The sequence below is a fragment of the Novosphingobium acidiphilum DSM 19966 genome, from assembly GCF_000429005.1.
GTDB classification, from domain to species: Bacteria; Pseudomonadota; Alphaproteobacteria; order Sphingomonadales; family Sphingomonadaceae; genus Novosphingobium; species Novosphingobium acidiphilum.
Map to the genome: position 1 here is coordinate 1 of NZ_AUBA01000013.1, position 113,081 is coordinate 113,081.

Below are 113,081 nucleotides of genomic sequence, written 5' to 3' on the forward strand. Positions count from 1 at the left end.
GATCAAAACTGCCAGCGCGGTCGCGCGGCACATCGATCTCGATCTTGCCAGTGGCCGTCGACACCGTTTTGCGCCCGTAGCCATTGCGGGTGTTGTCCGCCTCAGCTTCGTCGCCCAAGTGAAAATCCATCTCGGCGTTTAACGCCCGCTCGGCCAAGGCCTTCTTGAGCGCATTGACCAATTCGCCAGAATTCAGTGCGACTGCCGCATCGCCGCCGGCCAGCAATTGGTCCAGCAGGTCATCGGGAATCGCAGGGGCTTTGCGTCGTGCCATAAAGGGTCTCCTTTTTACCCATTATGCCACCCCGCACACGAAATTCCTGACACTGCCAAAGTCGCCGGTGCAGGATGCAGCAGCGCTGCCAGCACCCGGTTTAGCGGGGCTGGCGGCGGGGCAAATCACTCCTGGGTCTTTTTGGCTTTGGCGGGCGTCCTGGCCGTTTTTGCTCTGGCCGACTTTGCCCCGGCCGTCTTTGCCCCGGCCGTCTTTGGTTTGACCGGTGCTTTGGCTGCCGCCGCCTTTTTCGCTGGCGCTTTCTTGCGTCCCTTGGCGGGTGCCGCAGCGGCGCGGGCATCGATCAGCGCGATCGCCTCTTCCACGGTCAGGCTGTCGCCGGGCTTGTCCTTGGGCAGCGTGGCATTGGTGCTGCCATCGGTGACATAGGCACCATACCGCCCTGCCATCAGCCGGATCTCGCCTCCCGAAACCGGGTGCGGCCCCAGCACTTTCAACGGCTCGGCCGCCTGCCGCGCGCCGCGCCCGCCAGCGCCCGCCGCCGCCTCGGCCAGTTTGACCACGGCGGCGTTCATCCCGGTTTCGAACACGTCGGCCGTGCTGCGCAACCGGCCGTATTTGCCGTCATGCGCCAGATAGGGCCCATAGCGGCCGATCGATGCGGTGATCGGTTTGCCGGTTTCGGGATGCATGCCGATTTCGCGCGGCAAGGACAGCAGTTTCAGCGCCCATTCCAGATCGAGTTCGGCAATATCCTTGGGAATCGAGGCACGCTTGGCCTCCTTGCCGTCGCCCAGTTGCACATAGGGCCCGAACCGCCCGGTGCGGCGCGTGATCTCCAGCCCCGATGCGGGATCCACACCCAGCACCGCATCGTCGCTGCCAGCGCCGTCATCGCCATCCTGCCCCTGGGCGAATTTGCGCGTATATTTGCATTCGGGATAGTTCGAGCACGCCACAAACGCGCCGTAACGGCCGCCGCGCAGGCTCAAGCGCCCGGCGCCGCATTTCGGGCAGATGCGTGGATCGGTGCCGTCGGCGCGCGGGGGGAACAGATAATCGGCCAGGAACGTGTCCAGCTCGGCGGTCACTTCGCTGGGCTTGCGTTCCATCACTTCGTCGGATTTGGGTTTGAAATCGCGCCAGAATGCAGCCAGCACGTCTTTCCACACGGCGCGCCCGCCGGACACGTCATCAAGTTCCTCTTCCATGCCGGCGGTGAACTCGTACGCCACATAGCGGTCGAAAAAGCGTTCAAGAAACGCTGTCAACAAACGCCCGGATTCTTCTGCAAAGAAACGGTTTTTTTCAACCCGCACGTAATTGCGGTCCTTGATCACCTGGATCGTCGCGGCATATGTCGAAGGGCGCCCGATCCCGAGTTCCTCAAGCCGTTTGACCAGCGAGGCTTCGGCATAGCGTGGCGGCGGCTGGGTGAAGTGCTGCGTGGCATCGACCCCGCGCTTGGCCGGCAGATCGCCGCTGCGCATCGCGGGCAGCAACGCGCCGTCTTCGTCGTCGGCGTCGGCCTTCTGATCGCGACCTTCTTCATAGACCGCCAGGAAGCCTGGAAAGCGCACAACCTGGCCGGTGGCGCGCAATTCGTGTTTGCCGGTGCCTTCGCGCAAGGTGACAGTGGTGCGTTCCAGGCTGGCCGAGGCCATCTGGCTGGCCAGCGCGCGTTTCCAGATCAGCTCGTAAAGCCGCGCCTCGTCGCCCGAACCGTGGTTGCTGCGCGAAAAATCAGTGGGCCGGATTGCTTCATGCGCTTCCTGAGCATTCTTGGCCTTGGTCTCGTAAACACGTGGTTTTTCGGGCAAGTAATGCCCGTCATAGCGGTCGGTGATGACCCGGCGCGCATCCGAAATGGCCGAAGGGTCCATCTGCACCCCGTCGGTGCGCATATAGGTGATCGCGCCTGCTTCATACAGCGTCTGGGCGACGCGCATGGTGTGGCTGGTGGAAAAGCCCAGCTTGCGCGCGGCTTCCTGTTGCAGGGTTGACGTCGTGAACGGCGGTTGCGGGTTGCGCCGGGTGGGCCGGGTTTCGACCTCTTCCACGCGAAATGTTGCCGCCTCGACCGTCGCCTTGGCGCGCATCGCGATGCCTTCTTCGCCCAGCGACAGGCGATCGAGCTTGTCCCCGTCAAACCGCACCAGCCGTGCGGTAAACGGCGTGCCGCCGTGTTCCAGCCGCGCCACCACCGACCAGTATTCCTGTGCCCGGAATGCCTCGATCTCGCGCTCGCGCTCGACAATCAGGCGCAGCGCCACCGATTGTACGCGTCCGGCCGATTTGGCGCCGGGCAGCTTGCGCCACAGCACCGGCGACAGCGTAAAGCCGAACAGATAGTCAAGCGCGCGCCGCGCCATATAGGCATCGATCAGATCCTGGTCGAGCGCGCGCGGCGCCGCCATCGCGGCCAGCACGGTCGGCTTGGTGATCGCGTTGAACGTAACGCGCTGCACATCCTTGGGCAGCACGCGGCGCTTGGCCAGCAATTCGCGCACGTGCCACGAAATCGCCTCGCCCTCGCGGTCGGGGTCGGTCGCCAGGATCAGACGGTCGGCACCCTTGGCCGCATCGGTGATCGCCTTGATCCGCGCCGCCTTGTCGCCATACGTCTCCCAATCCATGGCAAAGTCTTCGTCGGGGCGCACCGATCCGTCCTTGACCGGCAGATCGCGCACATGGCCGTACGAGGCCAGCACCTTGAAGCCCGGGCCCAGATACTTCTCGATGGTCTTGGCCTTGGCCGGAGATTCTACGATGACAAGTTGCATGGACTTACCAGATTTCCTTGGTGTGAAAGCGGCTTGCGCGACTTTCTCTCGTGTACACGCGCGAGGGTGGGCAATCCGATGCCCTGTCGTCAAGCGTTTGAGTTCAGGCTGACCCGTCCGCCTGCGTGGCGCAGCAGACGTCCGGCCAGTTCCAGATCGAGCAACGCATCCTGCACCGGGCCGGGCGCACCGCCGCTTTGCCGGATCAGTTCATCCACGCCAACCGGCGCCGTCCCCAGAAGCGTGGCGACAATCGCGACAAGATCGGTGGCAGCAGCAGCATCGTCGGTAACGGCCGCATAGTCAGGCACGCCGGTTTCACGAAACGTCGATCGCGCGGTGCCGGCAAAAGTATCGACCAGTTCGGCGATGTCATCGGCGCTTTGCACCAGGATCGCGCCATCGCGGATCAGGCTGTTGCAGCCGTGCGCACGCGCATCGAGCGGCGATCCGGGCACCGCCATCACCTCGCGCCCGAATTCGCCTGCCAGCCGCGCGGTGATCAGTGATCCTGATTTTGGCGCTGCCTCGACCACCACGGTGCCGGCGGCCAAGCCGGCGATAATCCGGTTGCGCGTGGGGAAATGACGGGCTTGCGGCTCGGTTCCAGGCGGCATCTCGGCAACCAGCAGGCCTTCATGCGCGATGCGTTCCTGCAATTCGGCGTGTTCGGGCGGATAGACCACATCGATCCCGCCCGCGATCACGCCGATGGTGCCGCCATCGGGATGCTGTGCGCTCAGCGCGCCGATATGCGCTGCCGCATCGATCCCGCGGGCCAGGCCCGAGATCACCGCAAAACCGCGCGCAGCCAGGCCCGCACCAAAATCGCGCGCCAGGCGCACCGCGCCTGCCGAAGCATTGCGCGCACCCACCAGCGCCACGCCGGGCTGATCAAACAGCGCCAGATTGCCGCGCACGGTGATCACCGGCGGGGGCTGGTCGATTGCCAGCAGCGCCAACGGATAATCGGCTTCATCGTGGAACACATGGCGCGCGCCGGACCGCGCGGCGCCTGCAAATTCGGCCTCGATCGCTTCGGCCGGCGCCATGCGATAGGCGGCACCCCCACGCGCCGCAAGCTCGGGCAAAGCCGGCAGCGCAGCCCGTGCGCTGCCAAACCGGGTGATAAGGCGATGGAACGTGGCCGGCCCGACATGGGGCGAACGCAACAGGCGCAGCCGTGCAAATCGTTCTGCATCGTCCATCGCCACGGTCATTTGCGCCGGCCGACGCGGGGCTCGGTTCCCGCGCGCAACCGGGCAATATTGGCCTTGTGCAGCCACACCACCAGCAATGCCAGCGGCGCCAGCACCTGGGCATAGGCGGTATCGCCCAATGCCAGCGCCGCAATCGGCGCCGCAACCGCCGCACCCATGCCCCCGACCGACGAAATGCGCGTGGCAAAGAACAGCACAAGCCACGTACCGGCGCAGCACAGCCCGATCGGCCAGGCCAGGCCCAGCGACACGCCGAGCATCGTGGCCACGCCCTTGCCGCCGCGAAACCGCAACCACACCGGATAACAATGGCCGATTACCGCGCCCGCCGCCGCCGCCGTTTCCGAACCGGGCCACAAAAGCCGCGCCAGGCACACCGCTGCTGCACCTTTGCCCAGGTCACACAGCAACGTTGCCGCGGCCAGCCCCTTGCGCCCGGTGCGCAGCACATTGGTTGCGCCGATATTGCCCGAGCCCACGCTGCGCAGATCCCCCGCACCGCCGATCCGCGCCAGGATCAGACCGAACGGGACTGAGCCCAACAGATAGCCAAGGGCAGCGGCAGACAATGCCAGACGCAACGCGACGCCAATCATGCAAAGGGGGCCTTTCAGAACAAACGCGACGCGGCTCTAGATGTTTTTGGCGCAAGCCGCCATAGCGTGACCCGCATGACCGACGATCCAACCGCACCCATTTTGATGTTTGATTCAGGCGTGGGCGGCCTGTCGGTGCTCAACGCGATGCGCCATGTGCTGCCACAGGCGCCGGTGATCTATGTCGCCGACAACGCCGGCCTGCCCTATGGCCAGAAAACCGAAGCGGAAATTGCCGCGCGGGTTTCGGGCCTGTTGGGACGGTTGACCGAACGGCTGCACCCGCGCCTGGTCTGCATTGCCTGCAACACCGCCTCGACCATCGCGCTGACGGCCGTGCGCGACGTTCTCGAGGTGCCGATCGTGGGCACGGTGCCCGCAATCAAGCCGGCTGCGGCGATGACGCAGACCGGGGTGATCGGCCTGCTTGGCACCGAAGCGACGATCCGCCAGGGCTATGTCGACCGGCTGGAGGTGCAATTTGCCACCGGCAAAATCCTGTTGCGCCACGGCGCCCCCGAACTGGTGGCCGCGGCAGAGGCTCAACTGCGCGGGGAAGCGGTCGATCCCGCGGTGTTTGCGCGCGCCGCGCTGGCGCTGCGCAGCATGCCCGGTGGCGACAGGATCGATACGGTGGTGCTGGCCTGCACCCATTTCCCGTTGATCGCCGGGCAGTTGGGCGCCGCATTCGGCCCTGGGGTGCGTTTTATCGACGGAGCCGACGGGATTGCCCGGCGCATCGTGCACCTGACGCAAGGGCAGGCATTCGACCGGCGCGAAGCCGATCTGGCGCTGTTTACGCGCAACGATCCGGGGCTGGCCGAACTTTATCCTGCGCTGCGTGCATCCGGACTGGCGCGTTTCAACGTATTTTGATCCAGGTCAGTCCTGTGCAGATGCCAATCGCCTATGCCCCAAATCCAGTTGGCAAATGGTCATGATCGGGATTAAGGCGCATGCACAGCCTGCAGGGCAAGGTCGATTGCTGGGCAAAACGGACCGCCGGGGGCATGCAATGCCTCCCGAAGGAAAAGGAGCGGCGGGTGAATTACGAGCAGGTATTCGATTCTGCGATTGATCGGCTTCATTCCGAAGGCCGCTATCGCGTGTTCATCGACATCCTGCGCAACAAGGGCGCTTATCCCAACGCGCGCTGCTTTGCCGGGCACAACGGGCCCAAGCCGATCACGGTGTGGTGTTCGAACGATTATCTGGCAATGGGTCAGCACCCCAAGGTGATCGCCGCGATGGAAGAGGCGCTGCACGATGTCGGCGCCGGTTCGGGCGGCACACGCAACATCGGCGGCAACACGCATTACCACATCGATCTTGAAACCGAACTGGCCGATCTGCACGACAAGGAAGCGGCGCTGCTGTTTACCTCGGGCTATGTGTCCAACGATGCGACGCTGTCGACGCTGGCCAAAGTCCTGCCGGGCTGCGTGATCTTTTCCGATGAACTGAACCATGCCTCGATGATCGCCGGCATCCGCAATTCGGGCGCCGAAAAGCGGGTGTTCCGTCACAATGATGTCGACCACCTGGAACAGCTGCTGGCCGAAACCGATCCTGCGTGCCCAAAACTGATCGCGTTTGAAAGCGTCTATTCGATGGATGCCGACATCGCACCGATCCATGCGATCTGTGACCTGGCGGAAAAGTACAATGCGCTGACCTATATCGACGAGGTGCACGCGGTCGGCATGTATGGCGCGCGCGGTGGCGGCATTTCCGAACGCGATGACGCTGCGCACCGCATCGACATCATCGAAGGCACGCTGGGCAAGGCCTTTGGCGTGATGGGCGGCTATATCGCGGCCGATCGCCGGATCATCGATGTGATCCGGTCCTATGCTCCGGGCTTCATCTTCACCACGTCCCTGTCGCCGGTGCTGGTGGCAGGCGTGCTGGCAGCGGTGCGCCATCTCAAGGCATCGAGCATTGAGCGCGAGGCACAAGGCCAGGCCGCAGCCCTGCTCAAGACGCTGTTTGCCGATGCGGGGCTGCCGGTGATGCCGTCGACCACGCATATTGTCCCGTTGATGGTGGGCGATCCGGTGCGCGCCAAGAAAGTCAGCGACATCCTGCTGGCCGAATATGGCGTCTATGTGCAACCGATCAATTTTCCGACCGTGCCGCGCGGCACCGAACGGCTGCGTTTTACCCCCGGGCCGCAGCATACTCCCGCGATGATGACCGAACTGACCGGCGCGCTTGTCGAAATCTGGCAGCGGCTCGACCTGGAGCGCCGCAAGGCCGCCTGATTATCCTTACCGCCGGATACGCAACGCGCGTCGGATCATGCTGATTCGGCCCGCGTTTTTGCGTGGGCGTGGCGAACGGCAGATAAGGGAAACTACGTGATATAAATGCAACATTTGCGACAAATTTGCGCATTTGCAAACGATTTACAGGATCAACACTCACGGTTTTCCGCGACCTCGTGCCCGCATGGGCAATTTGGTTACAAACTTAACCATTGCGTGATCGCGTAATCCCATGATTTGTAGCGCCAAGGCCAAGAATCGGACCACCGCGACACTCATGGGGAAATCAAAAATGCGTTCAAAGTCTGCCCTGCGCCGGACTGCGTGCCTCACGTCCACCGCGCTTGCCATTACACTATTCAGTGCCGGGACCGCCTTTGCGCAAGCAACGCCCGATGTTACGACGCCGACCAAGCAGGCCAAGGATGACGTAATCATCATTACTGGTACGCGTACGTCTACAAAAGTGGCAGATCAGCCCGTGCAGACGATCAGCGGCGAAACCATCAACGACTTGGGCTATACCAACGTCGGGCAGGCTCTGACGTCGTTGCCGGTGTTCGGTATTCCCGCAAACAGTCCGATCGGCGGGCAAGGGTCGTTTGGCGCCGGTCAGACATTTCTTAACCTTTACAACCTTGGTTCGCAGCGCACGCTGACGCTCGTCAACGGCAACCGGTTTGTCGGCGGCGCCACCTCGTCGCTGTTCGGTGCGTCGGTCGGATCGCCGGTGGACGTCAGCGCAATCTCGCCCAGCCTGCTTCAGGGCGTCGATATCGTGTCGGTCGGCGGCGCGCCGATCTATGGTGCCGATGCGATCGCGGGCACCGTCAACTTCATTCTGAAGCGCAATTATGATGGCATCGAATTGCGCGGCTCCGACGGCATTTCCGAACAGGGCGATGCGCGCGACTACAACGTGTCGTTGTTGGTCGGGCACAATTTCGCCGGTGGGCGCGGCAACATCACGCTGAACATCTATTACGACCACCAGGACGGTCTGACCACCGCGCAACGCTATGCGACCGGCAGCAACACACCGTTCTATGACCTGCCGACCGGGGCGTCGCCCTATCAAAACGTGGCCTATACCCAGGGTGGCCTGCGTTATGACGGGTTCCCCAACACGGGCATCCCCATGGTTGCCGATTCCACCCCCTACTACGGCGGGCCGACCGGCGCGGGTGTCACCAATGCCGGCGGACAGGGATTGTATTTCAACCCGCAAGGGCACCTGGTGCCTTTCGTCAACGGCACATTCACCGGCACGGGCTTTACCGAAGCCGGCGGCAGCGGTTTCCCGATCGGCAACTTTGGCAACCTGCTGGCGCAGAGCAACCGCATCCAGGGCACCTTGCTTGGCCATTACGATGTCAGCGATCACTTGCGCGTGCACGGCGAATTGTGGTGGGGCCGCGATACTGCCACCAACCTGGCCGCGCAGCCTTATTACAGCACGGGCCTGTTCGGTCCGGCAGGAACCCCCAACGGCAACCTGATCCTGAACACCGCCAACCCGTTTCTCAGTGCCGCAGACCGCGCCACGCTGCAATCGGCGCTTGGCACCCCCGGCGTCGACGGAACGTTCTATCTGGCGCGCGCGAACACCGACCTTTACACCGGGGCCTTCACCTCGACCGGGTATCTGGTGCGCGGCGTCGGCGGGATCGATGGCGACTTCATGATCGGCACCCACTCGCTGAAATGGGATGCCACCATCAACTATGGCCAGTCAAACACGCTGACCAGCCAACCCAATCTGGTCACGCAGAATTTCTTCAATGCGCTCAACGCCGTCGCCGGGCCCAACGGGCCCCAGTGCGCGCCGGGCTATACCAATGCCGCGATCGCCACGGGCAGCAGCACATGCGCCCCGCTCAACATTTTCGGCATCAACAATGAAAGCGCGGCTGCGCTGGCGTATGTGACAGCCAATGCGCAGACGCACCAGTCCAACTCGCAGCTTGATTTTGTCGCATCGCTGCATGGCGATATCGTTCACCTGCCCGCCGGCGACGTCAAATTCGCACTGGGTGGAGAAGTGCGGCGCGAAAGCGAAAAGTTTGATCCGGGCGCGTTCTACCTGGGACAGCTGCAACCCGATGGCACGTATGCGCAGTACGGCAATTCGATCCCGATCACGCCGGTGAACGGATCATATCACACGCATGAAGGGTTTGGCGAACTGACCGTGCCGCTGCTGGGACCCGACCAGCATATTCCACTGGTTCATGATCTGACATTCCACGGCGCCGGACGCTATACCGACAACAACCTCAATGGTGGTTTCTGGTCCTATACGGCCGGTGGCACCTATTCGCCGGTGTCAGGCCTGACCATCCGTGGCAACCTGACCCGATCGTTCCGTGAACCCGCGGTAACCGAGGCCTTTGCGCCCAAGGGATCGGTGTTTGAAACCGGCTCTGACCCGTGCGACAAGCGCAACGTGGGCAGTGGCCCGAACCCGGCAGTGCGCGCCGCCAACTGCGCCGCGGCGGGGATCGACACAACGACATTTGTGTCGAACATTGACGCCTTCACGATCGAAGGCAGCTCGAGCGGCAACCAGCACCTGCAGAACGAATATGCAAAAAGCTGGACCGTCGGTGCACAGGCGACACCAGGTTTCATTCCGGGCCTGAGACTTACCGCCGACTATGTCAGCATCTCGATCTCCAACGAGATCAGCCAGCCCGGCATTACGGCTGAAATGAATGGTTGCTACGATTCCAGCAATTATCCCAACAGCCCCTATTGCAGCACGTTTACGCGCAGTGCTTCGGGCCAGATCAACAATTTCACTGACAACTATACCAATATCAACGTGGAATCATTTCGCGCCCTGCAGGCGGGTCTGGATTACAATCTGCCGCTCAGCCGCGTGGGCCTGCCTTCGTCAGCGGGCGCAGTGTTGATCAACGCAACCTATCTGCACACGTATCGGCATTACACCAGCCTTGGCCTGGTGCTGGGTGACGTCGGCGATCCGGTCGACTCGGCCAATGCCAACCTGCACTGGCTGACCAAGAACTTCGACTGGTTGTGGAGCTTTATCTATTACGGCCCCACGCTGATCAACCCGGCGTCGCCGGCCGGGACCTATGAATATCCGCGGATCAGCCCATACCTGATGGTCAACAGCTCGGTGGGGATCAAGGTCAACGAACACTTCGACTTGCGCCTGAACGTCAACAACGTGTTCAATCGTACGGTCACTTATGCCGGACCTGTGCCGGAATTCAGCACCAACCGTGAATTCGACGCCATTCTCGGCCGCTATTATCGCCTGACCGCCAAGGTCAAGTTCTAAGCGGGACACACACGGGCCCTTGCCCAACGCCTGAAACTGTTTAATCGTTCGATTGAAAAACGATTGGATGGGAGTTCGGGGGTTGGTGCAAGGGCCTTTTTTTGATGACGTCGTGCTGGGTCGCCGCAGCATTCGCGGTTTTCTGGACAAGCCGGTGCCGCGTTCGCTGATCGAAGAGGTGCTGGCGCTGGCCATGCGCGCACCGTCCTCGCTCAACACCCAGCCATGGAATTTCAGTGTCGTAACGGGCGAGCCGCTGGCGCGCATTCGCCAGGGCAACACCGAACGCATGCTGGCAGGCGTGCCCGAATCGCGCGAATTCCGCAAATTCGAAGTTTATGAAGGCGCGCATCGCGAGCGCCAGGTGGAAATCGCCAAGCAATTGTTCGCGGTGATGGATATCGCGCGCGAGGACAAGGCCAAGCGGCAGGACTGGGTCTTGCGCGGATTTCGCCAGTTCGATGCGCCGGTGTCGGTCGTGGTTACGTACGATCGCGCGCTGCTGGGTGGCGACATTGCACCGTTCGATTGCGGGGCCGTTACCACCGCGCTGGTCAATGCGGCATGGTCGCGCGGGCTGGGTTGCGTGATCAACAGTCAGGGCATCATGCAAAGCCCGGTGGTGCGCGAACACGCCCAGATCGCCGATGACCAGGTGATCATGATCTGCGTGGCGATGGGGTGGCCCGACGAGACATTTCCCGCCAACAGCGTGGTGTCACGCCGCAAATCGGTGGCAGAGGCCGCGCGATTTGTCGGATTTGACGACTAGCCGGGTCAAACACCCTCCCCCATATCAAGGGGGAGGGTATTTGCGTCAGCGCAACGACACAACGTTGTCGCTGATACGCGGGTCCTTGCGATCGCCGCGATACTGGCTCGACATCGGCTCGTCCGACACGTCGAACATTTCGGTCGCGCCAAAGCCGTTGAACGCGGTCTTCATCGCGGCGCCATAGGCGCCCAGCATGCCGATTTCGATATAGTCGCCCGCACGAATGTCCGCCGGCAGCTCGAACGGGCCCGCCATGTGGTCCATATCGTCGCAGGTCGGTCCGTAAAAGCTGAACGGCACCAGATCGCCATGGCTGTCGCCTTCGCGCAGCACACGCACCGGAAAGCGCCAGCCGACATGCGCGGCATCGAACAGCGCGCCATAGGCGCCGTCGTTGATATACAGTTCGTCATCGCGGCGGCGTTCGACGCGCACGATGATCGAATTGTATTCCGCCGACAGCGCACGGCCCGGTTCGCACCACAGTTCGGCCGAATAGGACACGGGCAACGATTCATAGGTGCGATCGATCAGTGCAAAGAAATCTTCGAGCGGGGGCGGTTCCATCCCCGGATAGATCGAAGGAAACCCACCGCCGACATCGATGATATCGACCGTGACCGAGGCATCGACAATCGCCGCGCGCACCTTTTCCAATGCGGTGACATAGGCAAACGGCGTCATCGCCTGGCTGCCCACGTGGAAACAGATGCCCAGGCAATCGGCCAGCTGGCGGGTCGCCTGCAGCAATTCGCGCGCATCGGCCAGTTCGCACCCGAATTTGGACGCCAGGCTCAGCTCGGAATATTCCGAAGACACGCGCAAGCGTACGCACAGCGTCAGATCGGTGGGCTCGACCCCGCCGTTTGCCTCGGTCGTGGCGGCGCGGATCTTGTCAAGCTCCTCGATCGAATCGAGGCTGAACGTGCGCACGCCATGGTCGCGATAGGCTTCGACAATGGCGGTGGACGCCTTGACCGGGTGCATGAAGCACAACACGGCCTGGGGCAGGATGCCGCGCACCAGCCGGGTTTCGGCGATCGAGGCAACATCGTAATGGGTGACCCCCGCATCCCACAGCACCTGAATCAGGTCGGGAGACGGGTTGGCCTTGACCGCATAGAGCGTCTTGCCCGGAAACTTCTCGACAAAGAAGCGGGCAGCGCGCGCAGCGGCGTGCGGGCGATTGAGAATGGCAGGCTCGTCCGGCGCGGTGGCGCGGACTACGGCCAAAGCATCAAGATAATGGTGCAACTCAAGGGACCCCCAACGACATTGTTGAACAAAGCTGCCTTGCGGTCTGGAAGTCCCCATGGGGCAGCGAGGGGCGTAAATAGCCCCTCCCCCCCCCAATTCAAGCGTTATTTTCGGGCCATCTTGCGGTTGTCACAACTGTGAAACATAAACCGGCCTCATCCGCGCACATAGCGTCCGATGGCCTGCCACATCGGGATGGAAATTGGATCGTTTCCGGCATTGCCCGCCACCGGATGCGACCCGAAACGTGCGATCACCAGATCGGCCGCCGGTGCGATCCACAAGGCCTGTCCATGGATGCCGCGCGCTGAAAAACCGCCATCCTGGCCATGACTGTGCCACCACTGGCTGCCATAGCTCCACCCCGGCAGCGATGGATAATGGGGCGTGTCGAACTGGTCGGGACGCCCGCCCCGGCGGATTGCGGCGATTGCCCTTTCGGGCACGATGCCCTGACCGTTCTGGCGGATCATTTCGCCAAATTTGGCGAGGTCTTCCAGCCGCAGGCACAGGCCGCCACCGGCAAACGGCGTGCCGATCGAATCGACCATCACATCGGCGTCGTGCAGCCCCAGCGGCACCCATAACCGTTCGCACAGATTGCCGGCAAAGCTTTGGCCGGTAATCCGCGTGATGATCCAGTTGAGCACGTCGGTGTTGCACGTGCGATAGGTGAACGCCTGCCCATGGGTGCCATTGGCGGCAATGCCGGTCAGAAACGACCACATGTCGCGCGGCCCGTCATAATCGGGCGCAGCCGGTACAAAGCCCACCGCAGCGCTGTAGGCCCCGATGCCCGAGCGCGGATTGGTGTATTCCTCGCTGAAATCGACCGCGGTGGTCATATCCATGACCTGTTGCACCGTGGCATTGCCAAACCCGCTGTGCGCCAGTTCGGGCACATAGACCGACACGGGTGCTGCGGGATCAAGCCGCCCTTCGGCAACCAGGCTGGCAGCGATCGTGCCGACAAAACTCTTGGTCACGGAAAAGGCGATGTGGCGCGTTTCCGGTCCGGTCACGCCATACCACCGTTCCAGGATCACCCGGCCCTTGTGCACCACCAGCAGGCCATCGGCATATGTGCCCAGCAGCCCTTGTTCCACCGTGATCGGCGTGTCGCTGTGCAACGGCGTAAATCTCAGCTGCGCCAGATCCTCGTCGATCGCGCGCGGCAATGCCGCACCGTGTCCGCCCGCAACCCTGATCGTCGGGATCAATTCGCGATAATGCGAAAATGCCCAGCGTGTCTTGGGAAAGCGCCAGTGATCGGTGTTGCGCCACAGCACCTGCTTGTCGGGCGGCGGAGGAAACCCCTGCATCCAGCCCAGTTTGGCCGGATCGCTGGCGATTGCATCGGGTACCGGGTCGGTCATCGGGTCTCTCCACGCGGACGCACTGTCTGATCACAGTGTGCACGCGTGGCCGATCAAATCCAGCTTTTCACGAAAGGCGGTCGCGAAAATCCTCGTAGGCAAAGCTGCGCACGCGCTCAAGCGCATCGGTCTCGCTGTCCCACAGCCAGATCGAGGGCAGCGGCACGCCGTTGAAGGTGGTGGTCTTGACCATCGAATAATGCGCCTGATCCAGGAATGCGAACCGCGTGCCGGGATGACAGCCATCCGGCATCCGGTAATCACCGATCACGTCGCCCGCCAGGCACGACGGCCCGCCCAGACGCACCGCATCATCGCCATCTTCCCGTTCGCCCAGCATCGCCGGGCGATAGGGCGCCTCGATCACGTCGGGCATGTGGCAAGTTGCGGAAATGTCGGTGATCGCCACCGGCATGCCGTTGTCCTGCACATCAAGCACCGTGCCGACCAGAATGCCCGCATCAAGCGCGACGGCTTCGCCCGGCTCGAGGTATATCTCGCAACCCGTTTCGGCGCGCACCGATTGCAGGAACGCCACCAGTTCGTCGCGCTGATAATCGGCGCGGGTGATATGATGCCCCCCGCCAAAATTGAGCCATTCCAGCCGTTCGAAATAAGGCTGCAAATGGGGCCGCAGGGCATCCCACGTGCGTTGCAACGGCTCGAAATCCTGTTCGCACAGCGTGTGGAAATGGATGCCCGACACACCTTCCAGATGCCCCGGCGCCAGCTGATCGATCGGAAAGCCCAGCCGCGAATGCGGCGCGCACGGGTCATACCGCGGCACTTCACCGGTGGCGTGCAACGGATTGATGCGCAGGCCCACATCGAACCGTTCGCCCCGCACGCGCGCCGCCGCCAGAACATCGCCAAACCGCGCAATCTGCCCCGGCGAATTGAAGATCACATGGTCCGACACGCGGCAGATTTCGGGCAGGTCTTCGGCTTTGTACCCGGCGCAATAGGTCGCAATTTCGCCGCTGTAGTGTTCATCGGCCAGGCGTGCTTCCCACAGGCCCGACGTGCACACGCCGTCAAGATATTGCCCGATCAGCGGCGCCACACGCCACATGCTGAACGCCTTCATCGCGGCCAGCAGGCGAATGCCCGACCGATCGCGCACATCGGCCAGCACCGCCAGATTGCGCCGCAATGCCGCTGCATCGACGACAAACGCGGGGCTGTCGACGCGGTTCAGATCAAACCGGGCGAACGCCCCCGGATCGCCGGCGCGCGTTTCCATCAGAACGCCAGCGGACCGTCGAGTTCCTTCACCTGCCACGGCAGGCCCTGGCTGTTGAGCATGTCCATGAACGGATCGGGATCGAACTGTTCCATGTTGAACACGCCCGCACCGCCCCACACGCCCTGCACCAGCAGCGCCGCACCGATCATCGCCGGCACCCCGGTGGTATAGCTGACCGCCTGGTTGCCGGTTTCGGCATAGGCATCTTCGTGGTCACAGATGTTGTAGATATAGAACGTCTTTTCGACGCCGTCCTTCGAACCGGTGGCAATATCGCCGATATTGGTCTTGCCGCGGGTTGTGGCACCCAGCGACGCCGGTTCGGGCAGCACGGCCTTGAGGAACTGCAGCGGAATGATTTCCTTGCCCTCATAGGTCACCGGATCGATCCGCGTCATGCCGACATTCTGCAGCACGGTCAGGTGGGTGATATAGGCCTCGCCAAAGGTCATCCAGAAACGCGCGCGCTCCATCTCGGGGATGAACCGGGCCAGGCTTTCCAGTTCCTCGTGGTACATCATGTACATCGTCTTGGGGCCGACCGCCTCGAAGTCGAAGGTCTGCTTGGTGCTCATCGCCGGGGTTTCGACGAAATCGCCGTTTTCCCAGTGGCGCGCGGGCGCGGTCACTTCGCGGATGTTGATTTCGGGGTTGAAATTGGTGGCAAAGTGCTGGCCGTGATCGCCGCCGTTGCAATCAAGAATGTCGAGCGTGCGGATCGTATCGAGCTTGTGCTTTTTCAGCCACATCGCAAACACGCTGGTGACGCCCGGGTCAAAGCCCGACCCGAGCAGCGCGGTCAGCCCCGCAGCAGCGAATTTTTCCTGATAGGCCCACTGCCAGTGGTATTCGAATTTCGCCACATCGCGCGGTTCGTAATTGGCGGTGTCCATATAGTTCACGCCTGCAGCCAGGCATGCGTCCATGATCGCCAGATCCTGATAGGGCAGCGCCAGATTGACCACCAGCACGGGCTTGACCGTGTTGAGCAGCGCGGTGGTTGCGGCCACATCGTCGGCATCGATCTGGTAGGTTGCGACATTGATCCCGGTGCGCTGCTTGACCGAGGCGGCAATCGCTTCGCACTTTGACACGGTGCGGCTGGCCAGCGCGATCTCGGTAAAGATGCCCGGATTCATCGCCATCTTGTGAACGGCAACAGAGCCGACGCCGCCAGCGCCGATGACAAGAACCTTGGCCATTGGGGTTTCTCCCGAAACACAGAAATTATGCAGGTGCGCGCGAAATGCGCGCGACAGGTGAATTGCGGCGCGTTTAGAATATCGCGATGACAAACCCAAGCCCCGATTCAACCCCGTCATATTCTCGCGCGCCAGACCGCGCCGGCGTGCTGCGCGCCGCTGCCAAAATCGCCGCACTGCTGCCGCCGACCCCGCTGCTGCCGCTGTCTTTGCCAAGCGGCGAGACCGTGTGGGCCAAAGCGGAGAGCCTGCAACCGGTGGGCGCGTTCAAGATCCGCGGCGCCTGGCACCGCCTGACCGACCTGACCGAAGCAGAGCGCGCGCGCGGCATCGTGGCTGTTTCGAGCGGCAACCACGCGCAAGGCGTAGCCTGGGCCGCGGCCCGCCTTGGCATCGGCGCGCGCATCGTGATGCCGGCCGACGCGCCGCAGGTCAAACTTTCGGCGACGCGTGCGCTGGGCGCCGAGGTCATCCTCTACGACCGGCGCGGCGGAGAATCGCGCGATGCCGTTGCCGCAGCGCTGATCGCGCAATCGGGCGCGATCCTGGTGCACGCGTATGGGGATCCCTGGGTGATCGAGGGCCAGGGCAGCGCCGGGGTGGAAATGGCCGAACAGATGGAGGCCCGCGCCGGTGGCCCGCCCACCCGGATCGTCACGCCGTGCGGCGGCGGCGGCCTGACCGCCGGTCTGATCCTGGCCTGTCCCGAGGCAACCGTGGTGCCGGTCGAACCCGAACATTGGGACGATATCACGCGCAGCCTGGCAAGCGGGCACATCGAAAGCGTGGCACACGATGCGCCTGTCACCGCCTGCGATGCGCTGCAGACCCCGGCGACCTATCCGATCAACTTTGACGTGTTGCGCGCCGCCGGCGTGCAAGGAGTGGCCGTAACCGAAGCCGAAGTGCGCGCCGCGCAACGCTGGGCATTTGATCGCCTGCATCTGGTGATCGAACCGGGCGGCGCGGTCGGCCTTGCCGCGCTGATCGCGGGCAAAGTGCCTGCATGCGGTCGCACGGCGGTGATCCTTTCGGGCGGCAATGTCGATCGCGCCGCCTTTGCCAAAGTGCTGGCCGGGGCCGATTGACGCTGTCATGCGCGCCGATATCAACTGCGGATCATCGCACTGACCCTGATTTGACTTTCGCCGGCGCACTGCGCACAGCGGGCGCAACGATAAAACACAAGGGGTGTGCGATGCGTGGCGATATTCTTGCACCGGCCGCGGTGCTGGTCATCTGGACGCTGGTGATGCTGGTCTGGCTCGCAGCGGTGCGGGTGCCGGCCATTGGCGGTGCCAAGGGGCTGGAAAACGCCAGGCGCGGCGCGCGCGGGCAGGATCTGGAAAACGTTCTGCCGCCCAAAGCCAACTGGCCTGCGCACAATTACACCCATCTGACCGAGCAGCCGACGCTGTTCTATGCCACGATCATGATCCTGGCGCTGACCGGCGCGGGCCGGACCGATATCTTTCTGGCGTGGGGCTATGTGGGGATCCGCGTGGTTCATTCGCTGTGGCAGGTACTGGTCAACGTTATCGCAGTGCGGTTTGCGCTGTTTTTTGCGTCGAGCGCGTGCCTGATGGCACTGGCCATCAGGGCCGCTATCGGCTGTTTTGCGCATTAAGGGGGGATATATGAACCATACTGTTGGAATGCAGATTCTGGGGCCGGTCATCGCGCTGGCCGCATGGACGATGGTGATGTGGTTGTGGATGTATGCCACGCGCATCCCCGCGATCAATCGCCTGCCGCAGCCAGGCACACCCGGGGCCGATCAGGGCTGGACCGCGGCCATGCTCGAAGACATGCTGCCGCGCGAAATCCAGTGGAAGGCGCACAATTACAACCATCTGCACGAAGCGCCGACGGTGTTTTATGCTGTCGCGCTGGTGCTGGCCATGGTGGGCGCAGGCGACGGGCTGAACGCCACATTGGCGTGGAGCTATGTAGCGCTGCGCGTGATCCATTCGATCTGGCAGGCCACTGTCAACAAGGTGATGCCGCGCTTTGCGCTGTTCACGCTGTCAACGCTGGTGCTGATCGCGCTGATCGTGCGCGCGGCGCTGGTGCTTATCTGACGAACAGACTGGCCAGTTCCACATGGGTTGACCAACGGAACTGGCCCACCGCGCGCAGCGCCTCAAGACGATAGCCGCCCGCGATCAGCGTGGCGGCATCGCGCGCCCAGCTGGCCGGGTTGCAACTGACATAGACCACCTGCGGCACGTGCGATGCGGCGATCTGTTCGACCTGTTCGCGCGCACCGGCGCGGGGCGGATCGAGCAGGACCGCGGCGAAACGATCGAGCTCTTCGGTGCGCAGCGGGTTGCGGAACAGATCGCGATGCAGCGTGTGGACCGTACGGCCATGCATGCGCGCTGCGGCCTGGGCCGCCATATGCGCATCGCGCGCGGCCTCAACCGACAGCACTTTGGCGCCCTGTGCCGCCAGCGCAAAGGCAAAGGTGCCCAGCCCTGAAAACAGGTCGGCCACCGTGGCCGCGCCTGCCAGCCAGGCGCGCGCAGCAGCGATCAGCGCCGCTTCGCCATCGGCAGTCGCCTGCAAAAACGCGCCCGGCGGCAGCGAGACCGGGGTGCCGCCCAGCGTCACCGTCAACGGTTCGGGTTCCCACACGGTTTCGGGGCCATAGCCGCTGTCAAGCGTCAGCCGTGCCAGCGCATTGTCGCGCGCGAAATCGAGCAGCGCCTCGGTCGCGGCCAGGCCTTCGGCGGTAAAACCGGTTAGCCCCAGCGCGACACCCTGATCGGCCTGCACCAGGTCGATCTCGACCGACAGCTTGCGATCGGCGCGCGACGCAAGCAGCACGCGCAACGGCGCCACCAGCGCGAACAGCGCGGGCGCCAGCACCGCGCATTCCTTCAGATCGACGATCTTGTGCGAGCCCTGTTCGCGAAACCCGATCACCACCCGCCGTCCGATGGCCTGCGCGTGCAGCGTGGCGCGGCGGCGGCTGTGCGGCGGCGAGACATGCGCGGATGGCATGTCACCCGGTTCGATCCCCTGCCCGCGCGCGCCACCGGCAACCCGGTCGTTGACGAATGCGGCCAGCGCGCGTTCGGACAGGTGCTGCAACTGGCACGACCCGCAGGCGGGAAAATGCCGACACGGTGGCTCGACATGGTCGGGGCCAAAGCTCAGCGTGCCATCGGCCTCAAGCGTGTCGCCGGGGGCGGCAAGCGGCACGTGGCGGCCATCGGCGGTGGCGCCATCGCCCTTTGCAGCGACGCGCACGATCAATCCTGGTGTGTTCACAATGCGGCCCGTAGCGCCGAACGCACCGCGTCTGCAAGGTCGGAAGCGGCAAAGGCCGGACCGGTGCATTCGGCCGCGCGGCCGTGCAGCCACACCCCTTCGCACGCAGCGCGCAGCGGATCGCGTGTCACGGCAAGCCGGCTCGCCACAATCCCGGCCAGCACATCGCCGGTGCCCGCCACCGACAGCCATGGTGACGCGCGCGGGGCAACGATCACCTGCGCTTGCGGTGTGGCAATCACGGTATCGGGCCCCTTGGCCACGACCACGGCACCTGTCGCTTGCGCCAGACGCACCGCCCGGTCGCGTTTGCACCCTGCACCATCCAGCCCGAAGCCGCGTTCCAGCGCGGCCAGTTCGCCCGCGTGCGGCGTCAGCACGCGCGGACATTCGCCTGCCTGCCCCGGGCGCAACAGCATCAATGCATCGGCATCGATCACCAGCGGATGCCCGGCGGCCAGCGCCGCATTCAGCCGTTCGCGCGCCACCGCATCGCGGCCCAGCCCCGGCCCCACGAGCACCGCGGCAATCCGCGCATCGCCCAGCGCGTGCGCAGGATCATCGCGCAGCACCACCAGATCGGGCGGCACCGCGCCGGGATCGGTTTGTGCGATCAACCGCACATAGCCGGCACCCGCATGACGCGCGGCCAGCGCCGACAGCAGGGCCGCGCCGGGCATGGCGCCGCCCACGATCGCCAGCAAGCCACGAAGATACTTGTGTGCATTGGCGGCGGGCGGCGCCACATCCGCCATCGGCAGCACCGTCGCCGCGCCGGATATGGCCGCAGCCCCGATATCGACCAGCCGCAGCGCCCCGCTCAGCGCCGCCGCCGGCATCGCAAAGTGCGCATGTTTCCACGCACCCAGCGCGATCGTAAGATCAAAGCCGGGCAGGCCGGGATTGAGCACCGCACCGCTGTCGCTGTCGACCCCGCTGGGCAGATCGATTGCAACGCGGCGCTGGTGCACCGCCATCAGCCCGGTCAAAAGCGCAAACCAGTCGTCGGCAACCGCGCGGGTCAGCCCACTGCCGAACAGCGCATCGACCAGCACCTCGCCATCGGGCAGCGTGGCGGGAACGCCGTCAAGCACCACGCCTGCAAACGACGCGCGCGCATGGATCGCGGCCGGCGTGCGCGGGCCAATCGGGGCGATCACCGTGACCGGCACCCCACGTTCCAGCAGATGCCGCGCGATCACATACCCGTCACCGCCGTTGTTGCCGGGCCCGCACAGCACGGTCACCTTGCGTCCGGCGCACATCCGGTGGACCAGTGCGCCTGCGCCATGGCCCGCCTGTTCCATCAGGCTTTCGACCGATGCACCTGCATCGATCAGCCCCTGTTCGGCCGCGCGCATCGCCGCAACCGTCAGGACCTGCGACAGATTGCGATCACTGGATCGGGCCATTGGTGCGCCTCATGTTCGCAGGAAAGCGATAGCGGTCATGCCCCAGCGCAACCTGCAACCGCCCGTCGGCGATCCGGCTGGTCAGGGCCGGGGCCGCACCATCGTCGGCAATCAGAACACGTTGGTCGTCGACCAGGCGCAATCGGCGAAATCCGCCATCGGGCCGATGCACCACCACCAGATCACCGGCCTGTTCAACCCGGCATCGCGCAACAAATACACCTGTCCCGTCCAGCGCACAATCGATCGGGTGCATGGCCGGCTCGGGATCGCCCGCCTGGCGACCACACCCCGCCAGCAGCAGCGCGATCAGCATCAGGGATTTGCGCATCGGCCAATCCTCCGGCGCATTGGCCGGCAGGTCGGGCATCAGCGTGGTTTCAGCTGCGTTACATCGCGTACGGCGCCGCGCGCGGCGCTGGTGGTCATCGCGGCATAGGCTTGCAGCGCCACCGACACTTTGCGCGGGCGTGGCTTGGTCGGGGCCCAGGCCTGGGCGCCTTTGGCCTCCATCGCCGCGCGGCGCGCGGCCAGCACATGGTCGGCGACATCGAGGTGGATCGCGCGACTGTGAATATCGATCGTGATCCTGTCGCCGTTTTCAACCAGGCCGATCGTACCGCCTTCGGCGGCTTCGGGCGAGACATGGCCGATCGACAGACCCGAGGTGCCTCCCGAAAAGCGCCCGTCGGTGATCAGCGCACAGACTTTGCCAAGGCCTTTCGACTTGATATAGCTGGTGGGGTACAGCATTTCCTGCATGCCCGGCCCGCCGCGCGGCCCTTCATAGCGGATCACCACGACGTCACCTGCGGCGACCTGCCCGGTCAGAATGCCGGTCACCGCGGCATCCTGGCTTTCGAACACGACCGCCGGGCCGGCGAAGGTCAGGATGCTTTCATCGACGCCGGCGGTTTTGACGATGCAGCCATCGGCGGCGATATTGCCGCTGAGCACGGCCAGCCCGCCATCCTTGGAAAAGGCGTGCTCAACGCTGCGGATCACGCCGTGTTCGCGATCGAGATCGAGTTCGGCCCAACGCCGGTTCTGGCTGAAAGCGACCTGTGTGGGAACACCACCGGGTGCGGCCCGGAAAAATTCCTGCACCGCCGGCGACGTGGTGCGCCCGATATCCCATTGCGCCAGTGCATCGGCCATGGTGCGGCTGTGTACGGTGGGCAGATCGGTGCGGATCAGCCCGCCGCGTTCAAGTTCGCCCAGGATCGCCATGATGCCGCCTGCACGGTGGACATCTTCCATATGCACGTCGGACTTGGCCGGAGCGACCTTGGCCAGACAGGGCACGCGGCGCGACAGGCGGTCGATATCGGTCATGGTGAAATCGACCCCGGCTTCGTGCGCAGCCGCCAGCAGATGCAGCACCGTGTTGGTCGATCCGCCCATCGCGATATCCAGGCTCATCGCGTTTTCAAATGCGGCAAAGCCTGCGATCGTGCGCGGCAGGGCATCGGCATCGTCCTGTTCGTACCAGCGCCGCGCCAGATCGACGATCACGTGGCCGGCCTGGCGGAACAGGCGTTCGCGATCGGCATGGGTGGCCAGCACCGAACCATTGCCCGGCAGGCTGAGCCCCAGCGCCTCGGTCAGGCAATTCATCGAATTGGCGGTAAACATGCCGCTGCATGAACCGCACGTCGGGCAGGCCGAACGTTCGATCGATTGCACTTCCTCGTCGGTATAGCTGTCGTCGGCGGCGGCCACCATCGCATCGACCAGATCGAGCGCGGTTTCCTTGCCGCGCAGCACGACTTTTCCGGCCTCCATCGGGCCGCCCGATACGAACACCACCGGAATGTTGATACGCAACGCCGCCATCAGCATGCCTGGCGTGATCTTGTCACAGTTGGAAATGCACACCATCGCGTCGGCGCAATGGGCATTGACCATATATTCCACGCTGTCGGCGATCAGATCGCGGCTGGGCAGCGAATACAGCATGCCATCATGGCCCATGGCGATGCCGTCATCGACCGCGATCGTGTTGAATTCCTTGGCCACGCCGCCCGCCGCCTCGATCTCGCGCGCGACCAGCTGCCCCAGATCCTTCAGATGCACATGGCCGGGCACGAACTGGGTAAAGGAATTGACCACTGCGATGATCGGCTTGCCAAAATCGCTGTCCTTCATTCCCGTCGCCCGCCACAGGCCGCGCGCGCCTGCCATATTGCGGCCGTGGGTGGTGGTGCGTGAACGATAGGGGGGCATTGGGGCAACTCCGAAACGCTTTGATCGCGCCTCCTAGCCGAGCCGCGCTGCAAAATCGAAAGTATAATTTGCGACGATCACCCCAGCCGATCCGCCACCGCACGCACCATGCGCTCCAGCCGGTCGGCCCATTGCGCCTGGCCCGCGGCATCGCCGATCAGATCCTGGCGCACTTCGACCCCGACATAGGCAATGCCGCGTGCCTCGGCATGGCGGTCCATCGTCGCGTTCAGCAGCGCGCCCGAATAGGGCTGCTGATCACCCACGACCAGCCCGGGTTCATGCCGCAACCAGTCGAGCGCCAGTGCTGCGCCGCGGCGATCCTGGTTGTACAAAATGCCGATATGCCACGGACGTTGCTCGTCCGGACGGCTCGCCAGACGCGGGGTAAAACTGTGCAGCGACAGGATCAACGCAGGCTGCATCCGGTCGATCAGATCGGTCAGCGCGGCGTGGTAAGGGCGATGAAACCGGTCAAGCCGCGCCTGACGCCCCGCATGGTCGAGCGCATTGCCGGCAATGGCGTGGCCATCGCTGGCGACAGGCGCCACGCCCGGTTCCTGTTCCTCGCGGTTGAAATCGCACACCAGGCGGCTGACATTGCCGAGAAACGCGGCAAACCCGGGGCGCTGTACCAGCAATTCGGCAATGCCAGCCACGCCGATGTCGATCGCGATATGCGCGTGGAGCAACGCCGGATCGATCCCCAGATCGATATCGGCGGGCACCCGGGCAGAGGCATGGTCGGCCTCGATCAGAATGCCGCCGGGCGCGATATCGCCGATGATCCGGAACGCTTCGTTCATCGCAGGGCTCCGCTCATGGTCCACCACTGCGGATGGTCCGCAGCAATCGCCCGGGCCGCGCGGTCGCGCGCCGGGGCGTGATCGTAAAGCGCAAAGCAGGTCGCGCCCGATCCCGACATGCGGGTCAGGCGCGCGCCGGTCTGGCGCAACGCCGCCAGCACCTCACCAATCGCGGGCACCAGCGCGATCGCCGGTGGCTCAAGATCGTTGCGCGCATCGCCCCACTGCGCCGGATCGAGCGGCCCCCGGTCGATGCCGTCCCACTGCCGGAACACCGGGCCTGTCGGGCAGGCAACCAGGGGATTGACCAGCAGGACCGGCGCGCCGACCAGGCCCGGGATATCGCAATCGACCAGCCGATCACCCACCCCGCTGCCAAACCGGGTGCGCGATACGCAACACGCCGGCACATCCGCGCCCAGATCCGCGCAATAGTCGAACATCCGCACCGTGACCCGGTCGGGCCCCCAGATGCGATCGGCAAGCCGCAGCGCTGCCGCCGCATCGGCCGATCCGCCACCGATGCCCGATGCAATCGGCAGATGCTTGTCGAGCGTAAACGCCAGGCCGGTGGTGATACCGTTGTGCCGGGCCATCAGGCGCGCGGCACGCAGCACCAGATTGTCGGGCTCGTTGGCCAGATCGCCTGCGAACGGGCCGGTTACGGTGAGCGAAAACGTGTCGGCCTCGCGCGCGGTCAGCGTGTCGCCGGCGTCGACAAAGGCAAACAGCGTTTCGAGATCGTGATAGCCATCGGCGCGCCGCCCGCGCACATGCAGCGCAAGGTTGATCTTGGCATAGGCGGTTTCAAGATCCTGCCCGCCCCGCAGAGGGGGATCACCGGAAGGGTGGAGGGGGTTTGCCGCTGGGCGCATCCTTGGGTCCATGTCGCCTGTCTCAGTCGCCCCGGGCTATCCGCCTTGACGATAGTACCCGGGGCACCGCCCCTCTACCATGCAGCGCATGGTCCCCCTCCCCGTTTCGGTGAGGATCTGAATGGTCACATATTGGGATAATTCGGCCCGCCGCCGCCCTCGGGCGTGACCCAGGTGATGTTCTGGGTCTTGTCCTTGATATCGCAGGTCTTGCAGTGCACGCAGTTCTGCGCGTTGATCTGCAGGCGCGGGTCACCGTTTTCGGCGGTCACGAATTCATAGACCCCGGCCGGGCAGAAGCGCGCTTCGGGCCCGGCATAAAGCTTCAGGTTCACCTCCACCGGCACCGCGGGATCGGCCAGCACCAAATGGCACGGCTGGTCTTCCTCGTGATTGGTATAGGAATAGGCGACATTGGTCAGCCGGTCGAAGCTGATGACGCCGTCGGGCTTGGGATAGTCGATCGGGCGATAGAGATCGGCACGCATCGTTGCCTCGGCATCGGTGTGATGCACCATCGGCTTGAACGGGTTGATCCGCAGCACCCGCGCCCACATGTCGGCGCCCGCCAGCACGGTGCCCAGCGACCCGCCGAATTTGGCGACCAGCGGCTGCGCGTTCTGGACCATCTTGAGCTCTTTGGCGATCCAGCTTTCGCGCACTGCGCTGTCGTATTCCATCAGCGCATCGTGTTCACGCCCCCCGGCGATCGCGGCCGCGATCGCTTCGGCGGCGAGCATCCCCGATTTCATCGCGGTGTGGCTGCCCTTGATCCGCGGCACATTGACGAAGCCCGCCGAACACCCGATCAGCGCGCCGCCCGGAAACGCCAGCTGCGGCACCGACTGCCAGCCGCCCTCGTTGATTGCGCGCGCGCCATACGATACGCGGCGCCCGCCTTCGAGAATGGCGCGTATTTCCGGGTGCTGTTTCCAGCGCTGGAACTCTTCGTACGGATAGACGTAGGGGTTGGCATAATCGAGCGCGGTCACAAACCCCAGCGCAACCTGGTTGTTGGCCTGGTGATACAGGAACCCGCCGCCCCACGACTGCGATTCCGACAGCGGCCAGCCCTGGGTGTGCAGCACCCGGCCCGGCACATGTTTGGCCGGATCGATGTCCCACAGTTCCTTGATACCGATGCCATAAACCTGCGGCTGGCAATCGCGTTCAAGGTCGAAATGCGCCTTCAACTGCTTGGTCAGGCTGCCGCGCGCGCCTTCGGCAAACAGCGTGTATTTCGCGTGCAGCTCCATACCCGGCTGATAATCGGACTTTTTCGAGCCATCCTTGGCAATGCCCATGTCGCCGGTGGCCACGCCCATCACCGCGCCTTTGTCATCATACAGCACTTCGGCTGCGGCAAAGCCGGGGAACACTTCGACACCCAGTTCGCCCGCCTGTTCGGCCAGCCAGCGGCACAGATTGCCAAGGCTGCCGGTATACGTGCCATGGTTCGACATGAACGGCGGCATCGGCCAGTGCGGGATCGCATATTTGCCGGTTTTGGTCAGCACCCAGTGCCAGTTGTCGGTAACCGGGGTGTCGGCCAGCGAACAGCCCATGGTGCGCCATTCGGGCAGCAATTCATCGAGCGCGCGCGGATCGACCACCGCGCCTGACAGGATATGCGCGCCGATTTCCGACCCTTTTTCAAGCACGCAGACGCTGAGTTCAGGATTGACCTGTTTCAGCCGGATCGCTGCCCCCAGCCCCGCCGGTCCACCACCGACGATGACAACGTCATAGGGCATTGATTCGCGTTCGCTCATTATGCGCTCCGTCTTCGTGCAACGCGCCCACCTGCCCCGGCGACAAGCTTAACCGCGTGATTGATTTGCGCGTCAGCCTTGAAAGCTGTCTCGACCAAGGTCAATAGCAGTTGCATGGTTCCATCCAATTCACAATTTCCCGCCGGTGCAGACGGCCTGCCCGGTGTGCCGCTGGCGCAGGCCTTAGACGCCGCGCTGGGCTGGTGGCGCGAGGCCGGGGTGGATGGCGATTGGCTGGACACGCCGCAGGACTGGCTGGCCAAGACCAAGCCTGTCGCAAAGACGAACGCAGCACCCGCGCCCGAGCCCGAGGCGAAAGTCCTGATCGGCGGGGGGCATGCCGCATGGCCGCGCGATCTGCCGGCGTTTTGCGCCTGGTGGATGGAACACCCCGATCTTGCCCCCGATGGCGCGTTGCGCGTGCCGCCTGCGGGCCCGCATGCCCCCGCGTTGATGATCGTGGTGCCGATGCCCGAGGCCGAAGACAACGAAACCCTGCTGTCGGCCAAGGGCGGGCGGCTGCTCGACGGGTTCCTTGGCGCGGCAGGCCTGTCGCGCGCGCAGGTCTATTGCGCGGCGGCACTGCCTGCGCGAATCAGCGCGCCCGACTGGTCTGCACTGGCCGAAGCGGGTCTGGGTGAACTGTTGGCGCACCATATCGCGCTGGTCCGTCCGCAACGCCTGATGCTGTTTGGCCAGAACGGCATTTCAACGCTTCTGGGCAACGCTTTGACGAATAATTCCACGCATTTACAACCGATCAACCATGATGATCCCATGATCCCCGCGCTACCTGCCTATGATCTTGAAGCGATCGTGGCACGGCCGGCGCTCAAGGCCGGGCTATGGAGCCGGTGGCTGGACTGGATGCCCGCGTGACCGATCAGGGAAACAGGAATTGCAGTGCCAGTGATCGCAAGCATGGCGCCAGACGTGACCGGGGCATCGGCATGACCCGCACCAGGGTTTTGCGTGCGCCGGTGCTGGCGCTGGGTGCGCTGCTGGCGCTGGGCCAGGCATTGCCGGCGCGCGCGAGTTCGGCCGCTGCCGACTATTTCCGCAGCCGCGCCGATCGCACCGCGGTGCCCACGCTGCTGACCCAGGATGATCGCGACTATTACCGACAGGTTTTTTCCGCGCTGTCAAAACAGGACTGGACGACCACGCGCCAGTTGCTCGACAAGCGGCCCGACGGCCTGTTGCACCCGGTGGCGCGCGCGCAATTTTACCTGGCCGCCGGATCACCGCATGCCGAACTGGCCGACCTGACCGACCTGATTGCCAAGGCGCCCGATCTGCCGTGGTCCGACGCATTGGCGCGGCTGGCGATCAAGCGCGGGGCCACCGTGCTTCCCTCTGCCCTGCCCGATGCGCAGCAGCTGTTTGCGCAGCCCGCCATGGCACGGCGCGCCAAACCGCACCGCACTGCCGATGGCACGATGCCCGATGCCATCGCCAACGGGATCGATCTGCGGATCAAGGCCAACGATCCGGCCGGCGCGCGGCTGCTGCTCGATGGTGTCGATGCCACGTTGTCGAGCGACGCCCGCGCCGAATGGCGACAGAAGATCGCCTGGGCATTTTATATCAACAATGATGATGCCACTGCGCGCACCATCGCCCAGTCCGCCTTTGACGGCGGTAGCGGCCCCTGGGTGGCCGAGGCGATGTGGACCGCCGGCCTCGCCGCATGGCGGCTGAACGATTATCCTGCGGCCGCCGAAACCTTTGCGCGCGCCGCCGGAATGACCCAAAACCCCGAATTGGGATCGGCGGCAAATTACTGGGCATCGCGCGCCTGGCTGCGCGCGCGCCAGCCCGAACGCGTGACCGCGTCACTGCGCGCCGCTGCGGCACAGCATGACACGCTGTATGGCATGCTGGCCGCCGAAGCGCTGGGTTTGCGCGAAACAGCGGCAACCGCAGCACCCGATTTCAGCAACGATGACTGGCAGAAACTGCGCAATATCGCCAACGTCCGACTGGCGGTGCAACTGGCAGAGATCGGCGCCGACGGCCTGGCCGACCAGGTGCTGCGCCATCAGGCGCGGATCGGTGATCCAGCGCTATATGCCCCTTTGTCGCGGCTGGCCCGCGATCTGGGTCTGCCCGCGACGCAGCTGTGGATGGCCAACAATGCGCCGGCCGGCGCGCACGCCGATGATGCGGCACGGTTCCCCGCACCCAAATGGGTGCCGGCCAATGGCTGGAAGGTGGACCCGGCGCTGTTGTTTGCGCATGCGCTGCAGGAATCAAATTTCCGCACCGAAGTCACCAGCCCGGCGGGCGCGCGCGGCTTGATGCAGGTGCTGCCGGGCACCGCACGGCTGTTGACCCGGGTCGATCCGGCGATGGAAGGCCGCGACCGGCAGCTTGAACTGCCCGATGTCAATCTGGCCTTCGGGCAGACATATCTGACCGTGCTGCGCGACAAGCCCGCGACGCAGGGCCTGCTGCCCAAAGTCATCGCCGCCTACAACGCCGGGCCGATGCCGATCGACCGGTGGAACACCCAGATCCGCGATCATGGCGATCCGCTGCTGTGGATGGAATCGATTCCCTATTGGGAAACACGCGGCTATGTCGCCGCGGTGATGCGCAATTACTGGATGTATGAACGCCAGGCCGGTGGCCCTTCGGAAAGCCGGATGGGTCTGGTCCAGGTGATGTGGCCGCGGTTTCCGGGGCTTGGCGGCGCGTCGAGCATAAGGCTGGCTGCGCGTGGCGATTGATCCGACCCGCGAATTCAAACCGATCCAGATCGCGCTTCTGACTGTATCGGACACGCGCGGCCCCGACGAGGACAGCTCGGGCGATATCCTGGCTGAACGGATCAAGGCCAAGGGCCATCACCTGGTCACGCGCGCCATCGAAAAGGACGATGCCGGGCGTATTGCATCGCGCCTCAACAACTGGATCGACGATCGCGGGATCGATGCGGTAGTCATCACCGGCGGCACCGGGCTGACCGGCCGCGATGTCACGCCCGAAGCGCTTGACCGGGTCAAAACGCGCGACATTCCGGGTTTTGGCGAACTGTTCCGCTGGATCAGCTATCAAACCATCGGCACGTCGACGATCCAGTCGCGGGCATGCGCGGTGGTGGCGCGGGGCACCTATATCTTTGCGCTGCCCGGATCGAACGGCGCGGTCAGGGATGGCTGGGACCGCATTCTCGACGAACAGCTCGACAGCCGCAACCGCCCCTGCAATTTCGTCGAACTGATGCCGCGCCTGCTGGAAAAATAACGTCCGCACAGGACCCTTTTCCTTGCAGGCCGCTTGTCACCGTGCGACAGGCACGTCAGCGCTTGGCGCCCGTGCACGCAAGTGCCGTCCTGAAATTGCCAAGACCGCGCGCTATTTTCGCTTTGGCGATCCCCCTTCCCCCTCAAACGCCCGAGGCACCCATGTCCGAACCCGAAGAAAAATCCCTGCTCGAAGAAAATGCCAAGTTCCTCAAGGAATTTGCCGAAGATGGCCTTGACCTGACCCAGGTCCGCTCGGTCGAATTCGCGCATGTCTTCGAAAATGCCGAAGACGCCGACGTGTTTGCCGAAGCCGCTGTCAGCGAAGAAGCCAGCGTCGACATTCTCGAGCCCGAAGAAGACGGCGATCCATGGGAAGTGGCCGTGACCATCGACCTGGTGCCCACCGCCGAAGCGATCAGCGCGCATGAAGAACGCCTTGATGCGCTGGCGCAAAAGCACAACGGCGAATCCGATGGCTGGGGCATCTACGACGACGAGTGACGCCACCGTCGATACCCTGTCAGGGGTGACGTATCAAAACGGCGCGGCCCCCGAGGGTCGCGCCGTTTTTCGTGTGTGCAGATGCGCGGCGCGACCGCCATGCCGCGTCGAGCATGTCGCAGCATGGCAAGCCGCGCGGTTCAGAAGCGCAGACGTGCGCCGATCGTGCCGTTGGCCGTATCGCGGCGCGCGCTGATCGTGCCGCCAAGATCGCCGAAGAATTCGATTCCGTGGCTGGTGCGTGACACAAATCCCAGCTTGCTGACCAGCGCGGTGCGCGATGGATCGATCGCAGCCGCGGTGAAATCGGTGCCCGACACGGTGGCCAGATTGCCCACCACCGCGCGATCGAGCTGGCCAAATCGTTCATCCAGGCCGATTTCCAGATGCGGCGTAAACCGCACAGTGGCCGAGACGTAGTCCTTTTGGTACCGCGCGCCCAAAACCGCATGACCGTCGCTTCGCGATTGCTGGGCAATCGCGAAATCGACCGCACCCAGCCCGCTTTCGAGCGCCGCGTTACGGGTCTGGTGAGTCCAGCGCAGTTCACCAAACGCAGTGACCGTGGTGTTTGCCAGCGGCGCGGACAGGCGCAATGCCGTGCCAAACCCGCGCCCGTTGAAGCGCGCCGTCGCGGTGCCGGCACCTTGTGAATCGCGGCTGACATGGTTTGTCGTCGAGCTTGAGAAACCGTCGGCATCCAGCGACAACGAACCCAGCCGCACGTTGGTGTAGACGCCAAAATCGTACTGATCGAGTTTGGCGCTGGCCGTATAACCCGATGAGCTGGTCGAATTGTGCACCCAGCCCAACGATATGCCGGCGGTAACACCATCGGCAATGATCCGGTCCAGGCCCGCAACCAGGCCGCCGCGTGTATCGCTGAAACCGCCGGTTGCCGCATTGCTCGACGTATGACCGGCGCTGCCCAGTGCTTTCATCCAGACGCCATCAGAGGTGCACACCGCAGCGCTGCCTGCATCCGACATGCCGGCGCAGTCGGCACGATGGCTCAGCACGGCCTGCGCATAGCCGTCCGCAACATCGAGCATCGACGACATGGCATCGCCATAGACCGAAGCGGTCAGCGTCGATGCCAGCACCAGATCCACCTCGGTGGCCGCAGGCGTGTAGGACAGTCCATAAACCATGCCTGCCGGCGCGGTTCCGCTGAAGGTCAGGTCGCCAAAGCTGCCCGTGACCGACGCTGCGGTCAGGATCGGGAACACATGCGTGGTGTAGGAACCCTGATCCAGCGTCACCACGACATGTCCCGCCAGCGCGGCGGTGCCGGTTACCTGCAGCAGCGACGCCTGCGTGGGCGAGATCTCGATGGCCAGCGTCGAACTGGCGCTCTGGTAATACGATCCGACGACAAGCGTGCCGATCGAACCGCCCGGGCGAACGGTGCCGCCCGCCGCATTGACCACCGCGCCAAGGATCGTCCCATGGCCCGACAAGGTGCCCGATGCGCCAACCGATACCCCGCCCGACGATGCATTGAGCACCGCACCCGGCGTCGCCGCATCGCCAACGATCAGATTGCCCGCGGTGATCGTTACACGACCGGTCAGCGTGTCGTTGCCCAGCAACACCACGGTGCCGCCGCCAAGCTGGGTCAACCCGCCGCTGCCCGCGATAGTGCCGCTGATCGTTACCGTATCGCTGCGGTTGAACACCAGCGTCCCGCTGTCGGCAAAGTTGCCCGCCACCGAACCCGATGTGCTGCCATTGCCGATCTGCAAGGTCCCCGCAGGCGCAATCGTGGTCAGCCCGGCATAGGTGTTGGTGCCGGTCAGGACTTGCGTGCCGCCCGTGATCGTCAGGCCACCCGCGCCTGCAATCACGCCGCTGAAGCTGCCGCTGCCCGACACCGACAACGTCTTGCCGCCCAGCGCAACACTGCCCGAACCATTGAGGCCGGCCACGCTTGCCCCGCCGCCGCTGGTATTGGAAATGTCGAAAATGCCATTGTCGGTCACCACCGAATGGGCGATCGATCCCGCGCCGGTCAGCGCCAGCGTACCACCAACGATCTGGGTTGCGCCTGTGTAGGTGTTGGCACCCGACAGCGTCGTGACGCCCGCGTTCTGCTGCACCGCGCCCGCTCCTGCCAGCACCGCCGAAACCGTGCTGCCGTTCAGGCTGAACACACCGCTGCTGATCAGTGTGCCGTTCTGCAGCGTGCCACCAATCATCGTCAGGCCGCCATTTTGCGTCTGGCTGGTCTGGCCAAGATCGAGCACCGCGCCGGTCGCAATCGCGGTAACACCCGTAGTGGCGCCCAGCGTGCCGCCGGGTGCAATCTGGAGTGTACCAGCGTTGACCTGCGTTCCACCAGCATAGGTATTGGGCCCCGACAGCGTGGTCACGCCGGCGGTCTGCACCACCGAGCCCGACCCCGCCAGCACCGCCGAAACCGAACCGCCGCCCAGATTGAACACACCGCTGCTGATCAGTGTGCCGTTCTGCAGCGTGCCCCCGGTCAGGTTCAATCCGCCATCCTGCGTCTGGCTGACGCCGCCAAGATCCACCACATCGGCAACCACCAGCGCGGATTGGGCATGGGCAGTGGCCGAAACAGCCAGCATGCCGGCAAAAGCGGTACACGCGACAAGGCGCGACTTGAACGACGGTGACATGGACAACCCCAGCAAACAGAATTTTGGAATGATAAAATGTATTACTGGGCGCGTGGTAATATCCCGGTTGAATAGGTGCAACAAGTTTGCACACATTACCCGTATACGTAATTTACCTTATTTAACAAATTGCGACTGCCGCAAAAAATCGATCGTCCACCCAAAACCATTCTAATGGTTAAATTGTGGTTATTTCCAGAATTTCGGGTTTACCAATTCAAATATTCAGTAATAGTGATTTTCGTAGCGGCGAGAATTTTGTTATTTTGACTACTTCGGTTCGGCCCTTAACGGGTTTGAGAGGGGTCGGTTCGAGATGTCGCCTGGAAAGGACATGCGCGCCAGAACGTTTCCCGGCGCCGATTTTACCAATGGCACGCCGCCTATGCTCCCGCTATGTTCTAGTGATGAAACCAGTCAGGGGCAGAGGCGCAGTCACCAACCGCGACAGCGGGCGTTTCGGCCTGCCCGCACGATCGGCCGATGGCGACTGGCTGGATTCGGTGGTGGCGATCGACGGGCCCGCACCGCGTCTGCGCACCCAGGTCCAGACTATCGCCGCGCGCACGATCCTGTCGCGCAACGCATCGCCCGACATTCCGTTCGACCGATCGATCAACGCCTATGCCGGGTGCGAACACGGCTGCATCTATTGCTACGCGCGGCCCACCCACGCCTTTCACGATCTGTCGCCGGGGATCGATTTCGAAACCCGGCTGTTTGCCAAGCCCGATGCCGCCAAATTGCTGCGACGCGAACTGGCGGCAAAAACCTATGCCCCAGCGCCGATTGCCATGGGCACCAACACCGACCCGTACCAACCGATCGAGCGCACCTACCGCCTGACCCGGCAGATTCTCGAGGTCTGTGCCGAGCTGCGCCATCCGGTAACGATCACCACCAAATCGGCGCGCGTGCTCGATGATATCGACCTGCTGGCCGACATGGCGCGCGACAATCTGGTGGCCGTGGCGATTTCGGTCACCACTCTGGATGCGCGTCTGTCGGCCACACTGGAACCGCGCGCCTCGACGCCGGAAAACCGTCTGGCCGCAATCGCGCGCCTGGCCGAAGCGGGGGTGCATGTCGGCGTCAACGTGTCACCGATCATCCCGGCGATCACCGACGAATGGATCGAGGCAATCCTGGCGCGTGCCGGGGCGGCGGGTGCGCAATCAGCCAGCTGGATCGCGGTCCGCCTGCCGCACGAAGTGGCGCCACTGTTTCGCGAATGGCTTCAGGCCCATTTCCCCGACCGCGCCGACAAGGTCATGGCAACAATCCGGTCGTTGCGCGGCGGCCGCGACAACGATCCGGCATTCTTTACGCGCATGAAGCCGCAGGGCGTCTGGGCCGATCTGATCCGAACCCGGTTTCGCATCGCCCGCAAACGCGCCGGCATTCCACAGCTGCGCCCCAATCTGGATTGCAGCCGGTTCCGCCGGCCCGCGCCTGACGGGCAATTGACGCTGTTCTAGGGTTCGGACCCTAGCTCCACGGGTGGAATGCAGGATCAGATCATGCGCGCCAGCGGTAATCGCGAAACCTGTCGCGCAGGTCCTTTTTGCTGATCTTGCCGGTGCCGGTGTGGGGCAATTCGTCAACGAAAACGACTTCGTCGGGCACCCACCACTTCGCCACGTGAAGCCCGAGATATTCGCGCAAGTCCGCCTCGGCCACTTCGCAGTCGGGCTTGCGCACAACCACCAGCAATGGGCGTTCGTCCCACTTGGGGTGATGGATGCCGATTGCCGCGGCCTCTGCCACGCCGAAATGCCCGACCGCGGCGTTTTCCAGTTCGACCGAACTGATCCATTCGCCGCCCGACTTGATCACGTCCTTGGTCCGGTCGGTCAGTTGCAGCGTGCCATCGGGATGGATCACCGCAACATCGCCGGTGTCGAACCAGCCTTCGGCATCAACCGCATCGCTGTGCGCCTTGAAATAGCGCTTGACCACCCATGGCCCCCGCACCTGCAACGCGCCCGACGTCGTGCCATCGCGCGGCAGCACCACGGTCGGATCGCCCAGATCGACACAGCGCAGTTCAACGCCAAACGGCGGGCGGCCCTGCATCGCCTTGACCGTCACCTGTTCGTCGAACGACAATTCGTCCCAATTCCAGGTTTCTGCGCCGGTCGTGCCGATTGGCGATGTTTCGGTCATGCCCCAGGCATGCGCAACGCGAATGCCCTGTTTCATGAAGCGTTCGACCATCGATCGCGGCATCGCCGATCCGCCGCAGACCACTTGCGTCAGGCTGGCGGGAATGGGTGAACCGGCCGCCTCCAGATGTTGCAACATGCCCAGCCATACCGTCGGCACACCGGCCGCCGCGGTCACCTTTTCGCGCTCGAACAGATCGCACAGCACCGCCGGGTCGTTGACCGCCGAATAGACGAATTTGGCCCCTGCGGCGGCGCCTGCCCAGGGCGTGCCCCAGCTGGCGGCGTGGAACATCGGCACAATCGGCATCATCACCGTGCGCGCGTCGAGCGAAAACACCGGCACGGTTAGCCCGCACAGCGCGTGCAGCACGGTCGAACGGTGTTCATACAGCACACCTTTGGGGTTGCCGGTGGTGCCACTGGTATAGCACAGCATGCACGGATCGCGTTCGTCGCCGTCGGCCCACTGCGTCACGCCGTCGTGCGCGCCGATCCAGTCTTCGAAATGGATCGCCGGTTCGGCGCTGTCGAAACAGATGTAATGTTCAATCGTCGGCCAGCGGTCCTTCATCCGCGCGACGATCGGCGCCCATTGCCGGTCAAACAGCAGCACCCGGTCTTCGGCGTGGTTGACAATGTAGTCCAGCTGATCGTCAAACAGACGCGGGTTGATCGTGTGGAGAATGCCGCCCACGCCCACCGCGCCGTACCAGCTGACCAGATGGCGGTGGTGGTTCATCGCCAGCGTGGCGATGCGATCGCCCGGTTTCACCCCGATCGCACGCAGCGCCTGCGTCATGCGCAGCGCATCATGCCGTACCCCGGCCCAGTTGGTGCGGCTTTCGCTGCCATCGGCCCAGCGCGACACGATTTCGCGCGTGGCGTGTTCGCGCCCGGCGTGGTCGATCAGCGCGGTCACGCGCAACGCCCAGTCCTGCATCCCGCCCAGCAGCATCATCCCATTTCCCTGTTATCGTTATTCGACGAGCCGCAGATGTCGGTCGGGCCGCGCCGTCAGAACCACATTGGCAAGACCCTCGATCGGAATCAACCGCTCGATCACTTCGCTGTCGAGCCGGAAATTCTGCCCCAAAAGCGCCCAGGGCTCGCGCCCGCGCCCGGTGCGCAGATGCACCCGCACTTCGCCCTTGGCCTCGGGCGCACGCGGCAACAGCATGGCAAGGTCGGCCACCGCGCCTGCCTGCAACACTTCGCATTCGAGCACCATCCGCGCCGCGCTGGTGACCGAGGCCAGCGGGCGCGCGCCGCGCACTGTCACCCGCGGCGCTTCGTCCGCCGAAGGCCGATCCAGTTCCACTGTCAGCAGCACGCACGTGCCCTCGCGCGCCCACTGCACGAATTGATCGACCAGCGCTTCTTCAAAACACGATGCGGAAAACAGCCCGCTGGTGTCGGAAAAGTCGGCCATGACAAAGTCCTTGCCGCGTTTGGTCTTGCGCTTCTGCACGCCCTCGACCATCGCCGCCATCACCGCGCCGGTACGCCCCACCGACGTGCCACCTGCGGCCATCAGCCCGGAATAGCTGCGCGCCCCGTTGGCGCTGGCAATGGCGCGGTATTCCTCGACCGGATGCGCAGCGAAATAGAAGCCGAAGTTTTCGCGTTCCGCGGCCATCTGTTCGGCGCGGGTCCAGGGCTTGGTCTCGGTCAGGCGGATCGCCTGGGTGTCATGTTCATCGCCGCCGAACAACCCGCCCTGCCCCGATGTGCGCGCGCGCGCCGCCTCATCGGCCACCGCCATCAGCAGTTCGGCATTGGCGATCAGCTTGGCCCGATTGGGGTCCAGCCCGTCAAGCGCACCGCCGGCGGCCAGCGCCTCGAGCTGGCGCCGGTTCATCGCCCCTGCGGGCACGCGGCGAAACAGGTCGTCCAGCGACGCAAACGCGCCGTTTGCCTCTCGCTCGGCGACGATTGCATCCATCGCCTTTTCGCCGACATTGCGCAGCCCCGCCAATGCATAGCGTACGGCATAGGATTCCTCGGTGCGCTCCACCGAAAATTCGGCTTCGGACCGGTTGATGTCGGGCCCGGCCAGCGCCACCCCGTTGCGCCGCATATCGTCGACATAAACGTTCAGCTTTTCCGACTGATGCATGTCGAAGCACATCGATGCGGCATAGAATTCGTGCGGATAATGCGTTTTGAGCCACGCGGTCTGATAGGCAAGCAGCGCATAGGCCGCCGCGTGGCTTTTGTTGAAGCCATAGCCGGCAAATTTGTCGATCAAGTCGAACAGTTCGTTGGCCTTGGCCGCGTCGATCGCCGAATTTTCGGCGCACCCGGCAATGAACCGCGCGCGCTGCTGGTCCATTTCGCGCTGGTCTTTCTTGCCCATCGCGCGGCGCAGCAAGTCGGCATCGCCCAGCGAATAGCCTGCCAGGATCTGCGCGGCCTGCATCACCTGTTCCTGATAGACGAAGATGCCATAGGTTTCCGACAGGATACCCGCCAGTTTGGCATGCGGATATTCGATCGCTTCCAGCCCGTTCTTGCGGCGCCCGAACAGCGGAATATTGTCCATCGGGCCCGGGCGATACAGCGAAACGAGCGCGATGATGTCGCCAAACCCGGTCGGCTTGACCGCCGCCAGCGTGCGCCGCATGCCTTCGGATTCAAGCTGGAACACGCCAACCGTGTCGCCCGATTGCAGCAGGCGATAGACATCGTCGTCATCCCACGCCAGCGTCGACAGATCGATGCTGATCCCGCGCCGCGCCAGCAGGTCGATCGCCTTGCGCAGCACCGACAGCGTCTTGAGACCCAGAAAGTCGAATTTGACCAGCCCGGCATCCTCGACATGCTTCATGTCGAACTGAGTCACCGGCATGTCGGATCGCGGATCGCGGTACAGCGGCACCAGCTGTGCCAGCGGCCGGTCGCCGATCACCACGCCGGCGGCGTGGGTCGAACTGTTGCGCGGCAGGCCTTCGAGCTGCATCGCCAGGTCGATCAACCGGCGCACTTCGGGATCGCGGTCGTATTCGCGTTTCAGTTCGGCCACGCCGTTCAACGCGCGCGGCAGCGGCCACGGGTCGGTCGGATGGTTGGGCACCATCTTGCACAGCCGGTCGACCTGGCCATAGCTCATCTGCAGGATGCGCCCGGTATCGCGCAACACCGCGCGCGCCTTCAATTTGCCGAAGGTGATGATCTGCGCCACATGGTCATCGCCATATTTGGCCTGGACATAGCGGATCACTTCGCCGCGCCGGGTTTCGCAGAAGTCGATGTCAAAGTCGGGCATCGACACGCGTTCGGGGTTCAAAAACCGTTCGAACAGCAGGCCCAGCCGGATCGGATCGAGATCGGTGATGGTCAGCGCCCACGCCACCAGCGACCCGGCGCCCGAGCCACGCCCCGGACCCACCGGAATGCCCTGGTCCTTGGCCCACTTGATGAAATCGGCCACGATCAGGAAGTAGCCGCCAAACCCCATGCGGTTGATGATGCCGACTTCGAATTCCAGCCGCGCGCGGTATTCGCACACTTCGTTCCACACGCCCGCCGCTGCCAACGCCGGATAGTCATCGGCCGCGGGCTGCGCATCCGGCCCAAGCGTCAGAACGCGCGCCAGTTCGTCGTGCGTTTCGGCCGGATAATAGGGTTGCATCCGCCGCACCAGGCCCGTGCGGCTGTCGGTGCCGCACATCCGAGCCTCGCCCTCCTGATCGCCTGCAAGGCTGGGCAGGATCGGTTTGCGCCGCGGCGGCATCACCGCACAGCGCTGCGCCACGACCAGCGTGTTGGCCAGCGCCTCGGGCAGGTCCTTGAACAGCTCTTCCATGATCGCCGCCGGCTTGATCCACCATTCCTTTGACGAACGCGGACGGTCGGTGCTGTCGACATGGGTGGAACTGGCGATGCACAACATCGCATCGTGCGCGGGATAAAACGTACGCTCGGCAAAGCTGGCCGGATTGGTTGCCACCAGCGGCCAGTCGCGCGCATAGGCCAGGTCGATCAACGCGGGTTCGGCGCGTTCCTCGGCCGCATCGCCACGGCGGCACAATTCGATATAGAACCGGTCGGGGAACAGCCCGGCCAGTGTCCCGGCATAGCTTTCGCCCGCGTCGTGCTGCGCATCGGCCAGCAGGCGGGTCAGGGCCCCTTCCCCGCCACCCGACAGACAGATCAGCCCGTCGCTGTGCCCGACCAGATCGTCGATTTTCACATGCGCGGCAAATTCCAGCGGCCGGTCGAGATGCGCGCGACTGACCAGGTGACACAGATTGTCATAGCCCACTGTGTCCTGCGCATAGAGCCCCAGCCAATCGATTGTCGGGGCCTGTTGCCCCGGTTGCGCGGCACCGCCCCGTTCGGGCCGCGCCACCGCCAGCATCGTGCCGATCACCGGCTGCACGCCCAGATCCTTGCACGCCCTGGCAAAGGCGATTGATCCATACAGCCCGTTGCGGTCGGTGATCGCCACGGCCGGAAACCCGCGCTCGGCCGCGGTCTTGGCAATCGCCTTGGGGTCAACCGCGCCGTCGAGCATGGTATAGGATGAAAACACGCGCAGCGGCACAAACGGGGCATGGGGCATGCGCGGCACTCTAACGTCGCAGCCGGATTTGGCGAACGGGCGCGGTCCAGTTATCAACCATTGCAGACGGGTTGCGGTGTCACAGCAACGCTTCGATATCCCTGGCGATGCTGGCCGGCTTGTCCATCGAGCCATAGCGGCGAACCACTTTGCCATCGCGGCCGATCAGGAACTTGGTAAAGTTCCATTTGATGGCTTTGGTGCCGACAACCCCCGGAGCTTCGCTTTTCAACCACTGGTACAGCGGCGTGGCGTCGTCGCCATTGACGTCGATCTTGGCAAACAGCGGAAAGCTCAGTCCAAAATTGACCTTGCAAAAGCTTTCGATCTCGTCCGCGCTGCCGGGTTCCTGCCCGCCGAACTGGTTGCAGGGAAACGCCAGCACTTCAAAACCACGGCTGCCATATTCGCGCCACAGCGATTCAAGCCCGTCGTATTGCGGTGTAAACCCGCATTTCGACGCGGTGTTGACCACCAGCAGCACTTTGCCCAGCTTGTCAGCCAGCGAGACATCCTCGCCATTGGGCAGCCGGGCGGTGAAATCGGCGATGGTCTGCGGTGTGGTCATGGAAAATCTCCCGTACTCCTCTCCGATATGGAGAGGGGGGCGTTTAAATGTGCAATTAAACGCCCCTGCTGGCAAGCCTATTCCAGCACGCCCTCGTGCAGGCGCAACACGCGGTCCATACGGAACGCCAGCCGTTCGTTGTGCGTGGCGATCAGTGCCGCGCTGCCCTGCTGGCGCACCAACTGGACAAATTCCTCGAACACGCGTTCGGCCGTCGCTTCGTCCAGATTGCCGGTGGGTTCGTCTGCCAGCACCAGCGCGGGACTGTTCGCCAGCGCACGGGCCACCGCGACACGCTGCTGTTCCCCGCCCGAAAGCTGGCTGGGACGATGATCAAGCCGATGGCCAAGACCGAGTGAATCGAGCAGCTCGCGGGCGCGCTGCGTTGCCTCGGCTTTGGGTCGGCCCGCCACCAGACCCGCCAGCATGACGTTTTCGGTGGCGTTGAAATCGGGCAGCAGGTGGTGGAACTGGTAGACGAAACCCAGGTGGCTGCGGCGCAACGCGGTGCGCGCATCGCCCGACAGCGCCGAGGCATCGATCCCGGCGATTTCGATCCGCCCTTTGAAGCCGCCTTCCAACAGACCGATCGCCTGCAGCATCGTCGACTTGCCCGAACCCGACGGCCCCAGCAAAGCGACGATTTCACCCGGATAGATATCCAGGTGAATGCCGCGCAGGACCTCGATCGCCACGCCCGCCTGATGAAACGTGCGACGCAGATCGGTCAGGCGCACAACAGGATCATTCATAACGCAACACCTGCACCGGATCGGTACTCGCCGCCTTGATCGCGGGATAGAGCGTGGCCAGGAAACTGAGCAGCAGCGACATGCCGCAGATCGTGACGATTTCCACCGGATCGACCCGGCTTGGCAGATCGGTCAGATAACGGATCGACGGATCCCACAGGTTCTGACCTGTCGCCCATTCCACCGCGTGCACGAACGGCTGCCGGAAATGCAGGAACACCAGCCCGATGCCCAGCCCCGCGCCGGTGCCGACCGCGCCGATGACCGATCCGATCGTGACAAAGATCTTGATCATGTTGCGCCGGGTCGCCCCCATTGTGCGCAGGATTGCAATGTCGCGCGTCTTGGCGCGCACCAGCATGATCAGCGATGACAGGATATTGAACACCGCCACCAGCACGATGATCGACAGCACCACAAACATCGCCACGCGTTCCACCGCCAGCGCCTGGAACAGGCTGGCATTCAGGGTTTTCCAGTCGGTGACCTGCGCGCGGCCGGTCAGCGCAGCCTTGATCGGGGCCATCGTCTGGCCCACGGTATCGGGATCGCGCGTGGTCACTTCGATCATGCCGATCGAATCGCCGGCCAACAGCAGCGTCTGCGCATCCTGGATCGGCATCACCACAAACGCATTGTCATAGTCATAGACGCCGATTTCAAAGATCGCCGCCACGCGGTACCCGATTTCGCGCGGGACCGTGCCGAACGGGGTCGACCGCCCGGCCGGATTGATAATGGTAATGGTATCGCCCACTTGCGCGCCCAGGTTTTCGGCCAGCCGCGATCCGATCGCCACCTGCCCGGCGCCAGGCTGGACATCCTTGAACGACCCGGCCAGCTTCTTGTCGGCCAGACGCGCGATATCGGCCTGGGTGTTGCCGCGTGCGATGATCGCCTCGACCCGCCCGTTGAACGTGGCCAACAGCGGCTGTTCGATCAGCGGCGTGGCACGGGTGATGCCGGGTGACGCCTCAAGCGTCTTGACGATACCCTGCCAGTCATCGAGCCGCCCGCCATAGGCCTGGATAACCGCATGGCCGTTCAGGCCGACAATCTTGTCCATCAGTTCGGCGCGAAACCCGTTCATCACGCTCATCACGATGACCAGGGCGGCGACGCCCAACATGACCGCCACCAGACTGATGCCGGCAACCAGGGCGATGAACGCTTCGCTGCGCCCGGGCAGGATATAGCGCCGGGCAATCGTCCATTCGAAAGGGGTCAAAAACAAATGCAGCGTCACTTTCGCGTTTGCGACCGGTTAACCGGCATCTAGGATCTGTCGGGCCGCGTGGCAATGGCCACGCCACCAGGCACGGCCGCGTTCAGGCAACCGAAGACAGCCGCGAACGGCCGCCGCGCTTGGCTTCGTACATCGCGCTGTCGGCCGCGGCCATCGCGGCATCGCCATCCGACCCGATCGTGGCGACCCCGGTGCTGATCGTTACCCGCACAGTGCCCGCTGGGGTGGCGATGTCGGTATCGCACAGCTTGTCGACCAGGCGCTGGCAGATTTTGCACGCCTGATCGAGGTCGACCCCGCGCAGGACAACTGCAAATTCTTCGCCCCCGATCCGCCCGACCATGTCGCCGCTGCGAAAGCTGGCGCGTGCCACATCGGCAAAGTGCCGAAGCACGGCATCGCCGGCGGCATGGCCAAACCGGTCGTTGACCCGCTTGAAATGATCGATGTCGATCATCGCCAGGCAGGCCCGTTCGCCCGATTGCGCCTGCGCGGTCAGGCGTTCGAAGAATGCCCGACGATTGGGCAGCAGCGTCAGCGGGTCGGTCAGTGCGGCCTGGCGCAATTCATCGATCAGCGTGTCGGCGCGTTGCGACATTGCCTGGAAATGCGCAGCGCTGCGGCTGAGCATGGCGATCTGTTGGCGCCGCCGCGCCTGTTCGACCACCACCGGCAGCGTGCAGCATGCAATCACCCCGGCATAGAGCAGCCCCAGTTGGAGACGGTCGGCAGACTGGATCAGCGCGGGCGCGATCGGCCCCAGCCCGGCCATGGTCAGCGGCGCGGCAATCAGCGCGACCAGCATCGGCATCGCGGTGGCAATCAGCACATCGGCCCAGACCGCAGCGAACAGCGCAAACAGCAATGGCGCCACCAGCGGCCACCGCAAATCCTGCAGAAACACGCATGCCGTCAGCAGGGCCATCGTCAACACCATCAAAGTGGACGCGATCGGCCGGTGCGAAGCGGTGCGCTGGTCAGCAGCGCGGCGCCGCTGCGCCGCCGCACGGGTCTGGCGGTCCAGCCGGATCGCGGCTGTCACCGCAAAGGGCAACAACGCGGTCAACCCGACTGCATGCCCCAGCATCCAGTCACGAAACGTGGGCACAAATGCGCCGCCGACAACCCAATGCACCGTGCAGGCCGCGATCAGCGCGCTGCCGGCCGGAATGACCAGCGCCGCCCCCAGCAGAAACCCGGAGGCAATTTCAAACGTGGCGTGGGGCCAATGCGTGCGCAAGGTATGGCGCGCCATCACGGCAGCGGCCGCGGCCTCGATCATGTTGGCCAGACTGAGCCCGATCCCCGCGGTCCAGCCCAAGCCGAACAACCCCGCCCCCAATTCATTGGCCAATGCACATGCGATCAGGCCCGCCATCCACCGCTCGCGCCCGGCGGTATAAAGCCACGCGGCCAGCACGCTGCCCGGCACCCACACCATCGCAACACCCCCGTCTGCCCGACACAACAGGCAGGAAAACGCCACCCCGCCCAGATAGAGCAGGGCAAGACCCGCGATGTCGGCAAGGTTAGGTATTCGTCGCATTGCGCCATTAACACCGCGAATGGTAAATTCCGGCTCAAGCCGCGTGGTTAACCGATCCTTTCACCACACCGACACATGGTCGACAGGCCTTGCGTTCCGGCGCAATCGGGGCCACATGGCGCGCGAATGACACGCCTATCAACCGTCCTTTCCGGTTGTCAGATGCCCGTTTTTCCATGCCCGTACATCGATCAGAGACCCACATGAACCTGACCAATCCCTTTTTCGATGCGGACGGCGACAAGCTGCACGAGGAATGCGGCATTTTCGGCGTGCTTGGCACCCGCGACGCCGCCGCGATGACCGCGCTTGGCCTGCACGCGCTGCAGCACCGCGGACAGGAAGCGGTGGGCATCACCAGTTTTGACGGCATGGAGTTCTATTCGCGGCGCGGCATCGGCCACGTGGCGCAGAATTTCTCGTCGGTCGATGCGATCGGAGAATTGCCGGGCATGATGGCCGCCGGGCACGTCCGCTATTCCACGACCGGAGGCGCCGGCCTGCGCAATGTGCAACCGCTTTATGCCGATCTGGCCTCGGGCGGGTTTGCCATCGCGCACAACGGCAATATCTCGAACGCGATGACGTTGCGGCGCGATCTGGTTACCAAGGGCGCGATCTTTCAGTCGACCTCGGACACCGAAGTCATCATCCACCTGGTCGCGACCAGCCGCTATCCCACGCTGCTTGACCGGTTTACCGATGCACTGCGACTGGTCGAAGGGGCCTATTCGCTGATCTGCATGACGCCCGAGGGGATGATCGCCTGCCGCGACCCGCTGGGTATCCGGCCGTTGGTCATGGGCCAGCTTGACGATGCGGTGATCTTTGCCAGCGAAACCGTTGCCCTGGACGTGGTCGGCGCCGAATTCGTGCGCGAAATCGAGCCGGGCGAACTGGTGCAGGTGGCGCTGGATGGCACGATCGTCAGCCACCGGCCGTTTGTCGACGCCGCGTCGCGGATGTGCATTTTCGAACACGTCTATTTCAGTCGCCCCGATTCGATCATCGGCGGCCGTTCGGTCTATCAGGTGCGCAAGGCGATCGGCGAGCAACTGGCGATCGAGGCGCACATCGAGGCCGATCTGGTGATCCCGGTGCCCGACAGCGGCGTGCCAGCGGCACTGGGCTATGCCCAGCAGTCGGGCATTCCTTTCGAACTGGGCATTATCCGTTCGCACTATGTCGGGCGCACCTTCATCCAGCCTTCGGATGGCAAGCGCCATGCCGATGTGAAGCGCAAACACAATGCCAACCGCGCCCTGGTCGCGGGCAAGCGGATCGTGCTGATCGACGATTCGATCGTGCGCGGCACCACGTCGATGAAGATTGTCGAGATGATGCGCGAAGCCGGCGCCAGCGAAGTGCATTTCCGCGTCGCCAGCCCGCCCACCGAACATTCGTGTTTTTACGGCGTCGACACCCCCGAACGCTCCAAACTGCTCGCCGCGCGGATGGATGTCGAGGAAATGGCCAAGTTCATCAAGGCCGACAGCCTGGCGTTCGTTTCGATCGACGGGCTGTATCGCGCCGTCGGCCAGGCACAGCGCAACAACACCCGCCCGCAATATTGCGACGCCTGCTTCAGCGGTGAATATCCCACCCGGCTGACCGATCTGGGCGATCGCGAGGCGGCAGTGCTGGGCAAGACCCGGGCGAAAGTCAAAGGATGAACGACCCCGTACTTGCCGGCAAAGTGGCGCTGGTCACCGGCGCCAGCCGCGGGATCGGCGCGGCCAGTGCCCGCGCGCTGGCCGCTGCAGGCGCGCATGTGATCCTGGTCGCACGCACCGCGCGCGATCTGGAAGCGGTTGAAGAGGCCATCTTCGAAGCCGGCGGCAGCGCCACGATCGCACCGTGCGATCTGGCCGAACCCGATGCCATCGGCCGGCTGGCCACAGCCATCACCACGCGTTGGCCAGCACTCGATCTGCTGGTGATCAATGCGGCAGTCCTGCCGGTGCTGACGCCCGTGTGGCAAATCGAACCGCGCGACCTCAATCGCGGGTTGCTGCTCAATGTTGCCGCGACACAGGCGCTGATCGCCAGTTTTCACGCCGCGCTGCGCAAAGCCAAAGCGGCGCGGGTGATCGGCCTGACCAGCAGTGTCGGTGCGGGCCCCCGTGCCTATTGGGGGGCCTATGGCGCGTCCAAGGCGGCATTCGACAATCTGCTGGACACTTACGCGCAGGAAGTGCGCGGCATTTCCGATATCCGCGTGGCGATCGTCGACCCCGGCGCGACGCGCACCGCGATGCGCGCCAAGGCATTTCCGGGCGAAGATCCGGCCAGCGTGAAATCGCCCGACGTGGTGGCCGCGCGCATTGTCGCGCTGGCGGCAGGCGATTTTGTCAGCCCGCACCGCGAACGCATTGAAAACATTGCGTAGAACATCGGTAATACCTCTTTACCATTTCGCCTGACCATCGGTTAACGCCGATCTGCCACACCCTGTGCAACCGCGTGCTCCGCTGATTTTCCGGCGGGTGCAGTTTCGGGGCAGGGCAATGAGCAGCACGACCTGGAATGATTCCCGGTTTGGACCGGGCAGTTATGAACACGCCTCGCAAGAGGATCGCAGCGCGCCGCGCGCGCGGGTGCACATCACCGCATCGCTGCGCCTGTCGGGATCGCGCGCGTTCGAGACAACCGTGCGCGATCTTTCGCTGGGCGGCTATACCGCCACTGCGCCGATGCGGCTGGAAGAACACTGCATGTGCTGGCTGACGATGCCGGGCTTTGCCGCGATCAAAGGTGAAGTGGTTTGGTGGGAAGCAGGGCTTGCCGGGATTGCCTTTGCCACTTTGATGGAGCGTGAGGTTTACGACGCGATTGTCGACCAGCATCGCAACCCGGGTGCCGAACTGGCCTCCTAATCGATCGCCTGCTTGAGGTGGGCGTGCGCCGCCAATGCCCGCGCGCGGGCCTCGACGTGGCCGATGATGGGCGCCGGATAGGCCTTTGGCCGCACCGGCGGATCGTGAATCAACGGCTCTGGCAGATGCGCCAGTTCGGGCACCCACCGACGGATATAGCCCGCAGCATCGAATTTGGGTGATTGGGTCAGCGGCGCCATGATCCGCACGAACATCTGCGAATCGACACCGGTGCCAGCGGTCCACTGCCAGTTGACCGCATTGGCCGCGTGATCGGCATCGACCAGCGTGTCCCAGAACCAGCGTTCGCCTTCGCGCCAGTCAATCAGCAGGTGCTTGACCAGAAAGCTCGCCGCGATCATCCGCGCGCGGTTGTGCATCCAGCCGGTAGCCCACAATTCGCGCATCCCGGCATCGACAATCGGATAACCGGTCATGCCGCGTTGCCACGCACGCACGTCATCGGGCGCATCGCGCCAGATCAACCGGTCGTAGGCCGGCTTGGCATTGGCGGTGGCATAGTCGGGCAATTGCCACAGCACATTGGCGGCATAATCGCGCCACCCCAGTTCACCCAGGAACACATCGACCGAACCGCCTGCGCCGGCCACGGCATTCCATGCCGTGGCCACCGAAATCTCGCCAAAATGCAGATGCGGTGAAAGGCGCGAGGTGCCTTCGACCGAGGGCAGATTGCGCCGATCGCCATAACGCGCAGCATGATCGGCAAACGCAGTCAGCCGTTCCAGCGCGCCGGCCTCACCCGGTGTCCAGGTCTCGCGCATGCCGCCTGCCCAGTCGGGTGCGGCGGGCAACAGATGCCAGTCGTCCAGCGCATCGCTGGCAGGCCATACCGCCGGTCCATCCAGACGCGACGGCGCAGGCACGGCCGGTGGAGGGGGCATATGCTGCAACAACGATCGCCAGAACGGCGTGTAGATGCGATAGGGCTGCCCCGCCCCGGTGCGCAAAGTGGCAGGCGGGACCAGATACTGGCCCTGGTGCAGCACCAGATCCGTCGTTTTGGCGACTGCGCGTTCGGCGTTGCGCCACCACGGCTCGGCATGGGCCAGCGCATGCACCCGGCGTGCGCCGGTTTCGCGCGCCACGCAGGCCAGCTGGTCTTCGACTTTGCCGCGGCGCAGCACCAGCCGCGATCCAAGCTTGCGCAGATCGGTATCAAGGCTGATCAGGCTGTGGTGCAGCCACCATCGCGATGCCCCGCCCATCCGCCTGTGGCGCGGGGTTTCATCGTCAAGCACATAGACCGGGATCACCGGGCCTTCGGCTGCTGCAGCCAGAAACGCGGCCTGGTCAGCCAGCCGCAGGTCCTGGCGCAGCCAGACAAGTACAGGTTCGGTCATGGCGCCCTTGTGCAGGGCAATGCGCTGCACGCGACCTGCCCCTTCGGGCAGGCGGTATGGCGACCCGCCGACGCCAGTCGGCAACAGTCTTCAGCCGACGCTAGTCGGCTACGGTCCACGTCTGACCTTTCGCAAGCAGCTTGCCCAGATCGGCGCTTTTTCCTGCGCGGGCTTTGACATCCTGGCCCAGCAGCACGCTTTCAAATGTCGGACGGGGGTCGTCATAGATCACGCCCAGCGCCATCGGGAACAGGCCAAACGGCATTTCCACCAGCAGATGCGCCAGACCGCGGTTGGTCTGATCGTGCACCATCACCCCTGCCGCCTGCCAGTCGCCATCGATCACATCGACAACCTTCAGCTTCAGCGCAGCGGCGTCGAGTGCGATGCCCCTGGTGCCCTTGGCAAACAGCAGCGGTTCGCCATGACGGGTCCACAGCTGCGTCGCATCGACCACTGGCTTGGCGGTGAAATCGTCGAACCGGTCCTTGTTGTAGACAATGCAGTTCTGGAAGATTTCGACAAACGCCGCGCCCTTGTGCGCATGCGCTGCCTTCAGCACCTGGGGCAGGTCCTTTGACACGTCATAGCTGCGCGCAATGAACCGGCCGCCCGCTCCCAGCGCAAACGCGCAAGGGCTGGCCGGATGATCGACCGACCCCAGCGGAGTGGTCGGCGAATGGGTGCCTTCGCGGCTGGTGGGTGAATATTGCCCCTTGGTCAGGCCATAGATCTCGTTGTTGAACAACAGGATCTGGGTGTTCAGATTGCGGCGGATCACGTGCATCGTGTGGTTGCCGCCGATCGACATGCCATCGCCGTCACCGGTGATCAGCCATACGTCGAGGTCGGGATTGGCCAGCTTGATGCCCGTCGCAAAGGCAGGCGCGCGCCCGTGGATCGTGTGGAAGCCATAGCTTTCGATGTAGTACGGAAACCGGCTGGAACAGCCGATGCCCGATACAAACACGGTGTTCGACGGGTCGCAGCCCAGTTCGGGCAGTGTGCGCTGCACCGCCTTCAAAATGGCATAGTCGCCACAGCCCGGGCACCAGCGCACTTCCTGGTCGGTTTCCCAGTCTTTCAAAGTGGTCTTGATCGGGGTCAGATCGTTCATCGTATGATCCTTTACGCCAGCGCTGCGTCGATGGCGGCTTCGATTTCCGCGATCGTAAAGGGCTGGCCGCTGGTCTTGGTCAGCGGGCGGGCGTCGATCAGGAATTGATCGCGCAGCACCGTCTTGAACTGTCCGGTGTTCATTTCGGGCACCAGGACCTTTTCGTAACCCCTTAGCAAATCGCCCAGATTTTCCGGCATTGGCCAGATATGGCGGACATGCACGTGGCTGACGTCAAGCCCGCGCTTGCGCGCGCGGCGCACCGCCTGGTGGATCGCACCAAAGGTGCTGCCCCAGCCCACCAGGACCAGTTTTCCACCCGCCTCGCCCAGCGTGACATCCTGCGGCGGGATGCTTTTGGCGATCCCGTCGATCTTGGCCTTGCGCGCATCGGTCATGATCTGGTGGCTGGCAGGCGCATAGTCGATATTGCCGGTCAGCGGGTTCTTTTCGATCCCGCCGATACGGTGCATCAGACCCGGCGTGCCTGCCTTGATCCAGGGCCGCGCGCCCTTGTCGTTGCGGGCATAGGGCAGAACCTGGCCGTCAGGGCCATTGGGCTGTTCAAGAAATGTCACAGGAAACGGCGTGTAGGTGCTGGGATCAGGCACTTTCCAGGGCTCTGCCGCATTGGCGATATAGCCATCGGTCAGCAGAATGACCGGGGTCATATAGTGCACCGCCACACGCACCGCCTCGATCGCGCAATCGAACGCATCGCCGGGGCTGCGCGCGGCAATCACCGGGATCGGCGCATCGCCGTTGCGGCCATAGACCGCCTGATACAGGTCTGACTGCTCGGTCTTGGTCGGCAGGCCGGTCGAAGGCCCGCCGCGCTGCGAATTGACGATCACCAACGGCAATTCGGTCATGACCGCCAGGCCCATCGCCTCGGTCTTGAGCGCAATGCCCGGGCCCGAGGACGAGGTGACACCCAGATGCCCGGCATAGGCCGCGCCGATCGCCGAACAGATCGCGGCGATTTCATCTTCGGCCTGAAACGTGGTTACGCCGAATTCCTTCAGCTTGACCAGATTGTGCAGGATCGAGCTGGCAGGGGTGATCGGGTATCCGCCGAAAAACATCGGCAATTCGGCCAATTGCGCGCCCGCGACCAGACCATAGCTGATCGATTCCGCGCCGGTAACCGTGCGATAAAGCCCGGGTTCGCTGGCCACGGCGGGAATATGCGTCTGCCGCAAGGGCCCGGCCAGTTCCGCGGTTTCGCCATAGGCATGGCCCGCGTTCAGCGCCGCGATGTTGGCATCGGCCAGCACGTGGTTCTTGATGAACTTGCCGCGCAACCATTCGATCAGCGGCGCGCGATCACGGTCGAACATCCACAGCGCCAGCCCCAGCGTCCACATGTTCTTGCAGCGCAGGGCTTCCTTGTTGCCAAGCCCGAAAGGCTTGACCGCCTGCAGGGTCAGCGCGGAAATATCGAACGACAGCAATTGCCAGCGTTCAAGGCTGCCATCCTCCAGCGGATTGGCGTCGTATTTGGCCTTTTCCAGGTTGCGCTTGTTGAACTCGCCGCTGTCGGCAATGATCAGCCCGCCCACCTTGAGCGCGTCAAGGTTCACCTTCAACGCCGCCGGGTTCATCGCAATCAGCACGTCGGGCTGATCGCCGGCGGTTTCGATCTCGGTCGAACCAAAGTTGATCTGAAACGCCGATACGCCGAACAACGTGCCCTGCGGCGCGCGTATTTCAGCAGGAAAATCGGGGAACGTGGACAGGTCGTTGCCCGCCAGCGCGGTCGACAGCGTGAACTGTCCACCGGTCAACTGCATGCCGTCGCCCGAATCGCCAGCGAAACGAACCACCACCGCTTCGGGTGCTGCCGGGGCGTCGTGCCCACCGGTCAATCCCTGTGGTCCGTCGATTGTTGCTGTAGCCATCATATCCCTCGTATCGCGCGCCCGATGCACAATCGGCGCGCCTGGTTCGTCACATCTGCCTGGCGCAAGTCCGAGCAGCCGCCTAACCCCGCCGGCGGCCAAGCGCAAAAAAGAAATTCTGGGGCCTGTCATACCTGCAAAGCTGGGCCCATGCCGGTATTGGACCGTCCTTGTCCGAAAAAATCAGGCGTTCCCTTGATCTTGGTCATTGGCCCTAGTCAAGTTGCAAAAGCGCACTTACCCCTATTCCCGACCGCAGCGGCAGGCGCATCAGCGCCCGCCGGCAAACACGGCAAACCGATTGCATGAGAGGATGCACGATCATCATGGCCGATACCGCACCCCACAGCCCATACGTCCGCCCCGATGTCGCGGCGTTTCTGGCGTTCATGAACAGCGCCGGGGCGCCCCCGATGAGCGCACTGACCCCCGAACTGGCACGCCAGACCTATCTCGCAATGGGCAGCGTGGGCGAAGCCGATCCCCTGCCATTGGCGGTGATCCGCGATCTGAGCGTACCCGGGCCCGCGGGGCCGATCGCGGTGCGGCTGTATGATCAGCGCGAAACGCGTGACGCCGGGCCCGCAGTGGTGTTCTTTCACGGCGGCGGCTTCGTCATCGGCGATCTGGACACGCACCATGCCTTTTGCACCGAAATCGCCGCCGGGCTGGATCTGCCGGTGATCGCGGTCGATTACCGCCTGGCCCCGGAACACCCGTTTCCGGCCGCGCCCGATGATTGCGAAGCCGCCGCGCGCTGGGTCGCCACCAGTCCCGCAGAGCTGGGCCGTACGGTAACCGGGCTGATTTTTACCGGTGATTCGGCCGGCGGCAATCTGGCGATCGTGACCACGCAGGCGCTGGTTGCCCGCCCTGCCGCCGTGCCGGTGATCGCGCAGGCACCGCTCTATCCGCTGTCGGACGACAAGCCCGATCATGCATCGTTCGCGCAGTTTGCTGACGGCTACCTGTTGACCGCCGATACCATGGCATGGTTTGCCGATGGCTATTGTGCCACACCCGGCGACCCGCGTGCCTATCCGCTTTACAATGATCATGCACAGACCCCGCCGACCGTGCTAGTGACCGCCGGGCTTGATCCGATCCGCGACAGCGGGCGGGTCTACGGCGCGGAACTGATCCGTGCCGGCGTGCCGGTCACCTTTATCGAGGTGCCTGGAATCATTCATGGTTTCGTTCAACTGCGCAAGGCGATCCCTAGCGCACAGGGTGATATCAAGCGCATTTTTGCCGCGATCCGACAGCAACTGGAACACATCTAGATGACCGAACAATTTGCCGGGCTTCCCTACCGCCCCTGCGTGGGCGTGATGCTGGTCAATTCTGCGGGCCGCGTGTTTGTCGGTCAGCGCATCGACACACGCGAACGCGCCGCCCGTGGCGAGGCCGCGACAGGCGAAGGCGATGCCTGGCAAATGCCGCAGGGCGGGATCGACGAAGGCGAAGACTTGCGCACGGCTGCACTGCGCGAACTGCACGAGGAAACCGGGGTGACCGCCGAATGGGTCCAGATCCTGGCCGAATCGGAACAAGAGTATTTCTACGATCTGCCCCCCGAACTGATCGGCCGGCTGTGGAAAGGGCGCTATCGCGGCCAGCGCCAGAAATGGCTGCTGATGCGCTTTACCGGCGAGGACAGCCAGGTTGATCTCAATGCCCACGATCCGGCCGAATTTGCCGAATGGAAATGGGTCGATCCCGAAATGCTGCCCGACCTGATCGTGCCGTTCAAAAAACGGGTCTATCGCCAGGTGCTGGAGGAATTCCGCCCGCTGTTGTAAGGTCAGACCAGCAGCGACAGGATGTTCTGCTGGCTTTGGCTATAGGCCCCGGCCAACGCGGCCATGATCGCCTGTTGCCGGGTGCCGGCCTGCGACGGCGGCGTCGACCCGGTGCCTGGAACAGCACTGTCCGGGTTGGCAAGGTCAGCCAGCAGCGTGCTGCCGATGGAATCGGTCGCTTGCCCGTTCAGGTCGCTCAACAAGCTGCTGGCGGCACTGCCGGCCTGGTCCGACATGCCGGCGATCAGGCTGCCTGCGCTGCTGGCGCTGCTGCTGCCCAGTATGGTGGCAAGCAGCCCGGTGTTCGCCGTGGTGCCGCTGTTGGCCAGGCTGAGCAAAGTCGACAGCGTACTGGTGCCACCCGTGCCGGTTCCCAAAAGCGCCGCCATTGACGCGCTGGTGCTGCTGTCTTCGATCAGGCTGGTCAGGGTGCTGGCCACGGGCGCAGCCGACGTCGTTGTCGTGCCGGCGGCCGCCGCAGGCGCAGGATTTTGCGCTTCGTAATAGCGGGTCAATGCTGACACTGCGCTGGTTGCGCTGGAAATCGTGGTCATGCGCCATGGTCCGCGCCCGCGATCGGGCAATCCGGCCATGGCACGCCATCGCTATCCGCCGCGCCAACAGCGTATAAGCACCAATACCTAGTTCGTCTGGGTGACCGGCTGCGGTTTTACCGCCTCGGCTGCGACGACCTTTGGCGCCGGCCCGCGCGTGATCGCATCGGACAGCGCGCGTGCCTCGGGGCAGGTCTTGCCGCACAGCCCTTCCAGACGGGCCAGATCGTCGCGCGCCTTGGCCAGCGCGCCCTTTTCGGCCATCGCGCCGCCCTCACCGCTCAACGCCGCCAGATCGTTGGCATCGCGGTCGAGCGCCACCCGGTAATAGTGGATCGCCTTGCCCGGCATACCCGCCCTGCGCGCCGCATCGCCCAGCGCGACCAGCGTGCCGGGATAGCCCGGATCGACCGCCAGCGCGGATTCGAACGCATCGGTCGCGGCATCGACATCGCCATGCGCCAGGGCGCTGCGCCCCGAACTCAGCAGTTCACCCGCACGCGGATCAACCGGCCCGGTCGAACGCGCCTGACCCATGCTGCCGCTGACTGCCAGCGCAAGCGACAACGCAAGGGCCACGGGGAAATACCGCATCAGCAACTCCTTCATCGGGGTATCAGACTGTCGGGCGCGACCGGACTGCATGGATCGATCGATTATCATGACCGCACCAGGTTTGCGAAGAAAAACCCGTCGGTGCCATCGTGCCCGGGGGTAAGCCGCCAACCGGCACCCCGCGCGCGCCCGATTGGCGCCGCGGCGTCGACCGCTTTCCAACCGGGATGGGTATTGAGAAAAGCCGCCGCGCCGTCCGCCCCTTCGGCATCGAGCAACGAACAGGTGATAAACGTGATCCGTCCACCAGGGCGCACCAGATCCGCCGCAAGATCAAGCACATGCGCCTGCAATTTGGCATAACGCATGATGATTTCGGGGCTCAGCCGCCAGCGCGCTTCGGGATTGCGACGCCAGGTTCCGGTGCCCGAGCACGGCGCATCGACCAGAACGGCGTCCACCGTGCCCACAAGATCGGCAATCGCATCGCGCTCACGGCCACCATCCAGCAGCCGGCATTCGACCGCAGCGCCGGCCCGGCCTGCCCGTTCGGGCAGGCGCGCCAGACGCGCGCGATCGATGTCGCAGGCAATCAGCCGCCCTTGCCCCGCCATCATCGCTGCCAGCGCCAACGTCTTGCCCCCGCCGCCCGCACACAGGTCAACGACGGTTTCACCCGATTGTGCGTTCAACGCGGCGCACGCCACCTGGCTGCCGGCATCCTGCACTTCGAACAGGCCCTGGGCAAAGGCTGGCCACGCCTCGACCGCGGTCCCGGTTGGCAGCCGCAGCGCATCGGGCGCGGGGCCGTGGTCGGATGGCACCGGCAATTGCAATGCCAGCGCGTCGCGCGTGGTCCGCAGCCGGTTGACCCGGATGTCGAGCGGTGCACGCGCCAGCAGCGCTGCCTGTTCCGCCTCGTCCAGGCCGCTCAGCGCCAGCGCGCTGATCAGCCAGTGCGGCGCAACACCGCTGGCGGCAGGCACCTCATCGGCGCGGATCGGCGCAGGGCCGTAGCGCGAACCATCGAACAATGCGGCCAATGCCGGGTCATCGGTTGCCAGGCGCAACAGCGCAGCGCGGCCATCGGGTGGAATATCGCCGCAGGCCCGGATCGCGTCCCACACCCGATCACGGATCGCGCGGCGGTCCGACGATCCGATAAACCGGCGCGTGCGGAACCAGTCCGCAGCAATCCGGTCGGCCGAGGCGCCCTGCCCGCGCGCGGCAGCAATGACCGCATCGAGCAGATCGATCGCCGCCTGAACACGTGCTGCCGGGTTCACGTCACGCGTTCAGCGGGTGGGATAGTTCGGCGCTTCGCGCGTGATCGCCACGTCGTGCACATGGCTTTCCTGAAGGCCCGCATTGGTAATCCGCACAAACCGCGCCCGCGCCTTGAGATCGGCGATCGTGGCGCTGCCGGTATAGCCCATCGCCGCCTTGATGCCGCCGACCAGCTGATGAATCACATCCTTGGCCGGGCCCTTGTACGGCACCTGACCCTCGATGCCTTCGGGCACCAGCTTCATCTGGTCCTTGATATCGTGCTGGAAATAGCGATCGGCCGAACCCCGCGCCATCGCCCCGACCGAGCCCATCCCGCGATAGGATTTGTAGGCGCGGCCCTGATAAAGGAACGTTTCGCCCGGTGCTTCTTCGGTGCCTGCCAAGAGCGATCCGATCATGATCGTGCTTGCGCCTGCAGCCAGTGCCTTGGCCGCATCGCCCGAGGTGCGCAAGCCGCCGTCGGCAATCACCGGCACGTTCGACCGCGCGGCCTCTTCAGCGCATTCCATCACCGCGGTCAGCTGCGGCACGCCCACGCCCGCGACAATTCGCGTGGTGCAGATCGAGCCCGGCCCGATCCCCACCTTGATCGCATCGGCCCCGGCATCGATCAGCGCGCGGGTGGCCTCGGCCGTGGCGACATTGCCCGCGATCACCTGGACATCGTTCGACAGCGCCTTGGCGAGCGCGACGGCGCGCGCCACATCGGCGTTGTGGCCATGCGCGGTGTCGATCACGATCACGTCGCATTCGGCCTCGATCAGTGCGCGGGTGCGTTCCAGCCCCTTTTCGCCCACCGTGGTCGCCGCAGCAACACGCAGGCGACCCGCGGCATCCTTGGTCGCGCTGGGATAGTTCACCGCCTTTTCGATGTCCTTGACCGTGATCAGGCCAATGCAGTGATACGCCGCATCGACCACCAGCAGCTTTTCGATACGGCGCTGGTGCAACAGGCGGCGCGCTTCATCGCCGGTGGTGCCCAGCGGCACCGTGGCAAGGTTTTCATGCGTCATCAGTTCGCGCACCGGCTGTGCCGGATTGTCGGCAAACCGCACATCGCGGTTGGTCAGGATGCCGACCAGGCGGCCGGTTGCCTCGACCACGGGGATGCCGCTGATCTTGTGATGCCGCATCAGGCTTTGCGCTTCACCCAGCGTCGCATCGGGCGAAATCGTGATCGGATTGACCACCATGCCGCTTTCAAACCGCTTGACCGCGCGCACTGCGGCGCACTGTTCTTCAACGGTCAGATTGCGATGCAGCACGCCGATCCCGCCCAGCTGTGCCATGACGATGGCCATGTCGGCCTCGGTCACGGTGTCCATTGCCGATGACAGCACGGGGATGTTCAACGGGATGCCGCGGGTCAGGCGGGTGCGCGTATCGGCCTGGCTGGGCAGCAGATCGGACGCGCCCGGACGCAACAGCACGTCATCGTATGTCAGGCCAAGGGGGATATCGATCACGGCTGCCACTTTCTTTCCCGCGGGGATTCGTGGCGGCCCATGTAATCAAGCCTGCCCAGTTAGGCTAGGCGTCTTTTCACCCAAATGTTCACCGTGCCGCAGGGTCCTGGCGCGGCACCGGCGGCCCCGGAAAGCGATGCACATCGGCAAAATAGCGCGCCAGTTCGACCTGCAGCAGCACATCTTCGGCCATTCCGCCATATTCAACGCGCGCCGCCACATCGGTCGGGCGGTGATACCGTTCATCCATGAACTTATCCAGCCGCACCGGGTCGGAATAGGCGCTCGACACCATGACCGCGGGCACATCGTGCTGGATGAACACCCAGCCATCCTGACGACGGACATACGTGTTGGCCGCCGGGATCGAAACCTGGCGCCGATGCATCGATTTCAGGACAGTGGCGATGCTGTCATCCAGATCGGTCATCCCGCTGCCGATCACGCTGACCGGCAGGCCTGGTCCGACCAGTCCTGTGGAATCGACATTGAGCACGGCCATGATCGAATCGAGCGGCAAAGGCGGATTTTCGGTGAAGGCCAGCGCACCCAGCAGGCCGAGTTCCTCGCCCGTGGTGGCCAGCACATAGATATCGCGATCAACAGGACGCCCACTGGCCAGAATCCGTGCTGCTTCGGTGATGACAGCCAACCCGCTGGCATTGTCGACCGCGCCATTGCAGATCAGGTGTTCGGCCGGCGGATCGGCGCAACGCCCGAAATGGTCCCAATGCGCCACCAGCAGCACCGCGCCCAGATCGTGTCTGCGGCCCTCGATCTTGCCGATCAGATTGTGCGTATGGATCCGCGTTTCACTGCCCGTCGCCTCCAGCGTGGCGGTGATACCAAGCGGCCGTGGCACAAATCCGGGGCCCGCGCTGGCGCTGCGCAGCACGGCGAAAGAGCCGGGATTTGCCGCGTCGAACAAAGCTTCGGCCGCCTGTGGTGAAATATAGGCCTGCAGATCGCCACCCATCCTTTGTCCGGCAATGGCATAACCCGGCCGGCGTCGGCGGGCGATGACATCGTCGATGGGGCGGGTGCCATCGAGCACGGTGATCACCGCAGCGGCGCCTGCATCGAGCAGGCGCCCGGCGCGTTCATCGGGCGATGTGCCCTCTGGCGCCTGGCTGTCGAAGATGACCGCCACGCGGCCCGCCAGTTCGGTGCGCGCGGTTTCAGGATTGAGATCGCCGCCGACCAGCAACAGTGGCGCTTCTTCGATCAGGCTGCGCAAGCCCGAGGTGACCACAAATACCCCGCCCGCGTCGATCGCGATATGCCGCCTGCCGTGCATGAACACCGCACGGCTTCCTTGCGGGGTGCGTTCAACCAGTTCGACCGGTGCAAACCAGGCGTTGCCCGGATCGTTGGTTCCGCTGACCATGCCGATATCGAACCATTGCTGCGCCAGATAGCGCAAGGTCCTGGTTTCGCCATCGGTGCCCGGTTCGCGTCCGGCAAATTCATCGCTGGCCAGCGTTTCGACATGACGGCGCAGCGCCGCCTCGATCGGATGGTCACGCGACGGTACGGCGACGGCAGCCGTGCTGCGGTTTGCGGGGCGCGCCGCGGTTGCCGCATCGGGCGCACAAACCGCCAGCAGGCACACGGCCAAAAGCCGCGCCGCCGGCCCGATGGCCTTGCGCGTCTGTTCGCCGTTCTGCCCAAACGCCATTGCCCGGTCCCGATGCACACCCGCAGCCAACTGCGTACCAACACCCTGCCTGACAAATGGTGCGTTTCGACGCAAGCGCCCATTTCGGCAAAGTGTTGCTAACTCTGCGTGAAGCGCGTGCCCGGTGGCTGCGGGGGCCTGCCGCGTGGTCTGCGCTGCGGAGGCGCACCGGCACCATGTTAATATTCTGAAATGACGCCAAGGGCCTGGTCGGTATTCAGCGCCATCGTTAGCCAAGCCAAAATTTTAAAATCCATTTTCAAATCGGCTGTTTTTCGATGTCATTCGATAATATTGCGACCGAATTAACAATGGTTTGTTAATATCTTTGTCCGGTCCAAAGTTCATCTTAGCGGTGTATTGGCAATACCAATCGATGACACAGCGTCGTCATTTCACCATCGACCGTTGATAAATCAGTCTGGTGATATCGGTCACGCCTGACCCACACTTTGAATGTTCGGATTGCCATGCGGAAATATCGCCAATTATTTGGTATAAGCTTTCGGGTTGTTGCTGGAATCATTTTTTCGCAATTGGCGGGCAATATTGCGAACGCGCGCAAGGTCAGGACACCGTTCGCCATGATCGTATCGCCCGCATCAACCGACACTTTGCCCGAGCTGGCGTGGTCCATTCGTGACCGCGCCAAACTGGCGGTGGCAGACGAGGAAAGCGGCCGCAACGGCGCGTTTGTCGGCATTGCGTGCAATGGCTCGGCGGACGGGGCATCGCATTTCGTCTTTGGTGTGGCAGTTGCGCCAGCCAACGCCGCGCTGCTGAAAGTGCTTCGCCGCAGGGTCGGCACCCTGATCGTGGCCACCCAGGCAACGACGCTGGCCACACGCTTCACGCTTGCGCCGCACAACAGCGGGGCAGCTCCGCTCGGCAAACTGTCGGCCGACTTTATTGCCGATCTCGACGTGCCGCAGTTCGCAGCGATCGCCTCGGCCAGATCTATTGTGATCACCACCAACGGGCAGACATTCCGCTTCAGCGGCAAAGGCTCGGCCGAGGCCATGGCCCACCTTGCCTGCCCGGTTCCTGGCGCAATCGCTGCTGCCATGCCAGCGCATCGTGCGACGGGCATCGTGCCGGTGCGGCCAACAACCGGTGCAACCTATGGCAAACGCGCCGCCAGCGCCACTTCTCCACCTGTCAGGGCGAGCGCGGCCTGCCGCAACGGGCCGCGCAACGACCGGATACTTGCCGCGGTTGGTACTGCTGATCACCGGGGACGGGCCGTAACGCCCGCTGCCGCGATGGGCATGGATGCAAGGTCTTCGCAAGTCTATCGCGATAATCCAAGCGTGGCGGCATTCCTGATCAAAGCGGATGGCGTGCGCAATCCCGGACACGCATTGTCGGGGGTTGCCCTGAACCGGCTGATGAAAGCCCAGGGCATGAATGTCGTCCGCAGTCAGATGGCCGTCGATGAATCCATTCGCGAGGCGGTGCGTTCGGTGGCCGATGTCGCCAAAATCTGCACCGCGCAAGGCTGATCCCGCCTGAAACAGGCACCGTCAACGCGGCCCACCCGGCCACGTCGACGGTGTTGCAACCGCACGATGGCGTGCTGCGGTGTCGCGTCAGTAATGATGATGATGGTGGTGATGGTGCGGCCGGGCCCACACGTGCCCATCCCAGTTGTAACCGTGCGACCGGTACCAGTCAGAGTGGTGGTTGTGCCAATACGGCGGCGGGCCCTGGATCCACACCTGGCCGTTCCAGAAAAAGCCGTGATGCCGGTACCACCAGGCGCTGTGATGATGGTGGTGGTGATGCAGATTGATCCCGATATTGATCCCCGCGGGGATCACCTGCGGGCTGTTCGCCGCCATGGCATTGTCGGCGTGAATGCGCGCCATGGCGTCGGGTACGGGTTCAAGCAGTTCGGCATAGCTGTGCGCGGCCGGAATGGGATCGGCCATGGCCATCGGTGCCAGCACCGCGCCGCCTGCTAGGGCAACAGCCCCGGCACCTGCCAACATCAAAGTCTTGCGTGTCATGACTGTGGTCCTTTCCTGAAACAAGCCCTACCCTGAAACTTCGATAAACCGGCATGCCCGAGCACAGCCTGAACATGCGCTTCATCCCCCGTTCAGCGCAGGATCGTCCGCATCGCTGGCGCGTGGTGCACCCCGTGCCCGGGCTGCGCGGTACAAATTGCGATAGGTCCCGTCGAAAATGGTGTTGGTGTCCGACATCCACTGGGTGCCTTCGGCCAGCCGGTCGCGGCTGATGGCCATGCGCCGCGCGCGCAATTCGCGTTGCGCAGCGTCTTCGGCGCTCATTGGTGCCAGCTCGATATCCGGATCTTCGGGAATCACGACAAAGGCCATCATCGGTTCGCCAGGGCGGAACACATGGGTGACGCCCGGCGGCGGCGCGCGAAAAATGGCAAAGAACACCATGGGCCACCATTCGGAGCGAATCAAGGCGGGCACGGCCAGCGGCGTGGTGTGGGTCGGATCGGCAAAATAGCGCGGGTGCGGCTCGGTGCGCACCGCAAAGCCCGGCGGCACCGCGATATCGAGCGACAATTGATAGGAATAATAATCCGGCCCGAAGGGACGAAACGGAGGCCAGGCGGCTTCACCCTCGGGCGGCGGGCCCCACTCGGCATCGAGCCGGACCTGCCCGTCCTGGGTGGTCACGCGCAATTCCGCCTCGAACGGATAGAGCAGTTCCAGGCCATAGCGCGCGCTTTCCGAAAACGGCAGACAATGCCACGGTTGTTCGTGGTTGCCGTCGGCGCGCGGCTGCTTGTCGCCGGCCCAACCCGGAACGCTGATACGGATTGGTCGGGGTGCAGGCCGGTTGCCCTGCATGCGATAGGTTACTTTTGGCATTGCGCCCCCTTGCACGATCGGGTTTGACGAGTGCACGCAGTCTTGCCGATGTGGCCTGTCGCGCCGATGAACACCAGGAACCAGAATTGACCGAAACTGTCGCACTGCGCAGCGCCACGCTGGACGATACGGCCGCAATCGTCGCGCTGAACGATGCGGTGGTTGCGGTAACCAGCCCGATGGATGCCGCGCGTTTACGCGCGCTGCACGCGGTGAGTACGTACTGTACGGTGGTTGAACGCGGATCGCAGGTCATCGGGTTCATTCTGGCGATGCAGAACGGCGCCGCGTATGACAATGGCAATTTCGACTGGTTCGCCGATCGGCTGACCCGCTTTGTCTATATCGACCGGGTCGTGATCGGCGATGCCGCACGCGGCCTGGGTCTGGGCACCACGCTGTACGACCACCTCGCCACCCAGGCGCGGCGGCGCGGAAGCCTGATCATGGCGGCCGAGATCGATCTGGTTCCCGCCAATCCCGGATCAATCGCGTTCCATCGCAAATACGGCTTTGTCGAACTCGGCACGCGCACGCTCGACAGCGGCAAGATCGTGTCGATGCAGGTCACCGGGCTTTAGGCGCTGCGGACCTTGTCCGCAGCGGCTCGATTCAGGCCCTTTTGCGGACGAATTCAGCCCGCAACACCAGTCCCTTGATACCGTCAAAGCGGCAGTCGATTTCCTGCGCGTCGCCGGTCAGGCGGATCGATTTGATCAACGTGCCGCGTTTCAGTGTCTGGCCCGCACCTTTGACGTCCAGATCCTTGATCAAGGTCACCTGATCGCCATCGGCCAACAGATTGCCCACCGAATCGCGCACTTCGACGCGGCCTTCGGCTGCCTTGCGTTCGGCCAGTTGCGACGCCGGCAGCCATTCGCCGGTGTCTTCGTCGTATACATAGTCATCGTCGGTCATAGGTTTTCCTGCACCCGGCGCCCCACGATCGGGTGCGCCGGACTGTCGGGCCCGCATCTGCCTTTTGGTCGTCCGTGCCAAGCAAAAAGGGCCGGGGTGCTGCCACCCCGGCCCACAATTGTCGCAAGCGTGCCGTGGCTCAGTACACGCGCGCCTTTGGCTTGATATACGTGGCATCGTCGGTCAGCGTGTATTCGTGGACCGGGCGATAATCGATGCGGACTTCGCCGCCCTGCCCGCCCCAGCCGTTGAACCAGGTGGCGGTGTGCTTCATCCAGTTGGCATCGTCGCGATTGGGGAAATCCTCGTGCGCGTGGGCGCCGCGGCTTTCCTTGCGGTTGAATGCGCTGTGCATGGTGACCGCGGCCTGGCTGATCAGGTTGTCCAGCTCAAGCGTTTCCACCAGATCCGAATTCCAGATCAGCGAACGGTCGGACACCCCGATGTCCTGCATCTGTTCGTAGATCGCCGCCAGCTTGACTTTGCCTTCGGCCATCAGTTCGTCGGTACGGAACACCGCGGCGTGCTGGCTCATTGCGCGCTGCATTTCGGTGCGGATCTTGGCCGTGGGCGAACCGCCCTTGGCATTGCGGAAATGATCGAGCCGCGACAGCGCCAGATCGGCGCTGTCTGCGGGCAGTGCCGCATGCGCGGTGCCCGGTTTGATCAGTTCCTTCAGGCGCAAGCCGGTGGCGCGGCCAAACACGACGAGGTCGATCAGCGAATTCGAGCCCAGACGGTTTGCGCCATGGACCGACACGCACGCCGCCTCACCCACGGCAAACAGCCCGGGCACGATCGTTTCGGGATTGCCATCGGGCCCGATCGTCATGACTTCGCCATGATAATTGGCCGGGATCCCGCCCATGTTGTAGTGCACGGTTGGCACCACGGGCAGCGGCTGGCGCGTCAGGTCGACACCGGCAAAGATCTTGCCCGATTCGGTGATGCCTGGCAGGCGTTCGCCCAGCACCTTGGGATCAATGTGATCGAGGTGCAGATAGATGTGGTCCTTGTGCGGGCCAACACCGCGGCCTTCACGGATTTCCAGCGCCATTGAGCGCGAAACGACATCGCGGCTGGCCAGATCCTTGGCCGAGGGGGCATAGCGTTCCATGAACCGCTCGCCCTCGGAATTGGTCAGATAGCCGCCTTCGCCGCGCGCACCTTCGGTGATCAGCACGCCCGCACCATAGATGCCGGTGGGGTGGAACTGCACGAATTCCATATCCTGCAACGGCAGGCCCGCGCGCAGCACCATGCCGCCGCCATCGCCGGTGCAGGTATGCGCCGACGTTGCGGTGAAATAGCTGCGGCCATAGCCGCCTGTGGCCAGCACGACCGAATGCGAACGGAACCGGTGGATCGACCCGTCATCCATGCACAGCGCGATCACGCCCCGGCACGCGCCATTTTCCATGATCAGGTCAATGGCGAAATATTCGATGAAGAAGTCGGCGTCGTACTTCAGCGATTGCTGGTACAAGGCGTGCAGCATGGCATGGCCGGTGCGATCGGCCGCGGCGCAGGTGCGCTGCACCGGGGGGCCTTCGCCCATGTTCTGCATGTGGCCGCCGAACGGACGCTGATAGATCGTGCCATCGGCATTGCGGCTGAACGGAACGCCTGCGTGTTCCAGTTCATAGACCGCGGCGGGCGCTTCGCGCACCATGTATTCGATCGCGTCCTGATCGCCCAGCCAGTCCGACCCCTTGACGGTGTCGTACATGTGCCATTGCCAGTGATCGGGCGTGTTGTTGCACAGCGATGCGGCAATTCCGCCCTGCGCCGCCACGGTGTGCGAACGCGTAGGAAACACCTTGGTAATGCACGCGGTGCGCAGGCCGGCCTGCGCCGCGCCCATCGTGGCGCGCAGGCCCGAACCACCCGCGCCGACAACCACAACGTCATACGTATGGTCGATGATCTTGTATGCGGCAGTCATGGCTCAAGCGCCTCCCAGGGCAATGCGGATCACCGAGACGATGCCGTACGCGGCGGCAGCAACCGGCACGAAATTGACCAGCACCCACGCCACCAGTTTGCCCGGCGCTTCGTGGACATAGTCTTCCAGCATCACCTGCACGCCAAGGCGCGCGTGATAGAACGTGTTGATGAACGTCAGCACCATGGCGGTGGCCGCCAACGGCTGCGCCAGCCAGGCGTGCACGGTGGCAAAGTCATAGGCCGGCAGCAGCGCCAGGCTGATGATGATATAAGGCACCAGCACCAGGTTGCCCACCGCGGTCAGCCGCGAGGCAAGCCAGTGATGCGTGCCCGAATGGCTTGAGCCCAGCCCGCGCACGCGGCCGATTGATGTACCGTTACCCATATCAGCCTCTTGTCAACACAAACGCCCAGAACAGGACGGTTGCGGCCACCGAAAACACCAGCGTCAGGATTGACCAGCGCGCATTGGCATTGAGTTCGTATCCCGCGCCGATATCGAGCACCAGGTGGCGCACGCCGGTCGCCATGTGCTGGAAAAACGCCCACGTCAGGCCGAACAGCACCATCTTGCCCAGGATCGCGGTCAGCCACGCGGGCGATGCGCCATTGCCGGTCCACACATACGTGATGAAGGTCTGGTAGCTCTGTTCGCCACCGGCAACTGCACCGACCCACCACAGCAACAGGCCCAGGCCCGCAAAGGCCAGCCCGTTCCCGGTGATACGATGCAGGATCGAAACCAGCATGGCCGGACCCCAGCGCCAGATCTGGAGATGCGGCGAAATCGGCCGGTTGCTGCGTGCCTGCGCCATGAAAACTCCTCAAAAACCGAACAGATATCGCGGCCGACAACGTCGGGTCGGGACATCAAGCGCGATTCGTATTAGTCGAAATGCCGCAGCGCGCAACCTGTGCCGCAGTGTCATGGACACAGGCATGATGGCGCAGGCCCAAGCCGTATGGTTGCAGGCACCGGCGCACCGGCCTAAAGGCCCGTCATGCCCCACCATGCCCCCACCATTCTCGTCACCGGATCCACGCGCGGAATTGGCGCCGCGATTGCCCGGCAACTGCGCGCGCGCGGCGCAACCGTGATCGGCCATGGCCGCAAAGCCGCACCCGGCGTGGTCGGCGCCGATCTGGGTGAACCCGGCGCGGCGCAAAACCTTTGGGAATCGGCGCTTGCGCTGGCCCACGGGCGGATCGATGCGGTGGTCAACAACGCCGGCCTGTTTGCCGACAATCCGATCGATGTGTCCGACAATGCCTGGCTGGATGCGTGGGAGGAAACGCTGCGCATAAATCTGACGGCCACCGCGCAACTGTCGCGTGCGGCCGTGCGCCACTGGCAAGGCGGGCAGCGCGGTGGCCGGATCGTGCATATCGCCAGCCGTGCCGCGCATCGCGGCGACAGCCCCGACCATTGGCACTATGCCGCAGCCAAGGGCGGCATGGTTGCACTGCACAAGACGATTGCGCGCGGCTATGCCCATCAGGACATCCTGAGCTTTGCCGTATCGCCGGGCTTTGTCGCCACCGACATGGCCGCCGATTATCTGGTGGGTGACGGTGCTGCGACCATTCTCGGCCAGATCCCGTTGGGCCGCGTCGCCAGCGCCGATGAAATCGCGGCGATCGCCACGTTCTGCGCGCTCGATGCCCCCGCCAGCATGACCGGCGCGGTGATCGACGCCAACGGAGCCAGCCATGTCCGGTAACACGACGCCTGCCGGCCAGGATGATGCCTGGAAAGTCACGTTCCTGGCTCCGCGCGATGTGATCCACGCCGCGCTGCTGGCGCACGAAGACGCCTACGACTGGGATCACGAGATCGTGCTGGCGGGCAGCGAAATCGCCGAGGATCGCCCCGACGACTGGCAGCTTGAAGCATGGCTGTCGCGCAAGCCCGGCCGCCACGATCTGGCGGCGATGCGCGCGCTGTTTGCGGGCAACGCGCCCCGGGCCGTGGTCGAGCACCTGCCCCAGACCGACTGGGTAACGCTGAGCCAGGCCGGGGTCGAACCGATCCGCGAAGGGCCGTTTCATGTCCACACCCCCGATCACGCGCCGCTGGCAACACCCGGCACGCGCAATTTCCTGATTCCCGCCAGCCTGGCCTTTGGCACCGGACAGCACGCCACGACGGCGGGGTGCCTGGCCATGCTGTCGGCGATGAAGACGCGCGGCACGGTCGTGCGCAATGTGGCCGATATCGGCACCGGCACCGGCCTGCTGACCTTTGCCGCGCTGCACCTGTGGCCCCATGCACGCGCGGTGGCGAGCGATATCGATCCGGTGTGCGGTCCCGTGGTCGCAGGCAATGCCGATGCCAATGGCGTGGCCATGGGCGATGGGCCTGGCCGCATGGCGATGGTCATCGCCGCGGGCATGGATCATCCGCTGCTGTCCGCGGCGGCGCCGTATGACCTGCTGATCGCCAATATCCTGGCCGGGCCCTTGGTCGAATTGGCCCCGGCATTTGCGGCCGCGGTCGTACCGGGCGGAAACATCCTGCTGTCGGGTCTGCTGACCACGCAGGAACCCGCCGTGCGCGCAGCCTATACCCGTGCCGGCCTGCGCCTGGCGGCGCGCATGACGCGCGGCGACTGGTCGATCCTTTGGCTGCGCCGTCGCCGTTTTGGCGGGGTGCGGACCAGCCGCGTCGGCGCACTGCCCGAATGGTCGAAACGCTGGGGTTCCTAGGCGGAACTGGTTTACGCCGCCTAGTCCTCGTCACAGACCCACAGCAGATCGACCAGCAGCGTCAGTGCGGCCCGCGCAAAGGCCTGCATGTTGTCCAGCCGGTTGTCGTGGCCGGTTTCGACCAGCGTTGACCCGTGAAAACCGTCGGGGCCGACGATACCGATCGCGCTGGTGCCCGACGCCACGCCCAGCGGATGGTGCCCCGGGCCTGCCGCACCCGTTTCAGCCAGCCCCCAATCGGCATCATAACGTGTGCGAATCAGGTCCGCCTGCGCCAGGGCATAGGCCTCGGTGGCCGATGTCAGCCCGCGCAACGTGCCAGGCTCATGACCCAGCACGATCCGGCGCCCCTTCAGCGAATAGATGATCCCGCCGCCGCGATAAAACGCCGATGCGCCCGGCATCGCCAGCAATCCGGCTGAAATCAGCCCGCCGGTGGCACCATCGACCACCGCGATGGTCTGCCGCCGGGCGATCAGCTGCGTGCCGGCCTGCGTGCCAAGGGCGGCCAGATCGGCAAGGCTCATGCCCGGCTGCCGGCGATGGCCAGGCCGAACACCACGAACACGCCGCCGGTCACGCGGTTGAACAACCGCCGCCGCGCCGGGCTGCGCAACCATCCGGCAAGACCCCGCCCGCCCAGCGCATAGGTGAAATACCAACCGAATTCGATGACGCCAAAGGTTGCGATCATGACCACAAACTGGCCGGTGCGTGGCCGCATCGGATCGAGGAACAGCGGCAGGAACGCAGCCGCAAACAGCAGCGCCTTGGGGTTGGAAATGCCGATCGAAAACGCGTTGCGCAACAGCCGCCAGCGCGACGGGCCCGCTGCACCGATCACGATATCGGCAAGATCGGCTTCGGCCACATCGGCGATCCACGCCTTGTATCCCAGCCACACCAGATAGGCAGCACCAGCCAGTTTAAGCACGGTGAATGCCGCCGGCAAAGCCAGCAAGACCGCGCTCAGCCCCGCCGCCGACGCCGCCAACAGGCAGACCACCGCCGTAAAACAGCCGAACATCGCCCAGATCGATGGCGTCAGCCCGTGTTCGATGCTGCGCGTCATCACGTGCAGCATGTTGGGCCCGGGTGTGGCCGAAATGAAGAACACGGTGGCCGCAAACAGCCACCAGGTATGGATTGCCATCGTCTTATCCTGCGTTGCGCACGATGTCGGCCCACTGCGCCTCATCGATCACGGGTATGCCAAGCGTTGCCGCCTGTTTCAGCTTTGATCCCGCACCGGGACCCGCCACCACCAGATCGGTCTTGGCCGATACCGAACCGGCAGAGCGCGCGCCCAGCGCCTCGGCCTGGGCCTTGGCTTCATCGCGGCTCATGGTTTCCAGCTTGCCGGTGAACACCACGGTCTTGCCCGCCACTTCGCTGGCGCGGGTTTCGACCACATAGGGCGGTGGCGCCACCTCGTTCAGCAAATCGTCCCACACCGCGGCGTTGTGTGCTTCGTGAAAGAATTCGCCCAGCGCCTCGACCACCACCGGGCCCACCCCGTCGATGCCCAGCAGTTCGGCGCGCGCGTCGGCATCGCCGCCGTGTGCGCGGGTTGCCAGATCGCGCAAGGCCGGCAGCGTGGCAAAGCGCTTCATCAGATCGCGCGCGGTCACTTGCCCGACATGGCGGATGCCCAACGCAAACAGCAGCCGCGCGGCATCGGGTGCGCGCCGTGCCTCGATCGCGGTCAGCAGGTTTTCGACCGATTTCTCTTTCCACCCTTCGCGTCCCAGGATGTCGGCGCGCCGGGTCTTCAGCCGGAAAATGTCGGCCGGGCTTTCCAGCCAGCCCAGCGCATAGAATTCGGCGATGGTCTTTTCGCCCAGCCCTTCGATATCGAGCGCGGGCCGGCTGACGAAATGGCGCAGGCGTTCGGTGCGCTGCGCCGGGCAGATCAGCCCGCCGGTGCACCGCACATCCACCTCGCCCTCTTCGGCCACGGCTTCGGACCCGCATTCGGGGCAATGATCGGGATACACAAACGGATCGCCGGGCGTATCGCGCGTCAGATTTTCAACCACTTGCGGTATGACATCGCCCGCGCGCTGCAACACCACGCGGTCGCCCACGCGCACGCCCAGCCGCGCGATCTCGTCGCGGTTGTGCAAGGTCACGTTGGTGACGGTCACCCCGCCGACCAGCACCGGGGCAAGTCGGCCCACCGGGGTCAGTTTGCCGGTGCGGCCAACCTGGATGTCGATCGCCTCGACCACGGTCTGCGCGCGTTCGGCGGGAAACTTGTGCGCCACGCCCCAGCGCGGCGATTTGGCGACAAAGCCCAGCCGGTCCTGCCAGTCGAGCCGATCCACTTTATACACCACGCCGTCGATGTCATAGTCGAGCCCGGGGCGCTGTGCCTGAATATCGCGGTAATGCGCGATCATACTCTCAGTCGTGACGCAGCGCACCAGCAGCGGCGAGACCGGCACGCCCCACCCGGCAATCATCTGCATCACGCCAAACTGCGTGTCGGCGGGCAGGCCGCTGTGGGCGCCCCAGCCATGCGCCAGAAACCGCAACGGACGGCTGGCGGTCACGCCGGCGTCCTTTTGTCGCAACGAACCGGCGGCGGCATTGCGGGGGTTGGCAAACAGCTTGTCGCCCTTGTCTTCTTGCGCGGCATTCAACGCGGCAAAATCGGCGCGCGCCATATAGACCTCGCCGCGGATCTCGAACACGTCGGGCACTGCACCGTGCAAAACCTGAGGGATATCGGTGATATGCGCGACATTGGCGGTAACATCCTCGCCCACCTGGCCATCGCCGCGCGTGGCTGCGCGTACCAGCCGGCCCGTTTCATAACGCAGCGAACACGACAGGCCGTCGATCTTGTCTTCGGCCGTCATCACCAGTTCGGCATCGTCGGGCAAAGCCAGGAACCGGCGCACCCGCGCCACGAATTCGCCCACTTCGGCATCGGTAAAGGCGTTGTCGAGGCTCATCATGCGCACGTCGTGGCGCACTTTGGACAGCGGCGTGCCCGAAATGTCGTGCCCGACCTTGCGGCTGGGGCTGTCGGCGCGGACCAGATGCGGAAATTGTGCCTCGATCTCGGCGTTGCGGCGCACCAGCGCGTCATAAGCCGCATCGTCGATCTCGGGCGTGTCGAGCGTATGGTACAGATGGTCGTGATGCGCGATCTGCCTTGCCAGGCGCATCAGTTCGTTGGCAGCCTCTGCCTCGGTCATCGTACTTTCCCCAAAATCGTGACAACCCGTTCGCGGCGCAAAGCAAAGCCCAGGCTGCGATAGAGCGCAATCGCCGCGGCATTGTCGGCATAACTGTGCAGGAACGACGCGCATCCGCGCGCGCGGTGCCCGGCCATGACGTGGCGGATCAGGCGCCCGGCCAGCCCCTGCCCGCGAAACGCCGGATCGGTGCACACGCCGCTGACCTCGATGATGCCGTCTGCGGGCCGCATGCGTTCGCCAGCCATGGCAATCAGGCAGCCATTGCGACGAACCCCGTAAAACGGTCCATACCTCCAGGTCGACGGTCCCCATGGGCCGGGGCGCGTGGCCAGGGCCAGCTCGGCCATTGCGGACACATCGGCCTGACCCAGCGGGACACAGGCAAAGCCATCGTCGGCGGCCACCGGTCCGGTGGCCAGCATCTGCGCCAGCCTGGCCGTCTTGCGCACGGCGGTGCCGGGCGGTGGCATAACGGCACCGTCTTCGACCAGCCATATCTCATCGTCGACATCGCGCAGCAGTGCGGCCAGTTCCCGCTCGTGCCCGGGTGCTGCGGCTGCAAACGGGCCATAGCCGGGATCGATCCGCATCGCCGTGCTGCCGCCCTGCGCCAGCGCAGCCTGCGGGCCGTTCAGCGCCGACCATACGGGCCGGTCCAGAACCGTATCGAACCCCTGCACCATCGTCACGCCTGTTCGAGCAGCCGATCGGCCTGGGCGCGCGCTTCGGGCGTGATTTCGGCGCCGGACAACATGCGGGCAATTTCTTCCTGCCGGCCCGCAGTGTCGAGCAACGCCACCGATGTGCGCGTGACCGTACCTTCGCTCGATTTGGCGATCAGGTAATGCGTACCTCCGCGTGCAGCAACCTGCGGACTGTGCGTGACCGCCAGCAATTGGCCGGCACTGGCCAGACGCGCCAGCCGTTCGCCGATCGCACTTGCCACCGCACCGCCCACACCTCGGTCGATTTCGTCAAAGATCACCGTGGCCGCGCCGCCCTGTTCGGCCAAAGCCACCTTCAGCGCCAGTATGAAGCGCGACAATTCCCCGCCCGAGGCGATCTTGCCCAGCGGCGCGAAGGGCGCACCGGGGTTGGTGGCGATCAGGAATTCCACCGCGTCGACGCCTTGCGGGCCCCAGCGATCTTCGGGCAGGCGCACGACCGCGGTACGAAACCGTGCCGAATCGAGCTTGAGCGGGGCCAGTTCCTGCGCCACCGCAGCATCCAGCCGCAGCGCCACTTCGGCGCGCAACACCGACAGCGCCTCTGCCTTGGCCTGGTAATCCAGACTTGCTTCCTGGGCTGCGCGTTCCAGTTCGGCGATACGCGTGCCGCCGTTTTCGATTGCATCGAGTTGCGCCTGGAATTCGGCCAGTTTGGCGGGCAGCGCATCGGCCGTGCAACCATGCTTGCGCGCGGCAGCACGCAGTTCGAACAATCGCGTTTCGATCCGGTCGAGCAGTGCGGGATCATGCGCCAGCGCGTCCATCGCCGCGGCAATGCGATCTTCCGCCTCGCCCGCCTCGATCACCGCGCGGTCGAGCGACGCCAGCGCCTCACCCAGCAGGGGGTGTTCACTGGCAATCCGGTCGAGGCGTCGTGCAGCGCTGCGCAGCACCGCCAGTGCCGAATCCGATCCCTCCCACAGGGCCTGCAACTGCACCAGATCGCCCGACAGACGTTCGCCCTTCTGCATCGCGGCGCGCTGTTCGGCCAGGTCCTGTTCTTCGCCGATGACCGGCGCGAGCACGGTCAATTCGGCAAGATACGCGCCCAACAGGTCTTCATCGGCGCGTGCGGCGGCAACCGCGGCCCGTGCCTGCGCCAGTTCGGCATCGGCCTTGCTCCAGCGTTGCCACGCCTCGGCCACCGCGCCGACATCGGCATGGGCATAGCGATCGAGCAGAAGCCGGTGCCCGCGCGCGTTGACCAGGCCGCGGTCATCGTGCTGCCCGTGCAATTCGACCAGCATGCGCGACAGATCGCGCAGCAGCGCAACCCCCACCGGCTGATCGTTGATGAATGCGCGGCTGCCGCCATCGGCGCGCAGGCGCCGTTTGATGATCAGCGGTTCGCCCGGCTCAAGATCGATCTCTGCGTCGCCCAGAATGCCGCGCACCGCATCGGGCATGCGGTCGAATTCGAAAGTGGCGGTAACGCTGGCCTGATCGGTGCCCGCGCGCACCAGCCCGGTGTCGGCGCGATCGCCCAGCACCAGCCCCAGCGAATCGAGCAGGATCGATTTGCCCGCACCGGTTTCGCCGGTCAGCACGCCAAGACCCGCGTGGAACGCCAGATCGAGCGCCTCGATCAACACGACATTACGAATGGCAAGCGCTGTCAGCATGGTTGGGTTCCGGACACGGCTTCATCCCATATCGCGCGTCGGCGTCAACGTCACCCTTTGTTCCGCACCCGGCCCGAAATCGGTTGTGTTGCACCGATGTGACAGTGTGACATGAGAACGAAACGTGATTGTGACAAGGAGTCGGTCCATCGCAACGATATAAAGGGACGCCGATGGCACCGCGCGCGCTTTTGAAGGACACCGGCAAAGGTCTGCCTTCAGCCATGGACCTCGCAACCTCGATCCCGGCATGGCTCGACCTGCCCGAACCCCGCGGATTTCGCCCCAAGCGCAAGCTTCGCACGGTGTGGATATCCGACCTGCATCTGGGCACGCGCGGCTGCAACGCGACGATGCTGCTTGATTTCCTGGCCTCGATCGAATGTGAAACGCTGTACCTGGTGGGCGACATCGTCGATGGCTGGCGCCTGTCCAAAGGCTGGTACTGGCCCGACGAACACAACGAAGTGGTGCGCCGCGTGCTCAAGATGGCGCATCGCGGCACGCGTGTGGTGCTGATCGCGGGCAATCACGACGAAATGCTGCGCCCTTATGCCGGGATGAGCTTTGGCGGCGTGGAACTGGCGCTCGACACGATCCACGAAACGGCCGATGGCCGCCGCCTGCTGGTCACGCATGGTGACGGGTTCGACGGGGTGGTGCTCTATGCCCGCTGGCTCGCGTTTCTGGGCGACAAGGCCTATGAAGTGCTGCTCAAGACCAACCGCTGGGTCAATCTGATCCGGCGGCAATTCCGGCTGCCCTACTGGTCTTTGTCATCCTACATGAAAAAGCGGGTGAAGAACGCGGTCCAGTTCATCTGCGACTTTGAAGAGGCGGTGGCCCATGCCGCGCGCGACCTGGGGGTCGATGGCGTGGTCTGCGGGCATATCCATTGTGCCGAAATCCGCCAGATCGGCGATGTAACCTATTACAACGACGGCGACTGGGTGGAAAGCTGCACCGCACTGGTCGAAGACGCCAGCGGCGCCATCAGCATCATCGACTGGGCCGCCGAAACCGCACGCCAGAATGCGGCGCCTGAACCGGCTGCCGTCAACACCCCTGCACGCGAGAAGGAACGGGCATGAGGCTGGCCATCTGTACCGATGCCTGGATGCCGCAAGTCAACGGCGTGGTGCGCACGCTGTCGACGACGGTCGATCGGCTGATCCGGCGCGGGCACGAAGTGGAACTGGTAACCCCGTCGCAATTTTTCACCTTTGCGCTGCCCGGTTACAGCGAAATCCGCCTGGCAATGGCGCCGCGTTTCGGCACGCGGCGCAGTCTGCATGCGTTTGCGCCCGACATCGTGCACATCGCCACCGAAGGCCCGATCGGCTGGAGCGCGCGCGGCTGGTGCAAGGCCAACAACGTCCCCTTTACCAGCGCGTTTCACACCCGTTTTCCGGATTATGCCGCGGTGCGCACCGGACTGTCCCCGGCCCATTTCTGGCCGCTGATGCGCCGGTTCCACCATGCGAGCGAGGCTGTGCTGGTGTCGACGCACACACTGGCGGCAGAACTGGCCGAACAGGGCATGGGTCACACCCGGCTGTGGTCACGCGGGATCGATGAAACGCTGTTTCACCCGAGCCACGCCCCGCACCCCGCGATGCGCGATCTGCCCCGGCCGATCATGCTCAATGTCGGGCGGGTCGCGATCGAAAAGAACCTGACCGCATTTCTCGATGTCGATTGTCCGGGCACCAAGGTGGTGGTCGGCAGCGGCCCCGATGTGGCCATGTTGCGCGCGCGGTACCCCGATGCGGTGTTCCTGGGCGCGCTGGCCGGGGCAGAGCTTGCCAGTGCCTATTGTGCGGCGGATGTTTTTGTCTTTCCCAGCCGCACCGATACGTTCGGGCTGGTGATGATCGAAGCGCTGGCCTGCGGGGTACCGGTCGCTGCCTATCCGGTGCCCGGACCGATCGATATCGTCGGCCCCGCGGGGCGCGGTGGCGACAACAGCCTGCCGATGACGGTGGGTGCGCTGGACGAAAACCTGGGCGATGCGATCGCGCATGCGCTGCTTTGCGACCGGCTGGGCGCTGCGGTCCATGGCGCGGGCTTTTCGTGGGATCGCGCGACCGACCAGTTCGTTGGCGCCATCAGCGAAGCACTGGAACGCCGCAAAGCGGCAGAACCGGTTGCGGCATAAGACGACTGCGGGGCCGGATGACCGGCCCCGCACATCGGGTCAGATGGCCTTGGTGCCCGGCGCCTTGGCGTTCATCAATTTGTAGGCCCGCTGGTACCATTCGCTGCCGGGATAGTTTGCGCCCAGCACCGCGGCCGATTTCTGCGCCTCGGCCGGGATGCCCAGCGCAAGATAGCTTTCGACCAGGCGATACAGCGCCTCGGGCGTGTGGCTGGTGGCTTGATACTTGTCGATCACCGTGCGGAACCGGATCGTCCCCGCCAGCCATTTGCCGCTGTGTTCGTAAAACCGGCCGATTTCCATTTCCTTGCCGGCCAGGTGGTCATTGACCAGATCGATCTTGAGCTTGGCGTCGGTGGCATATTGCGTGCCGGGATAGCGGCGGATCACTTCGGTCAGCGCATCAAGCGCCTGCTTGGTGTCCTTCTGGTCGCGGCGCACATCGCTGATCTGTTCGTAATAGCACAGCGCCACCAGGTAATAGGCATAGGGCGCATCCTTGTTGCCGGGATGCACCGACAGGAACCGCTGCGCGGTCTGCACCGATTTGGCATAGTCGCGCGCCACGTAATAACTGAACGCACCCATCAACTGCGCACGGCGCGCCCAGGGCGAATAGGGGTGCTGCCGTTCGACTTCGTCGAACAGCGCCGCGGCCTGCTTGGCCTCGCCATCGTCAAGCCGCTGCTTGGCCGCCATGTACAGCGTGTCGACATCGCGCGCCACATAGGCGACGTCCTTGTTGGGCTTGCTGCCCCCACCGCAACCGGCAAGGCCGATCGACAGAGAAGCCAGGACAAGGATCGGAAGGCGCAAGCGCGAGCGGCCGTGGGCGTGAAGCATCATGCCGGTCGTATAGCCAGCGACTTCGCCCGCGCCAAGCACAGTTCTTGTCTTGCCACCGGCAATTTGCGGCAAACCGAAGTCAGGCATGGGCATGGGGGTCAAGCGCGTCGAACGGCGCCTCTACGCTGATCGCATCGGCAAGCGTAATGCGGTCGAGCATCGCTGCGGTTTCATCGCGCAGCTTCAGCATCAAACCGCGCAGCCGGCATTCCTGTTCCGGCAGGCAGTTGGCACAGGTTTCATAGGCGTTGCGGCTGGCGCACGGGACCAGCGCCAGGCTGCCGCGCGACAGGCGGATGATATCGCCATAGCGCACATCGACCGGTGGCAGCCCCAGTTCATAGCCGCCGTCGCGCCCCCGCATCGAGATGACAATGCCCTCGCGCGCCATTTCCGACAGGATCACGGTCAGAAACTTGCGCGGGATGTTTTGCGCTTCGGCAATGGCATCGAGCCGGACCGGGCCCTGACCGAAATGATCGGCAAGGTGTTGCAGGGCCCGGATCGTGTAGCGCGTTTTTTGCGAAAGCATCGCCCTACTCTGGCCAAGCGGGTGCGCTTGTCAACGCACCCGTCGTCAACCGTTAACGTTTAAGCGCAGACCGGTCATGCCGTGCGTACCACCCAAAGCCTGCGATGACCGCGTAACACAGCGCGGGCAGGATCAGCGCCAGTTCCAGGCTGCCGGTAAGATCGGCCAGCCCGCCGGTCAGCGGCGGGATCACCGCGCCACCGACAATTGCCACGCAGATCACCCCCGATCCGTCGGCCGCGCGTTCGCCCAGACCTTCGCAGGCGAGCGTGAAAATCGTCGGGAACATGATCGAATTCATCAGGCCGATGGCCAGGAAACTGCCCGCAGCCAGATGCCCTTGCGACAGAGAAGTGATCAGCAGCAGGGCCAGCGCACCGCAGGCATTGAATGCCAGCACTTTGGCCGGGTCGATCTTGCGCATCACCACCGCGCCGACAAAACGGCCCAGCAACGCGCCAAGCCAATAGACCGGGATCAGTTGGCCCGCACCAAGATCATCAAGCCCCAGCACGTGCGGCTGGCGCATGTAATTGACGATGAACGAACCCAGCGCCACTTCGGCACCGACATACAAAAAGATGCACAAGGCCCCGAAACCGAAGCGCGGCTGCAATAGCAGGTCAAAGCTTTTCAGCACCGATCCATGATCGTGCTGTTCACCCTTCAGCCGGTTGCGACTGGCAAACACCACCGCCGCCACCACGGCCAGCGCAACCGCCAGCCCGATATAGGAATGCACCACGGCCTGGGTCGATGCCACGCGATAGGCATCAAGCGCCGCGCCCGACAGATCCTTGGCGGTCACCTTGGCCAACTTGCCCAGCATCAGATACGACCCGACAATCGGAAAGATCACCGTCCCGACCGAATTGAACGCCTGGGCAAAGGTCAGCCGGCTGCCCGCCGTGGCAGGGGGCCCTAGCAGTGAAATAAGCGGATTGGTCACGACCTGAACAATCGTCACCCCACCGGCCAGCACAAACAGCGCTGCCAGAAACACAGCAAACGTCGCACTTTGCGACGCGGGAATGAACAGCAGGCACCCGGCCATCATGGCCAGAAGGCCGATCACCGCGCCGCGCATGTAACCGACCTGTTTGACGATCCACGCGCCGGGAATGCCGATGATGGCATAGGCGGCAAAGAACGCCGTCTGCACCAGCATTGCCTGAAGATAGTTCAGCGTGAACAGTTCCTTCAGCTTGGGAATGATCACGTCGTTGAGCGAGGTGATCCCGCCAAAGATGAAGAACAGCGCGATGACAAACACCTGCAATTCGGGCGCATTGATATAGGCGCCGGAAGCGGCGCCGGAATCGCGCGGGGCAGACGGGGCAAGTGCCATCGGTTTCCTCTCTTATCGTCGGCTTGTGCCGGTTTGGTCCAAGTGTGCGCGGGCGCGACGACAATGTCCAACCGCATACGTATCATGCGGCCGACACGCCATGCTCAGCACGGCAGTGTCAGCACCCCGAGTGCCGGAATTCCCACCGAGCGCCGCCCGCCATAATCGGTGCGCACCACGATCAGCCCCTGCTTTTCAAGATGTTCGAGCAAACGGCGAATGCGTCCGGCCGACCGCGTGCCATAGACCGTGGCCAACGTATCGTCGTCGGGGCACACCGCGCCCTCGGTCGCCGCAACCGCCAGCACCATGAACGGCGCCAGCAGATCATCGGGCACATCGCGCCCCAGTGCAACCAGTTGCCGCCATTGCGGCGCGGCATCGTCGGCGATGCCCGCCACCGCCATAGCAAACCGGCGGCGGAATGCGGGCAGATCGATCGTGCCGGGTGCAATCCGCGCCATCCGGCACCGCACCGTGAAATCCTGGTAAAGCTGCGCCGCGGGCTGAAACGTGCAATCGGGCTCTGCCGCCATCTCGGTCAGAATCTGCGCGATCGTCGCGGCATCTTCTTCCGCGGCGAACAGGCTGGGTTCGACCGGCGGTTCGACCTGTTCGGACAGCGGGCGCGCCTCGGCAATCTGATCGATCAGTTCGCTGGCAGCAACCGGTTGCGGATCATCAAAGACACTTGCGCGCGCCGGTTCGGGCAGCTCGGTCAGCACCAGATCGTCCATCACCCCGCCCGCCATATCGGGCAGCGGCATCAGCCCCTGGATCACATTGCGCGCACGGGTTTCGACATCGGCGATCCGTACCGAGACCGGTCGGCGCGCAATCGCCGGCCCCAGGCCCAGGAAATGGCCACGTTCGAGATCGCGGATCGCTTCGGCCTGCCGGCGTTCCATCCCCAGAAGATCGGCCGCGCGCGCCATGTCGATATCAAGGAACGTGCGCCCCATCAGAAAATTCGACGCCTCGGCGGCGACGTTCTTGGCCAGTTTGGCCAGCCGCTGCGTGGCGATCACCCCGGCCAGGCCGCGCTTGCGCCCGCGGCACATCAGATTGGTCATCGCACCCAGCGACAGACGGCGCACTTCATCCGATACATCGCCGGCGGCCGCCGGCGCAAACATCTGCGCCTCGTCCACCACCACCAGCACCGGGTACCATTCATCGCGCGGGGCATCGAACAACGTGTTGAGGAACACCGCCGCGCACCGCATCTGCGCTTCGAGATCAAGCCCGTCGAGCGCCAGCACGCACGACGCGCGATGCGTGCGGATGCGCGCGGCCAGCCGGGCGATTTCGGCCGGGTCATACGCCGCACCATCGACCACGACATGGCCATAGCGATCGGACAGGGTTACGAAATCGCCCTCGGGATCGATCACCACCTGCTGCACCAGTTGCGCGCTCTGTTCGAGCAGGCGGCGCAGCAGGTGCGATTTTCCAGACCCGGAATTGCCCTGCACCAGCAGGCGGGTCGCCAGAAGTTCCTCGATATCGATCCGCACCGGGGCGCCCGAAGGGTTCGCCCCGATGACAATGCCTGCGCTCACACTTGCGGGCTTTAAAGCGCAAGGGGCGCGCGGCAAGCCCTCAATCGCGGGCTATCCACGGTCACGTGGGGGCAGTGCCGGCCAGGCTGGGGCGTGGCGCGGGGGTGGCGGAAAAACGCGGCGCCGGCGCCGGCATCACCATGCCGCCATCTTCGACAAAGGTGCCGCGCGCGGCATTGTGCGGATGATCGGGCGCCTCGGCCAGGCTCAGCACCGGCGCGAAACAGGCATCGGTGCCATCAAGCAGCGCACACCATTCATCGCGCGTGCGCGTCAGGAACAGCGCGGTCACCTTGTCCTTCAGCGGGCCCCACTCAGCGGGGTCCATCTGCCGGGCAAAGGCGGGATCATCCTGCAAACCGGTCTTTTCCAGCAGCAGCGCATAGAATTGCGCCTCGATCGAACCGATCGAGATCCACTTGCCATCGGCGGTTTCATACGTGTCGTAAAAATGGGTGCCGCCGTCGAGCAGATTGACCCCGCGCTGGTCGCGCCACTGGCCATTGCCGAAAAAGCTCCAGGTCATCGCCGAAAGGATCGCAGCACCATCGACCATCGCGCAATCGACCACCTGCCCCTGCCCGGTGCGCTGCGCCGAAAACACCGCCGCCAACACGCCAAACGCCATCAGCATGCCGCCACCGCCGAAATCGCCCACAGCGTTCACCGGAAACATCGGCTTGCCCCCGGCGGGTCCATATGTGTGCAGCGCGCCTGACAGCGCGATATAGTTGATATCGTGTCCGGCCAGCGGCGCCATCGGCCCATCCTGGCCCCAACCGGTCATACGGCCGAACACCAGCCGCGGATTGTCCGCCAGCAGCACTTCGGGGCCCAGCCCCAGCCGTTCCATCACACCGGGGCGGAACCCTTCGACGATCACATCGGCGCTGCGCGCCAGTTCGCGGATCTGCGCCAGCGCGGCGGGGTCCTTCAGGTCAAGCGCCAGGCGTTCGCGGTTGCGGTTCAAGATGTCGCGATTGCCGGCATCGCCAAATCGTCCGCCACGGCCCGGGCGTTCGATGCGGATCACGCGCGCGCCATGGTCGGCCAGCATCATGCAGGCAAACGGCCCAGGACCGATTCCGGCGAATTCGAGTACGGTCAAACCTTCCAGCGCGCCCGGCATCCCACTTTCCCCTTAATCGACCGATTGAAACGGGGTTAGCCTGCCTGTTGCCCCGCTGTCGAGGGGGCATGTAGCAGTGGCAATTCAGCGCCGCGCGCCAGCATCGCCTTGCGCAAGGCGATCAGATCGCCGGCACGTGCAGGATTGCCGGCCCAACCCGCGGCAAGCAAGGTCATCGCGATCGCACTTTCAGGATTTTGCGCCAGATAGCGCGATGTCATCGCATCGGCATCGCGTGTCCGGCCAACAGCCCGCAGCGCGGCATCCATCCGCACCAGCACCGCCTCGTTGAACCGGATCGCGGCGGCATTGGTGTAATCGATCAGGGCGTCGCGCGTTTGTCCGCGGATCATTCGCACATCGCCGGCCAACATCTGCGCATCGGCGTTACCGGCGTTGTCATCGCGCAACCGATCGGCAATCGGCTGCGCCGTGTCAGCCTGGTGCGCGGCGATCAGCGCGCGAATATAGGGAACGGCATTGCCCGCCGGGTGGGGGTTTTCGCCATAGGCCAGCGCCAGCACCGACGCCGCGCTGTCACTGCGCAAGGGCGCGATTGCGGTGGTGCCGGCCATCGCTTTGGCGCGTGTTAGCAATGCCCGGCCTTTGTCCTGGTCCATCCGGGCGCGATCCCCGGTTTCGCGCAAGCCCAGCCGGGTCCACCCATCGCCAACCAGCGCCACCAGATCGGGCCCTGCGCGCCCGGCACCGACATCGCCGTCGAACAGATCGACCAGTCTTCGCCAATCCCCCTTCGCCGCCAACGCCCGTGCCAGCGCATGGCGGGCAACAGCGTTGTCAGGCTGGCCATTGACCAGGCGTTCCAGCACATTGACCGACACTTCGTAATTGCCGGCCTGGTATTCCAGTGCGCCGGTCAACAGCATCGCAGCGGGCATGTCGCGAAACGCCGTGCCGGTGCGCTGCAGGATCGATCGCGCCAGTTCGGTTTGCCCCGCCCGTGCGGCCAGCACCGCCTCCATCAGGCGCGGGCGCGGGTTTTTCGGCTCAACATCGGCCAGTTTGCGCGCCACGATCAGCATCGCGCGGTATTCGCCCATATCGCCAAGCGTCGAGCCATAGGCATCGAGCAATGCCGGATCGTCGGGGTGAAGCTTCAGTGCCTGTTCAAACCACGGCAATGCAGCCGACAGGCCATATTGTTCGCGGATCAGCATGCCGCGCAGCGCCACCGCGCGCGGGTTGCGCGGATCGAGCGCCACGGCGCGGTCGGCGGCGGCAATCGACAGCGCCTGTTCGCCGCCTGTAAAGCGCATCGCCGCGATCGACACCCACACATCCGCATCGCCCGGTGCAAAATGCAGCGCCTGGTCGAATGCGCCGGCTGCCGCGCCCAGATTGCCGTCGGCCAGCGCGACCTGCCCCCTGATGCGCCAGCCCAGCCCCGCGCTGTCGGGGGTAAAGGCCCCGCCATCAAGCACGCGGCGCGCACCTTCGCGATCACCTTCGCCCAAAAGGGCCTGCGCCAGCCAGGCGCGCAACGCGTTGTCGGCGTGGGTCTGCGCCATCGCCTTGCGCACGGTGGTTTCGGCCAGCACCGGATCGTGCCGCGCCATCGCGGCATCGGCGGCAAGGCGTGCAACGTCGATCGCGGTTTCGCCGCCGCTGGCCATGGTGGCGCAACCAAGCGCACATGCCGCCAGCAGCGTGGCTCTAATGCTGCAGATCATATTGCTTGAGCAGGTCATACAACGTCGGGCGGCTGATCCCGAGCAGCCGCGCGGTGCCAGAAATATTGCCTTCGCTGCGGGCCAGCGCATGGCGGATCATGCGCCGGTCGGTGGCTTCGCGCGCGGATTTCAGATTGAGCGTCTGGTCATCGGCCGCAACCGGTTCGGCCAGATCGAGATCGGCTGCGGTCACCAGCTTGCCGTCGGCCATGATCACCGCGCGCTTCACCCGGTTTTCCAGTTCACGCACGTTGCCCGGCCAGCCCCACGCATCGATCGCGGTCAGGGCATCGGGCGCAAAGCCGCGCACCGCCGGGTTCATTTCCGCCGCAAATCGCGACAGGAATGCCCGGGCCAGCAGCACCGCATCGCCGGTGCGCTCGGCCAGCGCCGGAATGCGCACGACGATTTCGGCCAGGCGATAATACAGGTCTTCGCGAAACCGCGCATCGGCGATCATCGCATCGAGGTTCTGGTGCGTTGCGCACACGATCCGCGTATCGACATCGATCGAGCGGCGCCCGCCGATGCGTTCGATCGTGCGTTCCTGCAAAAACCGCAACAGCTTGACCTGCAATTGCAGCGGAATGTCGCCCACTTCATCCAGGAACAGCGTGCCGCCGCTGGCCTGTTCGATCTTGCCCTCGGTGGTCTTGACCGCGCCGGTGAATGCGCCCTTTTCGTGGCCGAACAGTTCGCTTTCAAGCAGGTTTTCAGGGATCGCGGCGCAGTTGATCGCCACAAAGGCGCCTTTGGCCCGGGGCGAGGCATCGTGGAGTCCACGCGCCAGCAATTCCTTGCCGGTGCCGCTGGCGCCCAGCAACATCACCGACACATTGGTATTGGCCACGCGTTCGATCGTGCGTGCGACTTTGACCATTTCGGGCGATGCGGTCAGCAGTCGGCCCAGCACGCGGTGATTGTCGGGTGCGCGGATCGCCAGCAGGCGATTTTCCAGTTCCAGTTTCCACACGTGCAGCGCGCGCCGCACGATCAGGCCGATGGCATCGATATCAACAGGCTTGGCATAGAAATCATAAGCGCCGCGCTGGATCGCCCGCAGCGCGGATTCGCGCGCGCCATGCCCCGACGCCACGATGACTTTGGTGTCGGGCTTGATCGCCATGATCTCGTCAAGCAGGGCAAACCCTTCGGTCACCCCGTCGGGATCGGGCGGCAAACCCAGATCGAGCGTAACCACCGGCGGCTCTTCGGCGCGCAGCAGCGTGATCGCGCTTTGCCGATCGCCCGCGATCAGCACGTCAAAATCTTCGTAGGCCCATTTCAACTGGGCCTGCAGACCGGGATCATCCTCGACGATCAGCAATTTGGGCCGGATGGAGCTCATTGTGCGACAGCTTTCAATACGGACGTGGTTCGTGCCGGGTCGGTGCGGGCGTGCGCCGCCTGCGGCAGGCGTATGGTAAACCGGCTGCCCAGGCCTTCGCGGCTTTCGACTTCAAGCCGCCCACGCATGGCATGGATCAATTCGCGCGCCTCGAACGCGCCGATGCCGAACCCGCCGGGCTTGGTTGACACAAACGGGGTGAACAGCCGGTTGCGCACGAAATCGGCGCTCATGCCGCTGCCGCTGTCGACCACTTCGATCACACCGTGATCACCCGCACTTCGGCAGTGGATGAACACACCCAGCGTACCTTCGGTGGCATCGAGCGCATTTTGCACCAGGTGGCTCAGCACCTGGTCAAGCGTGTCGCGCGCGGCCAGCACGGTGCACGGCTGCATATCGGCCGCAAAGACCTGATCCCGGCCCAAGGCCGCGTTGCACCGCGCAGCCAGGGCCCGGATCACTTGCGCCGCATCGACCGGCTCGCTCGCGGGCACCGCGCCCGCGCCATAGCGCGACAGGCGCGCGATCAGCGCGTTCAGCTTGTCGGCCGAATTGCGCAGTGTGACCAGCATGTCGCGGCGGAATTCCGGGTTATCGGCGTGGCGTTCGGCATTGCGCGCCAACAGCGCCAGTTGGCTGGCCAGGTTCTTGATATCGTGCATCACAAAGGCAATGCGACGGTTGAATTCGTCAAACCGGCTGGCTTCGAGCAGCGCCGCGTGCGCGCCCTGTTCGGCCAGGAAACTGGCCAGTTGCTGCCCGACCACGCGCAACAGATCGAAATCTTCCCAATCGAGTTCGCGCACCAGCGCCGGCCGGCCCAGCACGACCAAACCAACCAGCCGTTCGAAATGCAGCAGCGGCACCAGCACCCAGATCGAATCTTCGGCGACCATCCACTGCGGCACCAGCGCGGTTTCGCCCGCATGGTCGGTGCCGGCCCGCACCTGGTCGAAATCGACGATAAACCCGCTGCGTTCCAGGAATGCCACCGTGCGCGCATCCATGGCCAGCGCCGGCACATCCAGCGTGGGCCATTGCCAGCGCGCGGCCAGCACCAGCGCACCGCCTTCGCCCGGCACCAGCAGCACGCCGCGCGCGCTGTCGGTTATGTCGGCCACGGCCTGCACCACGCGTTCGTGCAACGGTTGGGCGTTGGCGTCGGCACGCCCGATGGTGCGGGCAAAGCGCAGCCATTCGGCGCGATAGTCGTAGCGGTGCTGAAAGAAATGCTTGGCCAGCACGACATTGAGCCAGCGCCGCAACCGTGCCGATGGGACCAGCGCGATGATCGCAACCGTTGTCACAAACGCAAAGCCCAGCTGCACAAGCGCGGTGGAATTGCCCCCGGCCCAGGCCACCGACTGCGCCGCACCGACCATCACGATCAGATAGACCCCGATGATCAGCAGCATCAGCGATTGAAAAGCCACCGCGCGCGACGGCGACAGCCGCAACGAGGCACCGCTGCGTGATGCAAGCCCCAGCATCAGCAACGCCACGATCTGCGCCAGCCCGCGCAAAGCCACCAGTTCGTCGGGCATGACCCGGCCCAGATAGGCGATCGTATAGAAATTGAGATCGTAACCCCAGATCAGCGCCAGCGCGAACGAGTTCCACCGCACTGCTTCACGCTGCCCCCCCACCGCGCCGACATAAAGATTGTGCACCAGCACCAGCGCGCCGGTCGCGGTCAGCAGATGAAACAGGTCGGACAGTTGCCCGATCATCGTCACCGCTGCAGGTATCGCGGCAAACCGGGCCGACAGCACCACCAGCACGATCTGGAACAGCTCCACCAGCGCAAGTGCCGCCAGGACCGGGCGCACCGGCGCCACCGTTTCATCGCGATGATCGCGCGCAAACAAGGTCAGCACGACCATCATCCAGGCCAGATTGCGCGCCACTTCGCCCAGCGTCGCCATGGCGCCAAGCGGGCCCGTGGCAGACCCGATCAGGCACCACAGCGCGGTGATCGCCACCGCCACGATTTCGGCCGGGCCGGTACCCCGCCGCCGTCGGTACCGGTCGATCAGCCAGACCACCAGCAGCATGGCGCAAAACGTCGCTGCCAGTTCGATCCAGCGGCCCGTCGTGGTCCAGGTCAGTTCGGGATGCATGGCGTCCCGATCATCGCGCGCCCTCGTTCCACAGCACCACCCGCAAGGTTTGCAACAGGATCAGGAGGTCTAGGAACGGGGTATAGTTCTTGGCGTAATACAGGTCGTATTCCAGCTTGTGCCGCGAATCCTCGATCGATGCGCCGTAGGGATAGTTGATCTGTGCCCAGCCGGTGATGCCCGGCTTCACCATGTGGCGTTCGGCATAGAACGGCAGTTTTTCCTCCAGATCGTCGACAAATTCGGGCCGTTCCGGGCGCGGTCCGACAAAGCTCATTTCGCCTTTCAGCACGGTCCAGGCCTGCGGCAATTCATCGATACGGCACTTGCGGATGATCCGTCCGATGCGCGTAACGCGCGGGTCGTGCTTGGCGGCCCACTGTGCGCCGCCGGCTTCGGCATCGACACGCATCGAGCGCAGCTTGATCAGCGAAAAGGTCTGGCCATACAGCCCGACGCGGGTCTGGCGGAAAAACGCAGGCCCCCGGCTGTCCAGTTTGACCAGCAGCGCAAAGATCAGCACCAGCGGCGCCGTGCCGATCAGCAAGGTCACACTGGCCGCGATATCGAACAGGCGCTTGATCGCGCTCGACACCATCTGTCCCGACGAAAACCCGTCGGAAAAGATCAGCCAGCTCGGATTGACCGTATCCAGATCGACCCGCCCGGTTTCGCGTTCCAGAAACGTCGAAAACTCGTTGACGTGCACCCCTGTCGTCTTGATCCGCAACAAGTCCTTGAGCGGCAGCGCGTTGCGGCGCTCTTCCAGCGCCAGCACGACTTCGCTGACCCCCAGATTGTCGACATAACGCGTCAGGTTGGCGATCGCATCGCGATGGATCGCCTCTTCGATTACGGATTGCTTGGCGCTCATCCCGACATAGCCGACAATCACGAAACCCGCCTCGGGCCGTTCGCCCAGCTTGCGCAGCCGGTCGGCGCGCGCGCCGGCGCCCAGCACCAGCACGCGGCGGCGAAAGGCCGAAGTGCCCAGCAGCCCGCCCAGCACCACGCGCACCCCCAGCAGCAGCGCCATTGCGATAAACATCGCGTAGAACAGGTTCGATCGCCACAGCGTGTGGCCCGGCAGCAGGAAATAGACCACCGACAGCGCGATGATGCCCAGGCTGATCGCGACCAGCAGGCGCGCACCGGCATAACGCATCGACCGCAGCGCATCCGAGCCATACGTGCCCACCGCAATCATCGCGGTCTGCACCAGCGCCGCAAAGATCAGCAAAGGCGCCCAGCGATCGGCGATTTCGCCGGTGGCGATCCCCAGCTGCCAAGCGCGGACGATCCAGCCCAGCTCTCCGGCCGCCACCAGCAGCACGAAATCGAACAGCCCCAGCAACAGGACCGCGTTCGGGATATAGTGCTTGAACAGGCGGAACATCGGACAGGATGCCTTTTGTGGCTTCTTTTGCGCCTGGCCCCACCCGCAACGGACGCGACCATGGTGTCGGACCCGAACATAGCCCGCCAAGCGTAAAGCGTCGGTAAATCTGACAGTAGCAAAGTCGGGGTGATCGAATCGATCGATTGAAACACAACGAAATTTTTCTGATGGCAGCGATAAATTGTCGGGACAATTTACATCGCCTGCGATGACCCGCACGATCCTTGCGGTTCGCTCTGGCGCTGCGGCCACGGCGGTGCAATGAACAGGCCATGCGGGAAAAGGAACTGCGCGTCGCTCTGGTCTGTTACGGCGGGATCAGTCTGGCGGTCACGATGCACGGCGTGACCAAGGAAATCTGGCACGCCACCCGTGCCAGCCGGGCCTGGCATGCCGGCGACAACCGGCCCACAGGCGTGGCCGGGGTCTATGTCCGTCTGTTCGAAACGATCGGCCAGACGCGCAATCTGCGTCTGCGCTTTGTGCCCGATATCCTGTCGGGCACCAGCGCGGGCGGGATCAACGCGGTGTTTCTGGCGCAGGCCCTGATCAGCGGGCAAAGCCTTGATGCGCTGACACGGCTGTGGCTCGACACGGCCGACAGCGACGTGCTGATCGCGCCAGAGGCAAGACCATGGGGGCGTTTGGCCAAAATCTGGGCCTGGCCGGTGGTGTGGCTGGCATTGCGGCTGCCTGGCACCGGGCTGGACAACGCAAGACTTGCACCCCGAATAAAGGCCGAAGTGCGTGCAAAAGTGTCGCGGCTGATCCGCGCGCGCTGGTTCGAACCACCGTTCGGCGGCCCGGGATTTTCGCGCCTTCTGGCCGATGCCTTTGCCGCCATGGCGCAAACCGGCGACAACGATCCGCTGCTGCCGCCGGGCCATCCGATCGATCTGGCGGTGACCGCCACCGACCTGATCGGCCATCGCACCGAACTCGCGCTCAACAGCCCGCCGCTGGTGCATGAAAACGAACACCGTCTGACAATCGGGTTTCACGCGGTCGCGCGGCCCCACGCCCAATTGGCATCCACAGTCGAACTGATCCTGGCAACGCGTGCCACGGCCAGCTTTCCCGGGGCCTTTCCGCCGCTGGTGCTTGCGGAAATCGACGCGCTGGCCGCCGAACGCCGCCTGCCCTGGCCCGGTCGCGAGGCGTTTTTGAAGCGCGTCATGCCTGGCCGCTGGCGCGAAGGGTTGACCGCCGAGGCGGCTTTGATCGATGGCGCGGTGCTCAACAACCGGCCCTTTGCCGAGGCCATGGCTGCGCTGCGCAACCGCCCGGCGCGGCGCGAGGTCGACCGGCGGTTTGTCTATATCGAGCCGCACCCCGCTTCGACCGAAACCGTGCGGCCGCGCATTCCCGGGTTTTTTACGACAATCTTTGCTGCACTTTCGGCGATCCCGCGCGAACAGCCGATCCGCGACAACCTGGCCGCGATCACGCAGCAGTCGCGCACCCGCGAACGCATGCGCACGCTGATCGATGCCTTGCGCCCCGATATCGAGGCAAAGGTCGCGCAGCTGTTCGGTCACACGCTGTTTTTCGAATCGCCCAGCCGCGCGCGGCTGACCGCGTGGCGGGCCAAGGCGCAAACCGCCGCGGCACAGACCGCCGGCTTTGCCTATCACGGCTATGCCCGCGTCAAGTTCGATGCCATCCTTGCCGAACTGGCCACCACGATTGCCGAGGCAGCGCCCGAGACCGGGCCGGTCGAGCGGATCGTGGCGGTGCTGTCGCATCATCTTGGCGCAACGGGCCTGTCACGCCTGGTGACCGACAAAGGCGTGGCCACGCCGGCGGCCATCGCATTTTTCCGCGCGCACGACATCGGATTTCGCATACGCCGCCTGAAATTGCTGGCGCGACGGCTGACGCAGGACCCGCACGAAGGCGACGCCGCGCGGCGCGAAGCAGCGCGCACCATCGTCTATCGCGCACAAGCCTTGTACCAGACTCGTGAAACCCCGCGCGGTCTGGGCCCGGGCTTTGCTGCGTCGGCCGGCGTGGTGCATCGCGATCCCGCAGCGGCGCTGTCATCGATCGCGCGACGGCGCGATCTTGCCACCATCGACCTCGAAGTCGACCAGATGCTGGTCGACGCGCTGGCCGTGCTCGATCGGCCGCTGCGCCGGCACGTCCTGCATGTCTATCTGGGGTTTCCCTGGTACGATATCGCCACCCTGCCCATGCTGCACGGCGATGGCGAAACGCTGGGCGAATTCGACCCGATCAAGATCGATCGCATTTCCCCCGACGATGCCGGATCGATCCGCAAGGGCGGCACCGCCGCCTGCCTCAAAGGCATCGATTTTTACAGCTTTGGCGCGTTTTTCAGCCGGGCCTATCGCGAAAACGATTACCTGTGGGGCCGGTTGCACGGCGCCGAGCGCGTGATCGACATCATCGCCTCATCGGTCGAACCGCCCTTGCACGACGACACGCTGGCCGCGCTCAAACGCGATGCGTTCCTGGCCATTCTGGACGAAGAGGAACCCTTGCTGACCTGCGACCCCACACTGGTACCAGGCATCCGGCACGAGGTGGAAACAGCCTTTGCCCAACCGGAACCACGCCATTCGCGCCAGGAGGAATGACTGCGTCCGGCCAGGGCCCGCTGCTATTCGGTCAGGTCGTTCCAGGCGTTGCGGATCCGGTCAAAAAAGCTTTTGACCTCGGGGCATTCCGCGCCGGTTTCGGTCGCCTGCAATTCGCGCAGCAGTTCCTTTTGCCGCGCGGACAGCTTTTCGGGCGTCTTTACCTGCACTTCGACCACCAGATCGCCAGCGCCGCGCCCCTGCAACACGGGCATGCCCGCGCCGCGTTTGCGCAATTGTTTGCCCGTCTGGATGCCGGCCGGGATTTCGAAACTGTGGCGCGCGCCGTCGATCCCGGGAAATTCGATCGTGCCGCCAAGGGCCGCGGTGGTGAACGTGATCGGCAGATGCGCCATCAGCGTGGTGCCATCGCGCTGAAACACCTTGTGCGCCTTTACATGCAGAAAGATGTACAGATCGCCAGGCGGTGAACCGTTGGGACCAGCCTCGCCCTTGCCGGCCAAGCGGATGCGCGTGCCGTTGTCGACGCCTGGCGGCACTTGCACTTCCAGCCGCTGCGGCTGATCGACCCGGCCTTCACCGCGACAGGCGCGACACGGGCTTTCGATCACTTCGCCCCGGCCGTGACAGGTCGGGCAGGCGCGCTCGACCATGAAAAAACCTTGCTGAGCGCGCACTTTGCCATGGCCTGCACACATGTTGCAGCGCCGTGCAGCCGTCCCGGGCGTTGCACCGGTGCCGCCGCAGGGATCGCATTTCTGCGACACTTCGACCGCGATCTCGGTGGTCTTGCCGGTCCAGGCATCTTCCAGCGTGATTTCCAGATCGTAACGCAGATCGGCACCGCGCCGCGACTGCTGGCGCCCACCGCCGCCGCCGAATGCGCCGCCAAAAATGGTTTCAAAAATATCGCCCAGATCGCCGAATTCGGCGCCGCCGCCAAACCCGCCGCCGCCCGCGCCAGGACCGCCCTGCTGAAACGCCGCATGACCAAACCGGTCATAGGCGGCACGCTTTTGCGCGTCGGACAACACGGCATAGGCCGCGTTGATCTGCTTGAACCGCGCCTCGGCCTCGGCATCGCCGGGGTTCTTGTCCGGGTGGTACCGCATGGCGAGGCGGCGGAACGACGATTTGATCGTCTTGTCATCCGCGGTGCGCTCGACTTCGAGCAGTTCGTAAAAATCGATCTCGGCCGACATCAGGCAGTGTTCCGGTCAGGTCTGGATTTACACCGAGCGGGCGGCACCACACAAATGGCACCGCCCGCATCTTGATCAGGCCCCCCCTGGGACCCGAACGGCTTGCTTTGCGTCAGTGTTTGTCGTCGACTTCCGAGAACTCGGCATCGACCACATCATCACCGTGGGGCGGCTGCGCCGCACCCGGCGATGCACCGGCAGCCTGTTCCTTTTCGTAGATCGCCTGACCCAGCTTCATCGCCTTTTCGGTCAGCGCCTGCGCCTTGGCATTGATGTCGTCGGTGTTGCCGCCTTCGATCGCGGTCTTGGCTTCGGCCAGCGCCGCTTCGATTTCGCTTTTCATTGCGGCATCGACCTTGTCGCCATGTTCTTCAAGCTGACGCTCGGTCGCATGGACCAGGCTGTCGGCGTTGTTGCGCGCTTCGGCCGCTTCGCGCCGCTTCTTGTCTTCGGCGGCAAACTTTTCGGCGTCGCGCACCATCTGGTCGATGTCGTTGTCCGACAACCCGCCCGAGGCCTGGATGCGGATCTGCTGTTCCTTGCCGGTGCCCTTGTCCTTGGCCGAAACGTTGACGATGCCGTTGGCGTCGATGTCAAAGGCGACCTCGATCTGCGGCACGCCGCGGCGCGCCGGCGGCAGGCCGACCAGGTCGAACTGACCCAGCAGCTTGTTGTCGGTGGCCATTTCACGCTCGCCCTGGAACACGCGGATCGTCACCGCATTCTGGTTGTCCTCGGCGGTGGAAAACACCTGCGCCTTCTTGGTCGGGATGGTGGTGTTGCGGTCGATCATCCGGGTCATCACGCCGCCCAGCGTTTCGATGCCCAGCGACAGCGGGGTCACGTCGAGCAACAGCACGTCCTTGACGTCGCCCTGCAGCACGCCTGCCTGAATGGCCGCACCCATGGCAACGACTTCATCGGGGTTGACGCCGGTGTGCGGTTCCTTGCCAAAGAAATCCTTCACCACTTCGCGCACGCGCGGCATGCGGGTCATCCCGCCCACCAGCACGACTTCGTCGATGTCCTTGGCGGTCAGCCCGGCATCGGCCAGCGCCTTGCGGCAGGGTTCGAGCGTGCGATCGATCAGCTTGGCCACCAGACGTTCAAGATCCGAACGGGTGATGGTTTCGACCAGGTGCAGCGGCGTGGTGGCGCCGCCTTCCATGCGTGCGGTGATGAACGGCAGGTTGATTTCGGTGGTCTGCGCCGAAGACAGCTCGATCTTGGCCTTTTCTGCCGCTTCCTTCAGCCGCTGCAACGCCAGCTTGTCGGTCTTGAGGTCAAGACCTTCGCGCGCCTTGAACTTGTCGGCCAGGTATTCGACCACCACAGTGTCGAAATCTTCGCCACCCAGGAACGTGTCGCCATTGGTCGATTTCACTTCGAACACGCCGTCGCCGATTTCCAGCACCGAGATGTCGAACGTGCCGCCGCCAAGGTCATAGACCGCGATCGTCTTGCCGTCCTGCTTGTCAAGGCCATAAGCCAGCGCCGCCGCAGTCGGCTCGTTGATGATGCGCAGCACTTCAAGCCCGGCAATCTGCCCGGCGTCCTTGGTCGCCTGGCGCTGCGCGTCGTTGAAATAGGCCGGCACGGTGATCACCGCCTGGGTCACGGTTTCGCCCAGATAGCTTTCGGCGGTTTCCTTCATCTTCTGCAAGGTGAAGGCCGAAATCTGCGAGGGGCTGTAATCCTGGCCGCCGGCGTTGACCCAGGCATCGCCGTTCTTGCCCTTGACGATGCCGTAGGGAACGAGGCCTGCATCCTTTTGCGTCACGGAATCGTCGAAACGACGACCGATCAGCCGCTTGACCGCAAAAATGGTGTTGTCGGGGTTGGTCACCGCCTGGCGCTTGGCCGGCTGGCCGATCAGACGTTCGCCATCCTTGGTAAAGGCGACGATCGATGGCGTGGTGCGTGCACCTTCCGAATTTTCGATAACCTTGGGTGTGCCCCCATCCATCACCGCAACGCAGCTGTTGGTCGTACCGAGGTCAATACCGATTACTTTAGCCATGATTTCCCGTTTCCTTGAGCATCGCGACACCGCGCATTGTGGTCATACCCCTGCCGGGCGAGCGACCCTCTCGCGGCTCAGACCCGGCGGATATAGGTGCGCATCGGCTTGGCACAAGGGCTGTCGATCCCTAGATCAGCGCCAGTTCGAAAATGTCTGTCAAAAAAAGGACCCGCGATGCGTCGCCGTTATCTGATCCTGCCGTGTCTGGTCATGTCTGTGGCCGGATGTTCGTCGCCCACCCCCATTGTGCCTTCGGCCAGCGCCTCGGCACAGGCCGAAGACCCGACGGCCGCGCCCGTGCTGACCATCAGCGATGCCGTCGTGCAGTTGCCCGCGGTGCCGGGGCGTCCCGCGGTTGCCTATTTCGTGGCGACCCCGGGCGATCAGGCGAAGGGCAAGCTGGTGGCGGTCCACGTCGATCACTTTGGCCGCGCCGCGATGCACGACAGCGTGATGGAGGGCGGCACCATGACGATGAACCCGGTGGATTCGCTGCCGCTGGACCCTGCAAAGCCGCTGGTCTTTGCCCCCGCCGGCCTGCATGTCATGCTGTTTGACAGCGACAACACGCTGAAAGCCGGAGGCACGACCACGCTGACCCTGACGCTCGACAATGGCGCCAAATTCACCGCACAGGCCCGGATTACGCCGCCGGGCGGCGATGACGCCATGCCTGGCATGAAAATGTAAGATCCCGGTCCTCCCCGCACCGCGGGGAGGACCGGCCGATCAATCGGGCTTTTTCGCCACGGCCACCATCGCGGCGCGCAGCAGGCGGTCCTTGATCATATAGCCTGCCTGCAATTCCTGCACCACGGTGCCGGGTTCGACATCCGCCGAAGGCATCTCGATCATCGCCTGGTGCTGGTGCGGGTCAAGCGGCAGGCCCTTGGCGGCGATGCGGGTGATGCCATGGCTGGCGAACACCTTTTCGATTTCGCGCCCCGTGGCATCAAGCCCCGCGACCAGATTGCGGAACTTGTCATCGGCGCGCAGATCGGCCGGAATGGCTTCAAGCGCGCGCGCGATGTTGTCGGCCACCGACAGCACATCGCGGGCAAACCCGGTGGCGGCATAGGCGCGCGCATCGGCGATGTCCTTTTCCAGGCGACGGCGCACGTTCTGCGTCTCGGCCTTGGCATAGAGCACGTCCTGCTTGGCCGTTTCCAGGTCATGGCTCAGCCGGGCCAGGTCTTCTTCAAGCGATTTGGTGGTGTCATCGATCATGTCGGCGGGCACGCCTTCCAGTTCTGCGGCAGCTTCAGGGTCGTGCGAGCGGCGCTCTGTGTCGGTCATTTTCGTGAAAATCCGTCTTGTCCGATAAGTTTGCTCAGCGATTGAGCGGTGAAATCAACCATGGGGACGACGCGCGCATAATTCAACCGGGTCGGGCCAATCACGCCGACAACGCCCACCACCCGGCCTTCGCCATCGCGCCACGGCGTGGCGATCACGCTTGACCCCGACAGCGACATCAGCCGGTTTTCGCTGCCGATGAAAATACGCGTGGCCTGCGCTTCGCGCGCGGCGTCAAGCACGTGCGCGATCGCTTCGACGCTTTCAAGTTCATCGAGCAACTGCCGCACGCGTTCGATATCGTGCACCGCCCCTTCATCAAGCAGATTGGCCTGCCCGCGCACCACCAGCACCGGCCGCTGCGCCGCATCGCGGCTCCACACCGCCAGCCCGCGCCGCACCAGATCCGCGCTGGCGGCATCCAGCGCGCTGCGCCCGCCGGAAATTTCGTCGGCAATGCCTTGCGCTGCCTCGGCCAGAGTGCGCCCGGCCAGATGCGCGGTCAGGTAATTGCCCGCCGATTCAAGCGTGCCGGCCACGATCGCGTCGGCCAGATCGATCACCCGGTTTTCGATGCTGCCGTCTTCCGCCACCAGCACTGCCAGCGCGCGGTGCGACGACAGCGGCACAAACGAGATCTGGCTCAGCCGCAATTCGCGCCGGGGCACCATGACGACGCCCGCGCCCGCCGACATTTCCGACAGCGCAAAGCTGGCCGCGGTCAATGCCGCCTCGATCGAGCCGCCCGAGGCGATGCCGCGTTCGATCTGTGCGCGTTCCGCAGCCGACGGTTCGGCCACTTGCATGATGCCATCGACAAACAGGCGCAGCCCGGTTTCGGTCGGCAGCCGCCCCGCGCTGGTGTGCGGCGCCGCCAACAGGCCGGCATCCTGCAATTCCTGCAGCACCGACCGGATCGAGGCGGGCGAAAGGGTGATCCCGGCGCTGCCTGCCAGGGTCTTTGACCCGACCGGAAGCCCGCTGGCAATATAGCCTTCGACCACCAGGCGAAAAATGTCGCGCGCACGGGCCGACAATTCGGTAAGTGGGGGACCTGCCATCATGGTGCTCCATACACAAAGTTCACTGTCGTGAACACTGACCTGCCGCCGCAGCCACAGCGCGGCTGTGGACCACAACGAACAAGCCTTGCGGTGGGTGCCACGATGGGCCAAGGGGCCGCGTGTTATCCGCAATCAAGGACCTATGACCCATGCGAGTTTCCGGCCGTGACGCTGACCAGATGCGTGCCATCACCATCGAAACCGGTTTTACCAAGCACGCCGAAGGCTCGGTGCTGATCAGTTTTGGCGATACCAAGGTGCTGGTGACGGCTTCGGTCGAGGAACGCGTGCCGCCGTTTTTGCGCGGCAAGGGTGAAGGCTGGGTTACCGCAGAATATTCGATGCTGCCCCGCGCCACGCACACCCGCGGCAGCCGCGAAGCGGCCAAGGGCAAACAATCGGGCCGCACGCAGGAAATCCAGCGTCTGATCGGGCGCAGCCTGCGCGCCGTGACTGATCTGAAAAAGCTGGGTGAACGCCAGATCACGCTCGATTGCGATGTGATCCAGGCCGATGGCGGCACCCGCACCGCATCGATTTCGGGCGCCTGGGTCGCGCTGCGGCTGGCGGTGGACAAGCTGATGGCGCAGGGCCTGATCAAGGAAGACCCGCTGCCGCGCAAGGTGGCCGCGATCTCGTGCGGCATCGTCGGCGGCACCCCGGTGCTCGATCTGGATTATATCGAAGACAGCAGCGCCGACGCCGATGCCAATTTCGTGCTGATCGAAGGCGGCCATATCGCCGAAGTCCAGGCCACCGCCGAAGGTGCAACCTATGACGAAGAAGGCCTGCTGCATCTGCTGCGCCTGGCGCGGGTCGGTTGCGCCGAAATCTTTGCCGCGCAGGATCTTGCGGTCGCCAAATGACGCCTGCACGCCGCCTGGGGCCCGGAAAACTGGTGATTGCCACGCATAACGCGGGCAAGCTGCGCGAAATTCGCGCGCTGCTTGCCCCGTTTGGCCTGGAATGCCTGTCGGCGGGCGACCTTGGCCTGCCCGAACCCGCCGAAACCGGCACGACGTTTGTCGAAAACGCGCTGATCAAGGCGCACGCCGCGGCGTCGGCCGCGCAATTGCCCGCGCTGGCCGACGATTCGGGGCTGTCGGTCGCCGCACTCGGCGGCGCGCCGGGGGTCTATACCGCCGACTGGGCCGAGGCCGATGTGTTCGAAGGCGGCCCGGGGCGCGACTGGTACATGGCAATGGGCAAAGTCGAAGGCAAACTGGCCGGGCTTGGCCCCGATGCCCCGCGCGATGCGTGGTTTTCGTGCGTGCTCGCGCTGGCATGGCCCGATGGCACGCAGGTCACCTATGAAGGCCGGGTCGATGGTACGCTGACCTGGCCGCCGCGTGGCGCGCTGGGCTTTGGCTATGACCCGGTGTTCGTGTTGCAGGGCGATACACAGACCTTTGCCGAAATCGACCCGGCCGAAAAACATGCCAAAAGCCACCGCGCCTGCGCCTTTGCCAGGCTGGTCGCCGATCAGTTTGCGGGGTAGGCAGGGCATTGGCACGCACGGCGGGCTATCAAGGACACGCATGACCGCGCTGGCGCTGTATATCCATTGGCCGTTCTGCCTCGCAAAGTGCCCCTATTGCGATTTCAACAGCCATGTCCGCGCCACGGTCGATCATGCGCAATGGCAGCAGGCGCTGATCGCCGACATGGCGCACGAGGCGGCGCTGCTGCCCGGACGGCGGCTGACCTCGATCTTTTTCGGTGGCGGCACGCCCTCGCTGATGCCGCCCGCGCTGGTGGAAAGCCTGCTTGATGCCGCCGCGCGGTTCTGGACGATCGATCCCGATATTGAAATCACGCTCGAGGCCAATCCCTCGTCGGTCGAGGCGGACCGCTTTGCCGCACTGGCGCGTGCCGGCATCAACCGCGTGTCGCTGGGCATTCAGGCCATGGACGACCAGACATTGCATTTTCTGGGCCGGTTGCACGACGCCGCCGAGGGCCTGGCCGCGCTCGATGTGGCGCAACGCCACTTTGGCCGCGTCAGCTTCGATCTGATCTATGCCCGCCCCGGCCAGACCCAGGATGGCTGGGCCGCCGAACTGGGCCGCGCGCTGGCTTTTGGCACGGGCCACCTGTCGCTGTACCAACTGACGATCGAGCCGGGCACGCGCTTTGCCACTTTGGTGCGCGAAGGCAAACTGACCCCGCTCGACGACGATGCCGCCGCCGACCTGTTTGCGCTGACCCGCGACATGACCGGGGCGGCGGGCCTGCCGGCCTATGAAATCAGCAATCACGCGCGCCCCGGACAGGAAAGCCGCCACAATCTGACGTATTGGCGATACGGTGATTACGCCGGCATCGGCCCCGGCGCGCATGGACGCCGTTTAAACCAGGCGACCACGCGCCATCGCAAGCCCGAAAACTGGCTGAATGCCGTGGCGCAAACCGGCCATGGCCTGACCGAGGAACGTGCTCTGCCCGCGGGCGAACAGGCGGGCGAAGCGCTGCTGATGGGCCTGCGCCTGAACGAAGGGGTCGATCTGACCGCGTTGTCGGCGCGGTTCGGTCTGCCCCAGGATCGCCTGATCCATGCCGACAAGGCACGGTTCTATGGCGATCTTGGCCTGATCGACCGCACCGATCACCGCCTGACTGTCACGCCGCAGGGCATGCCCCTGCTCGACGGATTGCTGGGCGAACTGGTCGCGGCATGACCCACGCCGACATCCTGGGGCCGTGGCACGATCACCTGACCCATGGACGCCGCCGTTCGCCGCACACCGTGCGCGCCTATGTTGCCACCGCGCAACGTCTGCTGCTGGCGCTGGGCGATCATGCCCCGGCCGACTGGTCGGGGCTGGCCGCGCTTGATGTGGCCGCCTTGCGCACGCAGCTGGCCGGGCGCCGCGCGGCGGGCATCGGGCAGGTTTCGGCCGCGCGTGAATTGTCTGCGCTGAAAGCCTTTCTGGGCTTTGCCCGTGCGCAGGCCGGATTGCCCCGCGCCCCGCCCCGCCTGCGCGGGCCCCGCGTCAAGAAAGGCCTGCCCCGCCCCGTTACCCCCGATGAAGCGGTGCATCTGGCGCAGACCGTGGCCGAAGACGCCGCTGAACCATGGATTGCAGCGCGCGACACGGCCGTCCTGTTGCTGCTCTATGGCGCGGGGCTGCGCATTGGCGAGGCGCTGGCGCTGACGCCGGCGATCCTGCCGCTGGGAGACAGCATGGTGATCACCGGCAAAGGCGGCCGGCAGCGACTGATCGCGGTGCTGCCGGTGGTGCGCAACGCCATCGACGCCTATGCCGCCAGTTGCCCGTGGCCGCTGTCGCGCGATCAGGCGCTGTTCCGCGGGGCCAAAGGCGGTCCGCTGGCGCCCGGACTGATCCGCCGCGCCATGGCACGCGCGCGCGTGGCACTTGGCCTGCCCGCCACGGCAACGCCGCATGCGCTGCGCCACAGCTTTGCCACGCATCTGCTGAGCGCAGGCGCCGATTTGCGCAGCTTGCAGGAACTGCTGGGCCATGCCAGCCTGTCGTCCACCCAGATCTACACCCGCGTCGACGCCGCGCGGCTGCTCGAAGTCTATCGCGGGGCGCATCCGCGGGCGTGATCGCACTGCGCAACGCAAAAACGGAAACAACGCGATGAGCCCCCACACAGACAAGGCCGATACGCCGCCCGACCCCGCAGCCGTTGCGTGCCTGGGCGATTGCGCACTGGTCATCACCCGCACCTTCGATGCCCCGCCAGCCCGGGTATTTGCTGCATGGAGCGAGCCAACGCTGTTCCAGCGCTGGTGGGTGCCCGCATCGATGACCGGCGTGGCGCTTGTCGGGTGCGACATGGATGTGCGCACCGGGGGAACCTATCGCCTGGAATTCGGCACCGGCGGCGCGGAATCGATGGCCTTTCACGGCAAATACCTCGACGTCGTGCCGGACCAGCGCATCGTGTGGACCAACGATGAAGACGAACAGGGCGCGGTGACCACAGTGACCTTTGCAACGGTGCGCGGCAAAACCCTGCTGACATTCCACGAAACCTATCCCACCGGCGACGCGCGCGATGACGCGCTGCAGGGCAGCGCCGCGGCGCTGCCCGAACAACTGGCGCAGCTGGCTGCCATGCTGGCACGCTAGGCGGCGTGGCATTGCGGTGGTATGACCGCAGAAACCTGCTAGGCGCGACCGCATGTCAAACACACACAGGCTTTCCGGTACCGTCACCGTTGACGGGCTACCTTATGATTGGGAATTGCGGCGCGAACCGCAATGGAGCGAAACCACGGGCTGGCAGGGCATGGCCGTAGCCTTGCTGCAACAAGACACCCAGCGCGCCGCCCTGCTGGAATTCCCGACGCCCAAGCGCCTGCTGAAAGGGTTGCAACGCGGCCGGCTGCAAATCAGCGACGCCATCGTCATGCGCGGCATCCGCGCAGCCCTGCTGGCCGGGTGGGAACCCGCATCGCGCGGCAAGCCGATGGTGTTCGTCGTCGATGCCGACGGCAACTAGCACGATGACCACAGTGCCTGCTGCGTGGAACGGCGAACAGGTGCGCACCTGGCTGGACAGCCGGATCGCCGCCGCGCGCCGCGACCAGGCCGATGCCGACAGGCGCGGGTATGAAGCGCGCGACGATTACGACATGGCCGCCGCCGAAGAATGGGTCTGCAAAGCCGTACGGGCCGCCGCCGCCAGCAACGATCAGGCCGTATTTGCCGATCGGCTGAAGGTCCTGCTGGCTGAAGACGAATACCCGACCACGGGCATTCACGACGATCGCCGTTTCGAACGATATGTCCGCGCGAACCTGAGAAAACTGACCAAGATGGCCAAGGCCAACACCGGGTTTGCGAACACCCTGCACTATCAGTGAATCCCCCGGCGCTAAAGCACCCGGAAACAGTCGATGCCTGCGCCCCGCAATTGCGAGCAGGTGTCATAGGCACCCGGACCCGACGCACGCAGGCGAAAGAACCGGTGTGATCCCATCGCCACGGGCACCACGGTCTTGTCCAGCAGGCCGAGCCGGGATTGCAGACCGAGCAGCCAGCTCCAGCGCGCTTCGGCCTCTTGCGGTGACAGCGCGGCGGCAAGCTGGATCGTTTGTCCACTGCCCGATGCAGGCGGGGCAGGCGCAGCGGGCGCCGGGGCGGCATTGCCCGGCACCGCAACCGGCGCATAGGCCAGGCGAACGGGCGCGGTCGGTCCGTCCCCCGGCTGCTGCACGCCCAGCGCCAGACGCCGCGCCTGGTCGTCGGATTGCATCGCCGCATTCATGATGACCACCGTCGTATCGCCCGCCCGGGTCAGGCCAAACAGCGACCGCGCGACGCCCATCGGCACGCGGATACACCCGTGCGACGCCGGATAACCTGGCAGGTACCCGGCGTGAATGGCGATGCCGCCAAACGTCAGACGCTGCATGAACGGCATCGGCGCGTTGCTGTAGAGATTGGACCGGTGAAATCTCTGTTTTTCCAGAACGGGAAACACCCCCGCCGGTGTCGCATGACCGCGCCGTCCGGTGGAAACCGGTGAGACCAGCCACGGCGCACCATCCTTGAACACATGCATCCGCTGCGACGGTTTGCTGATCACGATCAACACGCCGGCCTTCAACGCCTGCGCAATGGTCGGGGCCAGCGGTTTGGGTGCCGCAGCAGGCGCATTGGTGGCGGGTGCAGTGCTGACGGCCGACGGCAGCGACGCTGCCGGACCTTCGGCATGTGCCGCCGGCAGTAACGCGATGGTCAGTCCTGTTCCCGCCAGCAGGGCCAGCGAAACCACTGCAAGGACGATGCCGATGCGCCTGAAAATGGTGAGTCCCCGGTTAACGCCAATGGTTAACAGGCTATGGCATCAAAAAGCGGCTGCCAATGGTTATTTCAAAAACAAAGAACCACACGCCATCAAAAACGCGACGCCCAACCCGACGCCCCCCCCCCCAGCCGTCGTTATTCAATCCCAGCCCCGGCGTAATCGCACCTTATTTTTTGGGATTAACAAAGCCGTTGCGTTTACACAATGAATCGCCATGATCTATGCATGCAAAGGGTCATCTACAACCGGATCTCGCTGTTTCGCGCAGACAACGGAATGTCGCGCAAAGACCTTGCCGACAAAGTAGGCGTCAACCCGCAGACCATCGGGTTTCTTGAACGCGGCGATTACAAGCCGAGCCTTGAACTGGCGATGATGCTGGCTGGGATTTTCGGAGTCAGGCTAGAGATGCTGTTTTCGTTCCAGCCCTTTCCGTCGGTTGCCCACACCTTGGGTCACACAGGAGATTGAGCTTGTGTTTGCCCGCCGTCAGCCCGTAATCGAAGCCCTGGATCGCGTCGCAGAATGGCTCTGGTATCCACTGTTTCGGCTATTCAAGATCAGGCCCTACGCCGTTGCACCTTCGCTTAGGCGCCACCGTAGCTTTCGCTATCTGCCGCTGGCGCTGCTGCTGGCCGGTCTGATCAGCATCGGCGCAATGGTGTCAGGACGATCGGCCATCTATCGCTTCGGCGTCGAAATGATATGGGTCGCCACTTCACTGGTGATGTCGCAAAGTCCATTGACCGAGGGCCGCCCCCATCGCGATGAGCGCCAGTTGGCGCTGTTCCGTACCAGCCACTTCTGGGGTCTGCTGACGATCGCGGTTCTGGCGATCGTCGGCTGCTTGTATATGGGATTTGCCCTGCCGATGGTCGATCTGGGCGGCCAAAGTGTGGCTGGCTATGTCACTGGATATCACTGGTGGTGCCCCGCCACTGCGATTGACTGGGTGGCACTCGCGCTGATTCTGATGACCGTTGAATTGAATGTTGCGGTGCTGGTTGCAAGCTGGGCACTGCCGAGGGCCACGGCGGACGAGGATTGATGTCGTGCGCACGCCATACATCGCCAGCCCTTCACCGGAATATTCCAGTGTGGACCTCAGCTTTGTCTGCCGCACTCGTGCTGATGTCGCCTGTCCTGTCTCGGGCCAAGGTAGCCGAAGTTGGCTGGGCCGAAGCCATGGACAGGACTTGCGCCAATTGCAGCGTCCGGAGCGCCGCCGCCGACACCGACCTTTTTGCCGCTGTAAAACTGCCGCGCCATGCGATCACTTCGATGTTTGTGGGCGAATTTGCCACCGCATTGACCTTGTGCGTGATCGATCTTGATAACGGTGCGGTTGGCTGCCACACCCGCAAGGCCCGGTTCGGGCCGGACCCCAAGATACCGGTTGCCGATAGCGATACTGTCAGAGAAATGGCGCCAGTTCTGCTCGGCGCCGTCAGAGCCGAAGCGGCGCGCTTGTGGAGCGAACCGCGACACATCTACAAACCCGATCAGTTTATGCTGTTTCCGGGCTGTGAAGAGGATCGTGCCATTATCTCGGACGGGCAACAGTTAAGCTATGGCGTGATGGGTTTCCGGCCCGACATCGAGGCGGGTCGCCACATGCGCGAACTTGTTACGCAAGCCATTGGGGAAGTGGCGCGTTGAGCGGGTCGGACCCGGCACAAGCTGGGTAGCGGCAGCCGGACCACGCTCGGGGTGCCGATACTGGCGCATGGTTGCGTTATTTCGCCTGTCGTGCGCGCGGCAATCGCAGCGTCACCAGCAACCCGCCCAGGTCCTCGCTTTCGCCCAGCGAGATCGATCCGCCATAGATCTCCGCGACGTCGCGCACGATGGCGAGGCCAAGCCCGGTGCCGGGTTTCGAGGTGTCGAGCCGGGCGCCGCGGGTGAACAGGCGCTCGCGTGCGGCCTTGGGAATCCCCATGCCGTCGTCTTCGATCCAGATATCGCAGTGGTGCGCATCGGACGATCGCGCATCGATGGTGATGAACACCGAACCACCGCCATACTTGGCGGCATTTTCGATCAGGTTGCCCAGGATTTCGTCAAGGTCCTGGCGTTCAAGCGCGACCTGCACCTCGTGATCGCCGTCAAGGTCAAAGCGCGCGTCGGGATAGATGCGTGCCACCGCGCGCAGCACGGCTTCGACGCTGTCGCGCACGGTGGCGCGCGATTGGCCCTGCGCGCGGCGGCCAACGGCGCGCGCACGCGCCAGGTGATGATCGACCTGACGGCGCATCACCGCGGATTCGCGCGCGACGGTTTCGGCCAGATCTTCAGCATGGGCCTGCGCGGCGTTGGTCAGAACGGTCAACGGGGTTTTCAGCGCGTGCGCCAGATTGCCGGCGTGGGTGCGCGCTTCTTCCGCCTGCCGTTCAGAGTGCGCGAGCAGTTCGTTCAGCTCTACCACCAGCGGCTGCACCTCGAGCGGCAACGGTTCGTCAAGGCGTGATCCGCCATCTTCGCGCAGGCGCATGATCGCCAGACGCACGCGGCGCAGCGGGCCCAGGCCATAATAAGTCTGCGCCCAGGCCATCGCGCTCAACCCCAGGCCCAGCACGACAAACGACCAGATCAGGATCGCGCGCACGCGGCCGACTTGCGCATCGATATCGTTGCGGCTGGCGGCGACCGCAAATTGCCACGCGGTCGGGCTGCCGGGCAGGATGACCGAGCGTTCGATCACCCGCAGCGGTTCGCCGTCGAACTGGTTGCTGTCATAGGTGTGCGGCTGGTTGTCGAAATGATCGCCTTTCAGCCGCAACGTGCGATCCCACAAACTGCGCGAGGCGAATTCGTCGTGCCCGCGCCCCGAAATCTGCCAATACAGGCCGCTGTTCGGTTCCTGAAAACGCTGGTCGCCCAGCTGTCGGCTGAAATAGACTTCGCCTTCGGGGCCGATTTCCGCCGACGAGACCATCGCGGTCAGCATATAGCTCAGCTGATCGTCGAAATTGCGCGTAACCAGGCCGGTCAAAGTGCGTTCGAGCGCGATTCCGCCGCCCAGCAGCAGCACAACGATCCAGGCAAAGGCGATAAACAGCATCCGCCGCCGCAACGAACCGGTGTGCGGCGCGATAGCGGCCGACGCGGGCACGGGTGCGGTGCCGGCCTGTGGGGCCGACACCGCTGGTCCCGCAAGGGCATTGCGGTCAGGCGGGTTCGTTGAGGCTGTAACCGAGGCCACGGATTGTCGTGATCACGTCAGGACCAAGTTTTTTGCGGATGCGCGTCACAAACACTTCGATCGTATTGGAATCGCGGTCGAAATCCTGATCATAGATATGTTCGATCAGCTCGGTCCGGCTGACCACCTTGCCCTTGTGGTGCAGCAGATAGGACAACAGCTTGTATTCCTGCGCGGTCAGCTTGACCGGCTCGCCCGCCAGCGTGACCCGGCCCGACCGCGTGTCGAGCCGCACGTCGCCCGCGATCAGTTCGGCACTGGTGTTGCCCGAGGCGCGGCGGATCAGCGCGCGCAAGCGCGCGATCAGTTCCTCGCTTTGGAACGGCTTGGCCAGATAATCGTCCGCGCCTGCATCAAGCCCGGCCACTTTGTCCGACCAGCTGTCGCGCGCGGTCAGCACCAGCACCGGAAACTTGCGCCCCTCCTTGCGCCACATGCCGAGCACGGTCAGGCCATCGATCTCGGGCAGGCCCAGATCGAGCACGACCGCGTCATAGTCTTCGGTCGAGCCCAGAAAATGCCCGTCTTCGCCATCGGTGGACAAATCAACGGCATAGCCGTTGGATTCCAGCGTGGATTTCAGCTGGCGACCCAGCGTGGGTTCGTCCTCTACGATCAGGATACGCATGAAAGCCTCGTGCCCCTTTTCGGCAAGGGCGACTGCCCCCCTTGCGCGTGTATGCCATTAACCTTGCAACCATGTTCCTGAACGGTCAAGGAATGGTCCCGTTGCCCTTTGTTCAGGAAACAATCAATGCGATCGTCCGCGCACCTGTCCGGTGCGGGCATCGACATCGACAAAGGTCACGCGGCCGTCGCGGATGAATTTCAGGCGATAGGCCATCGCTTCGTCATCGTATTCGGGGCCAAGGTATTGCATCCCCGGCATGGTGGGCAGGATGCGCCGTTCGATATCGCGCAAGCGATAGGCGCTGCCGGTTCTTACCGCGCGGCGCGCCTCGTGCTGGGGGTCGTAGGCGCGCGCCGGCATCGGCCTGATGTGCACCGCCGCGCCATGCGGATGCGCCCCGGCCGCCCCGGGCTGGCCCAGCGCAAACGCGGCCAGCGCGCCGATCAGGATGGGGCGAATGCGTTGCATGACAAGGTTTGCGGTACCACGCAGGCATTGAACGCATTGTGAATGGGCATGCAAGCCCGTTTGCGCGCTAGGCCGCTGCGAAAGGTCGGCGCTTTAACCCGCACGACATCCTTTTCGTTGCCGCACTTCTGCTTTATGCGCGCCCCATTATGGCAATCGCACCAATTCTCAGCTGGGAAGGCCTTGGCCTGATCCAGGGCGCCGCAAATCAAGCCGGAGGCTGGCTGTTTCAGGGCATTGACCTGTCTGTCGGCCCGCGCGACCGGCTTGCGCTGATCGGGCGCAACGGCGCGGGCAAGACCACATTGATGAAACTGATCGGCGGACAGGTCGAGGCCGATCGTGGTAAACGCTCGGTGCAGCCGGGCACACGGATCGTGACACTGGAACAGGATCCGTTCTTTACCGGGTACGACACGCTGCTCGATTTTGCGCTGCACGGCGATCTGGCCCCGCCGCGCCACGAGGTCGAGGCGATTGCCGACCAGCTGGGCATCGATCTGTCGCGCAAGGCCGACAGCGCCTCGGGCGGGGAACGCCGCCGCGCCGCGCTGGCACGCGCGCTGGCCAGCGAGCCCGATCTGCTGTTGCTGGACGAGCCGACCAACCATCTGGACCTGACCGCGATCGAATGGCTTGAAAGCTGGCTGCAACGCTACAACGGCGCATTCGTTGCGATCAGCCATGACCGCACCTTTCTCGAACGGCTGACCCGCGCCACGCTGTGGCTCGATCGCGGCAGCCTGCGGCGCAAGGACATCGGGTTTGGCGGGTACGAGGCATGGATGGAAACGGTCTATGCCGAAGAGGCGCGCGCTGCCGAAAGGCTGGATGCGCGGCTGAAGCTTGAGGCGCACTGGTTGCAACGCGGCGTAACCGCGCGGCGCAAACGCAACCAGGGCCGCCTGGCCAAATTGTGGGACATGCGCGCGCAACGCGCCGCGATGCTGTCTCCGCAGGGCGCGGCCAAGCTGGCGCTGACCACCGATGACGCCAAAAGCAAGGCGGTGATCGTGGCCGATGGCGTGGGCAAGACGTTCGGCGCCAAGGGGGCCGAGCGCACGATCATCAAGGATTTTACCCTGCGCATCACGCGCGGCGATCGCATCGGCGTGGTCGGCGCCAATGGCGCGGGCAAAACCACGCTGCTGAAACTGCTGACCGGCGAACTTGCCCCCGACACCGGCACGATCACGCTGGCCAAAACGCTGCAAGGCGTGATGATCGACCAGCAACGCAGCCTGATGGCGCCCGACAAACGCATCCGCGATGTCCTGGCCGAAGGCGGCGACTGGATCGATGTGCGCGGGGTGCGCAAGCATATCCAGGGCTATCTCAAGGATTTCCTGTTCGATCCCGGGCTGGTCGAGGCGCGCGTGGGCACCTTGTCGGGGGGCGAACGTTCGCGCCTGTTGCTGGCGCGCGAATTTGCCCGCGCATCGAACCTGCTGGTGATGGACGAACCGACCAACGATCTCGATCTGGAAACGCTCGACCTGTTGCAGGAGGTGATCGCCGATTACGACGGCACCGTGCTGATCGTCAGCCATGACCGCGATTTCCTCGATCGCACGGTCACGATCATGCTGGGGCTTGATGGATCGGGCCGGGTCGATGTGGTCGCAGGCGGCTATGCCGACTGGGACCGTATCCGCAAGGAACGGTTGCAGGGTCGCCCGGTGGCCAGGACGTCCACCGCCGCCCCCGCTGCCGCACCGCCGCCTCCGCCGCCGCCGCGCAAAGGCAAACTGTCGTACAAGGATCAGCGCGATTACGAGCTGCTGCCGCAGCGCATCGAAGACATCGACCGGCTGATTGCGCGCGGTGAAACCGACCTGGCCGATCCCGCGCTCTACGCGCGAGACCCCGAACGTTTCGCAAAACTGACCGAAACGCTCGATACCCTGCGCGCCGAGAAAGAATCCGCCGAAATGCGTTGGTTGGAGCTGGCAGAACTTGTCGAAGGTTAATGGAACGCTGGTGCGTTTCATACGTTTGATGTATCGCTCGGCGATAGCGATATCGAACAGGACTTGGGCAGCGTTCTTGCTCTTGCGTGCGTATTGCAGGAATATTTGGAGCATGCCCTCTTTTGCGTTTGGATGAGACCCAGCCATGATCAATCGCATTCGCGATATCCGTCGGCAAAAGGGCATGACGCTGGCCGATGTGGCCGCACGCTGTCAGCCACCGACCACAGCACAGACCATCGGTCGGCTGGAAACCGGCATGCGTTCGCTGTCGCTGGCGTGGATGAACCGCATTGCTGCAGCGCTTGGGGTCGATCCACAGTTGCTGGTGCGCGCGCAAAGCAACACCGCGCCTGCGCTGATCGCCCGGCTCGGGATCAACGGCACGGAACCGCTGAGCCAGCCGGTAGAAGCGCTGTTTCCCGTTGTGCCTGGCGGCGAAGCCACGCTGGTGGTGATCGCGGTGGAAACCAGCGCGGGCGAATACCGCACGGGTGACCAGATCTGGTTGCGCCAGGTCGGACCCGATGATTTTCCGCGCGCGCTCAATCGCGATGTGCTGGCGCCGCGCCCCGGCGGGCGCTTTGCCTTTGGCCGGATGATCGATCGCGATGGTGAACGGATCGCGGTGTTGCCCCCCGGCATCGGCCAGCGTCAGGTGGTGATCGATCGGCCAGCCTGGCTGGGCGTGGCAGAAATGCTGGTGCGCCGCCTTTGACCCTTCGCCTGTTGTCGCTGGCCACACTGTATCCCGCACCGCCACGGCCGGGCTTTGGCCGCTTTGTGCAAAACCAGATGGAGGCACTGGCCCGCAGGGGCGATTGGCAGGTGACGGTGATCAATCCGATCGGCCTGCCTCCGCTGCTGCCCGACGCGGTGCTGGCCCGAACCCGCTATGCCCCCTTGCGCACGGTGCCGGCGGTGGAACGCGGCGGCAATGTCACCGTGTATCACCCGCGCTTTGCGCTGGTGCCCGGCCTGTCGGGCCGGTTCAATCCGGCATTTATCGCGCGTGCCGTGCTGCCGCTGGCGCGGCGCCTGCATGCCGAAACCCCCTTCGACATGGTCGATGCGCAGTTTTTCTATCCCGACGGTCCGGCCGCCGCACAGATCGCGCGCGCGCTGAACCTGCCTTTGGCGATCAAGGCGCGCGGCGGCGACATCCTGTTCTGGGGCAAACACCCCGCGGCGCTCAAGCAGATTCAGGCCGCCGCCGCCCAGGCGCGTGTGCTGTTGTCGGTGTCGGCCGCGCTGGGCCGCGACATGGCCGCACTTGGCCTGCCGCAAGATCGCATCCGGGTGCATTATACCGGGCTGGATCACACCCGGTTCCGTCTGCGGCCGCACGATGAGGCGCGCGCCGCGCTGGCGGCACGCCTGCCCGCGCTCGATCTGCCCCGGGGCGCGCGGATCGTGGCCAGCGTCGGCGCGCTGATCGCGATCAAGGGCCAGTCGCTGGCGATCGCCGCGCTGGCCCACCTGCCCGATGATGTGGTGCTGGTGCTGGTGGGCGCTGGCCCCGACGAGGCCGGCCTGCGCCAGCAGGTGGCACAGGCAGGCCTTGGCCACCGCGTGCGGTTTGGTGGCAATCTGGGCCATGATGATCTGCCGCTGCTGCTTGGCGCGGCCGAGGCGATGGTGCTGGCTTCGGAACGCGAAGGTATCGCCAACGCCTGGATCGAAGCTTTGGCCAGTGGTGCCGCGCTGGTCATTCCCGATGTCGGCGGCGCGCGCGAAGTGCTCGATCGACCCGAAGCCGGTCGGCTGGTCGCCCGCGATCCGCTGGCGATTGCCCAGGGCCTGCGCGACGTGCTCGACGCGCGTGCACCGCGCGAACAGATTGCCGCCACGGTCAGCCGGTTCAGCTGGGACGCAAACGCCGCCAATCTTGCCGAAATTTACGCAGGGATCGTGGCCTGAACCTTCCCCCCCGGAAGGGGAAAGGTTCGGTTTATGCGCGTTATGCCTTGGCCGGGCTGTCGGCTTCGCCGGGCACAAAGCTTTTCGACGACACTTTCAGCCAGATCAGGATCGGTGCGGCCATATAGATCGAGCTGTAGGTGCCGATGAAAATGCCCAGCGTGATCGCTGCGGTAAACCCGAAGATCACCGCCGGCCCCAGCAACAGCAGCGCGACCAGCGTGATCAGCATCGACAGCGATGTCACGATCGTGCGTGCCAGCGTTTCGTTGACCGACAGGTCGAGCAGTTCCGGGATCGGCATCTTGCGATACTTTTTCAGGTTTTCGCGGATGCGGTCATAGACCACGATGGTGTCGTTCAGCGAATAGCCGATCAGCGTCAGCAACGCGGCCACGATGTTCAGGTCGAATTCCAGCTGGGTCAGCGCAAACATCCCCAGCGTCAACGACACGTCGTGCACCAGGCTGAGCAAGGCGCCCACACCGAACTGCCATTCGAACCGCACCCAGATATAGGCTGCGACAAAGATCGCCGCCAGCCCCAGCGCATAGAACGCAGACCAGCCCAGCTCTTTGGACACTTTGCCCGAAACCGAATCCACCCCGTCGATGCGTGCATCGGCATGGTTGGCCTTGACCGCCGCCGTGATCGTGCGCGCCATCTTGTCCGACAGCGACGGGTCCTTGTCGGCGCCTGCGGGCAATTTCATGCGGATCGACACTTCGTTGGGCTTGCCAAAGCGTTGCAGGATCGGCTCGCCATAGCCCAATTTGGTCACTTCATCGCGCAGCACGCCCACGGGCGCCTCGGCGCTGCGTTCAAACGTCACGCGAACCATCTGGCCGCCGACGAAATCGACCCCCAGATTAAGCCCGCGGGTCATCACCAGGCCCCACGAGGCTGCGATCAGCAGCAGGCTGCCAAGATAAAACGGCACCCGCCATTTGAGGAAATGGATGTTGGTGTGATCGGGAACAAGCTTGAGGAGTTTCATGGATCGAGGCCCCTCTTACAGATGCAGATCGGCAGGACGCGCGCGGCGCAGCCATTGCGCGACCCACATCCGGGTCATGACGACAGCGGTAAACACGCTGGTGGCGATGCCGATGATCAGCACCACGGCAAAGCCCTTGACCGGGCCCGAACCAAACCAGCCCATCAGCACGGCGGCAATGATATTGGTGAAATTGGCGTCAAAAATGGCGCGCGTCGCCTCTTTATAGCCCACTTCCACCGCCTGCACCACGCGCCGTCCGCGATGGCGTTCTTCGCGGATGCGTTCATAGATCAGCACATTGGCATCGACCGCCGCACCGATCGTCAGCACGAAGCCGGCAATCCCCGGCAGCGTCAGCGTGGTGCCGATCAGGCCCATGATCCCCAGGATCATGAACACGTTGAGCACCAGTGCGCAGCAGGCATAGACGCCAAACCGGCCATAGGTAACCAGGATGAACACCGCCAGCGCCAGCGTGCCGACGCCCATCGCGATCATCCCCTTGCGGATCGAATCCGCGCCAAGGTCCGGCCCGACGGTGCGTTCTTCGACCACTTTCAGATCAACCGGCAAAGCCCCCGACCGCAGCGAGATCGCCAGCTGGCTGGCGCTGTCGGTGGTGAAATTGCCCGAGATCGCGGCGCTGCCGCCCAGGATCGCTTCGTGAATATTGGGTGCCGACAGCACTTTGCCATCCAGGATGATCGCAAACGGTTTGCCCACGTTGGCCGCGGTCAGCTTGGCAAACTTTGCCCCGCCATCGGTGTTGAACGTGATCGACACGGTTGCCGCATTGGTCTGCGGATCGTTCGACAGCGTGGCATTGGTCAATTCGTCGCCGCGAATCCCGCCCAGGCGCTTGACCGCCAGCTTGGCCGCGGGTGCGCCCGCCTTGGCTTCGGCAAAGGGCACGATTTCATCGCCCGGAGGCGCGATGCCCTGCGCCACATCGGTGGGGTTGGCGTTCTGGTCGACCAGCTTGAATTCAAGCTTGGCGGTCTGGCCCAGCAGGTTTTTCAACGCCTGCGGGTCCTGAAGCCCGGGCACCTGCACAACAATGCGGTTGCTGCCCGAACGGATAATCGTCGGTTCCTTGGTGCCCAGCGCGTCGATACGTTTGCGCACCACTTCGACCGCGGTTTCCATCGCCTGGCTGACTGCCTGGTCGATCCCTTCCTGCGTCGGGGCCAGGACAAAGCGATTGCCATCGACAACGCTGATCGTCCAGTCGCGCTTGCCGGTCAGGCCCGCACCGTTGGTCAGCGGCAGCACCGCTTCGCGCACCGCGTCGATCTTGCCCGGATCATCAACCAGAAAGCTGAGCGCGCCGTTGTTGTTCGAAATGTCGCTGATCCGCACCGGCTGGCTCATCTGGCGCAGCTTGTTGCGCACCGATTCTTCCATGCCTTCGATCCGCTGCGTGCGGACCTGTGCGGGATCGGCCTCGAGCATCAGGTGGCTGCCACCGGCCAGGTCGAGCCCCAGATTGACTTTGGGTTCGGGGATGCCGGCGGGCCAGCGATACCCGGCCACATCGACCACCGAGGGCAGCGCCGAAGCGGCGGCCACGATCGTGATCAGCCAAAGGAAGATCACCTTCCAGCGCGGGAAATCGAGCATCTGCTGGTCCTTCGTCCTGGCTCAGTCGTTGGCCACGGTCGTGCCGCCCGGCGGCACGATATCGCCCAGCGTCGATTTGATCGCACGCACTTTAACCCCGGTGGCGATTTCAAGATCGACCGTGGCTTCGTCCACGCGCACGACTTTGGCAATCAGACCGCCGGCCGTGACCACCTGATCGCCCTTTTTCAGCGCGGAAATCTTCTGCTGGTGATCCTTCTGCTTGCGCATCTGCGGGCGCAGCACCAGGAAATAGAACACCGCCGCCATGGGGATCAGCGGCAGCAGGCCCGTATAAAACGGCGGGTCACCGGCGGTCTGGGCAGCGGCCAGGTCAAGGATGGAAAGCAAGGCAGGTCCGTTCATGAATCTGGGTCAATTGGTCGCATCACGCCATATCGGGCGGAAGGGACACGTTTTAAACCCCCACCACCCGGACGTGCCGCGCCGACTAGCAGCTTGGCCGGGCCAAGGCAAACCGAAGCGATGTGCCGGCCCCGGGCACACCCCACAAAAAATAGTCGCCGCAACCCGCTTGCCATCGGGCCATGCCCTCCGTATAGGCCCGTCCCTCGGTCGGGACGTAGCGCAGCCTGGTAGCGCATCACACTGGGGGTGTGGGGGTCGGAGGTTCGAATCCTCTCGTCCCGACCAATAAATCAGATACTTAGGCAACACACCCTGCCTAAAGCCACCTACCAGTAAGCACATAGTAAGCACCGGGCGCGATTTCGCCTCACGGGTGGCGCGCGCGCTGTCCGATGGGACCCGGTGTGACTAGCCCGACGCTCGCCCGCCCTATTCCAGCCGATCGACCGGCCGACGGCAATGCCGCCGCCGCTGTCGCGCGCCCAACCTTGGGAAACGGGTCCGGAAGGCGGGAGGTCAAGATTTTTGAGGGGGGCGCCCAAAATCCGCGCCAGTTTTTGGGTTTCTGGGGCATGCCGACTAGGAGCCGTCTCGTGCGTACGCTTCACAGCCCTCCACAAAGGACTCACTGCGCCCACGGCATTGCTCTGGATCAGAAATCTGACGATGCTCCGCCCAGCGCCAGCCTGCTTCGTGGCCAGAGCAAGAGCCCTTGCATGCAGCCTCCCCTTCCGCTTCGATGTACGATTGCGGTCTGTGGCAAGCTCCCAACAGGATTGCAGTCAAAATTATCCAAGAAGTGAATTTTGACATAAAATCAGCCGCCGTTGGCTTTTTTGGTAGAAAGTCCGATTACTATTTCGCCGGGGCATAGTATGCGCAGCGAAAGCTGTTCAAAAAACCGCAATGATGTTCACTTCCCGGAATTTCTTCGCCGGGGCCGACCGTCAATGCGCGAATACATGCGGCCTGAGCGCCATCTGTCAGATCAATTCTTTTATCATGACATGAAAGATAACGCGCTCTCTTGCTCATGTGCTCGATAGCATAAGCATTAGGCGGCGTGGACAAATTTGAGCCAGTATCTGGCTGAGGCGATATGGACCATGCTGAGGAAGCTTTCTGCAAGCTGATCGTAGCGGGTAGCGATGGCGCGGTTGATTTTCAGGCGCCCGAAGAAGCGTTCGATGTGATTGCGTTCCTTGTAGAGCGTGCGATCATGTTCGACTTTAATCCGGCGGTTTGAGCGACCCGGGATGACGGCTTGGATGTTGCGATTGGCAAGATCGGCTCGGATTGCGTCTGCGTCGTACCCCTTGTCGGCCAGGAGCGCCTTTGGTGCTCGTTCCGGCAATGCAATCAAAGTGTTATACGCCTT

General features: G+C 64.2%; 100 protein-coding genes and 1 tRNA gene. 39 read left to right on the plus strand and 62 right to left on the minus strand.

What is annotated here, in order from left to right; translation table 11 throughout:
* From G404_RS18920 to plsY, 4 genes are all read right to left on the minus strand, one after another.
* Window positions 1-274, minus strand: a 274-nt coding sequence (locus tag G404_RS18920) for a transposase (RefSeq protein WP_211230777.1), incomplete at its 3' end; no start/stop codon positions are given.
* A gap of 125 nt (window positions 275-399) precedes the next feature.
* The gene (topA, locus tag G404_RS0111830) at window positions 400-3,018 is read right to left on the minus strand and encodes a type I DNA topoisomerase (protein WP_028641269.1); all 2,619 of its coding nucleotides are present in this window, start codon (window positions 3,016-3,018) and stop codon (window positions 400-402) included.
* 89 nt (window positions 3,019-3,107) lie between these two features.
* Window positions 3,108-4,238, minus strand: coding sequence for a DNA-processing protein DprA (gene dprA / locus G404_RS0111835; protein ID WP_028641270.1), 1,131 nt, complete (start codon window positions 4,236-4,238; stop codon window positions 3,108-3,110).
* Window positions 4,235-4,834: a glycerol-3-phosphate 1-O-acyltransferase PlsY gene (gene plsY, locus G404_RS0111840; protein WP_036521270.1), complete on the minus strand. Its 600-nt coding sequence runs from the start codon at window positions 4,832-4,834 to the stop codon at window positions 4,235-4,237. Before plsY ends, dprA begins: the two co-directional genes overlap by 4 nt.
* Before the next feature lie 75 nt (window positions 4,835-4,909).
* Between plsY and murI the strand changes: the two genes are divergently transcribed.
* The 4 genes from murI to G404_RS0111860 all read left to right on the plus strand — a co-directional run bounded on the left by murI (window position 4,910) and on the right by G404_RS0111860 (window position 11,183).
* Window positions 4,910-5,710, plus strand: coding sequence for a glutamate racemase (gene murI / locus G404_RS18925; protein ID WP_036521273.1), 801 nt, complete (start codon window positions 4,910-4,912; stop codon window positions 5,708-5,710).
* 167 nt (window positions 5,711-5,877) lie between these two features.
* Entirely contained in the window at window positions 5,878-7,098 is a 1,221-nt protein-coding gene (gene hemA, locus G404_RS0111850; RefSeq protein WP_028641272.1) for a 5-aminolevulinate synthase, read from the plus strand.
* 469 nt (window positions 7,099-7,567) lie between these two features.
* The gene (locus tag G404_RS0111855; RefSeq protein WP_245584508.1) at window positions 7,568-10,411 is read left to right on the plus strand and encodes a TonB-dependent receptor domain-containing protein; all 2,844 of its coding nucleotides are present in this window, start codon (window positions 7,568-7,570) and stop codon (window positions 10,409-10,411) included.
* An 85-nt stretch (window positions 10,412-10,496) separates the two neighbouring features.
* On the plus strand, window positions 10,497-11,183 hold the full coding sequence (locus G404_RS0111860) for a nitroreductase (protein ID WP_425411643.1): 687 nt from the start codon (window positions 10,497-10,499) through the stop codon (window positions 11,181-11,183).
* 45 nt (window positions 11,184-11,228) lie between these two features.
* Here the strand turns inward: G404_RS0111860 and G404_RS0111865 are convergent, their stop codons facing one another.
* From G404_RS0111865 to G404_RS0111880, 4 genes are all read right to left on the minus strand, one after another.
* Entirely contained in the window at window positions 11,229-12,440 is a 1,212-nt protein-coding gene (locus tag G404_RS0111865; protein WP_028641275.1) for a type III PLP-dependent enzyme, read from the minus strand.
* Between the two features lie 158 nt (window positions 12,441-12,598).
* Window positions 12,599-13,819, minus strand: a complete 1,221-nt coding sequence (locus tag G404_RS0111870) for a serine hydrolase domain-containing protein (RefSeq protein WP_028641276.1) — start codon at window positions 13,817-13,819, stop codon at window positions 12,599-12,601.
* A gap of 67 nt (window positions 13,820-13,886) precedes the next feature.
* A complete protein-coding gene (locus tag G404_RS0111875; protein WP_028641277.1) occupies window positions 13,887-15,062 on the minus strand; it encodes a carboxynorspermidine decarboxylase in 1,176 nt (391 codons plus the stop codon).
* A complete protein-coding gene (locus G404_RS0111880) occupies window positions 15,062-16,267 on the minus strand; it encodes a saccharopine dehydrogenase family protein (protein WP_028641278.1) in 1,206 nt (401 codons plus the stop codon). Before G404_RS0111880 ends, G404_RS0111875 begins: the two co-directional genes overlap by 1 nt.
* Window positions 16,268-16,353: 86 nt before the next feature.
* Here G404_RS0111880 and G404_RS0111885 point away from each other — a divergent pair, with 86 nt between their 5' ends.
* From G404_RS0111885 to G404_RS0111895, 3 genes are all read left to right on the plus strand, one after another.
* On the plus strand, window positions 16,354-17,355 hold the full coding sequence (locus G404_RS0111885) for a threonine ammonia-lyase (RefSeq protein WP_028641279.1): 1,002 nt from the start codon (window positions 16,354-16,356) through the stop codon (window positions 17,353-17,355).
* 110 nt (window positions 17,356-17,465) lie between these two features.
* On the plus strand, window positions 17,466-17,894 hold the full coding sequence (locus G404_RS0111890) for an MAPEG family protein (RefSeq protein WP_028641280.1): 429 nt from the start codon (window positions 17,466-17,468) through the stop codon (window positions 17,892-17,894).
* Between the two features lie 10 nt (window positions 17,895-17,904).
* Window positions 17,905-18,348, plus strand: a complete 444-nt coding sequence (locus tag G404_RS0111895; protein WP_028641281.1) for an MAPEG family protein — start codon at window positions 17,905-17,907, stop codon at window positions 18,346-18,348.
* On the opposite strand, the gene G404_RS0111900 is transcribed toward G404_RS0111895, so the two are convergent.
* The 7 genes from G404_RS0111900 to G404_RS0111930 all read right to left on the minus strand — a co-directional run bounded on the left by G404_RS0111900 (window position 18,341) and on the right by G404_RS0111930 (window position 26,634).
* Complete coding sequence (locus G404_RS0111900; RefSeq protein WP_425411644.1) at window positions 18,341-19,522, minus strand: class I SAM-dependent RNA methyltransferase; 1,182 nt, start codon at window positions 19,520-19,522, stop codon at window positions 18,341-18,343. The genes G404_RS0111895 and G404_RS0111900 overlap by 8 nt on opposite strands.
* 17 nt (window positions 19,523-19,539) lie before the next feature.
* The gene (locus G404_RS0111905) at window positions 19,540-20,955 is read right to left on the minus strand and encodes a bifunctional ADP-dependent NAD(P)H-hydrate dehydratase/NAD(P)H-hydrate epimerase (RefSeq protein ID WP_028641283.1); all 1,416 of its coding nucleotides are present in this window, start codon (window positions 20,953-20,955) and stop codon (window positions 19,540-19,542) included.
* Window positions 20,939-21,286 (minus strand): hypothetical protein, encoded by a 348-nt coding sequence (locus tag G404_RS0111910; RefSeq protein ID WP_028641284.1) that lies wholly within the window; start codon window positions 21,284-21,286, stop codon window positions 20,939-20,941. The genes G404_RS0111905 and G404_RS0111910 overlap by 17 nt, the downstream gene beginning before the upstream one ends.
* A gap of 38 nt (window positions 21,287-21,324) precedes the next feature.
* A complete protein-coding gene (gene ilvD / locus G404_RS0111915; protein WP_028641285.1) occupies window positions 21,325-23,181 on the minus strand; it encodes a dihydroxy-acid dehydratase in 1,857 nt (618 codons plus the stop codon).
* A gap of 77 nt (window positions 23,182-23,258) precedes the next feature.
* On the minus strand, window positions 23,259-23,987 hold the full coding sequence (locus G404_RS0111920; protein ID WP_028641286.1) for an N-formylglutamate amidohydrolase: 729 nt from the start codon (window positions 23,985-23,987) through the stop codon (window positions 23,259-23,261).
* Entirely contained in the window at window positions 23,984-24,862 is an 879-nt protein-coding gene (locus tag G404_RS0111925; protein ID WP_084601288.1) for a 4-(cytidine 5'-diphospho)-2-C-methyl-D-erythritol kinase, read from the minus strand. The genes G404_RS0111920 and G404_RS0111925 overlap by 4 nt, the downstream gene beginning before the upstream one ends.
* A 125-nt stretch (window positions 24,863-24,987) precedes the next feature.
* The gene (locus G404_RS0111930; RefSeq protein ID WP_028641288.1) at window positions 24,988-26,634 is read right to left on the minus strand and encodes an electron transfer flavoprotein-ubiquinone oxidoreductase; all 1,647 of its coding nucleotides are present in this window, start codon (window positions 26,632-26,634) and stop codon (window positions 24,988-24,990) included.
* A gap of 114 nt (window positions 26,635-26,748) precedes the next feature.
* Between G404_RS0111930 and G404_RS18930 the strand changes: the two genes are divergently transcribed.
* From G404_RS18930 to G404_RS0111950, 4 genes are all read left to right on the plus strand, one after another.
* Window positions 26,749-27,513, plus strand: a complete 765-nt coding sequence (locus G404_RS18930; protein ID WP_051280621.1) for a uracil-DNA glycosylase family protein — start codon at window positions 26,749-26,751, stop codon at window positions 27,511-27,513.
* A 71-nt stretch (window positions 27,514-27,584) separates the two neighbouring features.
* A complete protein-coding gene (locus G404_RS0111940; RefSeq protein ID WP_028641289.1) occupies window positions 27,585-29,366 on the plus strand; it encodes a lytic transglycosylase domain-containing protein in 1,782 nt (593 codons plus the stop codon).
* Window positions 29,356-29,883, plus strand: a complete 528-nt coding sequence (moaB, locus tag G404_RS0111945; RefSeq protein WP_028641290.1) for a molybdenum cofactor biosynthesis protein B — start codon at window positions 29,356-29,358, stop codon at window positions 29,881-29,883. The genes G404_RS0111940 and moaB overlap by 11 nt, the downstream gene beginning before the upstream one ends.
* Window positions 29,884-30,044: 161 nt before the next feature.
* On the plus strand, window positions 30,045-30,386 hold the full coding sequence (locus G404_RS0111950; RefSeq protein ID WP_028641291.1) for a ribonuclease E inhibitor RraB: 342 nt from the start codon (window positions 30,045-30,047) through the stop codon (window positions 30,384-30,386).
* Window positions 30,387-30,526: 140 nt separating this feature from the next.
* Here G404_RS0111950 and G404_RS19845 read toward each other — a convergent pair whose 3' ends face one another.
* On the minus strand, window positions 30,527-33,028 hold the full coding sequence (locus G404_RS19845) for an autotransporter outer membrane beta-barrel domain-containing protein (protein ID WP_028641292.1): 2,502 nt from the start codon (window positions 33,026-33,028) through the stop codon (window positions 30,527-30,529).
* A 407-nt stretch (window positions 33,029-33,435) separates the two neighbouring features.
* Between G404_RS19845 and G404_RS0111960 the strand changes: the two genes are divergently transcribed.
* On the plus strand, window positions 33,436-34,506 hold the full coding sequence (locus G404_RS0111960) for a PA0069 family radical SAM protein (protein WP_028641293.1): 1,071 nt from the start codon (window positions 33,436-33,438) through the stop codon (window positions 34,504-34,506).
* A gap of 40 nt (window positions 34,507-34,546) precedes the next feature.
* Here G404_RS0111960 and G404_RS0111965 read toward each other — a convergent pair whose 3' ends face one another.
* The 6 genes from G404_RS0111965 to G404_RS0111990 form a co-directional block, all read right to left on the minus strand.
* Window positions 34,547-36,154 (minus strand): long-chain fatty acid--CoA ligase, encoded by a 1,608-nt coding sequence (locus tag G404_RS0111965; RefSeq protein ID WP_028641294.1) that lies wholly within the window; start codon window positions 36,152-36,154, stop codon window positions 34,547-34,549.
* Window positions 36,155-36,172: 18 nt separating this feature from the next.
* The gene (dnaE, locus tag G404_RS0111970) at window positions 36,173-39,760 is read right to left on the minus strand and encodes a DNA polymerase III subunit alpha (RefSeq protein ID WP_028641295.1); all 3,588 of its coding nucleotides are present in this window, start codon (window positions 39,758-39,760) and stop codon (window positions 36,173-36,175) included.
* A 79-nt stretch (window positions 39,761-39,839) separates the two neighbouring features.
* Window positions 39,840-40,328, minus strand: coding sequence for a glutathione peroxidase (locus G404_RS0111975; protein WP_028641296.1), 489 nt, complete (start codon window positions 40,326-40,328; stop codon window positions 39,840-39,842).
* Window positions 40,329-40,405: 77 nt separating this feature from the next.
* Window positions 40,406-41,080 carry an ABC transporter ATP-binding protein gene (locus tag G404_RS0111980; protein WP_028641297.1) on the minus strand — a complete coding sequence of 225 codons (675 nt, stop codon included), beginning with the start codon at window positions 41,078-41,080 and terminating at the stop codon, window positions 40,406-40,408.
* Window positions 41,073-42,314: a lipoprotein-releasing ABC transporter permease subunit gene (locus tag G404_RS0111985; protein ID WP_028641298.1), complete on the minus strand. Its 1,242-nt coding sequence runs from the start codon at window positions 42,312-42,314 to the stop codon at window positions 41,073-41,075. The genes G404_RS0111980 and G404_RS0111985 overlap by 8 nt, the downstream gene beginning before the upstream one ends.
* 94 nt (window positions 42,315-42,408) lie before the next feature.
* Window positions 42,409-43,872: a sensor domain-containing diguanylate cyclase gene (locus G404_RS0111990; protein WP_051280623.1), complete on the minus strand. Its 1,464-nt coding sequence runs from the start codon at window positions 43,870-43,872 to the stop codon at window positions 42,409-42,411.
* A 203-nt stretch (window positions 43,873-44,075) separates the two neighbouring features.
* On the opposite strand from G404_RS0111990, the gene purF reads away from it, so the two are divergent.
* From purF to G404_RS0112005, 3 genes are all read left to right on the plus strand, one after another.
* The gene (gene purF / locus G404_RS0111995) at window positions 44,076-45,545 is read left to right on the plus strand and encodes an amidophosphoribosyltransferase (protein WP_028641300.1); all 1,470 of its coding nucleotides are present in this window, start codon (window positions 44,076-44,078) and stop codon (window positions 45,543-45,545) included.
* Window positions 45,542-46,261, plus strand: coding sequence for an SDR family NAD(P)-dependent oxidoreductase (locus G404_RS0112000; protein WP_028641301.1), 720 nt, complete (start codon window positions 45,542-45,544; stop codon window positions 46,259-46,261). The genes purF and G404_RS0112000 overlap by 4 nt, the downstream gene beginning before the upstream one ends.
* 118 nt (window positions 46,262-46,379) lie before the next feature.
* The gene (locus G404_RS0112005; RefSeq protein ID WP_028641302.1) at window positions 46,380-46,748 is read left to right on the plus strand and encodes a PilZ domain-containing protein; all 369 of its coding nucleotides are present in this window, start codon (window positions 46,380-46,382) and stop codon (window positions 46,746-46,748) included.
* Here G404_RS0112005 and G404_RS0112010 read toward each other — a convergent pair.
* The 3 genes from G404_RS0112010 to G404_RS0112020 all read right to left on the minus strand — a co-directional run bounded on the left by G404_RS0112010 (window position 46,745) and on the right by G404_RS0112020 (window position 51,130).
* Window positions 46,745-48,112: a cryptochrome/photolyase family protein gene (locus G404_RS0112010; RefSeq protein WP_028641303.1), complete on the minus strand. Its 1,368-nt coding sequence runs from the start codon at window positions 48,110-48,112 to the stop codon at window positions 46,745-46,747. The genes G404_RS0112005 and G404_RS0112010 overlap by 4 nt on opposite strands.
* A gap of 100 nt (window positions 48,113-48,212) precedes the next feature.
* Window positions 48,213-49,229, minus strand: a complete 1,017-nt coding sequence (locus G404_RS0112015) for a 2-oxoacid:ferredoxin oxidoreductase subunit beta (RefSeq protein WP_028641304.1) — start codon at window positions 49,227-49,229, stop codon at window positions 48,213-48,215.
* Between the two features lie 11 nt (window positions 49,230-49,240).
* Window positions 49,241-51,130, minus strand: a complete 1,890-nt coding sequence (locus tag G404_RS0112020; protein WP_028641305.1) for a 2-oxoacid:acceptor oxidoreductase subunit alpha — start codon at window positions 51,128-51,130, stop codon at window positions 49,241-49,243.
* A gap of 326 nt (window positions 51,131-51,456) precedes the next feature.
* Here G404_RS0112020 and G404_RS0112025 point away from each other — a divergent pair, with 326 nt between their 5' ends.
* The gene (locus G404_RS0112025) at window positions 51,457-52,413 is read left to right on the plus strand and encodes an alpha/beta hydrolase (protein ID WP_028641306.1); all 957 of its coding nucleotides are present in this window, start codon (window positions 51,457-51,459) and stop codon (window positions 52,411-52,413) included.
* A complete protein-coding gene (locus tag G404_RS0112030; RefSeq protein WP_028641307.1) occupies window positions 52,414-52,932 on the plus strand; it encodes an RNA pyrophosphohydrolase in 519 nt (172 codons plus the stop codon). It begins immediately after the preceding gene.
* Window positions 52,933-52,934: 2 nt separating this feature from the next.
* Here G404_RS0112030 and G404_RS0112035 read toward each other — a convergent pair whose 3' ends face one another.
* From G404_RS0112035 to G404_RS0112060, 5 genes are all read right to left on the minus strand, one after another.
* Window positions 52,935-53,486 carry a hypothetical protein gene (locus tag G404_RS0112035; protein ID WP_028641308.1) on the minus strand — a complete coding sequence of 184 codons (552 nt, stop codon included), beginning with the start codon at window positions 53,484-53,486 and terminating at the stop codon, window positions 52,935-52,937.
* An 87-nt stretch (window positions 53,487-53,573) separates the two neighbouring features.
* Window positions 53,574-54,080, minus strand: a complete 507-nt coding sequence (locus G404_RS0112045; RefSeq protein WP_245584509.1) for a tetratricopeptide repeat protein — start codon at window positions 54,078-54,080, stop codon at window positions 53,574-53,576.
* Window positions 54,081-54,145: 65 nt separating this feature from the next.
* Window positions 54,146-55,327, minus strand: coding sequence for an RsmB/NOP family class I SAM-dependent RNA methyltransferase (locus G404_RS0112050; protein ID WP_028641310.1), 1,182 nt, complete (start codon window positions 55,325-55,327; stop codon window positions 54,146-54,148).
* A gap of 9 nt (window positions 55,328-55,336) precedes the next feature.
* Entirely contained in the window at window positions 55,337-56,794 is a 1,458-nt protein-coding gene (gene guaB / locus G404_RS0112055) for an IMP dehydrogenase (RefSeq protein WP_028641311.1), read from the minus strand.
* A gap of 91 nt (window positions 56,795-56,885) precedes the next feature.
* Window positions 56,886-58,475, minus strand: coding sequence for a M28 family metallopeptidase (locus G404_RS0112060; protein ID WP_051280625.1), 1,590 nt, complete (start codon window positions 58,473-58,475; stop codon window positions 56,886-56,888).
* 584 nt (window positions 58,476-59,059) lie between these two features.
* Here G404_RS0112060 and G404_RS0112065 point away from each other — a divergent pair.
* On the plus strand, window positions 59,060-59,977 hold the full coding sequence (locus G404_RS0112065; protein ID WP_156906290.1) for a hypothetical protein: 918 nt from the start codon (window positions 59,060-59,062) through the stop codon (window positions 59,975-59,977).
* Window positions 59,978-60,064: 87 nt separating this feature from the next.
* Here the strand turns inward: G404_RS0112065 and G404_RS19850 are convergent, their stop codons facing one another.
* Window positions 60,065-60,484 (minus strand): hypothetical protein, encoded by a 420-nt coding sequence (locus tag G404_RS19850; RefSeq protein ID WP_156906291.1) that lies wholly within the window; start codon window positions 60,482-60,484, stop codon window positions 60,065-60,067.
* Between the two features lie 81 nt (window positions 60,485-60,565).
* On the minus strand, window positions 60,566-61,327 hold the full coding sequence (locus G404_RS18945) for a hypothetical protein (RefSeq protein WP_051280629.1): 762 nt from the start codon (window positions 61,325-61,327) through the stop codon (window positions 60,566-60,568).
* Between the two features lie 86 nt (window positions 61,328-61,413).
* On the opposite strand from G404_RS18945, the gene G404_RS0112080 reads away from it, so the two are divergent.
* Entirely contained in the window at window positions 61,414-61,908 is a 495-nt protein-coding gene (locus G404_RS0112080) for a GNAT family N-acetyltransferase (protein WP_028641314.1), read from the plus strand.
* A 31-nt stretch (window positions 61,909-61,939) separates the two neighbouring features.
* On the opposite strand, the gene G404_RS0112085 is transcribed toward G404_RS0112080, so the two are convergent.
* The 4 genes from G404_RS0112085 to sdhC all read right to left on the minus strand — a co-directional run bounded on the left by G404_RS0112085 (window position 61,940) and on the right by sdhC (window position 65,007).
* Window positions 61,940-62,245, minus strand: a complete 306-nt coding sequence (locus tag G404_RS0112085) for an alkylphosphonate utilization protein (protein ID WP_028641315.1) — start codon at window positions 62,243-62,245, stop codon at window positions 61,940-61,942.
* Between the two features lie 139 nt (window positions 62,246-62,384).
* Window positions 62,385-64,190, minus strand: coding sequence for a succinate dehydrogenase flavoprotein subunit (gene sdhA, locus G404_RS0112090; RefSeq protein ID WP_028641316.1), 1,806 nt, complete (start codon window positions 64,188-64,190; stop codon window positions 62,385-62,387).
* 3 nt (window positions 64,191-64,193) lie between these two features.
* The gene (gene sdhD, locus G404_RS0112095) at window positions 64,194-64,577 is read right to left on the minus strand and encodes a succinate dehydrogenase, hydrophobic membrane anchor protein (RefSeq protein ID WP_028641317.1); all 384 of its coding nucleotides are present in this window, start codon (window positions 64,575-64,577) and stop codon (window positions 64,194-64,196) included.
* A 1-nt stretch (window position 64,578) separates the two neighbouring features.
* Entirely contained in the window at window positions 64,579-65,007 is a 429-nt protein-coding gene (gene sdhC, locus G404_RS0112100; protein ID WP_028641318.1) for a succinate dehydrogenase, cytochrome b556 subunit, read from the minus strand.
* Window positions 65,008-65,193: 186 nt separating this feature from the next.
* Here sdhC and G404_RS0112105 point away from each other — a divergent pair, with 186 nt between their 5' ends.
* Window positions 65,194-65,913: an SDR family NAD(P)-dependent oxidoreductase gene (locus tag G404_RS0112105; RefSeq protein ID WP_028641319.1), complete on the plus strand. Its 720-nt coding sequence runs from the start codon at window positions 65,194-65,196 to the stop codon at window positions 65,911-65,913.
* The gene (locus G404_RS0112110; RefSeq protein WP_028641320.1) at window positions 65,903-66,898 is read left to right on the plus strand and encodes a 50S ribosomal protein L11 methyltransferase; all 996 of its coding nucleotides are present in this window, start codon (window positions 65,903-65,905) and stop codon (window positions 66,896-66,898) included. Before G404_RS0112105 ends, G404_RS0112110 begins: the two co-directional genes overlap by 11 nt.
* Before the next feature lie 20 nt (window positions 66,899-66,918).
* On the opposite strand, the gene G404_RS0112115 is transcribed toward G404_RS0112110, so the two are convergent.
* The 5 genes from G404_RS0112115 to recN are packed head-to-tail and all read right to left on the minus strand — an operon-like array spanning window position 66,919 to window position 72,457.
* On the minus strand, window positions 66,919-67,425 hold the full coding sequence (locus tag G404_RS0112115; RefSeq protein ID WP_051280631.1) for a CinA family protein: 507 nt from the start codon (window positions 67,423-67,425) through the stop codon (window positions 66,919-66,921).
* Entirely contained in the window at window positions 67,422-68,051 is a 630-nt protein-coding gene (locus G404_RS0112120) for a LysE family translocator (RefSeq protein ID WP_028641322.1), read from the minus strand. The genes G404_RS0112115 and G404_RS0112120 overlap by 4 nt, the downstream gene beginning before the upstream one ends.
* A 4-nt stretch (window positions 68,052-68,055) precedes the next feature.
* Window positions 68,056-70,104: an NAD-dependent DNA ligase LigA gene (gene ligA / locus G404_RS0112125; protein ID WP_028641323.1), complete on the minus strand. Its 2,049-nt coding sequence runs from the start codon at window positions 70,102-70,104 to the stop codon at window positions 68,056-68,058.
* Window positions 70,101-70,790, minus strand: coding sequence for a GNAT family N-acetyltransferase (locus G404_RS0112130; RefSeq protein WP_036521282.1), 690 nt, complete (start codon window positions 70,788-70,790; stop codon window positions 70,101-70,103). The genes ligA and G404_RS0112130 overlap by 4 nt, the downstream gene beginning before the upstream one ends.
* A gap of 2 nt (window positions 70,791-70,792) precedes the next feature.
* The gene (gene recN / locus G404_RS0112135) at window positions 70,793-72,457 is read right to left on the minus strand and encodes a DNA repair protein RecN (protein WP_028641325.1); all 1,665 of its coding nucleotides are present in this window, start codon (window positions 72,455-72,457) and stop codon (window positions 70,793-70,795) included.
* A 173-nt stretch (window positions 72,458-72,630) separates the two neighbouring features.
* Between recN and G404_RS0112140 the strand changes: the two genes are divergently transcribed.
* Both G404_RS0112140 and G404_RS0112145 read left to right on the plus strand, forming a co-directional pair.
* Complete coding sequence (locus tag G404_RS0112140) at window positions 72,631-73,548, plus strand: UDP-2,3-diacylglucosamine diphosphatase (RefSeq protein WP_425411645.1); 918 nt, start codon at window positions 72,631-72,633, stop codon at window positions 73,546-73,548.
* The gene (locus tag G404_RS0112145) at window positions 73,545-74,615 is read left to right on the plus strand and encodes a glycosyltransferase family 4 protein (RefSeq protein ID WP_028641327.1); all 1,071 of its coding nucleotides are present in this window, start codon (window positions 73,545-73,547) and stop codon (window positions 74,613-74,615) included. The genes G404_RS0112140 and G404_RS0112145 overlap by 4 nt, the downstream gene beginning before the upstream one ends.
* A gap of 39 nt (window positions 74,616-74,654) precedes the next feature.
* Here G404_RS0112145 and G404_RS0112150 read toward each other — a convergent pair whose 3' ends face one another.
* From G404_RS0112150 to G404_RS0112190, 9 genes are all read right to left on the minus strand, one after another.
* Complete coding sequence (locus G404_RS0112150) at window positions 74,655-75,461, minus strand: outer membrane protein assembly factor BamD (protein ID WP_028641328.1); 807 nt, start codon at window positions 75,459-75,461, stop codon at window positions 74,655-74,657.
* A gap of 79 nt (window positions 75,462-75,540) precedes the next feature.
* Window positions 75,541-75,993, minus strand: a complete 453-nt coding sequence (locus G404_RS0112155) for an RrF2 family transcriptional regulator (RefSeq protein WP_028641329.1) — start codon at window positions 75,991-75,993, stop codon at window positions 75,541-75,543.
* Window positions 75,994-76,045: 52 nt separating this feature from the next.
* Window positions 76,046-77,341 (minus strand): sugar MFS transporter, encoded by a 1,296-nt coding sequence (locus G404_RS0112160; protein ID WP_028641330.1) that lies wholly within the window; start codon window positions 77,339-77,341, stop codon window positions 76,046-76,048.
* Between the two features lie 104 nt (window positions 77,342-77,445).
* Window positions 77,446-78,903, minus strand: coding sequence for an ATP-binding protein (locus G404_RS0112165; RefSeq protein WP_028641331.1), 1,458 nt, complete (start codon window positions 78,901-78,903; stop codon window positions 77,446-77,448).
* 61 nt (window positions 78,904-78,964) lie between these two features.
* Window positions 78,965-80,032 carry a CaiB/BaiF CoA transferase family protein gene (locus G404_RS0112170; RefSeq protein WP_028641332.1) on the minus strand — a complete coding sequence of 356 codons (1,068 nt, stop codon included), beginning with the start codon at window positions 80,030-80,032 and terminating at the stop codon, window positions 78,965-78,967.
* 35 nt (window positions 80,033-80,067) lie between these two features.
* Complete coding sequence (locus G404_RS18950) at window positions 80,068-81,723, minus strand: tetratricopeptide repeat protein (RefSeq protein ID WP_245584510.1); 1,656 nt, start codon at window positions 81,721-81,723, stop codon at window positions 80,068-80,070.
* A complete protein-coding gene (prsR, locus tag G404_RS0112180) occupies window positions 81,707-83,071 on the minus strand; it encodes a PEP-CTERM-box response regulator transcription factor (RefSeq protein ID WP_028641333.1) in 1,365 nt (454 codons plus the stop codon). The genes G404_RS18950 and prsR overlap by 17 nt, the downstream gene beginning before the upstream one ends.
* Window positions 83,068-85,194, minus strand: a complete 2,127-nt coding sequence (gene prsK / locus G404_RS18955; protein WP_051280635.1) for an XrtA/PEP-CTERM system histidine kinase PrsK — start codon at window positions 85,192-85,194, stop codon at window positions 83,068-83,070. The genes prsR and prsK overlap by 4 nt, the downstream gene beginning before the upstream one ends.
* Window positions 85,195-85,204: 10 nt before the next feature.
* Entirely contained in the window at window positions 85,205-86,590 is a 1,386-nt protein-coding gene (locus tag G404_RS0112190) for a TIGR03013 family XrtA/PEP-CTERM system glycosyltransferase (protein WP_028641334.1), read from the minus strand.
* A gap of 275 nt (window positions 86,591-86,865) precedes the next feature.
* Here G404_RS0112190 and G404_RS18960 point away from each other — a divergent pair, with 275 nt between their 5' ends.
* A complete protein-coding gene (locus G404_RS18960) occupies window positions 86,866-89,193 on the plus strand; it encodes a patatin-like protein (RefSeq protein ID WP_051280637.1) in 2,328 nt (775 codons plus the stop codon).
* Window positions 89,194-89,216: 23 nt separating this feature from the next.
* Here G404_RS18960 and dnaJ read toward each other — a convergent pair whose 3' ends face one another.
* Both dnaJ and dnaK read right to left on the minus strand, forming a co-directional pair.
* On the minus strand, window positions 89,217-90,356 hold the full coding sequence (gene dnaJ, locus G404_RS0112200; protein ID WP_028641335.1) for a molecular chaperone DnaJ: 1,140 nt from the start codon (window positions 90,354-90,356) through the stop codon (window positions 89,217-89,219).
* Window positions 90,357-90,468: 112 nt separating this feature from the next.
* On the minus strand, window positions 90,469-92,376 hold the full coding sequence (dnaK, locus tag G404_RS0112205; RefSeq protein ID WP_028641336.1) for a molecular chaperone DnaK: 1,908 nt from the start codon (window positions 92,374-92,376) through the stop codon (window positions 90,469-90,471).
* A gap of 177 nt (window positions 92,377-92,553) precedes the next feature.
* Here dnaK and G404_RS0112210 point away from each other — a divergent pair, with 177 nt between their 5' ends.
* On the plus strand, window positions 92,554-93,069 hold the full coding sequence (locus tag G404_RS0112210) for a copper chaperone PCu(A)C (protein WP_028641337.1): 516 nt from the start codon (window positions 92,554-92,556) through the stop codon (window positions 93,067-93,069).
* Window positions 93,070-93,108: 39 nt separating this feature from the next.
* On the opposite strand, the gene G404_RS0112215 is transcribed toward G404_RS0112210, so the two are convergent.
* Together G404_RS0112215 and hrcA are read right to left on the minus strand one after the other, a co-directional pair.
* The gene (locus tag G404_RS0112215; RefSeq protein WP_028641338.1) at window positions 93,109-93,675 is read right to left on the minus strand and encodes a nucleotide exchange factor GrpE; all 567 of its coding nucleotides are present in this window, start codon (window positions 93,673-93,675) and stop codon (window positions 93,109-93,111) included.
* On the minus strand, window positions 93,672-94,736 hold the full coding sequence (gene hrcA / locus G404_RS0112220; RefSeq protein ID WP_028641339.1) for a heat-inducible transcriptional repressor HrcA: 1,065 nt from the start codon (window positions 94,734-94,736) through the stop codon (window positions 93,672-93,674). The genes G404_RS0112215 and hrcA overlap by 4 nt, the downstream gene beginning before the upstream one ends.
* Window positions 94,737-94,888: 152 nt before the next feature.
* On the opposite strand from hrcA, the gene rph reads away from it, so the two are divergent.
* Genes rph through G404_RS0112255 form a run of 7 tightly spaced genes read left to right on the plus strand, consistent with a single transcriptional unit; the run spans window position 94,889 to window position 99,576 of the window.
* Entirely contained in the window at window positions 94,889-95,605 is a 717-nt protein-coding gene (gene rph / locus G404_RS0112225) for a ribonuclease PH (RefSeq protein ID WP_028641340.1), read from the plus strand.
* Window positions 95,602-96,237, plus strand: a complete 636-nt coding sequence (gene rdgB / locus G404_RS0112230; RefSeq protein ID WP_028641341.1) for an RdgB/HAM1 family non-canonical purine NTP pyrophosphatase — start codon at window positions 95,602-95,604, stop codon at window positions 96,235-96,237. Before rph ends, rdgB begins: the two co-directional genes overlap by 4 nt.
* 40 nt (window positions 96,238-96,277) lie before the next feature.
* Complete coding sequence (gene hemW, locus G404_RS0112235) at window positions 96,278-97,417, plus strand: radical SAM family heme chaperone HemW (protein ID WP_028641342.1); 1,140 nt, start codon at window positions 96,278-96,280, stop codon at window positions 97,415-97,417.
* The gene (locus G404_RS0112240; RefSeq protein WP_028641343.1) at window positions 97,414-98,310 is read left to right on the plus strand and encodes a tyrosine recombinase XerC; all 897 of its coding nucleotides are present in this window, start codon (window positions 97,414-97,416) and stop codon (window positions 98,308-98,310) included. Before hemW ends, G404_RS0112240 begins: the two co-directional genes overlap by 4 nt.
* Window positions 98,311-98,344: 34 nt before the next feature.
* Entirely contained in the window at window positions 98,345-98,839 is a 495-nt protein-coding gene (locus G404_RS0112245) for an SRPBCC domain-containing protein (protein ID WP_028641344.1), read from the plus strand.
* 52 nt (window positions 98,840-98,891) lie between these two features.
* Window positions 98,892-99,212 carry a hypothetical protein gene (locus tag G404_RS0112250; RefSeq protein ID WP_028641345.1) on the plus strand — a complete coding sequence of 107 codons (321 nt, stop codon included), beginning with the start codon at window positions 98,892-98,894 and terminating at the stop codon, window positions 99,210-99,212.
* Between the two features lie 4 nt (window positions 99,213-99,216).
* On the plus strand, window positions 99,217-99,576 hold the full coding sequence (locus G404_RS0112255; protein ID WP_028641346.1) for a hypothetical protein: 360 nt from the start codon (window positions 99,217-99,219) through the stop codon (window positions 99,574-99,576).
* Between the two features lie 11 nt (window positions 99,577-99,587).
* Here the strand turns inward: G404_RS0112255 and G404_RS18965 are convergent, their stop codons facing one another.
* Window positions 99,588-100,490 carry a L,D-transpeptidase family protein gene (locus G404_RS18965; protein WP_051280639.1) on the minus strand — a complete coding sequence of 301 codons (903 nt, stop codon included), beginning with the start codon at window positions 100,488-100,490 and terminating at the stop codon, window positions 99,588-99,590.
* A gap of 237 nt (window positions 100,491-100,727) precedes the next feature.
* Between G404_RS18965 and G404_RS0112265 the strand changes: the two genes are divergently transcribed.
* The 3 genes from G404_RS0112265 to G404_RS0112275 all read left to right on the plus strand — a co-directional run bounded on the left by G404_RS0112265 (window position 100,728) and on the right by G404_RS0112275 (window position 102,182).
* Window positions 100,728-100,994, plus strand: coding sequence for a helix-turn-helix transcriptional regulator (locus G404_RS0112265; RefSeq protein WP_245584511.1), 267 nt, complete (start codon window positions 100,728-100,730; stop codon window positions 100,992-100,994).
* Window positions 100,995-100,998: 4 nt separating this feature from the next.
* Entirely contained in the window at window positions 100,999-101,571 is a 573-nt protein-coding gene (locus G404_RS0112270; protein ID WP_028641348.1) for a hypothetical protein, read from the plus strand.
* Window positions 101,572-101,654: 83 nt separating this feature from the next.
* Window positions 101,655-102,182 carry a hypothetical protein gene (locus G404_RS0112275; protein ID WP_028641349.1) on the plus strand — a complete coding sequence of 176 codons (528 nt, stop codon included), beginning with the start codon at window positions 101,655-101,657 and terminating at the stop codon, window positions 102,180-102,182.
* 76 nt (window positions 102,183-102,258) lie between these two features.
* Here the strand turns inward: G404_RS0112275 and G404_RS0112280 are convergent, their stop codons facing one another.
* From G404_RS0112280 to G404_RS18970, 3 genes are all read right to left on the minus strand, one after another.
* Window positions 102,259-103,725, minus strand: coding sequence for a sensor histidine kinase (locus G404_RS0112280; RefSeq protein WP_425411646.1), 1,467 nt, complete (start codon window positions 103,723-103,725; stop codon window positions 102,259-102,261).
* A complete protein-coding gene (locus G404_RS0112285) occupies window positions 103,691-104,353 on the minus strand; it encodes a response regulator transcription factor (protein WP_028641351.1) in 663 nt (220 codons plus the stop codon). Before G404_RS0112285 ends, G404_RS0112280 begins: the two co-directional genes overlap by 35 nt.
* Window positions 104,354-104,476: 123 nt before the next feature.
* The gene (locus G404_RS18970; protein WP_425411647.1) at window positions 104,477-104,824 is read right to left on the minus strand and encodes a PepSY domain-containing protein; all 348 of its coding nucleotides are present in this window, start codon (window positions 104,822-104,824) and stop codon (window positions 104,477-104,479) included.
* Between the two features lie 149 nt (window positions 104,825-104,973).
* Here G404_RS18970 and G404_RS0112295 point away from each other — a divergent pair, with 149 nt between their 5' ends.
* The 3 genes from G404_RS0112295 to G404_RS0112305 all read left to right on the plus strand — a co-directional run bounded on the left by G404_RS0112295 (window position 104,974) and on the right by G404_RS0112305 (window position 108,714).
* Complete coding sequence (locus G404_RS0112295; RefSeq protein ID WP_028641352.1) at window positions 104,974-106,794, plus strand: ABC-F family ATP-binding cassette domain-containing protein; 1,821 nt, start codon at window positions 104,974-104,976, stop codon at window positions 106,792-106,794.
* Window positions 106,795-106,939: 145 nt separating this feature from the next.
* A complete protein-coding gene (locus G404_RS0112300) occupies window positions 106,940-107,512 on the plus strand; it encodes a helix-turn-helix domain-containing protein (protein WP_028641353.1) in 573 nt (190 codons plus the stop codon).
* 11 nt (window positions 107,513-107,523) lie between these two features.
* Window positions 107,524-108,714: a glycosyltransferase gene (locus G404_RS0112305; protein ID WP_245584512.1), complete on the plus strand. Its 1,191-nt coding sequence runs from the start codon at window positions 107,524-107,526 to the stop codon at window positions 108,712-108,714.
* 40 nt (window positions 108,715-108,754) lie between these two features.
* Here the strand turns inward: G404_RS0112305 and secF are convergent, their stop codons facing one another.
* Genes secF through yajC form a run of 3 tightly spaced genes read right to left on the minus strand, consistent with a single transcriptional unit; the run spans window position 108,755 to window position 111,700 of the window.
* Entirely contained in the window at window positions 108,755-109,711 is a 957-nt protein-coding gene (gene secF, locus G404_RS0112310; protein WP_028641355.1) for a protein translocase subunit SecF, read from the minus strand.
* A gap of 15 nt (window positions 109,712-109,726) precedes the next feature.
* Window positions 109,727-111,334: a protein translocase subunit SecD gene (gene secD, locus G404_RS0112315; RefSeq protein WP_028641356.1), complete on the minus strand. Its 1,608-nt coding sequence runs from the start codon at window positions 111,332-111,334 to the stop codon at window positions 109,727-109,729.
* Window positions 111,335-111,355: 21 nt separating this feature from the next.
* Window positions 111,356-111,700, minus strand: a complete 345-nt coding sequence (yajC, locus tag G404_RS0112320; protein ID WP_036521288.1) for a preprotein translocase subunit YajC — start codon at window positions 111,698-111,700, stop codon at window positions 111,356-111,358.
* A gap of 211 nt (window positions 111,701-111,911) precedes the next feature.
* On the opposite strand from yajC, the gene G404_RS0112325 reads away from it, so the two are divergent.
* Window positions 111,912-111,988, plus strand: a tRNA-Pro gene (locus tag G404_RS0112325).
* 769 nt (window positions 111,989-112,757) lie between these two features.
* Here G404_RS0112325 and G404_RS0112330 read toward each other — a convergent pair.
* A partial coding sequence (locus G404_RS0112330; protein ID WP_156906292.1) for a transposase occupies window positions 112,758-113,081 on the minus strand: 324 nt, incomplete at its 5' end.

Coding starts and splice junctions, on each gene's coding strand:
- topA (WP_028641269.1), bottom strand. CDS start 3,018: ATGCAACTTGTCATCGTAGAATCTCCGGCCAAGGCCAAGACCATCGAG.
- dprA (WP_028641270.1), bottom strand. CDS start 4,238: ATGACCGTGGCGATGGACGATGCAGAACGATTTGCACGGCTGCGCCTG.
- plsY (WP_036521270.1), bottom strand. CDS start 4,834: ATGATTGGCGTCGCGTTGCGTCTGGCATTGTCTGCCGCTGCCCTTGGC.
- murI (WP_036521273.1), top strand. CDS start 4,910: ATGACCGACGATCCAACCGCACCCATTTTGATGTTTGATTCAGGCGTG.
- G404_RS0111870 (WP_028641276.1), bottom strand. CDS start 13,819: ATGACCGACCCGGTACCCGATGCAATCGCCAGCGATCCGGCCAAACTG.
- G404_RS0111875 (WP_028641277.1), bottom strand. CDS start 15,062: ATGGAAACGCGCGCCGGCGATCCGGGGGCGTTCGCCCGGTTTGATCTG.
- G404_RS0111880 (WP_028641278.1), bottom strand. CDS start 16,267: ATGGCCAAGGTTCTTGTCATCGGCGCTGGCGGCGTCGGCTCTGTTGCC.
- G404_RS0111885 (WP_028641279.1), top strand. CDS start 16,354: ATGACAAACCCAAGCCCCGATTCAACCCCGTCATATTCTCGCGCGCCA.
- G404_RS0111890 (WP_028641280.1), top strand. CDS start 17,466: ATGCGTGGCGATATTCTTGCACCGGCCGCGGTGCTGGTCATCTGGACG.
- G404_RS0111895 (WP_028641281.1), top strand. CDS start 17,905: ATGAACCATACTGTTGGAATGCAGATTCTGGGGCCGGTCATCGCGCTG.
- G404_RS0111905 (WP_028641283.1), bottom strand. CDS start 20,955: ATGGCCCGATCCAGTGATCGCAATCTGTCGCAGGTCCTGACGGTTGCG.
- G404_RS0111910 (WP_028641284.1), bottom strand. CDS start 21,286: ATGCGCAAATCCCTGATGCTGATCGCGCTGCTGCTGGCGGGGTGTGGT.
- ilvD (WP_028641285.1), bottom strand. CDS start 23,181: ATGCCCCCCTATCGTTCACGCACCACCACCCACGGCCGCAATATGGCA.
- G404_RS0111920 (WP_028641286.1), bottom strand. CDS start 23,987: ATGAACGAAGCGTTCCGGATCATCGGCGATATCGCGCCCGGCGGCATT.
- G404_RS0111925 (WP_084601288.1), bottom strand. CDS start 24,862: ATGCGCCCAGCGGCAAACCCCCTCCACCCTTCCGGTGATCCCCCTCTG.
- G404_RS0111930 (WP_028641288.1), bottom strand. CDS start 26,634: ATGAGCGAACGCGAATCAATGCCCTATGACGTTGTCATCGTCGGTGGT.
- G404_RS18930 (WP_051280621.1), top strand. CDS start 26,749: ATGGTTCCATCCAATTCACAATTTCCCGCCGGTGCAGACGGCCTGCCC.
- G404_RS0111940 (WP_028641289.1), top strand. CDS start 27,585: ATGACCCGCACCAGGGTTTTGCGTGCGCCGGTGCTGGCGCTGGGTGCG.
- G404_RS0111950 (WP_028641291.1), top strand. CDS start 30,045: ATGTCCGAACCCGAAGAAAAATCCCTGCTCGAAGAAAATGCCAAGTTC.
- G404_RS19845 (WP_028641292.1), bottom strand. CDS start 33,028: ATGTCACCGTCGTTCAAGTCGCGCCTTGTCGCGTGTACCGCTTTTGCC.
- G404_RS0111960 (WP_028641293.1), top strand. CDS start 33,436: ATGAAACCAGTCAGGGGCAGAGGCGCAGTCACCAACCGCGACAGCGGG.
- G404_RS0111965 (WP_028641294.1), bottom strand. CDS start 36,154: ATGATGCTGCTGGGCGGGATGCAGGACTGGGCGTTGCGCGTGACCGCG.
- dnaE (WP_028641295.1), bottom strand. CDS start 39,760: ATGCCCCATGCCCCGTTTGTGCCGCTGCGCGTGTTTTCATCCTATACC.
- G404_RS0111975 (WP_028641296.1), bottom strand. CDS start 40,328: ATGACCACACCGCAGACCATCGCCGATTTCACCGCCCGGCTGCCCAAT.
- G404_RS0111980 (WP_028641297.1), bottom strand. CDS start 41,080: ATGAATGATCCTGTTGTGCGCCTGACCGATCTGCGTCGCACGTTTCAT.
- G404_RS0111990 (WP_051280623.1), bottom strand. CDS start 43,872: ATGCGACGAATACCTAACCTTGCCGACATCGCGGGTCTTGCCCTGCTC.
- purF (WP_028641300.1), top strand. CDS start 44,076: ATGAACCTGACCAATCCCTTTTTCGATGCGGACGGCGACAAGCTGCAC.
- G404_RS0112000 (WP_028641301.1), top strand. CDS start 45,542: ATGAACGACCCCGTACTTGCCGGCAAAGTGGCGCTGGTCACCGGCGCC.
- G404_RS0112005 (WP_028641302.1), top strand. CDS start 46,380: ATGAGCAGCACGACCTGGAATGATTCCCGGTTTGGACCGGGCAGTTAT.
- G404_RS0112010 (WP_028641303.1), bottom strand. CDS start 48,112: ATGACCGAACCTGTACTTGTCTGGCTGCGCCAGGACCTGCGGCTGGCT.
- G404_RS0112015 (WP_028641304.1), bottom strand. CDS start 49,229: ATGAACGATCTGACCCCGATCAAGACCACTTTGAAAGACTGGGAAACC.
- G404_RS0112020 (WP_028641305.1), bottom strand. CDS start 51,130: ATGGCTACAGCAACAATCGACGGACCACAGGGATTGACCGGTGGGCAC.
- G404_RS0112025 (WP_028641306.1), top strand. CDS start 51,457: ATGGCCGATACCGCACCCCACAGCCCATACGTCCGCCCCGATGTCGCG.
- G404_RS0112030 (WP_028641307.1), top strand. CDS start 52,414: ATGACCGAACAATTTGCCGGGCTTCCCTACCGCCCCTGCGTGGGCGTG.
- G404_RS0112035 (WP_028641308.1), bottom strand. CDS start 53,486: ATGACCACGATTTCCAGCGCAACCAGCGCAGTGTCAGCATTGACCCGC.
- G404_RS0112045 (WP_245584509.1), bottom strand. CDS start 54,080: ATGCGGTATTTCCCCGTGGCCCTTGCGTTGTCGCTTGCGCTGGCAGTC.
- G404_RS0112060 (WP_051280625.1), bottom strand. CDS start 58,475: ATGGCGTTTGGGCAGAACGGCGAACAGACGCGCAAGGCCATCGGGCCG.
- G404_RS0112065 (WP_156906290.1), top strand. CDS start 59,060: ATGATCGTATCGCCCGCATCAACCGACACTTTGCCCGAGCTGGCGTGG.
- G404_RS19850 (WP_156906291.1), bottom strand. CDS start 60,484: ATGACACGCAAGACTTTGATGTTGGCAGGTGCCGGGGCTGTTGCCCTA.
- G404_RS18945 (WP_051280629.1), bottom strand. CDS start 61,327: ATGCCAAAAGTAACCTATCGCATGCAGGGCAACCGGCCTGCACCCCGA.
- G404_RS0112085 (WP_028641315.1), bottom strand. CDS start 62,245: ATGACCGACGATGACTATGTATACGACGAAGACACCGGCGAATGGCTG.
- sdhA (WP_028641316.1), bottom strand. CDS start 64,190: ATGACTGCCGCATACAAGATCATCGACCATACGTATGACGTTGTGGTT.
- sdhD (WP_028641317.1), bottom strand. CDS start 64,577: ATGGGTAACGGTACATCAATCGGCCGCGTGCGCGGGCTGGGCTCAAGC.
- sdhC (WP_028641318.1), bottom strand. CDS start 65,007: ATGGCGCAGGCACGCAGCAACCGGCCGATTTCGCCGCATCTCCAGATC.
- G404_RS0112105 (WP_028641319.1), top strand. CDS start 65,194: ATGCCCCACCATGCCCCCACCATTCTCGTCACCGGATCCACGCGCGGA.
- G404_RS0112110 (WP_028641320.1), top strand. CDS start 65,903: ATGTCCGGTAACACGACGCCTGCCGGCCAGGATGATGCCTGGAAAGTC.
- G404_RS0112115 (WP_051280631.1), bottom strand. CDS start 67,425: ATGAGCCTTGCCGATCTGGCCGCCCTTGGCACGCAGGCCGGCACGCAG.
- G404_RS0112120 (WP_028641322.1), bottom strand. CDS start 68,051: ATGGCAATCCATACCTGGTGGCTGTTTGCGGCCACCGTGTTCTTCATT.
- ligA (WP_028641323.1), bottom strand. CDS start 70,104: ATGACCGAGGCAGAGGCTGCCAACGAACTGATGCGCCTGGCAAGGCAG.
- G404_RS0112130 (WP_036521282.1), bottom strand. CDS start 70,790: ATGGTGCAGGGGTTCGATACGGTTCTGGACCGGCCCGTATGGTCGGCG.
- recN (WP_028641325.1), bottom strand. CDS start 72,457: ATGCTGACAGCGCTTGCCATTCGTAATGTCGTGTTGATCGAGGCGCTC.
- G404_RS0112140 (WP_425411645.1), top strand. CDS start 72,631: ATGGCACCGCGCGCGCTTTTGAAGGACACCGGCAAAGGTCTGCCTTCA.
- G404_RS0112145 (WP_028641327.1), top strand. CDS start 73,545: ATGAGGCTGGCCATCTGTACCGATGCCTGGATGCCGCAAGTCAACGGC.
- G404_RS0112150 (WP_028641328.1), bottom strand. CDS start 75,461: ATGATGCTTCACGCCCACGGCCGCTCGCGCTTGCGCCTTCCGATCCTT.
- G404_RS0112155 (WP_028641329.1), bottom strand. CDS start 75,993: ATGCTTTCGCAAAAAACGCGCTACACGATCCGGGCCCTGCAACACCTT.
- G404_RS0112160 (WP_028641330.1), bottom strand. CDS start 77,341: ATGGCACTTGCCCCGTCTGCCCCGCGCGATTCCGGCGCCGCTTCCGGC.
- G404_RS0112170 (WP_028641332.1), bottom strand. CDS start 80,032: ATGCCGGGCGCGCTGGAAGGTTTGACCGTACTCGAATTCGCCGGAATC.
- G404_RS18950 (WP_245584510.1), bottom strand. CDS start 81,723: ATGATCTGCAGCATTAGAGCCACGCTGCTGGCGGCATGTGCGCTTGGT.
- prsR (WP_028641333.1), bottom strand. CDS start 83,071: ATGAGCTCCATCCGGCCCAAATTGCTGATCGTCGAGGATGATCCCGGT.
- prsK (WP_051280635.1), bottom strand. CDS start 85,194: ATGCATCCCGAACTGACCTGGACCACGACGGGCCGCTGGATCGAACTG.
- G404_RS0112190 (WP_028641334.1), bottom strand. CDS start 86,590: ATGTTCCGCCTGTTCAAGCACTATATCCCGAACGCGGTCCTGTTGCTG.
- G404_RS18960 (WP_051280637.1), top strand. CDS start 86,866: ATGCGGGAAAAGGAACTGCGCGTCGCTCTGGTCTGTTACGGCGGGATC.
- dnaJ (WP_028641335.1), bottom strand. CDS start 90,356: ATGTCGGCCGAGATCGATTTTTACGAACTGCTCGAAGTCGAGCGCACC.
- dnaK (WP_028641336.1), bottom strand. CDS start 92,376: ATGGCTAAAGTAATCGGTATTGACCTCGGTACGACCAACAGCTGCGTT.
- G404_RS0112210 (WP_028641337.1), top strand. CDS start 92,554: ATGCGTCGCCGTTATCTGATCCTGCCGTGTCTGGTCATGTCTGTGGCC.
- G404_RS0112215 (WP_028641338.1), bottom strand. CDS start 93,675: ATGACCGACACAGAGCGCCGCTCGCACGACCCTGAAGCTGCCGCAGAA.
- hrcA (WP_028641339.1), bottom strand. CDS start 94,736: ATGGCAGGTCCCCCACTTACCGAATTGTCGGCCCGTGCGCGCGACATT.
- rph (WP_028641340.1), top strand. CDS start 94,889: ATGCGAGTTTCCGGCCGTGACGCTGACCAGATGCGTGCCATCACCATC.
- rdgB (WP_028641341.1), top strand. CDS start 95,602: ATGACGCCTGCACGCCGCCTGGGGCCCGGAAAACTGGTGATTGCCACG.
- hemW (WP_028641342.1), top strand. CDS start 96,278: ATGACCGCGCTGGCGCTGTATATCCATTGGCCGTTCTGCCTCGCAAAG.
- G404_RS0112240 (WP_028641343.1), top strand. CDS start 97,414: ATGACCCACGCCGACATCCTGGGGCCGTGGCACGATCACCTGACCCAT.
- G404_RS0112245 (WP_028641344.1), top strand. CDS start 98,345: ATGAGCCCCCACACAGACAAGGCCGATACGCCGCCCGACCCCGCAGCC.
- G404_RS0112250 (WP_028641345.1), top strand. CDS start 98,892: ATGTCAAACACACACAGGCTTTCCGGTACCGTCACCGTTGACGGGCTA.
- G404_RS0112255 (WP_028641346.1), top strand. CDS start 99,217: ATGACCACAGTGCCTGCTGCGTGGAACGGCGAACAGGTGCGCACCTGG.
- G404_RS0112265 (WP_245584511.1), top strand. CDS start 100,728: ATGAATCGCCATGATCTATGCATGCAAAGGGTCATCTACAACCGGATC.
- G404_RS0112275 (WP_028641349.1), top strand. CDS start 101,655: ATGTCGCCTGTCCTGTCTCGGGCCAAGGTAGCCGAAGTTGGCTGGGCC.
- G404_RS0112285 (WP_028641351.1), bottom strand. CDS start 104,353: ATGCGTATCCTGATCGTAGAGGACGAACCCACGCTGGGTCGCCAGCTG.
- G404_RS18970 (WP_425411647.1), bottom strand. CDS start 104,824: ATGCAACGCATTCGCCCCATCCTGATCGGCGCGCTGGCCGCGTTTGCG.
- G404_RS0112295 (WP_028641352.1), top strand. CDS start 104,974: ATGGCAATCGCACCAATTCTCAGCTGGGAAGGCCTTGGCCTGATCCAG.
- G404_RS0112300 (WP_028641353.1), top strand. CDS start 106,940: ATGATCAATCGCATTCGCGATATCCGTCGGCAAAAGGGCATGACGCTG.
- secF (WP_028641355.1), bottom strand. CDS start 109,711: ATGAAACTCCTCAAGCTTGTTCCCGATCACACCAACATCCATTTCCTC.
- secD (WP_028641356.1), bottom strand. CDS start 111,334: ATGCTCGATTTCCCGCGCTGGAAGGTGATCTTCCTTTGGCTGATCACG.
- yajC (WP_036521288.1), bottom strand. CDS start 111,700: ATGAACGGACCTGCCTTGCTTTCCATCCTTGACCTGGCCGCTGCCCAG.